Here is a 115,343-nt window from a genome sequence, read left to right as displayed (position 1 = left end):
TCTGCGGTATCCCATGCGAATTTAGTTACTGCATCAGGAATAGCTCCTCTGGAATTTGCAATGGAGGTACTGAAAAAAATAGATGTGTTTACACCAGATGCATTACATTCATGGTATAACCTGAATAAGACTCATAAACCCGAATACTTCTTTCAATTAATGAATTCAATAAATACATGAAGGTACTGAAAAGCTCAATTTCTCTATTTAGATTTGTAGAGAGATTCATTGCCCATCCATGAGGGGCACTATCCTAACATAACAGTTCCAAAGCCTTTCATCCGCTTTTCTGAGCCGATGAAAGGCATTTTTGCGTGATTCGAACAGTAGTATTCATGATCTCCTTAGCTTCTACCTTCACTTATACTAGCTCAAGTGCGGAATGGTCCAAGCTGTTCTTTTTAATGGAGACGAGCATAGATATGAAAGTGAGAGGTGTTAAGGATGCATGAGATGTCGCTTATGTCTGAGATTATTAAAATAGTTTCTGAAGATGCCAACGTAAATGGGATCCGGAAAGTGTCCAAAATAAATGTGATTGTTGGTGATTTATCCAATGTACTGCCTGATGCACTGGAGTTGGCGTTTTTCCATTTTCAGAAACAGGGTTTGGGCATTCTTGATGAAACGACGACATTAGAAATGATACGTGAAGTGGCAAAAGCAAGATGCCAAACGTGTTTGCTGGAGTTTACACCTGATTATAGAGTGGCGCTCTGTCAAAAGTGCGGGCTGCCTGATTGTTTACTTGTTTCAGGTGAAACTTTCCGGGTTGAATCATATGAAGGAAGTGATGAATGGTGAAAATCGAGCTACAGGAAGATGTATTGAAAGATCAAAACGTGGCTGCTGCATTTAATAGAGAACTATTCAAAAAAAACCATACGCTTGTCATTAACGTAATGAGCTCTCCAGGAGCGGGTAAAACGACTTTACTGGAAGAAACGATCAAGGCCTTAAGGAATGAGTTCCGTATGGCTGTGGTCGAAGGTGATCTTGCAACGGAAATGGATGCGGAAAGAATACGTTCACTGGGAGTCAAAACGGTTCAGATCAATACGGTGGGAGGATGTCACCTTGATGCCAGGATGATTGCTAAAACGCTTCCGGATTTCGACCTGGATTCGATCGACATTCTCTTTATTGAAAACATCGGGAATTTGGTTTGCCCCTCTGGATATGATTTGGGACAAGATTATAAAGTGGTGGTTTTAAGTGTCCCTGAAGGAAACGATAAAATACCCAAATATCCAGTCATGTTTAGACGTACCGATTTAACGATCGTGAATAAAATCGACATCCTGCCGTATGTATCTTTCAATATAGAAGAAGCCATTAGGAATTTAAAAGAAATAAACCCTCAAGCCCAGTTAAAAGCATTATCCGCTAAAACGGGTGAAGGGATGGAAGAATGGATCAATTGGTTAAAGGATGCGTATCGTCAATGTACCAAGCCATAAAAGTAGTCGTGAAAGGAAAGGTGCAGGGAGTCGGTTTTCGCCCCTTCATCTATCAGCTTTCAAAAAAATATCATCTCAATGGAACGGTCCAAAATAACCTGAATGGGGTCATCATCCTGGCTGAAGGAGAGGAAGGACAATTAGGGGATATGGTGGACGAAATCAAAAATCATCCGCCGAAATTGGCGAAAATCAGTGAGATAAACATTCATCCCATTCCCCTTGCCCATTATAAAGAATTTACGATTATTCCCAGCCGGGAAAATGGGAGGGCTATTCCGTGGATCCCTGCGGATGCGGGGATTTGCGAGCAATGTTTTGAGGAAATGATGGACCCCAGTAATCGGCGTTATCACTATCCATTTATTAATTGCACTCAGTGCGGTCCACGCTATACAATTATCAATCGTCTTCCATATGATCGCCCGCATACGACTATGAAGGACTTCCCTATGTGTCATGACTGCCTAGTGGAGTATGAAGATCCACTGAATCGGCGGCACCATGCCCAGCCTATTTGTTGTCCGGACTGTGGACCAACCGTAACACTTCATGCCCAAAGTGGGGAAGCTTTGGCTGAAAATCAATCAGCCATCACCCAGACGATCGATTTGATCAAACAAGGAAATATTGTGGCCATTAAAGGAATCGGCGGCTTCCATCTGGCTTGTGATGCGTATCAAGAAAGGGCTGTTGACCGGTTAAGACTGCAAAAAAAACGGCCGCAGAAACCTTTGGCGGTCATGGTCAAGTCGTTAGAGGCGGCAAGGGATCTTTGTCATATCTCCAGGAGCGAAGAAGATTTCCTGATGAGCCCTGAAATGCCCATTGTTATTTTGAAAAGTAAAAGAGGGGACGGCTTACCACCCAATATTTCCCCAGGTTTGTCGACGCTCGGGGTGATGCTGCCCTATACTCCTTTGCATCATCTTCTGTTTGAAGATCATAGGTTGGATTGTATCGTGATGACGAGTGCCAATCCATCCGGCCATCCCATTTTATATAAAGATGCCGATTTAAAACATGTGCGAAACATATGTGATTATACCTTAACTCATAATCGTAAGATAGATTTTCCCATTGATGATTCGGTTGTTCAGTGTGACGGAGAACATCCAATGTTTGTACGGCGTGCAAGAGGATTCGTTCCTGAGCCGCTTAAGACAAAATCGGATGTGGATCGTATGATTGCGTTAGGGGGAAATCAAAAGAATACATTCTCCGTCGGGAGCGGGGATACCATTGTCATGAGTCCTCATGTGGGTGATTTAGAAAATGAAGAAATGATCGCCTCATTTGAAAAACAGCTTCATCATTATAAAGAATTTCTAGGGGTTAAAGAAGTGAAGGTGGCTGTCGACAAGCACCCGCAATACGCATCCACTTCCATTGCAAAAAAACTCAAGGGTAAAACCATATCCGTTCAACACCACCATGCACATCATGTATCTTGCATGGAGGATAACGGTCTGAACGAACCATGTATGGGAATCATCTTAGATGGTACCGGATACGGGGAAGACGGGAATATCTGGGGATTTGAATTCTTATATGGAGACGCACAATCATATGAACGACTGGCTCACTTGAAATACACTCCTCTTCCAGGCGGGGGAAAATCCGTCAAAGAACCGTGGAGGAATGCAGTGGGAATGCTGCTTTATTACTGGCCGGAAAATGGAAAAGAAGTATGTATGAAACTTTTTCCCGAGAGAGAAAAGGAAATAAACATTATGGAACAAATGATTGTTCATCAGATCAATACGCCGATGGCTGGAACCTGTGGCCGCTTATTTGATGCCGTTAGTGCCATTCTCGGTATATGTCCGATTTCCACGTATGAAGGGGAGGCGGCGATCAAATTATCTGATTATATGAATGGAAGCAAACTTGGATGCACATGGGAAACGTATCCCTTCAACATAATTAGAAACAGCTCAAATCAGTTGCAACTTGACTTATCCCCTATGATCTATGAAATTATCCAAAACAAATTCCAGCAACCCATTACAGCCATCGCTCATAAATTCCATGCCACTTTGGTGTCTTGCTGTATACAGATGGTGTTAGAACTATTCAAGGATAGACCGGAATTAAATAGAACGGTCGTACTGTCGGGAGGATCGTTCCAAAATGTTTTTCTGGCAAGGGAGATCCGGGAAGGCCTCCAAAAAGAGGGATTTGACGTCTACACCCATAGAAGCGTCCCTTGTCACGATGGGGGCTTATCATTAGGTCAGATCATCATTGCTGCTCATACGCTTGCAGGAAGATAAAAGAAAATGAAGGTGGCGAATGGATTTGTGCTTGGGAGTACCGGCTAAAGTCATTGAAATGGAAGGGCAGGAAGCCCTGGTGGATGTAATGGGTTCGAGGATGTTTGTAGGGACTTTTTTTGTTCCGGACGTGAGGGTCGGTGATTATGTATTACTTCATGCAGGGCAGGCCCTTACCGTAGTGGATGAGAAATATGCCGAAGAAAGTATAGAAGAATGGAGGAATGTGTTAGATGGGAAGCATGGACCTTTTTTCGGATCCGGTCTTGACTCGTAATTCAGTTGGAGCCGTCATTGATTTAGCAAAGAAATTTAAAGAAGAAAAAGGCCGGATTCCAGTATTCATGGAGGTATGCGGTTCGCATACGATGGCACTTGCCAAAACAGGAATAAAAGCGAGATTGAAAGATTATGTACAGCTGATTGCCGGGCCGGGATGTCCCGTATGTGTCACAGATCAAAAGTCGATCGATGCCATGATTCAATTATCAGAAGAACGGGGCACCATTCTTTGTACATTCGGCGACATGATGCGTGTACCAGGCTCTACGTCTACCTTAATGAAAGCAAAAACGGCCGGAAAGGATATCCGAGTTGTATACTCTCCATTGGACAGCGTGAAAATAGCAGAGGAAAATCCCGACAAGGAAGTCATTTTCTTAGGAATTGGATTTGAAACGACCATTCCCATTCTCGTTCTTGCCGTTCGCGAAGCAGCAAGAAAGGATGTAAATAATTTTTCGATCTGGATGACGACCAAATTGGTGGAGCCTGTTTTAAGAGCACTTCTTCATTCGGGCGAAGTGAAGCTTGACGGATTTCTCTTGCCTGGTCATGTCTCCGTTGTGATTGGAGAGCACAGCTACCGTTATTTAGCGGAAGAATTTTCTGTTTCGGGTGTCATTACCGGCTTTGAACCCGTTCAATTGCTCAGCGGGATTTATAAACTGCTGCAGTACCAGTTGGAAAAAAAGGTTAAAATCATCAATGATTATACATATGTTGTAAGAGATAAAGGAAATGTCGTTGCCCAAAGTTTACTGGAAGAATATTTAGAACCTCATGACGAGGCATGGAGAGGGATTGGTACAATTCCCAAAAGCGGATTGGTTCTTAAAGAGAAATATGCGCAATACGATGCCAAAAAGAAGTTTAAGATTTCGGTAGGGGAGCCGAGAGTAACCAAATGCCGATGTGGTGAAATCGTCCGCGGATTAATCACCCCTGAAGAGTGTGTGCTGTTCAACAAAGGGTGCACTCCCACTCATCCTATCGGTCCTTGTATGGTTTCAACAGAAGGAACCTGTGCAGCGCATTATCAATTCATGAGGGAGGTGTAGCTTCCATGCAGCGAATCAGTCTGGCTCACGGAGAAGGCGGCGAATTAACACATAGACTGATACAGGATGTCTTTATCCGATCATTTGGACACTCAGAGCAAACCCGGTTTGATTCTGCGATTCTTGACATCCCTGCACATACCATCGCTGTCACAACGGATAGCTATGTAGTCAAACCCCTGATTTTTCCAGGTGGGAATATCGGGAAACTGGCTATAACAGGAACAGTGAACGATCTGGCTGTTAGCGGGGCTGTTCCTCATGTGATAACTGCGGGTTTTATTCTTGAAGAAGGGTTCCCGATAAAAAGTCTAAAAGAAATCGTCAACACGATGGCGGGGGAAGCAGAGAGAGCCGGAGTGAACATTATTGCGGGTGATACAAAAGTAGTCGAAAAGGGTAGTGTGGATGGCCTGTTCATTAACACGACGGGGATCGGTGTGATGCAAGCACAGCATCCCTTGAAACCTGAAATGGTTCAAAATGGGGATTCCGTCATTATCAGCGGTACCATAGGGGATCATGGGGTTGCAATCCTGAGTGCACGTCAGGAGCTTGGGCTACTCACCGATGTCAGGAGCGATTGTGCCTCATTGAACCACCTGATCCATGAACTCCTGGGAGAAGTCAAAGGCATTCGGATCATGCGGGATCCGACAAGAGGGGGATTGGCCACAACACTCGTAGAGCTATGTGAAGATTTTCATTTCACCATTGAAATGGATGAAGCTTCTATTCCGGTACGCGCTGATGTTCAAGGTGCATGTGATATTTTAGGCTATGATCCCCTTTATCTCGCAAATGAAGGGAAAGTAGTGATCATCGTGGATTCAAAGGATGAACAAAAGGCCATTGATATTTTGAAGTGTCATGAAACAGGAAGGGATGCAAGGGTGATCGGCCACATTACATCCTGTCCTGTCCAAACCGGGAAACTGCTTTTACGAACGGCTGTAGGCACGACAAGAAGGCTCAATCGCCTGTCAGGTCAGCTTTTGCCCAGAATTTGTTAATCATTTGGATAGGGGAAATGGTCCAAGGGGGAGAACATCATGGAAAGCATCGAAATGATTAGAATGCAGGTAAATCATCTTGTGACCCAGTCCCGGCAGGATCTCTATACGTTATCAACATTGAGTGATCCTTCCCGGAAAGCGCAAATCCTACAGCGGTTATGGGATGCACTCTCTACGATTCATTTTTTAAGTGAATGGCTGGCGAATCAAGCGAAAAACAGCCATCATACAGTACCTTCACAACCATCTGGTCCAGTACCTTCAGGAAATGTAAATCAGTCACAAAATCCTTCCGTTCCTTCTTTACCCACTCAGTCCAATCAACGAACCTTTACAATGGAAGAATTATCCACATTCACCGGAAAAAATGGGAGCCCGGCTTATGTTGCGGTCAATGGCATTGTGTATGATATGACAACTAATCGGGCTTGGGCTGCTGCTTCCCACTTTGGCTTGACGGCAGGCAAAGAGTATACGCAGGAATTTGCTTCCTGCCATGCCGGGCAACAATCGATCTTAGCTACATTACCCATTGCAGGGAGGCTGGTTTAATGGAAGAACAAATATTGCCGCCGGAGTCTTTAACAAATGAAGCCATTGCAGAAAGGTTAACAAGTACGGCACTGAAGAGCCTCGAAAGAAAGATGATCAAGAAAAAAAACCTCATTTACTTAGAGTTAAATGGTTGTTCAGGTAATATCATTTCCTTATTGAACGGTCAGAATCCGGACTTTGAGTACACGCTGAATTCAATGGTTGATCTTCGTTATTGCAATAGTTTAATGGCCTCAGAAGGAGAGCAGGCAATTAAAAAACTAATGGAGGCGATGGATGAAGAGTATATTTTAGCGGTTGAAGGAGCTGTGGCGTTAAAAAACAATGGATTATACAATATCATCGGCAGCTGGCAAGGAAAGCCTCTTACAGGTCTTCAAGCAGCTAAGATGCTCGGGGAAAAGGCATCCTATATTTTAGCAGTGGGGGCTTGTGCCACACATGGCGGGGTGTCAGCAGCAAAGCCGAATCCATCCGAATCTGTAGGGCTACAGAAGGTCCTGCCTGACAAAACCATGATTAAACTTCCAGGATGCCCTGTCCATCCAGATTGGTTCCTGGGGACATTGGCACATCTTTTACTATATGGAGTGCCGGAAACAGACAGTTTAGACCGGCCTTTAATGTTTTATAGCACGCTCATCCATGACCGCTGTCCCAGAAGGCCGTTTTTTGACCGGGGGATATTCGCCGAAAAATTAGGGGATAAAACATGTTTATTTAAGCTTGGATGCCGGGGCCCCGTGACGAGAGTGGATTGTCCGACAAGGCAATGGAACGGTCATGTGAATTGGCCGATAGGAGATAACACGCCATGCATCGGCTGTGCCCAGTTTGGTTTTCCGGATGCCATGGCTCCGTTCATTAGCTATGACACGACAAGGGTGGTAAAGGATGAAGAAAAGGATCGTAATTAATCCGTTGACACGAATTAGCGGCTTTATGGAAATTGATGTAGTGGTCGACCAGAATCAAGTCGTCGATGTCAAAACAAAAGGAAATTTATTCAGGGGTTTTGAGCAAATGTTAGTAGGAAGAAGTCCGTTTGATGCGGTTTATTTTACTCAGCGAATATGCGGCATTTGTTCTGCAGCCCACTCAATGGCTTCATCCCTAGCTTTAGAAGATGCTTTGAACATTGAACCAATGGAACAAGGGAGATATTTACGGGATATCATTCATTGCTGTGAGTTTTTACAAAATCATATCCGCCATTTCTATCAATATACCGTTCCTGACTATGTAAAGATTGAACAAAACTCTCTTTTTCAGGCGGACCATGACGATTTTCGATTACCCAAGAACATCAATGACCGTATCTCGCAGCATTACTTTGATTCTCTTACGTTCAGTCGTCTGGCTCACGAAATGTTGGCCGTACTGGGCGGAAAAGCCCCCCATAATCACGGTGTATTTATTGGAGGGATCACGACACAGGCAACAGCCGAGAAGGTTGCTCACATTGATTCTATTTTGGAGAAGATCATCCGTTTCATTGATGAGAAGATGATCCCGGATGTCTATGATATTGCCCACTTTTATCCAGACTATTATCGATTGGGTGGAGGGTATGGCAATCTATTAACCTACGGAGCTTTTAACGATTATAAAGATCTAGGGACATTATATGTGGACCCGCTTGTATCTACCATGGAAACGGTTGAGCCATTTGATGAAAATAAAATTAAAGAAAAAATAGATTATTCCTATTATCAATCAACTAATAACAGCACTCAGCCAGCTGAAGCATTGACCGAGCCGGATATGGACAAAGAAAAAGCTTATTCCTGGGTAAAGGCAGCAAGATATGCCGGTCTCCCCTTTGAGGTCGGACCGTTGGCAAGATTAATCCTGAGTGGAGCTTATACCAACGGGATCTCGGCAATGGATCGGACGATTGCCAGAGCATTGGAGGCAAAGAAGATCACGGAAATCATGAAAACATTACTTCAGCAACTCATTCCAGGAGTAGATGTGCAGAAAAAATATGAACTTCCGGAGTCGGCATCCGGGAGAGGACTGGTGGATACGACAAGAGGGGCCCTGGGCCATTGGTTAAAGATCCAGGATAAGAAACTCTCTTTCTATCAAATCATCACTCCTTCCACATGGGATTTCTCGACCAAGGATGATAATGGCTTTAGAGGTACCGCTGAAGAAGCCTTAGTCGGTACACCGATTCAGGATGTGGATAACCCTGCAGAGATCGGCAGAATTCTTCGTTCCTTTGATCCGTGTATGTCCTGCGCCACTCATGTCTATAGACCAGGAAAACAAGTGAAAACGATAAAGGTGTTTTAATGGAAAAAATAATTGTTTTAGGTATTGGCAATCAATTAATGATGGATGATGGAATCGGCATTTATCTGGTTGAGGAGCTATCCAAACTGAATCATGCACCTCATATATCTTTTTTGATTGGAGAATCAGATATTGATTACTGCATGGATCAAATAAAGAAAGCCACCTTTGTCATCATTGTGGATGCGGTACTTTCAGGGAACAAACCCGGGGAGCTTACCGTTTATCCACTTGACAATTTGCATGAATATCAAACGTTAGACATATCGGCGCATAACTTTCACTTGTTTCAATCATTGTATCAACAGAGGGAATCAATCAAGGGGTATCTTATAGGAGTGGAGCCTTACGAGATCAGATTTCATATTGGATTAAGCAACTCGTTAAAAGAAAGATGGAAAACGATTTTAGAAGAAGCATCAGCCACCATTGACAGGCTGATTACCAAGAATGAAGTATGACTATACGTTAATATGATTAGAAGAACATTCCCAGAGTGCAGGCATATCATGGTTTTGTATATAGGTGAAGGGAATGAAAAAAATGTACAATGTTTCCGGTATGTACCCATATCAAAATCAATATCAATATCATAATGATATCAATCCAGCCATGCATAACTATGTAAGTCAGCCTGCTCACAGGGGATATACTCCTCCCAACCATCCATTTGGTGCTAGGTCAGGTGCAACTTTGGAAGAAACAAATATGTTCAGACCCCCTGCCCCTCAGTCAAACACTTTCAAAACAAGCTATTCTAAAGAGGAAGCAGCAGCCATAGCATTACTTTTAGGTATTGATTTTACCAAGAGTAAATTTAATTTAACTGAGTTTTGGATGGGAGTAAATACTGAACTGGAACACGGGAGAAAATACAACCTAACAAATGTTACAGGGGATGACCCAATCACTACTGGAAAAATTGCGATGGCTCATTTAAACGAATTTCCTGATTATTATAGAAGGTTGAAAGTGCTTGAAGATGAGGCAAAAGCATATTGGGAAAAATAAAATTCCAAGTAGGTGGGGACGTTCCCCACGCTACTTGGAATTTTGTGTTGAAGAGCATGGAACGTGAATGATGGCTTAAGTTCATCTTTCAGCCTAATGGGGTCAGATCCTCGCACGGTGAAACTTCTATACTAAAAAGGTTGCAAGCGGTTACAAACATGTGTTATTTTATGTGTAACCGGTTACACAATAACCAACCAAACGAACAGGAAGTGACGGACGTGGCAACAATCAAGGATGTGGCGAGTGAAGCGGGGGTGTCGGTGGCGACGGTCTCCCGGGTGCTCAATGATAACGGCTATGTAGGAGCCGAGACGAGGAAAAAAGTGATGAAGGCGATCGAGAAGCTGAATTACAGTCCGAACGAGGTAGCCCGCTCCCTATTCAAGCGGGAATCGAGGTTGATCGGCCTGCTGCTTCCGGATATCACGAACCCGTACTTCCCGCAGCTGGCGAGAGGGGTCGAGGATGAAGTGAGCGAGGCAGGTTTCAGGCTTCTCCTTGGAAACAGCGATGAGAACATCCAGAAGGAGCTGGATTATATCCAGACCTTCGTTCAGAACAATGTTGTCGGCATGATTTCTGCGACCAATCATGTGGAGCATGATCAGCTGTATAGTGAATTGAATCTCCCACTCGTCCTCCTTGACCGGACCACGGACAACTATCCGGCTGTCTATGCCGACGGCCGCAAAGGGGGACGCCTGGCGGCAAAGACCTTAGTTGAAAAAGGGGCGAAGCGGATAACCGTCATGAAGGGGCCGGCCCACGTCAAGCCGGCACAGGACCGATTCCGGGGAGCCGTCGAGTACTTAAGCGGGACAGACGTCGATTTCACGGTAATGTCCACGACCTCGTTCTCCTTTGAAGACGCAAAAGGCTGGGCAGAGGAACTGTTCGCTACCTATCCTGATACGGACGGGGTCATCGCAAGCAATGATATCGTCGGGATCGCGATTCTCCATGAGGCTTTAAGGCTCGGGAAGAAGATACCTGAAGACTTGCAGATCATCGGCTACGATGACATCCCCCAGAGCAGCCTTTCCTATCCGGCGCTCTCCACGATCCGGCAGCCTGCTTACGAAATGGGCAGGCAGGCCGCGGTACTCCTGATTAAACTGATAAAAAAAGAAAAAGGCATCGATACAACGGTTCAGCTTCCCGTTGAACTCATACAACGAAACACAACACGAAAGGGATGAAGGAAGATGAAAAAAGCGAAAATTGCCGTGATTGGCAGTTCATCCATGGATCTGGTGGTGACATCAGCGAAACGCCCCGGTGCAGGGGAAACGGTACTCGGCGACAGCTTTGACACCGTACCCGGCGGGAAAGGAGCCAACCAGGCCGTTGCAGCAGCACGGCTTGGGGCTGACGTTTACATGATTGGATGCGTAGGGGATGATCCTTACGGCCAAGACATTTTAGAAAACTTTAAGCGTAACGGTGTTCATACCGACTATGTGGAACCGGTTACAGATGCGAAATCCGGAACCGCCCATATCATCCTCGCTGAAGGAGACAATAGCATTGTCGTCGTAAAAGGGGCAAATGACCATGTGACACCAGAGTACGTCGAGAAAACAGCCGATTTCCTCAAAACATGCGATCTCATCATGATCCAGCAGGAAATCCCGGAGGAAACGGTTGAGTATGTGGCAGACCTGTGTAAAAAGATTGAAGTACCTCTGCTACTAAACCCGGCTCCGGCACGGAAGATCTCACAGAAAGTCATTGATGGGGCCAGCTACCTGACACCGAATGAACATGAAGCAGATGTACTCTTTAACGGAATGAAGCCGTCAGAAGCACTGAAACAATATCCTGACAAAGTCATCATCACGGAAGGAGAAGCCGGAGTTCGCTACCATAATGGAACAGAGGAAATCCTGGTTCCTTCCTTCAAAGTAGAAGTCGTCGATACGACAGGTGCCGGTGATACCTTTAATGCCGCATTCGGGACCGCCATTGCAGAAGGACAATCGATGGAAGAAAGCCTCCGATTCGCGAACCGGGCAGCATCCCTTTCTGTGACCGGATTCGGGGCACAGGGCGGAATGCCGACAAGAGACGAAGTGGAAAGGAAGCTTTCAGAATGAAACGACATGGCATCTTGAACAGTCACATTGCGAAAATATTAGCCGATCTCGGCCACACGGATACGATTGTCGTGGCCGATGCCGGTCTCCCGATTCCGTCGGACGTCGTAAAAATTGACCTGGCATTGAAACCGGGAGAGCCATCCTTCCTTGACGTGGTCGAACTGTTAAAGGAAGAGATGGTCGTCGAAACCGTCACGCTTGCAGAAGAAGTAGAAACCAACGCAGGGGTTCATGAACAGATGACCTCATGGTTTGAAGGGATCCAGTATGTATCCCATGAAGATTTCAAAAAAGAAACCCATAAGGCGAAGGCCATCATACGCACGGGTGAAGTCACACCGTACGCGAATTGTATCCTTCACGCGGGAGTCATTTTTTAAAACAAAGGGGTGAGTAGCATGCAGATCAGCATGAAGAATATCCATAAAGCATTTGGAACGAATCAGGTTCTAGAAGGCGTGGACATCGAGATCGGGGAGGGTGAGATCCATGCCCTGATGGGTGAAAACGGTGCAGGAAAGTCGACCTTGATGAACATCCTGACGGGCCTTCACAAGAAGGATCAGGGGACGATCACCATCGACGGGAAGGACATGACGTTCGATAATCCGAAGCAGGCCGAAGAATTCGGCGTTGCCTTCATCCATCAGGAGCTGAACGTCTGGCCGGAGATGACCGTCCTTGAGAATCTTTTCATCAATAAGGAACCGGTTACACAATTCGGTCTTATCAATACGAGAAAAATGAAAGCGGTTGCGAATGAGCAGTTTAAAAAGCTGAACATTGCCATCCCCCTCACAAAAGAAGCGGGGCAGTGCTCAGTCGGGCAGCAGCAGATGATTGAAATCGCCAAAGCCCTTATGACGGATGCAAAAGTCATCATCATGGACGAGCCGACGGCGGCCTTGACGGACCGGGAAATCGAGACACTCTTCACCGTCATCCTCTCATTAAAAAAAGCCGGCGTTTCGATTGTGTACATCTCCCACCGGATGGAAGAGATCTTCACGATTTGTGACACCATCACGGTCATGCGGGACGGACGCACAGTGGATACGACACCGATCCCAGAGACAAATTTCGATGAGGTCGTGAAGAAAATGGTCGGACGGGAATTGACGGACCGCTTCCCGGCACGGGATCCAAAGCCAGGCGAAACGATGCTTGAAGTACGGAACTTGACGAAGAAGGGACTCTTTGAAAAAGTAAGCTTCGAAGTGCGTTCAGGAGAGATTGTCGGCGTGTCCGGATTGATGGGGGCCGGCCGGACGGAAATCATGCGCACCATCTTCGGACTCGACGGACGCTATGAAGGCGAAATCCTCGTGAACGGGAAACCGGTCACCATTAAAACACCCGATCAGGCAGCGAAACTCGGTCTTGGATTCATCACCGAGGACCGGAAGGATGAAGGACTCGTCCTTGACTTTTCCCTGAAGGATAATATCGCCCTTCCAAGCCTCTACAGCTTCAGGAAGAAAGGCTTGATTAATGATAAAAGCGAACAGGACTTTGTGGAAATGCTTATCAAACGGCTGACGATCAAAACTGAATCAGCCCGGACTCACGCAAAGAACCTGTCCGGCGGGAACCAGCAGAAAGTGGTCATCGCCAAATGGATCGGTATCGGTCCGAAAGTGCTGATCTTGGATGAACCGACGAGAGGAGTCGATATCGGAGCGAAACGGGAAATCTATCAACTGATGAACGAGCTCACCGACCGGGGCGTCGCAATTGTGATGGTATCATCCGAGCTTCCAGAAGTACTCGGGATGAGCGACCGCATCCTCGTCGTCCATGAAGGGACCATCGCAGGAGAGATTTCAAAGGAAGAAGCTACACAGGAAAAAATCATGACATTGGCGACAGGAGGTCACGCACATGAATAACGCACTTAAAACGAATCACGTCGGAAATCTGATGCAAAAGCTCGGTCCACTTCTCGGACTGTTTGTGCTGATTGCGACCGTATCCATCATCAACCCTAGTTTTCTAGAACCCTTGAACTTATTGAATCTATTACGACAGGTCGCGATCAACGCCCTGATTGCCTACGGGATGACCTTCGTCATTTTAACCGGAGGAATCGATTTATCCGTCGGCTCCATCCTCGCCTTATCCAGTGCCCTCATGGCAGGGATGATGGTATCGGGAATCGACCCGATCCTTGCGATCCTGATCGGATGCCTACTTGGAGCGTTAATGGGAATGGTCAACGGACTACTCATCACAAAAGGAAAAATGGCGCCGTTCATCGCGACACTCGCAACGATGACCATGTTCCGCGGGTTGACGCTAGTGTACACAGACGGAAACCCGATCACGGGACTCGGCGACAGCTATGCATTCCAACTGTTTGGAAGAGGATACTTCCTAGGAATCCCGGTACCGGCCGTCACAATGATCCTGACGTTCGCCATCCTTTGGGTGATCCTGCATAAAACCCCGTTTGGCCGAAAAACGTATGCCATCGGTGGGAATGAAAAAGCAGCCCTCATCTCAGGGATCAAAGTACCACGCATCAAAGTGATGATCTACTCCCTGGCAGGCCTACTGGCAGCACTTGCAGGAGCGATCCTGACGTCACGCCTGAATTCAGCCCAGCCGACAGCGGGTACATCCTATGAACTCGATGCTATCGCCGCCGTCGTCCTAGGCGGGACAAGCCTGTCAGGCGGACGCGGACTGATCGTCGGAACACTGATCGGTGCACTCATCATCGGAACGTTAAACAACGGTCTGAACCTGCTCGGCGTTTCATCCTTCTTCCAAATGGTCGTAAAGGGTGTCGTCATCATCATTGCGGTTCTCATCGACCGAAAGAAAGCAGCGTAGGAGGGATACTATGAAAAAAGCATTGTTACTACTAATCAGTCTATCACTCCTATTCCTGGGCGCCTGCTCCCTGCAGCCGCCGGAATGGGCAAAGCCAAATAAAAGCTCGAACCCTGAAGACATCAAAATCGGACTATCCGTTTCAACCCTGAATAACCCATTCTTCGTCTCCATGAAAAACGGCGTAGAAGACGAAGCGAAGAAACAAGGCATGGAAGTCGTCGTCGTCGATGCCCAGAACGACGCCGCCAAGCAGATCAATGACGTAGAAGACCTCATCCAGCAGGGCGTCAACGTCTTACTCATCAACCCGACGGACTCAGCGGCCATCTCAACAGCCGTCCAATCCGCCAATAGCCTGGGCATTCCCGTCGTCACCCTTGACCGTTCAGCGGAAAAAGGAGACGTCGCAACACTCGTAAGCTCGGATAACGAAAAGGGCGGCGAAATGGCCGGAGAATACCTCGTCAAACAGCTGGGTGAAGGAGCAAAAGTAGCTGAACTTGAAGGTGTCCCAGGAGCATCCGCCACTCGTGAGCGGGGAGCCGGGTTCCACAACATCGCTGATGAAAAGCTTGATGTCGTGGCCAAGCAGACTGCAAACTTTGACCGTACCGAAGGATTGAATACCATGGAAAACCTGATTCAGGGGAATCCAGATATCAAAGCGGTGTTCGCTCATAACGATGAAATGGCATTGGGAGCACTGCAAGCGATCCAGAGCTCGGGCCGTGATGTATTAGTCGTTGGATTTGATGGAAATGAAGATGCGATGACTAGCATTCAAAATGGTAATCTTTCTGCGACTGTTGCTCAGCAGCCTGAGAAAATTGGTCAGCTGGCCGTTCAGGCTGGGGCAGATGTGTTGCAGGGTAAGAAAGTGAAGAAGAAAATTCCGGTGCCTTTGAAGTTGGTGACGGAGGAGAATATAGAAGACTCTTCAGAATAAATCATGGTGGTAAACCTCATTCGTGCAATTGTACGAATGAGGTTTTATCGTTTGGTGATAAAAGTAGTGGAGAAAAGAATATAGCTTTTCTTGCTTGCGTTTGCTCCAAATGAGTTGGGGGTCGTCCTGTTTTCAGATAACTATTGGATGGAGAATGTAAAAAAGGGATTTGATAATTCTGGGATTGACCGGCTTAATGATAAAAAAATCGGGGTTGTACCAACCATCAAGATTTAAACAAAACTTCATTTTACCTCGCAATAAAATAGGTTGTCAACATCGAATTTGTATTTTTCTTGAAAAAATGCTATAATTATCATCTGTTGATTTTTTTTATTGAACGTTTAGTTAAATATCTTATTTATTCCGAAGGGAAATTCAAACAGTTTTGTGAGCTTTTCAGGCAATAGTACCCGAGTTATTATACAAGGAGGACTAATATATTGAATTTAATCAATAAGAAAGTTACACATGAGCGGTTTGGTATGGGAAGTATCGTTAATCATAATGATACGGTAGTTGAAATACATTTCGCCTCGGAAAATAAAAAATTTGTTTACCCGGATGTATTTGGACAGCACTTGAAACTACATGATAAAAGTGCTGCCAATTCACTTGAAAAAATTTTACACGAGCAGGAAATGGAACTCAAAGAGGAAGAAATGCAGAAGCAAGAGGAAAAGGAACGGCAAAGAAAATACCAGGAGCTTCGAGTGGGTCATGAAAAACTTATGAAAAATCATAAACTTCATCCCGAATCGCAGATGGTTTACCGGTGCGATACAGAAGAACAGAGTTGCTCCTTTTCAGATTGGACGGTTTCCTCTGGTGAAATAAAAAGTGGTACTAATAAGGGTAAGCCAAACAAACCCAGTCGCTTACACCAAAACAGTGCGGTCCTGCTGACAGCGGTCGATCCCGGTATGCCTGAAAAAGACAGACGGATATTAGGAGTCTATATGGTGAAGGATAATTTCATCGGTAAACTTTGTGAAGATGGGAATATTCCTGCCCATTCCCATTACAGGCTCAAACTTACAGACGAGGAATCGGAGCAGATGCCTTTTTGGAAGTACTATGTTAATGAAAAATCCCCTCAAAAAACGACATGGAATACAGGTAAGTACCGTTATTTTGATAATTCGTGGATGGCTCAGATTTTGCGCGACATCGTTTCATTGAAAAGTGACACGGAGGAACAAGAGCTGGCACAACAATTTCTGGACCACTTCTCTAAGGTGAATCAAATAGTAGAGCAGGAGTTAAAAGAGCCAAATGGAGCATTATTGCGTGCTTAGATAAGAATAGCGGTGGAACTGGCAAATATAAGGTGAGAGAGAGTGTTAGGTTCACTGCGAATAGTGTTAAAAAGGGACAAGGCGGCCGCCTTGTCCCTTTTAGTGGTTTTTGGACACCTTACTTGTTCCTTTGTCTCCCTTTTTACCTCAGCCCTCATTTTATGTGGGGTGAGTTTGAAACGACTATCCTAGTTTTAATGGTGAAATGTTACTTATACTCGATTGTTTAAGGTCGCTTAGACTTTTGTTACAAGACACGGTGAAACCGTATTGAATACCCAAAGGAAGTTACAGGGATGGAAAGACTTTGATTTAACTGAGAACGGAATGATCTTGGGGTCAGACCCTTGGAACGGTGAAGCATTAATGAGCTGGGGGACTGACCCATTCTTTCACAAGACCTTCATCCAGTAGAAAGGGCTGTAATACTGAATACCATCTTCATAGGTATCAATTCGTTTATAGACGCCAATTGACGAAGATCCAGCCTCTTACTAAGCTTAAACTAATGAAAGCAGGCTACCCGCTCATCATCTTTAAAATACAGAACCTTAATTGAATATATTTGGGTTAATTGTATCTTTATGTAATATATTGTAATATTTATATATATATTAAAAGATGGAGGAAGTGGCTTTGGTTAATTTAGAACAAACAATAAACGAATTACAAGACATAAATGCCAATAGAGATGCATTTAGTTCCATTAGTGGCTACTTTTTTCAATTCGAATTAACTTTGTTACATATTTTATATGATGGAAGTGAAAATGATCCTTTTGGTGACAATGAATGTGCAGCAACATTCAAAGTCGAAACCATAGAGGATTATGTAAAGTACTATAAAAAAGATGATAAAGGACATATAAGACTGGCTCAAATGAAACATCATGTTTCTATGACCTCAAATTCGAAATATTATAGTGCTGTTCTTAGTTTGTATTATACTTATTTGAAATTTATAGAAAAAAATGTAACAAATATAGAACTTAAGGCAACAATTTTCCTGTACGACATGTCTCCTGTAAAAGATATATATACTGTATTGAATAGTGCTATTAAGTCTCAAGATCAAGGGTTACAATCTATTATTTCGAAGATATTGGATACGGGGATAGATAATGAAGAGAATAGATTGAGGTTTTCACAAATAACCAGATTTGAAAAAACAGAAAGTCATGCATCCATTTCACAGTTACTTAAACAAGAATTATCAAATAGATATCAAAGCCTTCACCCCAGCCATACTCCAGAACGTCTTTATGCTTCAGCTGTGAGTAAGCTTATTCAGGATAGCGGTAATGGCTTAGAGCTCTCAATTGAATCCCTGAATAGTCTCTTCTTAAATGAAGTAGAAGTTATGAAAGACTTTTATCAGCTTAAAATTATTGATTTTGTAAAGGGTATCATTGATAGCTGTATAAATGAAGTTGAGGTTAATTTTAGATACGCAGATGATATAAAAACGACTTATTCAAGAATATATGGTGACACCATTGCTCCATTTATTGAGAGGAAATTTAATCAACCGGAATTTAGAATTTCTTTTTTGCAAACAGTTACTCCAAAGGATCTTAGTCAAGTAATTGAATTAAATTCTTTATCTGAATATGAAACTTTCTTAAAAGCAAGCGATGCTATAAAACAGACTCTATCAAATTTAGCAAAAATAATATTTAACCACCTCAGTGATGGTGAAGAAAGTTGTTTAGAAGAATGGTTTGAAATAACCGAAAAAGGTTGGTTATTTAATTATCCTTCTGAAGAACGGGGAAAGGGTGTATTAATAGGGAATTTTTATGGAGATATATTTTCTTCTATGTACTATATGTTACCTAGATTAAGAGATAGAGATCTTAGACCAGATGTTTGGTATGTAAAACACGATGATGAAGAAATTAACGCTTCAGATCTACTAAATTATGAATTAGATATTACCGCTCCTTCTGAAGAGCTGCACAGGCATATCTTTGCACAACCTTTTGAAGACCATTACCACATTCAATGTTTAGGTTGTTTGACATTATCCAATTTATCCAATTGTAATAAGGTAAATAACATCTTCTTAGATCAATGCCGAGTTAAAGGAGTAAATGAATAATGAAAATAAATATAGTTAAAGACTATTTACTTACTAACGGATTTTTAGAGAAACATTTTATGAGGAAGAGTGCAATTATTAACAGTGAAGGAAAAAAGGAAAACAGAGTAATAAATATATTGCCTTTTAATCATATATTTATTAGTCAAAGCGAAAAAGAGGTCTATATATTAGAAGAAAATGAATCTCTATTTACTTCTAAAGAGCTAATGAAAATGGACAACTTGATTCTCACTTTTATTCAATTTTTATCAAATAAAGATTCTATTAAATATAATATAAATTTAATTCTTATTTGCCCATTTAATAAAAAAAAGGACAAGAAAGAACTGCAAAAAATGTTAGGTTTTGAGAGAAATAAATATACATGCAGAAAAATATTTTTAGATACTTCTAGTAAGGATTTTAGTGAAGAGATGGCAATATTACCCTCTTTTCCTTTGGATGTCCAACTAGTATTAAAGAGTTCTCAAATTGATAGTCTAACCAATAATATAAAGGAAATCATGGATGAGAATTTATTCAGAGTTTTGTTAAAGGATTCTGAAGAAATTTCCCTTGATCAGGTACTTTTTTCATTAAGCAGCAAGGGGGGAACACATAATGAGTAATGGATTATTAATTAAAAATATTTATATTAAGAATTTTAGAGGATATTCTGAAAAATCGTTCTCCTTTTTTGAAGGGAAAAAAGAAAGCCAAGGCTTAATTTTATTAAGTGGTTCAAATGGATATGGTAAAACCTCTTTACTTGATTCAATTGAATGGTGTTTTACAGGTACTATTCATAGGTTAAAAGAAGATTTTTATGCCAGAAAAGACAAAAAAAGTGCAAAACTGAAAAAATGTCTCATCCGACATAATGGGCAGCGTGAAGATGTTGTTGTGGAAATGCATGTTATGTATCGAGGAGAAGAATTAAGTATAAAAAGGATATTTAAGAAAGAAGATGAAAGCCTTGCTTTTGAGCCTGATAATAGCGATTTCTTAGTTAATGGAATTAATTTACCTGAACAAAAAACCATTGATATTGTATTAGACGAACCAATCGCAAAAGACTTTTATGAACGTTATACCTGTTCCTATGAAAAGAATTTAAGGGTGTATGAAAAAAGCAGGGAAAATATTTATGAGATGTTTTCTTCATTTTTTGGTGGAACTAAAGATATCGAAATCATTATAAATAACTTGGCTGGGGATAAAAAAAATAAAAATACAAAGGGCATTATTGATCAATTGGATTTTAAAATAAAAACAGAGAACTTACCAGATTCCCAAAAGAAAAAAGAAAAGTATGAGGAAGCTGTCGAAGAACTTAATAAATTACTAGAGTCAAAGCAAAGCAGTGAAAAGGGCCCATCTGACAGTTTAAAATATCCAAATCATTTTTATTATAAGGCAGAAACGGTTCCTGATACGATTTTAGCATCTGAATCTAATTTAGATGAAAAAGTTAAAGATTTAAAAAAACAAAGAGTCTATTTACAGAATATAAAAATAATAAAAGATATATCTAGTGTGATTGACTTAACTAATCAATTTAATGAAAATCTAAAAAATCAAAAGAAATACGAGGATTTCATTTCAAAAATTTATCGTCCATTCCAAGAGCTAAAACATGAAATATTAAGTATCCAAGGTAAAACCCCTGATGTGATTACAGAAGAAAAGAAAGAATGCCGTTCTTATGAAAGAGATCTTTTAAAAGCATCTAAATCATCCTTAGAAGGAATTAACGTACTAAAAGCCCTTACTACTAAAATAAAGGGAATAGATGATCACCGGATCCGTGAATTTAATTCTATTGATTCTTTACTAGAGAAATGCCATTCCTTTGAAGATCAGATAAAAGGTTTTATTACAGCAGATGATGAATTAGATGCTTTAAGAGCCATTGTTGATCATAAATCAGGTCTTGAAGTCCATAGAAATAACGGATTTAAAGAATGCCCTTTATGTGGTAGTGAGGAAAATTTCGCTAATGAAAATGTTATGCTTGCAAAAATTGCTAAAGATATCCTTGGCGAAGTAGACACCAAAAGAAATGAACTCCAGTTAAAAATAAATGAGTGTCAAAAAGAGGTGAAAAGCATATTTCAAACTTTTTATAGTTACCTTAGCGAAGCACTCACGAAAAGATTAAACGAATTAGAAAATTTATCAAGATATTTTGAGTTGACAAATGAATTTGTCAAGAACTGCAATCTTTATCAATTTGATTTTCACTCTGTTGATGAAGAAAGGTTACTTCAAAAGAAAAGTGACTTGGAAAATAGTCTGCAGAAAACAGGTGAGTTTATAGCACTAGAAGGAAAAATAATGAAAGTAATAGCAGATGAAAATGAAGAACTTTTTGGAATAGTGGGCAAGCATGGTAGGAATTTAAAAATAGAAGAATTTAGATTATTAGATACAAATGGGAAGATTTATGGAGTTCAACTGTTTTTAAAGGAATATCTAAAATTAAAAGAGACTTTCCCTGTTATAATTAACTTGGAAGAAATAACTCAAATGGATATTGAAACTAAAATTTCAATTCTTAATAAATGGATTTTACATATAGAAACTGATGAAGCCTTAAAATCAAAACGGAAACAAGTACTTTCTTTAGAAAAGAGTCATAAAGAAAGCGAGGAAATTTGTCTTCAAAAAGAAAAGGAATTAGAAAAGCTAAAAGGAGTTCTCAAAGAATTAAAGCATTTAAGAAATCATTGGGATAAAAAAATGGTAGAGAGTATAAAAGTCCCCCTTCAAAAAATATATAGGAGAATAAACCGACATACGAATATCCAAGATATAAATTTGTTAATTGAAGGTAAAACAACCCCAATGGCTAGTCTAAATGCAAATGTAAATGATGAGCAAGTTCCTGCTACAAATATATTAAGTGCTGGGCAACTATCTGTCATGGCACTAGCGATTTTTCTTACCATTTCAATGGGACAAAAGGATAATGAGTTTAAATGTTTCTTTTTAGACGATCCAATACAGACAATGGATGATTTAAACATACTATCATTTATTGATTTACTTCGTACAGAACTGGCTGAAACAAACAAAGATAATAAATTTATTGACCAACTATTTTTTACAACTTGTGATGAAAATTTGGAAAGGCTCATTACACATAAAATGAATAGTTTTGGTGTTAATTACACCCATATCCACTTTAGTGGTTATGGTGAGTACGATGTAGTGGTGTGAAAAACGTGTCTTGTTGACACGTTTTTTTTATAATGGTTTAACTTTTGTACCTTTAAGATGGATAGATATTAGACATATTAATTCTGGTAATGAGTCGCTGGTCAAATTCAACATCAATGACTTTGGACCGTCCCTGATTACAGTACATTCAAAAGAATTATTTCCCATAATAATATGAGCTTGTCTTTTTTTACCCATTATACGCTTAAAGAGATCTAGGGCATCTTCTAAGTTGGTACTATATCTCCAGTGACCAAATGTGTACTGTTCATTGTACCATTCAGTTCCTCCATCTTTACGGAAACAACTGAATGCCAGAACTTCTCTTGCAATAAATAAATCCTTTTCATAGGTAGTCAACGATTCCCATTTCTTCTCCATTTTATCCTCTCCATTTTAAATTTTTATTTGTATTTATTAGCCCCAGCTATTCACATAATTAATGTTTCTTATTCCTACATATATGCAAAAAAAGTAAGTAAAAGGCCAGAAAATTAGTGAAATAGTAATGAAAATTTTGATTTTTGGTGAATAACCAACTTACAACAATCTAGGATTATGTAAAGAAGGAGAAATGGTTCTATTGTCGTATAAATATAGATAAAGGAGAGAGTTAACATGATGAATTTTGAGACGAAATATTTGATTAGGTGGGGTATTCCTGGGTGGGTGTTTATTGTTTTTAGCTATGTGTGCTACCTTTCATACGGTAAAAACTTGTTTTTAGGAAACGAATTTACTGTTACACAGTTACTTGGAATAATGATTTCTCTAGGGTTTGTTGGAATTGTATTAGGCTACTTAATGCATCAGATGTACTTTTCAGTTAATTGGATATTCAGCAAACAATCTTCAAAAATAATGGAAAAATTGTTCGATATCATTGAACATCCAGCAGGAATTAAGGGCATTGAGAGATATAGGTTTGATCACCATAAGGCATACTTTATGTTTGAGTTCCATTGGCAAAAACAATTAATATTAAGCGATAGAGAGCATCGAGAATATGTTTCTGAGCGATATAGATATATGTTATCAACCATCCATGGTTTGGGAGCACTTTTGGTTTCGATTGTAATATCAATAATAACGGTATGCATACTTATATATGTATATGGTCCTAATTTATTTACGGTATTAATCATTCTGTTACTTTTATATTTAGGGTATTCGGTTTGGAAAGGATTTGGATATTATTCAGAGAATCTAATTTACTTTCAAGCCAACTTTGTTAACGCTTTTCATAATAATGAACTTCAGAAACCAAATAAAGAAAGAATAGAAATAAAATAGCATCCTATAAGTGGTGTTTTTAAGATTGAAGAAGAGCCGCTCAGAAGGTAAGAGTGTACCTACCAATTACAGGTTCACTCTTTTTCCTTAACCAAGTTTCTGAATAGGCTTATGTTCTTCCACCCTACTTCTTTTTTTACTAAACACATAGATAATAGAGGTCATGATAAAACAACTAAACCCCGGCGAAAACGAATCAGGAATCCCTAAATAAACCACCATCCCAATCACTAAAACAACCAACGCCTCCCGATTAAAATTCGACTCCCCACTCGCAAGCCTCACCAGCGCACTCTCCGAAATCCTTCCTTTCCTAATAACCAAATAATCAGCCACCACAATCGCCGATATCGGAATGATCAGGATCCCCAAATACGAAATATACTCCTGCGCATTATAAACCAACTGCGGAAAAGAACTTAAAATAATCCCGGCAATACTAAACAACAATGCACTTTGAATCCGCGAAAGGGAAGGCAGTGCGTTAAGTAAACTGTATCCCCCTGTATACGCATTACTAAGATTAATCGAAATCATCGATACCATCGCACAAGCCGTGATCACCAATAGAAGCAGACTCGAGTCGGTCAGTTGCCCCGCTGCCACGAATGGATTCAGATCTTTGAACAAGCTGGCACTCAATCCTCCAAGGAGTGCGGTCATCATGAATCCGACGACGTTTCCACTATATAGGCCCCAGAATCCGTGGCGGTCGCTTTTGCTGTAGCGGGTGATGTCGGAGGATGCGCTGACGCCTGAGATGTATTGGACGAAGACGAGGCTTGAGTAGAATAGGAACGTTCCGATGGAGAATGGTTCCTGGCCTTGGCTTAGTGTTGGGAGGGAATCGGCTCCTTTCGTTAGGAAGAGGTACAGTATGATTCCCTGACCAATCACGAGTATCGGAATGAATAGTTTAGTAGCTTTCTTGACTGCTTCAAAGCCGATGAGGGCTAGAAGGGTCATGATGATGGCGAGTCCGATGGCTACGGGTATGAATGGTATGGTGTACGGTGTTACTTTTTCCGCCATGGAAATGATAACGAAGGTTCCTCCGATGGTTTGGACGCTGAACCAGTAGAGGGACGTCAGGGACCGGATGGGGGATGCGATGAGCATCGACAGCCGGGTACCGATGATGGATCTTAGGACGTATTGAGCGGGCAGGCCGTAGCGGGAGCCCGGTAGAGACAAAAATGATACGAATAGGAAGGCGACGCTTGCTCCGAGTACGGTGGCAAGGAACGCTGCCTGAAAGGATAGTCCGCCTTCAAGGACGGCCAGTGCAGGGATGAGGAAGTTTCCTGCGTTCACGGAGAAGGCGAGCTGTATGATGAAGTATTCGATCCAGGTGGTTGTTTTTAATTGTGGTGGGACCTTTTCAAGTCCGAGTCGTTCAATCATGGGTTGTTTCATGGAATAATCTCCTTTGGGTATACTAAGATGCATCGTTTCTATTTTAAAGAATTTTTGGAAAAAAGCGAAGAAATAATCATTAAATTTTTTAAAGAAAAATAGAGATATTTCCTTATTTATTTGTTAGAATGTAAGTGCTTACAGGGTGAGTAATTGCCCTTCGCTATTATATATGAATAGTGTTATATTTAGGAAGTAAATGCTCCAAGGAGCAATAGTGCATTTAGGAGGTTGGCTTAGTATGCGTATTGGTGTACCAACGGAAATTAAAAATAATGAAAATCGGGTGGCTATGACTCCCGCAGGTGTTGTGAATCTGGTTCTTTTTGGACATGAGGTTTACATCGAATCAGGAGCTGGATTGGGCTCAGGATTTACAGACGAAGATTACGTAGCAGCAGGTGGACACATCGTTGATTCTGCAGCGGAAGCATGGTCCATGGACATGGTCATGAAAGTTAAAGAGCCACTTCCAAGTGAGTACTCTTATTTCCGTGAGGGACTTATCTTATTTACATATTTACATCTTGCTCCAGAACCTGAATTAACGAAAGCGTTAATCGATAATAAAGTGATCGGAATCGCGTACGAAACGGTTGAACTGAATCGTGCCCTTCCATTATTGACTCCGATGAGTGAAGTGGCTGGACGTATGGCTACTCAAATCGGTGCACAGTTCCTAGAGAAGATCCACGGTGGTAAAGGTGTATTACTTTCAGGAGTCCCTGGGGTTCGCCGCAGTAAAGTAACGATCATCGGTGGAGGAGTAGCTGGTACGAACGCAGCGAAAATGGCTGTCGGACTTGGTGCCAACGTAACAATCCTTGACCTTAACCCGGATCGCCTTCGTCAGCTTGATGATATCTTCGGAAGTGACGTAACGACGCTTATGTCCAACCCACTGAATATCGAACAAGCTGTTAGAGAAGCAGACCTTGTCATCGGGGCTGTTCTGATTCCAGGAGCGAAAGCACCTAAATTGGTAACAGAAGACATGATCAAAGCGATGACACCTGGTTCTGTTGTCGTCGATATCGCCATCGACCAAGGTGGAATCTTCGAAACAACGGACCGCATCACGACTCATGACGATCCAACTTACGTGAAGCATGGCGTTGTACATTATGCCGTTGCCAACATGCCTGGTGCCGTACCACGTACGTCTACTATCGCACTTACAAACGTAACTGTACCTTATGCGGTTCAAATCGCAAACAAAGGCTACAAAAAAGCGTGCCTGGACAACGAAGCGTTATTAAAAGGTATTAACACATTGAATGGGTATGTTACTTACCAGGCTGTTGCCGAAGCGCACACTGTAGACTACTCAGATACAAGAACTCAATTAGAGCAACAATAACACCACGAAGCCGACTGCATGAGAATGTTCAGTCGGCTTTTTTTGTATATTTTCATGTCAATATAGTAGAGATTTTGAAGTGCGGGCGTTTTCTACATAAGTTGATTGGAGCGGAAGGTACTCGACTCCGACGGGAATAGCGGGAAAGTTGAGACCCCACGGGGCTTTAGCCCGAGGAGGCTCAACTCACGCCCCGCGGAAAGCGAGCACCTGCAGCGGAAATCAACCAGCACTCGCTTATTTTTATGAAATTCGGGTATAACATAAAAGTAGGATAATAGAGTAAAAAATATAATTAGATAAGTTTATATGGAGGAGATACAAAATGAAGATTTCATATCATGGACACTCAGTAGTGAAAATCGAAACAAACGGAAAAACGATTCTAATCGATCCATTCATCAACGGAAACGAACTGACAGATCTAAGAGTGGATGACGAGAAACCCGATGTGATCATCCTTACACACGGTCACAACGATCACGTAGGTGACACCGTCGAACTTGCAAAAAAGAATGATTCATTGGTGATCGCCAACCATGAACTGGCAACATACTTAAGCTGGCAATTAGTGAAGACCCATCCGATGCATATCGGCGGTGCCTATGAATTTGACTTCGGAAAAGTGAAATTCACACAGGCGTTCCACGGGTCCGGCCTGATTACGGACGGAAATGAAATCATTTACATGGGAATGCCTGCAGGAATCCTCTTGATGATCGAAGGAAAAACGATTTTCCATGCAGGTGATACAGGCTTATTCTCGGATATGAAACTGATCGGGGAGAGACATCCGATTGATCTTGCATTCCTTCCGATCGGGGATAATTTCACGATGGGACCAGAGGATGCGGCTACGGCTGCAAGCTTCTTAAAAGCGAAGAAAGTCGTGCCGATTCACTATGATACGTTCCCGCCAATCAAACAGGATCCGCATAAATTCATCGATATGCTCGAGGATTCTGAAGGACAAGTCATGAAGGCTGGAGAGGTAATCGAATATTAAATCAGTAAGGGTGGTGCATTTGCATCACCCTTTTTCTCATGTTTACACAATATCCTCCATTCTCTCGCATATACATGATACAAGCCTAGAGAGGAGGAAAAACGTGTGAAACAACGATATATCCTATGTTTACTGTTCACAGGAGCACTCATCTATTATGGAGCTCCCCGCATGTCCATTTTTGCAGAAGGTCTGGAAGGGATCTTCGCCATCGGCTGGCTCGTCCTCGCCACCTTTGTAGTAGCAGGGAATCTCGCAGCCCTTCTATACACACCTAAAGGAACAAGTAAGGGCAAGAAGTTGAAATCGAAACCGGTGCGGAAAGTGAGATCAAGGTCGTTTGGATAAGCTTTTTAAGAAAGTGGTGTTTGTTTAAGGTGAACCTCTCAAGTTGATTGAAGCGAGCACCTGGAGCGGAAATCAACCTGCACTCTCTCTGTAAAAAAGCAACAAAGTTCTCCCAATCAATGGGGCTTACACCAAAGTAAGTCCCGATTAAATTGAAACACCACGCTTTTCACATTATAATAAACATATGAAGCAGGACGTTATAAAGAAGGGTGAAGAGCTTGGCTACTAAACACGAACAAATATTAGACTACATAGATACCTTGCCAGTCGGTGAAAAAATCTCCGTCCGCCAAATTGCAAAAGCATTGACCGTAAGCGAAGGAACGGCATACCGGGCGATCAAGGATGCCGAAACAAAAGGATACGTCAGCACCATCGAGCGCGTCGGGACGATACGGATCGAACAAAAGAAGAAAGATAACATCGAAAAGCTCACCTATGCAGAAGTGGTCAATATCATTGATGGACAAGTATTGGGTGGAAGAACGGGATTACATAAAATGCTCAATAAGTTCGTCATTGGAGCCATGAAGCTTGAGGCTATGATGAGATACACGGAAGCGGGGAACCTATTGATTGTCGGGAACCGGACCCAGGCCCATGAGCACGCACTGAGAGCAGGGGCTGCCGTACTGATCACAGGTGGCTTCGATACAGAAGATCATGTCAAGAAGCTTGCAGACGAACTGGAGCTCCCGATCATTTCTACTTCCTACGACACTTTTACAGTGGCCACCATGATCAACCGGGCCATCTATGATCAGCTCATCAAAAAGGAAATCGTATTAGTAGAAGATATTTTAACAAAAGCAGACGATACAGCGTACTTGCATTTAGATGATACGTTGGAGGAATGGTACGAAAAGAATCAGTATACGTTCCACAGCCGGTTCCCAGTAGTGGATAACAACCTGAAAGTACACGGGATGGTAACCGCTAAAGACGTCATGGGGCAGGAGAAGTATACGGGGATCGATAAGATCATGACCAAACAACCGATCACCGTCAGCCCGAATACCAGTGTCGCTTCCGCCGCCCATATCATGATTTGGGAAGGAATCGAATTACTCCCGGTCGTGAATGAACAAAACAAGCTGCAAGGGATCATCAGCCGTCAGGACGTATTGAAAGCACTGCAAATGATCCAAAGGCAGCCACAGGTCGGGGAAACGATTGATGATCTGATCAGTAACGCAGTAGAAGCAGCGGGTGAAAAGAAGGGCGATAAAGAAGTCTACCATTTCGCAGTCACTCCACAAATGACTACGGGAATTGGTACGATTTCGTATGGAGTATTCACTACATTAATGACAGAAGCGGCCAATCGTTCATTGAAGCCCTACAAAAAAGGTGATATTGTCATCGAAAACATGACTATCTATTTCATCAAGCCGGTCCAAATGGAGAGCATGCTCGAAATTCACCCGAAAGTGCTAGACGTCGGAAGGAAATTTGGTAAAGTGGATGTAGAAGTATATTGTGAAGGTGTAATGGTAGGGAAATCATTGATGATTTGTCAGTTGATTGATCGTCATTAAGGTTGTTTTTGGATGGATAAACAAAGGCTACGGAATCAAAAAAAAAGACCGGATAAGCATCCAGTCTATTGTCGCATTTATTGGTTATCCAGTTCTTTCGCTTCTCTTTGAGCATAAGGAAGCACGTGCTTATACAGCTTATACCCTGCCCAGCAGCTTCCAAGCCCGATAAGGATAAAAAGACCGCCGATAAAATAGGTCAGCGTTCCTGGAAATAAAAGGAGCTGGTTTATACCAAATAAGGCAACAAATAACCCAAGGGCAATGCTTGCCTTTGCCGATAACCATTTCTTTTCCATTGGTCGATTCGTTCGAACCTGTCTGATTTTATAAAAGACATAAAACGTGAATGTTACGACAATCAGTAGTGCGAGAAAATACATAGTTTTGTCCTCCATCGTTGACTTCTCTCGCTACTATTTTACAGATATCAGGACAGAATGCCAAATGAAAAATTCCACTACAAAGGAGATTCCCATGAAAGAACAAATACTGGACCTCATCAAACAATATGAAACGATCATCGTACATAGACATGTTCGCCCGGATCCTGACGCCTACGGTTCCCAGGGTGGCCTGGTGGAAATGCTGAAAACGTCCTTCCCGGATAAAAAGATTTATGCCGTCGGAAAAGAAGAGGAAAGCCTTCATTATTTAAAACGCTTGGATGTCATTGAAGACCACGTGTTCGAAGGAGCTTTAATTATCGTTTGCGATACGGCGAATGAAGAACGGATCTGTGACCGTCGTTATAAGTTAGGGGATAAGCTCGTGAAAATCGATCATCACCCCAATGAAGATGCATACGGGGATTACTTATGGATCGATACATCCGCAAGCTCAGTAAGCGAAATGATCTATGAATTCTACTTGTTCGGTAAGGATAAGGGACTCACGCTATCCGATGAGGGAGCAAGACTTTTATTTGCCGGGATTGTGGGAGACACGGGAAGATTCCTTTACCCGAGTACAACCCAGAATACGTTTGATATTGCAGGCGAATTGATTCGCTTTGATTTTGACCGTAATGAACTATTTAATAAAATGTACGAGATCGATGCCAATGTCATCAAGCTGCACGGATATGTCCTTCAAAACTTTGAAATGGATGGGGATGGCTGTGCAAGCATGATCATGACGAAAGAAATTCTGGAAGAGCATCAGGTCATTCCTTCAGAAGCTTCTTTACTGGTCAGTACATTGGGTAACGTAAAAGGCATCAAAGCCTGGGTATTCTTCATTGAAGAAAGTGATCAAATCAGGGTCCGTCTGCGTTCAAAAGGACCAGTCATCAACACCATCGCCAAAAAATACAACGGCGGCGGACATCCATTGGCTGCAGGGGCTTCGATTTATTCATGGGAAGAAAAAGAAGAAGTGATGAAAGATTTAAGAGAAGTGTGCAGGAATCATCAATAAGTCTTAAGAGGAGCCGGCAGATGCCGGCTCCTCTATTTGATGTTCTAAAAATCCCCAGCTTCAAATTTAATAGGGATGTGAGTGGTTCGTACAGTATAAACCTGTTCAAGCTCCGGTCCATTAACTGGAGTGTTTTTTTGTTCTTCCCCTGTAAAATAGGCTTTTGTATCAGTCACAATACCCAGCAAGATGACATAAATTGTTTGGGAGTGTTCACATTTTAGTGAATGTACCTAAATGACAGAAATTTTTTTTAGAAAGCTCAATGGTTTTTGTTGCTTAATTGTTAGAGACATTGGGTAATTTTTTTGGGGAGGTAATGAAATTGATGAATCATTTTCACAATGAACTTCAAAATCTTAATGTAGGTGATTTCCAGGCAACACAGCCAGTTTCATGGGATCAAAACATGTATGATCCTAATGACGAACGACTTTTCCTTGGATTTGGCGGCTGTTTCGGCTTTGGCTTCTCATGCTTCTTTAGCTGTTTTGGTTGTGGTGGCTGTGGTGGATGCTTCCGTTGCGGCGGCTGCGGAAGATGCGGCGGAGGTGGCCGGTGTGGCGGGGGCGGCAGATGTGGACGCTGCGGCCGTTAATCAGCTTTTAGAATTTCGTTTTCAACATGATCCCTGTACGAGTCAGTGCAGGGGTCTTTTTTTTATACATAAGGGACAAAGTGAGACTCATACGATGATAATGATAGTCACATTAGCGGGTGTAAGGAGGAGCGCTATGGAAAAATTGGACCCTTCTATGCGTTTAAAAGTAATGAGGGATACGTTTTACCTCCCCGAACCAAACAGCGGTGTTTTCTTTAGGAATAACCAATGCTCTTTCCGCATGGAGGGAAGTGGAATTGATCAATGGGTTGAGAAACTGCTTCCGATGTTCAATGGGGAGTACTCCCTTGAGTATTTGACGAACGGACTGCCTGTACCATATAAAAACAGGGTCATGGAAATAGCAGAGGTTTTGCATAAAAATGGATTTGTTCGGGACGTGAGCAGGGATCTGCCACACCAGCTGCCCCAACATGCAGTGAAAAAATTTGCATCACAGATCGAATTTGTCGACAGTTTGGCAGGTTCGGGAGCTTCAAGGTTTGAAACCTACCGCGGGGCCAATGTCCTGGCAGTGGGGTCTGGTCCTTTTCTGACTTCACTGGTTTCATCGTTGATTGAATCGGGATTGGCTAAGCTGCAGGTGCTCTTGACAGATGAGGTACCGACGAATAGAGGCCGGCTGCAGGAACTCGTGGAACATGCGCGTAAAACAGATCCGGAGGTAGAGCTCCAGGAAGTCGGATTCAGTGAAGACGGATGGCGGGAGACCCTGAAGCCCTTCGATTCCATTTTATATGGTAGTCAGAACGAAAACCTTGAGGAATTGGAGCTCCTCCAAGCTATTTGCCGGACCGATAAGAAGTTGTTAATTCCGGCGATTTGCAACAGGCAGACAGGGATCACAGGACCCATCATCCACCCTGATTCCGAGGCTGGATGGGAATCTGCGTGGAGGCGCATCCACACTACTGCCTTACGAAAAGAAAAACAGGTTTCGACCGAATCGGCGATCCCTGGAGCGATGCTTGCGAACATGATCGTCTTTGAACTATTCAAAGAAATTACGGGAGTGTCAACTTCCAATCAGAGAAATCGAATCTTTCTGCTGGATACAGAAACCCTTGAAGGTAGCTGGCATTCCTTTCTACCTCATCCCCTGGAGATTGGATATTCAGGAGCTGGAGGTGTTCAGAATGTGGAAACACGGATAGAACAGGTTTTAGAAAGATCTGACCCTGAAAAAGTGCTGTATCTCTTTACTCTGCTGACGTCTAAAGAGACGGGGATTTTTCATATGTGGGAAGAAGGAGATACGAAGCAGCTGCCATTGGCTCAATGCCGTGTCCAGCCGGTCGATATCCTGTCCGAGGGCCCTGCAGAACTGTTGGATGAGGTAATCTGCAGTGGCTTGACCCATGAGGAAGCACGCCGGGAAGCCGGGTTAAGAGGGATAGAGAGATACGCTTCAAGATTGGCCAGTTTGATTGTTCCTCGAGAGACGGGTGAATATATGGCCACCTGCGCAGGAGCGACTTTTGCAGAGTGTCTTGGCCGTGGTCTTCGTGAGTGTTTGACTTATGGGCTGAGGAAAAGAGAATCGCTTCAAAGCATCACGATTTCCCGACTTGAATTGGATAGGGTTGAGGATGAAACATGCCGTTATTATTTACAGGCACTGACCACCATGCAAGGAACGCCGGAAATCGGATTAGGGGAGAATTTGGCTGGATTTCCTGTCGTCTATGTTCGTGGAAGGAATGGCTGGTATGGGAATACCGATTTCACGATCACCATGGCACTGAGGCACTCTCTTCAGCATGCACTCTTTCAAGCCCAGAACGATAAGGATGCTTTCGACGCAAAACCGGTTGTTGTTGCGTTAGAGCAAGGAAAGCCAGAGAGGGTCTTCATTCCAGCCAGTGAAGACAGCACCCAGTCTCTGAAAGAAGCGATGCAAACCTTGAAAAGAAATCAGAAGCAGGTAGTGGTATATGAACTGAATATTGAGCCCGTTTTTAAACAGGAGCTCGAAGGTGTGTTTGGTGTGCTGCTGCGAGAGGAGGAAACCTGATGAATTCTTTCGTGGTGATTGTGGGGGATGGGCTGCTTGCGGACCTTGTATGTGCACAAATTTCAGCGCGGTATCCCGTTTTTCGGCAAGAAAACGTTAAAAAAAAGTTCCCGGCACATACAGATTTGGTGCTGACACTTGATGATACATGGAATCCGGCTGTGCATCAAATGGCTGAAGAAGTGATGAGGCAGTCGTCTATCCCATGGCTGAGAGGCTTCGTTTCGTTTGGGGAGGGAATCATCGGCCCGCTGGTTCATCCGAACACACCAGGATGCTCACAATGTGCAGATTTAAGACGGCTCCTTGGAGGAAAGGAACGGAATGAGATGCGGGAGGTACAGGAAAAACTCGCTGAAGAGGGTGGAATCACGAAAGACCCATGGGCATCGAATACCGGTTTAATGCATATGACTCACATCATCGCAGCAGAAGTTGACCGGGTCCTTGAAGGTGCAAAACCACACTCCCAAGGACAGGTATGTTTAACCGACTTGAAAACATTGAACAGTTCCTGGCACTCCTTCGTTCCCGATTCATTATGCCATAATTGCAGCCCGATACCGGACGATTCGCCGGAGTTAGCACGTATTTCCCTCAAGCCCAGTCCGAAGATCCATGCCGGCAGTTTCCGCTGTACTCCCCTGGATGAACTGAAAAATGTTCTGATAAAAGACTATCTGGATAATCGGACCGGACTTTTCAACAGCAAGATGTATGACCTGGTAACGCCATTTGCAGATGCGAGTGTCAATATGCCGATGTTCTCCGGAGATGAAGGGACGGCCGGACGGACACAAGTCTACTCAGATAGCGAGCTGACAGCCATTCTTGAAGGATTGGAGCGTCACTGCGGCCTGCAGCCCCGGGGCAAACGGACAGTCGTCCATGAGAGCTACCGACAGTTGGAGGAGCATGCACTGAATCCGCTGAAGGTCGGCGTCCACACCGATGAACAGTACGCCATGCCAGGTTTTCCATTTGAAAAGTTTGATCCTGACAGGGCCATTGACTGGGTGTGGGGTTATTCCCTCATCGAAGAACGTCCGATTCTCGTCCCTGAACTCCTTGCCTATTACAGTCTGGGCTGCAGCTCATCCGGTTTTGTTTATGAAACGTCCAATGGCTGTGCACTTGGAGGAAGCAGGGAGGAAGCGATTTTCTACGGCATCATGGAGGTGGTCGAACGGGACTCCTTCCTTTTGACCTGGTATGCAGAACTCAACCTGCCGCGTCTTGATCCTCTTACATCAGGGGACGAGGAGCTACAGTTAATGATTGAACGGATGCGGGCGGTCGCAGGGTATGATCTCTATTTATATAACTCTACCATGGAGCACGGAATTCCAAGCGTCTTTGCGATGGCCAAGAACAGGAAGGATAAAGGATTGAATCTGATCCTCGCGGCAGGTGCCCATCTGGATCCAGTGAGAGCGGCAAAAAGCGCGATTCAGGAGCTCGCCGGGATGATGCTGAATCTGGATGAAAAATTGGAGAAGAACAAGGCGAATTATGAAAAAATGCTGGTCGATGATTCCCTCGTAAGGCAGATGGATGATCACGGCATGCTGTATGGACTGCCCCAGGCTGAGGAACGTTTCACGTTTTTACAAGATGACAGCCGGCATGTGCGAAGTTTCCAGGAGGAATTCAACTGGAGGTCCGATCACAGTGATCTTACGGATGACCTGAAAGATATTCTTGAAAGATTCCGAAACCGGAACCTTGATGTCATTGTCGTTGACCAAACCGCACCAGAACTTGAAAAGAACGGACTATACTGTGTAAAAGTCTTGATTCCCGGCATGCTTCCCATGACATTCGGGCATCATCTCACCCGTCTGACGGGATTGGAAAGAGTCCTTAACGTCCCGGCGGAACTGGGATATGCCGCTCGGCCATTGACCTATGAGCAGCTTAACCAAAAACCGCATCCGTTTCCTTAAGGTACTAGGAGGTAAGGAGGATGAGTCTGGAAGAATTTTTACAAGACCTGCAATGTAATATCAATCGGGCCAATCAGCCAAACTGGGAAGTGGACTGGGAGGATGCCCCCCTTCCTTACAAGCTTTACCAGGGGCTGCGGGTTGTGCCATTGTCTCTGGAAGTACCGGTGTCACTCACCGAGAGCCTGTCGCCATCAGAACCCGATTTAGAAATAATCGGGCATTTTCTCTGGTATGTTTATGGCATCACCGGGGTAAGCCAGTCGGTGAATCCCGATGACTCCGAGCATCAGGAATCTTACCCCATCCACTCCTATCGGCGGTTTGCTCCATCAGGAGGAGCGCTGTATCCGAATGAACTATATATCTATTTAAAGTTGGATGATTTGCCCGATGGAATCTACCATTATGATGTCGCCCACCATCGCCTCGTCCTGCTCCGGGAAGGGAATGTCGATTCGTACTTAGAACGGGCACTCGGCAATCGCTGCGATATATCAACTTGTTTTGGCGCAGCCTTTGTTTCCACAAGATTTTGGAAAAACTTTTTTAAATACAATAACTTTTCCTATCGGCTGCAGGGATTGGATGCCGGCGTTCTGATGGGGCAGCTGTTGGAAACGGCCAAACGGTTTGGATTCGAGTCAGGGGTATATGTTCAATTTCTGGACTCAGCGATCAACCGTTTACTTGGACTGACCGAGGAAGAGGAAAGCGTCTATACCGTCATCCCCCTTTCGGTTGCTGCAACGAATTGGGCTGGAAACGGGAAAGGAGTGGTACGGCCATTCACTGCTGAAGAAGTATGCCGGGAGCTGCCCGCTATTTCTGCAGAACTCTACGAAAAATCTGAAAGAATTAGAGAGTTTCCTATGTTACTGGCAGCGAATGAAGCTTCTAAAATCGATTCAACAGGCGATTTTCAGAAACTTGGAAAACAACCGACTTTTAGAAACGGAGAAAAAGAAATCCTTCTGCCGGAGATCGAGCCATTCTCCTATGATTTTGTTGAGATATGCAAAAACCGTTATTCCCCCGAAATGGATTTTGTCATGGGGAAGATCAGTCAGCAGGGGCTTTCGACTATATTGAAAAAAGCCACTCAGTCCTACTCTTTTCGAAGTGACATCGACGAAGTTCCATACGGAGATGAATCCCGTGTTTCGATCTTTGGCTGCTTCTATAATGTGGAAGGCGTACCGAATGGCGCATACGCATATGACAGTGGCCGCCATTCATTACGGGAAATCAGTACAGGAGATTATCGTCTTCAGCTTCAATCGGGTCTGTCCCTTGATAACGTCAATTTGCTTCAAGTGCCGTTGTGCCTTCATATCATTGGAAACAAAGATTACTATCAAGCCCTGGGAAACAGAGGCTACAGGATCATGCAAATGGAAGCCGGAATGCTTGTACAGCGGCTGCTTTTAGCCTCGTCTGCGGTCGGGTTAGGCGGACACCCGCTTCTTGGGTTTGAAACAACATTGACCGATGACATTTACAAACTGGATTCAGAGAATCTAACCACCTTGATCCAGATCCCGGTCGGACCATTTCGGGAAAAGGCCTGGATGAGGGGGAGTTTGATGAGTTGAAGAGGAGTGAGTTGCGGGGACTGGTCCATTGGCTCTTTGAATTGGAGTCGCGGATGCCTGTCCCCGTGGCTTTTTCTTATGACTTAACAGAGCTGACAGATACACGGAAAAATTCCGCTTATTTCGTCTTTGATAGTAGAAAAGGATTGAAATAGAAGGAGAAATTCCGTCTATTGAATCAAAAAATACAATTACGGATGATTTTTCTGTGCATAAGCGGAAAACCTCCGCTTAACTAACCCAAATACTTCTTTGATACTGAATGTAAGCGGAAAATATCCGCTTGTTTTACTTTTGCGCCACGGCTTGTGCCTGTCGCCGTGGTGCTTTTCTTCCGCATGAATAATGAAAATTCGACACCCCGGCATGAATTTCGAGTTTCTCGCATGATTTCTATTAAACTCGCACGATTATGACGATAGCCGCATGATTAATCGAAATCCCGCACGATTATTTCAAATCTCGCATGACTCTGCTTGATGCACTTTATCTAGGGAGTGAGTTTAGAGGGGGATATGGAGGAAAAGAGTATATCTATAGAAGAAACATTGAAAAAAACGTCCCTTGGCAAATCAAGGGGACGTTTTTTTTAATAAAAATTTGGATAGTTGATGTTAGTTTTATTTAATCACTAGCACGTTCTATATCTGCCTTCAATTCCTTAAACCATTTTAAGTTCACTAAATGGTGAGAACGAGAATTTTCGTTCATGCGACCAAAATAATCAATCTTACCAGGTGATTCTTCAAGGGTAGCTAAGTATTCATCGAGAAGAGCAATTCTGGCTTCAGTTTGATCAATTTGGGATTGGATTAAGTCTAATAATTTTTGTTTATCGTAGACATCTGCAAAGAGTAATGCCCCATAGACTGGTAAGTTGACATACTCGGATTTGGTTCCATATTTGGCCATTAATTTATCAAATTCCTCTATTCCTAAAGACGTTACTTTAAAGGTGTGAATGTCACGACCGTTGTTGGGACCTTGATGTGTTTCTTCAATCAACCCTTTTTCTTGGAGTTGTTGCAAATTGTAATAAAATGATCCTTTCGTAAAGTTAACGATATATTGATAATGTCGTTTTTCCATTAAGCTTAATAGTTCGTATCCATGAGCGCCAGGGTTTTGGATAAGTAAGCCAAGGATGAGTAAGGGAATCAAGGGTGCATCACCTTCGCCGTCTCTGCTTCGAATTCAGCGTATGTGATTTTGCCCAGAGCCAAATTCATACTGTGAATATACATTTGTTCACTTTTCGAATAGGTATGGTTGATCTTTAGTGATTGATTTTCATCCGAAAGAGGCCCTGTGATATGACTCTTTTTCGAAAATGCCTCGAAGAAGCGAAACCCGAATTTTCGTTGGGAAACGGCGTTCAAATGAATACCATCCTGATTGGAAGTTAGACCTTCTGCCGATACAAAATAACAATTTGGCTGCTCATGAGCAAATCGACGTAATTCAGCGTTGATTTCTTGAAACTCTGATGAGTACTTTCCGAAACCTTCTTTCCCTAAGAAATGACCAAGCTCACCAATGATTAATGGGACATCTTGAAGGTTTAATTCGTTACGTAACGTTTCAATGATAAGAGATAACTTTTCGTAATAGGTCTCATGGAGAGAATGATGGCTGTCACTTTCACCCTGATGCCAAATGATGCCACAAATTTCACTCGTTTCAAGAGCAAATCGGGCTTCTGACATAGCGTGTTGAAAAAGAGTGCCTTGCGGGTGCCAATCGTTCAAGGAACTGCCACCTTCCGCACAAGGAATCAAACCAATTTCATCATCCGGGTTGGCTTTCGAACACAGGTCTGCAAAAGAGGCTGCTAGACTTACACCAGCAACAGGGCGGTCATAATTAATTGGCTCTGTCATCATTTGCCACTGTCCGTTGCGAAGCATTTTTATTTTTTCATTATAGATAGGTTCTACCTCATGCAAGAATCCACGACCTGCCATATTCGATTGACCTAACATTAAAAAAGATTTGATCATTCATTTTCATTCCTTTACACAATAGTCTAATTAGACTAAGCTAGTATAAAGTCTAATTAGACTATTGTCAATAAAATATGAGAGGACTGATGATGTTGAAAAGTGTCAGAATGTTAAAAATCTGGATGAGTGTTGGACTGTTAAGTTTAAGTCTTATCGGTTTAAGCCTCTTTGGAAACGGATTAAAGCAGACCGAGGCGAAAGAGAAAGCAACAATTCATGGGACTGGCGATAAGTTCATACAGCTCGAGAAAAAGTTTGATGCCCGGCTCGGCGTCTATGCGATTGACACCGGTACAAATCGCACGGTGGTCTATCGACCTGATGAACGGTTCGCCTACACATCCACCTATAAGGCTTTGGCTGCAGGTGCAGTGCTACAGCAAAGCTCGATTGACAAACTTGACGAGGTCATCACCTACACCAAAGATGACCTCGTCACGTATTCGCCCATTACAGAGCAACATGTGGATACCGGGATGACCCTTAGGGAAATTTGCGATGCGGCTATCCGGTACAGCGATAATACCGCAGGGAACCTTTTATTGCAGGAACTCGGAGGACCTGACGGCTTTGAAAATGCCCTGAGACAAATCGGAGATCATGTCACCGAGGCTGATCGCTTTGAGACTGATTTGAACAGTGCTATCCCAGGAGACATCCGTGATACCAGCACAGCAAGAGCACTTGCTACCAACCTCAAGGCTTTCACGGTCGACGACGTGCTCCCGGAGGATAAACGTACACTCCTAACCGATTGGATGCGGGGGAATACTACGGGAGACGAACTGATCCGTGCCGCTGTACCTAAAGATTGGGAGGTAGGCGATAAAACCGGAGCAGGAGACTACGGAACGCGAAACGATATCGCTATCGTTTGGCCGCCGAATAGAGATCCCATCATCATCGCGATTCTATCCAGCCGTGATACTGAGGATGCTGCCTATGATAATGAACTTATAGCAAAGGCAGCTAAGGTCGCACTGAAAGAATTCAAGTGATTTTCCGAAACGACCCTTACTATTTCCCTTTGTAGATCCTTTTTCAAGACAACTCAATAGTCTTTAGCACATTGACGCGATCCACATGGGATTGCGTCTTTATGTTTACAGCATTTAAGAATTAATTAAGAACTACATAAGAAATCATTTAGAATTGCTCCTTACAATGAGTACATGTCAGCCGTTGAGGTGACAAAAACGAATTTGAGAAGGAGTTTTTATATGTTCAAGAAAGTAGGTTATTACTCCGTTTTGTCCCATCTTTGGATCCAGTGGATCATATTGGGGGCATCTTGCTTAATACATTTATGGTCTATCCGAATATTTTTCACAACGTACCGGAGACGTTGGAATCATCCATGGACTGGATGCAAGTCGCAAGTCCACACACCTACTTTCCGCCATTGGGGTTTGTCAGTATCCTGACGGGTGTCCTGGCGGGAATCTTTGTTTGGAAAGTGAAACCGGCAAGAAAATGGGTACTCTTCAGCCTGATGGCCATCATATTAGAAGGGGCAGCTTCCATTCTTTTTGAATGGCCGAGGAATGAAATCATGTTCATGGAAGGTGCTGACGTCCATTCTGTTGAATTTCTAAAACAAACGGTGAAGGAATTCAAAATCGTCCAGTGGTTCAGGTTGATGTGTAATGTCTTTGGTTCATTGTTCATTTTTAAGGGATTTATAAAGTTTGATCGTTTTATGACCGCGGAAAATCAGAGAGAGAATCGTAAATAATATAAACACGTGCCGGACAGTCCGTTTTAAGAAACGTCCGGCTTGTTCGATCATTGTAAGTCAAAAGAGGAGGTGACAGTGCGATGTCCATAAAGATACCAAAAATCTATTGAATAAATCTCTTCACTTTGTGTGATATGAGATTAAGCGTATTTCTTGATCCATATAAGGAGGCGTTGATCTAAGAAGGATTAACGCTAAGACAGGTAGTTTTATATAATACTTGTTCATATAAAGGGAAGCACTCCTGTATATAGACCGAGGACAGTTTCCTCTCTATCCGAAAACTATAATGGAACTGCCCCCGGTCAGCTATTTTAGTTGACCGAATCATGCAGATAGGAAACGGCAATCTGAAATGCCTTTATCCTTCTCTCGATGTAGGTACACTGCCCACTTCCGGGCTTCAGCTTCTCAAGAAAAGAAGGAAGCGTCAACAGCAAGCCCTCCAGAACCTCTTTTGCCTCTTTCAAATCTTCTTTGCTGACATCTAAATCTTTGCCTTCCCAACGTGCATGCAGCACATCTGCGCCAATCCTTGCTGCTTTCAATCGCTTCTCAAGCAACTTTGTCTGAGGAGCACCAGGTTTCATATGAGCAAGGGCATTTTCGGATTTACGAATGATCGATAGAAACGCTTCAATCGATTGCTGTTTTTCTTCAGCTGTCATATTTTCCATGAACCTATTACCTCGTTTCTCCAAGTATGGACTATATGTAGTGTAACAAAAATACAAAGCAGACACTTCGTCTTCGGTTCAACTCTGTCCCTTGGGCGTTTTTTGTGTACTTTTAATAAGATAGGAAAAGTTAAGGTTGCTTTAAGCTTCTTGTATATTTTCACCACTATAATATATAAAGAAGAATTCTTCATTAAAATATGAATCGATCGATTTATAGCTGCAGATTCAACATGATTTATCTCGTCAATAGTGGGTTGACCAAGTGAAAGATTACGTTAAACAAATTGATGTAAACGGCATAAAAGGCGTTAGAAAAATAAAGTTTCTATAGGGAAAGAGGTATATAAATGGAAAGAGTACAAAAGGCAGACGACATTTCCCGGTTAAAGGAAGCCTTCCAGAGAGTATGTAAGAAATCGGGTCCATTTGGCAATCCATTTCAAGAAACCCTTAACGAAAAGGTGCTGATCTTCCCGACCAACGGATATTATCTTCAGGAAAATCAGTTCCATGCTCTGATGAAAGCCATTGGACAGGTTGGACAGGGGACCTTTTTCGTGTCGGAGTCGGAAGGTGATTCTTTTAATCTTTCACAGGACTTTCACTCGGAATTGGCACCACAGCATTGGGTAGTCGAGAGTACCATTGCCTACGAAGACTATCAATCCATGCCTCTAGTGGTCGAGAATTCCCTCTATTCACCACAAGGAGAGTGGGGCTTGCAAATATCTCATGAAGACCACGCAGTCCTTGCAGGGAATTCATTATTCATTGACACATTTAAAGAAGCGTATCCCGAATGGAAAGAGGATAATGAAAAATTTCTTCAATATTGGGTTAGTGCAAATAAGGAGTTTTCTACGGATATTACATGGATTCACGACTTCTTAAAACAATTTTAAGTAAAAGGTCTACAAGACCGATTTCCACATTCATCATAAAAACCGGCCACGTTTGTACTGGCCGGTTATTGTGGTTTTTTGGTGTCTGACCCACAGCACGTTTACTTTTTATTGTAGGGATGGTCAGACCCCACTTTTAAAGGATGTCTCCATGAGTAGGATAAATTGATTTAACCTCATGACAAAAAAGAAGCATAAGAACGAGTCTAAGTACGCCGAGAAGAAATAGAATTAGCACAGGAAATCGAGCATGAAAATCTTTGTGATTTCATGCTCGGTTTTTTTGGTTTAATTACAATAATTTCATGACGTTATATAGGAATTGATCTTGATCCTGTTCTTTGCTTTGCCTTGATATAAAGTTAATAAAATCTGAAGAAAGTTCATCAAATTTTTATACTTATGTAACGTTCTATTATTAATTTCCCGCTAGTATGGTGTTGCAACAAAAAATGTTTGGAGGTTTTAAGACATGTACCGTTCATTAATGAAAACGGCTATTGTATCTGCGTTATCACTTTCTACTGTTCTTTCAATTGGAGTGCAGGATCATGATGCCAAAGCTGCAAATCCTCAAGAGAATCTTTCAATCGGGAAGAACAATTTACCTGAATCACGAATCACAAAACAATTAGCCAGGGGAGTCACATACACAGACATTACAAGAGGTTATTATTCAGATAAAGCCTATTATACGGTGGATGTAGCTTTTTTTGATACAAAGGAAAAAGCCGATACCCTTATTCAAAAACTGAAAGAAAAGGGATACCAAGCAAAGCTTCATAAAGTAGAGAATAAACATTCGTCATTCACAGATGTAAAAGAGAAAAAAATTGGATATGTAGTTCGTACAGGGGATTTCAAAGAAGAGAAATCAGCAAATGAATTAGCAGATCAACTGAATGCTCAAGGATTTGAGAAAGCAAGAGCCACTTTCTCGGAATATGATGGAACAACGAAATCAACGGGTCCATGGCAAATTGATGTTCTTGAGATTAATCCTGAAGAATTTCAGGGTGAACTGACGAATTCACTGGCAAAGAATAAAGTCACAGGCCGCGAAACCGTATCTTCTATGGTGAATCGGACTCAAGCATTAGCTGGAATAAATGGAGGCTACTTTGTCGTAGGTTCAGCTGACGGAATTCCTGGCGATCCGGCGGGGGTCTCAGTAGTAAATGGACAATTGGTAAGCGAAGCGATTGGAGATCGTACAAGCCTCCTTCTTTCCGGTAACAACGCAGAGATAACAAATACCTCAACTTCATTACACGTCGAGACTGAAAGTGGCGAAAGCTCGGTCATTGATGGTATCAACCGGAAACCTGGATTGATCCGTAGCTGCGGTGGGGTCGCGGACAAGGAAACCAATGAACCCAAGCATGATGTGACATGTACTGATGAAGAAGAAATCATCGAATATAACTCCTATTTCGGTGATGTTACTCCTAAAGGAGACGGCTTCGAAGTCGTACTGGATGAAAATGGGGAAATTGTTGACGCATACTCCGAACGAGGGCACAGTATTCCTGCGAACGGCAGTGTGCTTTCAGCCACAGGAGAACAGGCAGACTGGCTAGAAAATAATGTCTCAGCAGGAGAGAAGTTGTCGATCACAAGAACAGTAACAGCTGATGGAAAGCAGATAAAAACTCAATCTAGTTTAGATATCATCAACGGAGCACCTCAACTACTTGACGATGGAAAGATAGAAATTCAGGCAAAAGAAGAGGGATTTGCATGGAGCAATGACTTCTATTATCATTTTGCACAATATCGTCATCCAAGATCCTTTGCGGGCATTAAAGAAAACGGAAATATTTTATTCATCACTGTAGAGGGACGTAACCCGGAACAGAGTATTGGTGTCAGCTTCTATGAAAGTGCTTGCATCCTTCAATCTCTTGGGGCGGTTAAAGGAATGAACCTTGATGGTGGAGGCTCATCAGCGATGATCGTTAATGACCAACTTGTAAACGAACCGTCAGACGACACTGGTGAGCGCCCCGTGTCCGATGGTATTCTCATTTTGAAGTAATTTATAGGAGTGAATAAAGACCAACCGAAAAGCCAATTTACTGCGTTTATCAGTAAATTGGCTTTTTATGTAGCTCTTTTCTACTTTTTTATTGTGTGGTTGTTAGAATAGTGACCAAGTTATTGAAATAGATAAGGATTTCGGTGTCTAACCCTCAGGATGTTAACGTTTTATTGTAATGAGGGGGTATCTAGTAGTGGATACCTCTCTTTTGTAAAAAATCTTCTTGAGTAAAATACTGGGTTTTGAAATAATTGGTATTAAGTGAAATAGTAGTTTAATTGATGATCCCCTATAAATGGAAGAAGGATAAGGTTGAAGAAGATTAATTTAATATTGTAAGAGCGGCAGTTTACTTTAAATAGTGACTTTGAGAACAAAAAAATTAAAACAGCAAACATCAGGAGGAAAGTATATTGGAAATACATATTAGAGAAGCCACAAAGAGTGATTACGATGTGGTTCATGGAATCCAAAGACAAGTGCACGAAATTCATACAAAGGAAAGACCGGATCATTATAAGATGGCTGATACTACGTTAGACAAAGAGTATTTTAACAACTTGATAGAGGGAGATAATACAAAGGTATTCTTATTAGAAGAAGACCAGCCAATCGCTTATACAATCCTTACGATCAAACATTCAGAGGAAAGACCCATTCTCATTCCAAGGAAAGTGGTCTATATGGACGATTTTGGGGTCGATAATATGTATAGAGGAAAAGGAGTGGGGAAAATATTCTTTGAGAAAATATTGGAGTTCGCAAAGGATATAGAAGCAGACTCATTAGAATTAGGCGTGTGGGAGTTTAACGAAAATGCCATAAAATTTTATGAATCAATGAATTTAAAGACAAAAATAAGGCGGATGGAAATAGAGTTATAAAGCTCTCCTTGTTCCATAGCGTCCATTTGGTTCTCTACGAAAGGGTTTGCTAGGAAGAATCGCATCCTCATGATTTGATATAATGATTACCACGCTATAGATAGGAGAGTGAAAGGTGGAAAATAACGTTTTTGAAGAGATGGCGAAAAGATACGATACAGAAGATCGAATAGAATTAGCTAAAGTAATTGTTAAGGAAGTAAAACAAGAACTGCAAAATAGTAAATCAAAATCTCTAATCGACTACGGGAGTGGTACCGGTCTGATTAGTCTGGAATTAACGGATTTAGTGGAATCCATTTTGTTGGTGGATTCATCAGAACAAATGGTAGAGGTTGCGAATGCAAAGATCTCTCAAAAAGGTATCACCAACTCGGAAGCACTTTATTCAGATTTTACCCAGGGAACTTCTGATCTTAAGGCTGACATCGTGTTAATGTCACTCGTCCTTCTTCATATTCCCGATACTAAAAAGATTCTAAATGAGTTGTTCAACATTCTGAATGATGGTGGCAAGCTCATAATTGTTGATTTTGACAAAAACGATCACATCAGCCACCCGAAGGTTCATAACGGTTTTGTTCATGAAGAGCTGAAAGAAAGGCTATCAGCAGCGGGATTTAAGTCAACGGAAATCAAGACATTCCATCATGGAGAACGTATTTTCATGAATCAGGATGCCTCCATGTTTATATCCAGTAGTATAAAGTGATTTGGGGAAAATAATGATTCACCAGAGGGAATTCTGTCCCTGCCCCTACTTTTTAGCATCTAATTAATGTTATATATCAAGGATATGAAAGAGGGAATGAAATGAGTAATTCTACTAGAGACATTTATAATAAGTTAGCCAATACATATCAAAACGATGTTGATGAAAAAAGTCCTTATAACGCTCATTATGAACGCCCAGCTATGATGACGGCTATGCCCTCCCAATTAAAAGGGAAAAAGGTGCTTGATGCCGGTTGTGCTGCTGGATGGTATTCTTCTCAGTTATTGTTTCAAGGGGCGGAAGTTACTGGTATAGATATCAGTTCCGAAATGGTGAAAGCAGCGAAGCACCGTTTAGGGGAAGAAGCGACATTCCTTTGTCATGATCTTCAAGAAACCCTACCGTTTAAGGATGATTCCTTTGATGTGATTGTCAGCTCACTTACTCTTCATTATCTTAAGGATTGGACTCATACATTTCAAGAATTCAATCGCATTTTAAAAGCAGGTGGAACCTTTTTATTTTCGGTTCATCACCCATTCATGGACTATACAAGACACAGTTGCGAAGATTATTTTAAGACCCAATTATTAACAGAAACCTGGAACAAACCTACTATTACTATCGACGTAAGCTTTTACAGAAGACCCATGCAAAGGATCATTAATGAAACCACTCAATTTTTCAATCTCGATAAGCTGATTGAACCCCAACCTCATGAAAAGATGAAAGAAGTGAAAGTAAAGTCTTATCACTATCTTATGACCAGCCCTCACTTCCTTATAGTAAAAGCTACGTCAAAAAAGGTTCAGGATAATGAGTGATTGGATTGAGCTTCATTTCTTCCGGTATCTGGCGCATTCTGAAACAAGGAAAGCGCCTTTTTTTTATAAAATCTTGACACTTCACGCTACTTAGCAATACAATATACTAGTAATAAGTAATACTAAGTACAAAACTAAAATACCTGAGAGACAGAGCACTGGAAGTATAACGAAATACAATGGGGGTGAACATTTGGAGAATTTTACAGAAATGCTGAAAGGGGTGCTTGAGGGTTGTGTGCTTGAAATCATCAGCCGCGGTGAAACGTATGGCTATGAAATCACGCAACAGCTGAGAGAACTTGGCTTCACGGATGTGGTCGAAGGCACAGTTTATACGATTACCATGCGCCTTGAGAAAAACAATCTGGTGGACATTGAAAAAAAGCGCTCTACTGTAGGGCCACCGAGAAAATTTTACACACTCAACGCAGCAGGTCATGAGAAGCTCGAAATTTTTTGGGGAAAATGGGATTTCATCTCAAGCAAAATGAACGAACTCAAAACGAAAGAAATCAAAAGGAGAGGGTAAGATGAAGTTTATAGAAAAAATTATCGGAAGTATGGCTGACAAGCGGGAATGGAGGGAGATGGAGGCGCGTGCGAAGACACTCCCAAGTGAGTACCTCAACGCATACAAAGCAATCCAAAAATATATGTGGACCGCTGGTGGTCTCACCGATTGGAAGGATACCAGCCGTATCTTTAATGGCATTCTCGACCTTTTCGAGGAAGGTGCAGCGGAAGGCAAGAAAGTCACTGACCTCACGGGTGAGGATGTAGCTGCTTTCTGCGACGAACTGGTGAAGGACTCGGAGACCTGGAATGACAAGCATCGCGCTAAGTTGAACGATACGATTGGCCGTGGGAAAAAGTGAATGCAAAAGAGAATACCGACTGAATAGCTGGTTGAATGTAGTAGTACCTTCATTATTCAGTTATTTTTTTAACCTGGTAGTAAGTAATACAGAATATCAGTGTGACTCAGTACTGTTGGTAACGATATCTGTATCTCTCTTTCCTGGTGCGTCGGTATCATGGTCATCGTTTACTTCTTCGCTGGTAAAGTATTAATCGCCAGTTAGGTTGAGTGCAACAATATGTTCATTACCGGTGCTGTGAATGTATTTGAAACCTCTAGATGAATTATAGGAAATCATCAACTATTTGTACTGATTTTGTAAAGGAATGTATTTAAAGTTGAGGGGCGTTGATCAAAGAAGGATTAGCGCTTTTTTTGTTGGGGTTATTGGATTGATGGGCTAGTTAATTGAACAAGGTCTTGTGAAAATTATAGTTATTTGAAATAATTGGTAATGAGAGAGGATGGACCAATGAGGTGAATTGCTGTGTATGAATGGATTAAAGAAGTAGAAGAGCCGATCTATCCTTATAAGGAAGAATCCGGAGAGTTACGAATACAAAGTTTTCAATCGAATACGTCTTTAGATAAAATGAGCCCGGTATTTCAACTATTTGCTTCAGTAAACGTTATTTTCAATCAAGATTTCTTATCATCATTTCCTGCTCCAACTAATCATGCTTTAAACATAATACATAATGAGATAGTGCCACATTACTCAGAAGTTAAGCAGATCTTCATTGATGAAAAATTGATTGAAATAAATGTGAGGTTTTTGAAAGAAGAATCTCGTAATATGTTAACCAACTAGCTTTCATCTGATATTAACCCCATTGTGCCCGATTTATATAGAAATATGGAATATAATATTTCACCATACCCTAGAAAGTTACAGTATTACCTAGTGAATAAAGAAAAGATTAATCAAAAGGCACTTGAAGGGACGGATGAAATTAGTGAATTCCTTAGGTCTTCATTCTTTGAAAGTAATGGATTACTATCACTGATGCCTTCAGGCTGGTTCCTAAATGATTCCTTGAGAGAGTCAGTGACTTTACAATCGCTTAGTACTTTTGCAAATCAAATAATTCTTATGGTAAATGAAAATGATAATCGAGTTATTGCCATTGAGGCTTATGGATAACTGATTGTTATTCCGTTTGGGCAGGTTAGGTTGAATAAACTAAGGTCGTAATGTAAGCAAACAGAAAGGTTGAATACTAGAGATGGCAAATGAAGCACAAAATGAAAACTACAATAACCTTCTCAATGAAATGGATATGACAATAGAAGAATACTACAAAGAATATGCTTTTGAATCTAAGAAGGGAAAGTTATTGGAAAACAAACTGTATGACGATATATGGAGGAATAGTTATGTGGGTAATATTAGGGGTTATTGCAATAGTAGCAACTTTTATAAATCTTTATATGTATAAAGCAGGAAAGGATTATAAGCTTGCTATGGCGATAGGACTATCATTTACAGCATTAACACTTTGTGCAGAATACAGTCTTGTATCGGTGTGGGTAGAAGTGGAAGATTGGGCAGCTTTAATGGATGTAGTACCTGGTATGGAAAGGGCATTATGGTTTTTGACAATTGCTTCTATCTTACTAAATATAGCACCTATACTTTTAGAAATAAAAGGTAAGAAATGATTTCTTATTGTCACATCATTTATATAATATGCAATTTATGTGTAAGTCTTTATATAAATATCAGGTGCGTTTCTTTAAAAAGGAATGCTCTTTTCGTATCCAATTAAAAGGAAGTAAATGTTAATATTATATTAAAGATGGTTGCTCTTCTATTATAGGTGGGGAAAGCAAGGACATATTATGAAACAGTGCTTTAAAAAAGGAGTTTTATAAAATGGATGAAAAAAAGATACAGAAATAAAACGCTCTTCAAAAGCAGAAAACATTCTACCTCAGATCACTAGTAAAACTAAGCTAGGCGACTTACGAAAAATCGCGAAGGACATTAAAAAAGATCACGAACTAGCTATGGAACTTTGGTCAACCGGAGAGTTTTTGCCAAGACTATTGGCAATCTTAATTATGGACAAAAAACTTCTTTCACAAGATGTACTAAATAAGCTTGATCAGGATATGCAGACTCACACATATGATGAGCGAAATAACTTAATGGATTGGTTAATGGCTAATCAGCTCACCAAAGACAAGAAGAACATTGCATTGATGGAGTCATGGGAAAATAGTCCTTCTGCTCTTCAAAGGCGAGCTTTCTGGTATTTTCAAGGGCGATTGAGATGGACTGGACAAACACCGCCTGATAACACCGCAGACTTACTATCTGCAATTGAAGCTACTATTACGCAGGAAGAACCGGAAGTTCAATGGGCTATGAATTTCACCGCAGGCTGGATAGGCGTTTATGATGAAAAGTATCGAGCACGCTGTATTAAACTTGGTGAGAAAACGGGTCTTTACAAAGATGAAATGGTATCAAAAGGATGTACTCCCAATTATTTGCCGGAGTTCATTACGATTGAAGTTAACAAAAGAATTAATAAATAGTTACCACTGAAAAATTCATAAGGGTTTGATGTGAAAATAAAGGAATTCAAAGCCTCAATATGGAAAGGATCTGAAAGTAAGCTTCCAGATCTTTTTTTGCTTTGAGGGAAATTTTGAAATTCGCTACCTTTAAATGCGTTACGGTGAACTGTATTATACTCTAATTATGGAGAATGAAATTAACATTGGAGAGTGTATTTATGACACCAATAAAAAAAGCTTATGGATACGTCACAAGAGTAATAGATGAAAAGACACATGTACTGGTATTTCGGCACAAGGATATCCCTGAGGCAGGAATCCAAATACCTAAAGGTACAGTACAAGAGGAAGAAGACACATATAACGCAGTAATGAGGGAAATTAAAGAAGAAACTGGAATTCAAAGTTTTGAAGTGAATCATTTGATAACAGAAGACTATTGGGAAAATGATGATGGCTCTATACATAATAGGTATTTTTATAAGATAAACTGTAATGAAATTGCTGATGAATGGGAGCACAATCCTACAGGTGGAGGAGAAGAAAAAGGACTTACTTTTCAATTCTTTTGGGTATCAACTGACGAAGAAATTGAACTAATAAGAGGTCACGCAGATTATTTAAAGCTAATTTTCAATAAATGAAATTTTGTAACTCTTATTCCATATATGGGGGCGTTTGCTGATTAAGCAGCCGCCCTTTGTTAAATTAAAGGGCAGTTTACTTGAAGAAGGAATCCAAATAATCGGTATCGAATTATATTATAAATTTCATAAGGAGATAACAAACGATGAAGTTCAATACCGTTCACTTTGATAGATTATTTATATTATGTACGAAAGGCTGGAATAAATCATGGCAAAAAAAGAAGCACCGAAAATTCAAACAGAACGATTGATTTTACGTCCGAGAGCGGAAAAAGACATTCCCAATATGATTAAAATGTTTAACAATGATGAAGTAAGAGAATTTCTTGGAATTAATCCCCCTCGTGATGAACAATCAATGTTAGAAATGGTTAGGAATCGTACTGAAACAAAATGGACTGTCGCATTAAAAGATACTGATGAATTCATCGGTGATGTAATGATTCCAGAAATAGCAGAAGGTTATCTTGGCGAAATTGGTTATCGCTTCATGAGGGAGCATTGGGGATGCGGTTTTGCGTATGAAGCGGTTTCCGCGGTCATTGAGCATAGTAAAAGCACATTAAACCTTAAACGCCTATGGGCTACTATAGATCATAAAAATAAGAACTCAAAAAAGTTAATTGAAAAACTCGGATTTACTTTGGTAGCGGTGCTGCCTGAATCGCATTTACACGGCAGAGTTGCCGATGTAGCATACTATTCTCGTATCATATAAGCATCCTTACGCTCTCCTGAGAAAAATGAACAAACAGGTGAGTGTTTAAATGGGGGGGGTTGGTCAAGCGATATGATTTTAGTGAAGAGGATTAGGCGGGAAGATATTGAAAGAGTGATTAAACAACTAATAATAGATGGTGAATTTGAAAGAGTAATTAGTCGTTGTGAATAATAGGCTTATTTCCACTAACGGGGGCAATAACTGAAGATCAGCTAATGATCCGGCTATTTTCCTTCTTTAATTATTATAAAAATGTAAGAACTCGCACCAAAGGATCCAAGAGCTATCTAATTGAACAAGTTCTCATAATGAATCTGAACACTGGCTTTCATTGACTATGTTAGATCATTTTTGTTCATTATTTTCATTATACATAATCAAAACAGCTAATCCGTTCGCACTATTACTAAATTTTATATCAACTAATTCAATATCACTATCTAAAAATTCATTAACTTTTTCATCAAGTTTTTTGCTACTAGTCATAACTGTAAAGGTTTTAATTTTCATAATTTACACCTACTTTTTCTTTTATTGTATCAAAAATCAGCTCCGTTCTGTATAAGATGAAGAACAACCATGTCGTAATACGATCATATTGTACTTGTTCAACTAACGGGGGCGTTGATCTAAGAAGGATTGACGCTTTTTTTGTTGAAGTTGTTGGATTAATGGGCAGGTTAACGAAATAAGCGCACAAAATTGTATAAAGGTGTTAATTCTCAATAAGAGAGCTATTAATCGAATAAGTAAGGGGAACCTTTTGAGTCAAAGGTTCCCCCTTTTTTAAATCCGCAAACAAATTACAATAAAATTGTTATAATAATTAATAAAAATTTATTGTAAATCGATAAATTTTGTATTAAAATCAAAATCAGAATAAATAAATGAGGTGCTTTTATGAAAAATATTCCAACGTTGTTTTTAAAAATAGCTGTTATTTTTTTAGGAGTCCCAGTTCTTGCTCTGTGCATCTTTTTGGTGCCTGAGATGGCGGACCTTTCAGCAACATTACTTCCAGAGTTTGCGGTTATAAAATATTTTGTTTTCATCGTTTTTGATGCATCAGCAATACCTTTTTATTTTGCTTTGTATCAGGCTTTTGAACTCCTGCGCTACATTGACAAAAATAAAGCCTTCTCTGATCTATCTGTAAAAGCTTTAAGGAATATCAAATATTGTGCAATCACAATCAGTATTCTGCATGTACTAGTTTTGCCTCTTTTCTATATCTTTGCAGAAGTAGACGACGCCACAGGAGTTATCTTTGTCGGATTGGTTGTTCCTTTTGCTTCGATGGTGATCTCAGTGTTTGCGGCAGTTCTCCAGAAACTATTAAAAGAAGCAATTGATATAAAATCAGAAAATGATTTAACGGTCTGAGGTGAATAACAATGGCAATTATAATCAATATTGATGTGATGTTAGCAAAAAGGAAAATGAGCGTAACAGAGCTTTCGGGGAGGGTTGGGATAACGATGGCTAACCTTTCTATCTTGAAAAATGGAAAGGCGAAAGCGATTCGAGTAACCACCCTAGAGGCAATTTGTAAGGCTTTAGAGTGTCAGCCTGGGGATATTTTAGAATACAAAAGTGATGAAGACAGTTAATCATTGTGGAGGAAATTATAATTATTAGGGGAGGTAAAACGATGGAATTTAACAATGTGATTATTGAAAACATAGCTAACCCTCATGAACTGGAGAGAATATATAGAAAAGACCCAAAAGCTTTTAAAAATTCATTCTTACAGGCATGGGAACAAAATCCTGATTCTCAGGTCCTCGGCGTTTGGTATGAAAGATTGCATTTCAAGGAGGTAGCAAATACAGAAAAATCTTCCTTGCTACAAAGAGATTTTATATTCATGGGCATTTTAGCCATTATGGCAGGGATATTTACCAGGATCATTTTCCATTTTGTCGAACAGGAAGTGATTGCTCCAATTAACCTGGCCTTTGGTATTGTTCCTTTTATTGCTACCTATTTTGTTTACAAAAATACTCCGAAAAAAAGTGTTATTTATTCCCTTGTAGGGTTGTTCCTAATTTCTGGGGTTTATCTTAATATGCTGCCTTTAAATGATAAAGACAGTATTATCCTTACTTATTTACACATTCCCATATTCTTATGGATCGTGTTAGGGCTTGCATTTACAGGAAATGAGTATTCAAATGGTAGTACTAGATTAGCCTATATCAAATTTAATTTGGAATATAGTATTCTTTACGCCAGCATGGCTGTTAGTGGAATGATACTGGCAGCATTAACCATGCAGTTATTCAGCTTTATCGGCTTGGATATAGAGGAATTTTATTTTAGTAATGTCGTTTTATTTGGTGCTTCCGCTCTAGCTATTGTGGCTGCATACCTGGTATCAATGAATCTGAAACTTGCTAAGAATATTACACCCTATATAGCTAAAATTTTTAGCCCTCTTGTCCTGGTCACATTGTTGGTCTATCTTATTGCTGTTATATGGCTCGGAAAAAATCCATTCTTGGACCGTAATTTCCTGATAGCCTTCAACGGAATACTCCTTGGTGTATTGGGCGTTACCATATTTTCCATTACCGAAAACGACTCAGACGAGAAAAAAACCATTTCAGACTATATAAATTTTGCCCTGATTGTTCTTGCCCTTATCATTGACAGTGTGGCATTGTCAGCCATAGTGTTCAGACTTTCTTCTTATGGGATTACTCCAAACAGACTTGCTGTTTTAGGTGTAAACATACTTATCTGGGCTAATCTAATCTGGATTATGTTCTCCTATATGCGTTTTCTACAAAACAAATCCGGACCTTCAACTATCCAAGATTCCGTTACTAAGTATTTACCGGTCTACGGACTTTGGGCAGCTTTCGTAATATTTACTTTTCCTTTACTTTTTAATTAGAATGGCTCTGATAATGTAAAGATAAGCAAATCTTCTACATGTTTAATAAAAGAGGATATTCATGTATTAAAGTAAATGCATTTTTTCTGAAAATTCACATCTCTAATTGCTAAAAAAATCCAGTTTGTTATAATTAAATATGTTAGGTAATTGATATTGAAGGAGGTTGTAAATCGTGCGTTCAATGAAACTTCATACCAGAACAATTAAATGTACGATGTCCAAACCTTCTGATCGAATATAGTAAAGGATAATATTTCTTAATCTTATTATTAAGTGGGGACTATCGTTTATTGATAGTCTCTTTTTTTATACGGAAAGAGAGCAATGGTTTGAGGAGGGAAAAGTAGATGGTGGATTTTCAATCAAATGAGTTGGTAATGGAAGAACATGAACTGAAAAAATACCTACAAGAATATAAGAGTGGACAAAAATCATGGGACGGAAAGAATCATGTTGGTCTTGTCAAATCGATGATTCATTTTATCGGTACTACGGATAGTGAGCTTAGGGACAAACTGATATACAGCACCTTTTTTCACTTAACTATAGACAACCAGTTGGAGCATGAATTATTGAGTGATCTATTGGATTACTGTTTAAGTGATGACATGTTAATCAAAGGGATAGGTGAAAATGGCACGGATACCGTGTTTACAAGGGCGTTTACCTCCATTGTCATCGCCGTTATCTTATACAAGGATAATGAGGATGATTTTCTCCCCCGAGACGCTGTCTATAAAACAAAAGATCACTTAATCAATTACATCAACTTGGAAAGAGACCTGAGGGGCTTTGTCCCCGTGAAAGGCTGGGCACATAGTATAGCCCATGTGGCAGACGCGTTTGACGAATTAATACTCAATAACAAAATCGAACAGAAAGATCTTATAGACATGTTACCTCCAATTTGGGAGAAGATACTTGTTTCTGACAGTGTCTATGTTCATGGTGAAGACGAGAGAATGATAACACCGATACTCGCGATGTTAGAAAAGGGATTGGACGTAGTGGAAATAGAACACTTACTAAAAGGAATACCAGCCGAACTGAAACGTAGGAAAGAACAAGTAAACGAAGAGAATTATTGGTTTTTAGAAGCGAACTGTAAGACCTTTTTAAAAAGCTTTTACGTAAAGATAAGTTCACGTGAAGATTTGATTTCTCTTCGTCAGAATATTGAGTTGTGCTTATCTGAAATGTAGAGGAGGTAGTGGATGAAAAAGAATAAAATGGTCAGAGAATTCGATGATTCCGAATTCAAAGTAGAAACGGGATATGAAGATATTTTAGAATTATCCCGTGCTTGTAAGTATTCGAACTGCACTCATATAACCGAGGAAGACTGTGCGGTTCAAAGAGCCATCGATGAAGGCACTCTTTCAGAAGAAAGATTTAACGCCTTTTATAAAGATAAAAACGAGGCAGAATATGTTTCTAAACAAAAGAATAAAACCAAGGCCATCGAGTATATGAAGAAAAGGGATCTATTTAAAAGGTCTTAGATAAAACTATTACGCAATATGGTTGTTTAGTTAAAACAATGGGGTGAAAAATATGAAAGAGAAAATTCAATCTTTAAATAAACCTATCGAGATAGAAGGCGGATTGAGGTTGGTTTATCAAGAACCCAAAGAATACACTCGCTATTATTCCGTTTATCATGGACAAAAATATGCAGATTCCTATTTTAGAAGGTCCCCGGAGACGTTGGTGGAAGTGGCATCCATTTTTGACTGCGGGTATTTCATCATGGAAGGCGAAACGACTATTGGCGGGGTATTTCTAAAACCTAATTTCATGTCTGATTTATTTGTTGTGCCACCTTATAAGGATTATGAAGGGTTGGTCCACAAGCTATTAAACTATGTCAAAAAGATATCTGCGACTGAAGATAAAATCATTGTAAGAGAAGTGGTAGAAGAACATGTGGCAGCGTATAAACAACTAGGATGCAAGATTCAAGAAGTGAATGTATGGATGATTCGTCCGACGGAACCAATGAAGGCCATTCTCCCTGAAGGGTATAGTTCAAGGGCTGTTTCAAGTGAAGATGACAATGATATTGCATGTTTACTCATGAAAGCCTATAAAGCCAATCCAGCTTATAAACAAGTTGGAACGAAAGAGGATTATCTTCTCCATGTAAACGAATTTCTCGATCAACATAAACATAATAAGATCATGGATAAGTATTCAAGAGTTGTGATCGATAATCGCACGAACAACATTGTTGGCGTCTGTCTGCACATGGAGTTTGAGGACTATCCACTTATCATGAGTTTAGTCGTAGACCCTGATCATCAACAGAGGGGGCTTGGACGATACTTGTTAACCCATTCAATCCATTCTTCGAGTGCATGGTACCCGGCTACACGCTTATCTGTCATTAAGGATAATTCAGCGATTAAGCTTTATGAAGATCTTGGATTTCTTAGAAGTAAAACGATCATTGATATGTATTTCGCATGCAAAAGGGAGTAGAAGCTATGTTGAGGAAACCAGAAACAAACGAATATCCCCCGTATTATAAGGAATATGTAAACAATGTCCCAGATGGAGAACTGCTCCAGATTCTTGAAGATCAACAAAAGGAAACGATGAAACTGTTAAACGCCTTAAGTGAGGAAACGGCAGAATATAAGTATGCTCCAGGAAAATGGACAATCAAGGAAGTCATCGGCCACATAACCGACACGGAGCGCATTATGTGCTACCGCCTTCTCAGTATTGCTAGGGGAGAACAGGAAATGCTGCCTGGCTATAATGATGATGAGTATGTGAGAAGAGGGCAGTTCAATCGCTTTTCATTATCGGACCTGTTACATCATCAATCTCTTGTCCGCCAACACACCATTATTCTTCTAAGCAGCATGGATGAAGAAGCGTTGTGCCTGCGTGGAAACGCAAATGGCTCTGAAGTGACGGCCCGTGCGATTGCATACATTATAGCTGGGCATGAAATTCACCATCGAAAGTTGATTAAGGATCGGTATTTGAGTTCTGTTCAATAACAAGAGTTCAATCGAGTGACTCTTTCCAGATAATTGTATAGAAGTTTTAGTCATGAGAAAGGATGAAAACGCATGATTTCAGAGCTTGATCCGACTGAATTTTATAAATGCAAACCATTATTAGTTCAGAGGGGGCTCTTGGAATCCAAAGCCGCCATTGAAGGTATGCATTCCGACCGCATATTTGTCGATGATCTTTTGTCTCCTGCCTCTGGATTTATATGGCTGGGAAGTAATAATGGTTTTATCTTTATTGGAAACGAAGAAAACACAGGCTTTAATAGTCAGCTGAGCCATCATTTCAATACAGTCATCAAACCAGACGCCAAAAGAATGGGTTTAACAGGTTTTGAAGCAATAGGTGACCATCCAAAGTGGAATAAGATGATAAAAAACGTATTTGGTGAGAATTTGAAAGTTTACAATCAAAAGGTGTACGAATTACAGAAGCAACATTATATCCAGAAACATGAACCTTTTTTAGAAAAAGGATATGAAACTGTTAAAATCACAAAAAGTATTCTGGAAAACAACGATTGCGAAACATATCAAAACATTGAATTTTTACAATCGAAAGTATTACAGTTTTGGCCATCGTTTGATAAGTTCTTACATCATGGTCTCGGGTATATGGTGGTTTATAAAAATGAAATTGTAAGCGTTTGTTTCTCAGGAGTTGTAGCTGGAAATGTGCACGGCATTGACATTGAGACGTTACCCCATCATCAAGGGAAAAAGCTTGCACAGAAGGGAGCTCATGCCTTTGTTCAAGATTGTTTAGAGAATGAGATTATTCCGTATTGGGATTGTATGGAGATCAATCAACCTTCTGTTGCAGTAGCAGAAAATATAGGGTTTCGGAATAAGCTTAATTATATGTGGTATAGTGTTCCGTTTGAATGATCTTCTTCATGAACTGAAAGAGGTATATACATGAAACAATATTTACTTGGTAAACGTCAATATTTTGAAATGTTCATACGAAGGGGGAGGTTTCAATGTGGTGGGAGTACTATGGGGATGCAGTGATTGCAGTATCAGTGTTGACAGCAATTTTGATTTTGAATTCTATTCATTTCTTCAGGGCGAAAAGTAAAAGAGGGTTCATTCTTCCGTTATCCATATCCATTATAGGTTACATATCCTTTGTAATAGGTATCGTTTTTATCAGAGGATTTGGTGGATTGGGATTTATGGTCTATGGTGTGATCATAATAGGGATTGGTCTCCTATATTATCTGGGAGTCGGAGTTTATAGAAAGATTAGATACGAATAAGGAAGAATGCAGAAGGTGAATATATGAGTCTATTAAAAGGAAAAAAGATTCTGATAACAAGCGGAGGTACCCTGGAAAAGTGGGATGCAGTTAGGGGACATACTAATTTAGCAAAAGGGACAATGGGGTGTTATTTAGCGGAAGAAGCGTTGAACCATGAAGCAGAGGTCATTTACTTACACGGCTATTTTGCAAAGGTTCCTGAAAACCATCGAGACATGCGCTTGATACAATTTGAGGGTATAGATGATTTAGGTGGGAAAATCAAAAAGCTTGTACAATCTGAACACATTGATGTTGTGATCATGGCAGCTGCCGGATCTGATTGGGTTGTTGATAAAGTATTAGACCAACGAGGAAATCCAATTTTGGAGACAGGAAAAATGACTAGTGATGAACCCCCGATCATTCATTTTAAAAAAGCCCCAAAAGTATTATCAGAAATAAAGAAATGGAATCCAAACGTCTTACTCGTCGGTTTTAAGTTAGAACATACAGTTGATCATGAGTACTTATTCGAAAGGGCAAAGCTTAGAATGGAGACTGCCAAAGCGGAATTCATGGTTGCTAATAAAACAGGTTCACTCTATGGTGAAGAATCAGAACATTTTATTGTTTCTACATTTCAATTACCAATAAAGTATAGTAGTAAAAAAGAAACAGCTGAGGGATTACTACATTTACTTGCAGATCATATAAACTAAATAATTGCTTTCTCATTGAACGGATAGGCAGTATTAGTATTTTACACGGAAGGGGTTTATGAATGGATAGGAATGAAAAAACATATCTAAGTATAGAAGAGCTTCTTTCAATACCAACAATATCAGACTTAAACATAAGTGAGGATGGCATTAACGTAGCATTTGTCAAAAACACAGCTGACTGGGAAGACAATACATATAGGAATCACATATGGATATATGAAAAAAATAAGGAGAAATGCTACGCATTAACAACCTACGATATAGAGGGAACATCCCCAGTATGGTCTCCGGATTCCAGACATATTGCCTATCTTCGCAGTGTAGGTGACGGGGATAAGAAGAATCAGATCTTTGTGGAGCCGATCGATGGTGATGGCAGGGTTCAAATGACGAATGAGAAAGAAGGAGTAAGTCAATTCAAATGGGACCCTATTGGCAAGGGCTTTTATTATGTTACACAGTCACGGGAACCTGAGGAAATCAAGAAACGCAGTGAGACATATGGAGATTTCCACCATGTAGGCAGAGAATACCAGAATTATTGTTTATGGTATGTGGAATTAAAAGATTCTACTAGTCTTGATGAAAATGTTCCGTATCAACTAACGGACAGCAGGGATTTTCACATCCATGAATTTAATGTTTCACACAATGGAGAAAAGGTGGTGCTCATGGCTTCGCCAAGTCCCGATGGAGAAGATGGTCAGAATGGAGAGCTTTACATACTCGATCGTCAATCAGGAGAGTTACAGAAGCTGAGTGGAGATAAGCTATTGGAAGGGGACGTTTGCTTTTCTCCTCATGGTACCAAAATATGTTATTCAGCAAGCATACGAGAGAAAGAGTACTATAAGACACATATCATGGACAGTACACTCGAAATCTATAATCTTACGAGCGGTGAGCGGATTCAACCATTGATAGATTTTGACCGGACGGTTATTCCAATACGTTGGACAGCTAAAGGGATTCTACTGATGTGGCAGGATCAAACAAATTATCTTATCGGCTTACTAACTGAAGATGGAAAGCTGAACATGTTAAGCGAAACAACAGAGTGCTGTATCATGGAGGCTTCTATAACAGGGGATGGAAATCATCTAGCTTATCGTAAGGCTGGACCAAATGAAACCTTCGAAGTCTATGTAGATGATGAAAAAATAACAAATGGGAATGGTTTGTTTGAGGGGAAACTCAAAAGTAACAGGGAGATCATCTCATGGATCAGCAGTGATAATCTTGAAATAGAAGGGGTATTAACAACCCCAATAGACGTTGATTGGAATAAAAAATATCCCTTATTGGTCTTCATCCATGGCGGTCCAGCTTGGGCTTCCTTCCCCATCCATTCAAGCTGCTTCAATGAAAAATATCCTGTTGAGTCGTTTATTGAAAAGGGCTTTATCGTTTTAGAACCAAATTACAGAGGAAGTTCAGGATATGGGAATGACTTCTTAAAAGCAAACTATAGAAACCTGGGAATCGGTGACTACCAGGATGTGATATCCGGGGTGGATGCACTCGTGGAGCGGGGGATTGCAGATAAGAATCGAGTAGGGGTGATGGGATGGAGCCAAGGTGGATTTATTTCAGCATTCTGCTCTACCTATAGTAATCGATTTAAGGCGATCTCAGTTGGAGGGGGAATTAGTAATTGGATCACCAATTACGTGAATACAGATTTACCTTCATTTATCAGGATGCATGTAGGAGATACACCATGGAATGACCCAGAGGTCTATGCTAAAGCCTCACCCATGACCTATATTCAATCAGCCTGTACGCCAACCTTGATCCAACATGGAGAAAAGGATGCAAGAGTCCCACTGGCCAATGCTTATGAGCTCTATAAAGGACTACGGGATATGGGAGTGGACACAGAATTAGTTACATTTAAAGGAATGGGATACAGCTCTGAGAAACCTGGGATACACCGGGCTATTATGCAGCAGAATCTGGTGTGGTTTTCACACTATGTTCTTGGGGGAAGCATGGATGGTTTTAGGGGTTTGTGATAACCATTAAAAGTCAAACCTATTGTCTCTAACCCAAACTGATAATTCTTAATTGGGGGTTGTGTAGTAACGGGAGCAAATTCTCGTTACTATACCTAGATTTCACAACAAAAAAATACTGTCCAGTTATTGTGAAATAAGTACTTTCGTATTTGAAAGTATGTGGTTAACACTACATGAAATTACTCCAGTCGATAGAGGTGAGTGTAATTGAAAAGAAAGATCCAGCCAACATCTGAAACTATGAAAGAGTGGATAAAGACTTATATACCAGATAAAGACTTGTATTTTCTTCCTGAGAATAAACTTGCTCCTTTTAAAGATTATTTAAGCAGTGTTTTGGTCATTCCTCACGAAGAGTTCATGAATCATTCATCTTATAAACAGGTACAACTTGCGAATAGTTATGAGTATTGGAATCTATCAAAAGAAGTTAAGTATGTTCTTGTGACACCTCCAGGCTGGGTTAATCATCTTCCTGCCGAAAAGAAAATCGACCTTTTCCACATTCAAATGGAAGTGGGCAGGGGACTGGTTCACCCAATCTCTGACTTCTCTGTAGACACATCATTCCTCAGTCAAAATATGATAGAGGTCAAGGGAGAGGAGCATGTAGTCCTTCATAAAGCGATGTGGGAAGAACTCTCTTATACTAGTAAGGAAGAACTCATGACAGATATTGCCCAACAATGGGAGGATTGGACTTGCTATGATTATCCGATCCAAACCCCTTCACACTTGATAAAATATGCAAACACCTTTCCATCCACAGCAGGTAGTAATTGTTTATCGGCCACACTGTTTGCCATCTCCCAACAAGAATGGATGATACATGAATGGGTACATCCTAAAACGTTTCTTCAAAGTTTAGAAAATGAATATTATTACGAAATCACCTCTCAGGATATAAAAGCAGGCGATGTGGTTACTTGGGAAAATTCAGACGGAATCATTCAACACGCATCTTACTGCATAGAAGATCATTTCTTCTTTAACAAACGTGGACAAACCTTTTTTAATGCTTGGAGTATTGTGCATCTTGCTGATCTGAAAGAAGAGTGGGGATGCTATAGTATGAAGATCTTTCGTAAGGCGGTTTAGAGTGATACATATGTGAGGCAGATGTTCTCCAGTTTTCATTTTTCCTTAACACTTAAAATTACACAATTAAGTCGATTTCCACTCATAAAGGAATTCGGCTTTTTTAGAATGAATTTTCAAAATACTATTGACTATTCAGTTGAACTGTAATAAATTGTTATTAAGCTGAACTATATAGTTGAACTGAATAAAGGGTGAGAACATGAAACATAAATTATTGCCGTTGTCTGAAACCATGCATTACATTTTACTAGCTCTGCGTGAGCCACTCCACGGCTATGCCGCTATGCAGAAGATAGAAGAAATAAGTAATGGGAACGTTATTTTAGCGGCTGGTACATTATACGGTGCGATTGAAAACTTGAATAAGCATGGCTGGATTGAACCTGTTGGACATTCAGGCAGGAGAAAAATTTACAGAATAACTTCAGAAGGAAGCAGTATTTTGAAAATGGAGCAAGAAAGGCTCATGCATATTTTATCCTTGTATGAAGGAAGTGAATTAAATGAAGAAGTTTAAAGTTTTCATTAATATTGAAAAAGAAGAGCATTGGCTGAACGAGCAATTACAAAAAGGCTATCGCTGCACAAACATTAGTGGGCTGGGAATCTATACTTTCGAAAAAACGGATAAGAGATATGTTATGCGACTTGATTATCAGGATTATTTATCTAAGAAAAAGTTCGAGGAATATAAAGCAATCTATGAGGATTTTGGTTGGGATTATATAAAGGGTTACTGGCTAAGTGGAATAAGATATTGGCAAAAGGAAAATGATGATCAAAATGAAATCTTCTCTGATCGCCAATCAAAAGGTAACTATTATAAAAGAATAATGGGCTATTCCTTTTGGTTGGGAATGATGTTTTTGGCATATTCTTTTATGTACTACAGGGATTCGACATTATATCATGAAGGTCTCTGGAGTATGGAGAATGCATTATTTTGGAAAGCGTTTATATTTGAAACGCCATTTGTTCTTTTGAAATTGTTTCCCGTATTTATGGTTGTGTTATTGGCTGGAAGTTATTATAAGGCTTATCGGAAGTACTCAATATTGAAAGAAGAGTAGTGAGAAGAGTATTGAATCTTTTAGAGAAGTGCAACTACCACAATTAGAAAGTTTATAGTAAACGGGGCTTATTCAAACAGGATGAGCTTCTTTTTTATGTGAAGTTTCTCTTGAGTAAACGGCATGTATTTGAAATAATTGGTATTAAGTTACAGTACTTCGGAATTCAAGAGGACGGAATACTTTAGTTACCTTTTGTTTGTCACTAATTGTACCTTGTCTGCAGTTCTTAATGGGAGGTAATTAGATGGAAATAATGAATAGAATACATGAACTATTAACGAGTGGCCTTGCTTTTGTTGTTTATATTGCCTTACCAGCGTTTATTTTCATAAAAGCTATTAGAAAAAAGAAGCTCCCTAATAATACTTACACTCCTCTAGACGATATTCTTGATGGTAAAGTTGAAGATCTTGAAGATGATGACTGTAAAGGTTAGCAATTGGAATGGTAGAATGGTTCGCTTTTATAAAAAGCGTTTATGTACCGAACTAAAGTGATTGGGAGGACGATTATATGATTTTGAATACTGAAGTATATGGAGAAGGAGAACCGATAGTTTTTCTCCATACTGGGTTACAAACTGGAAATACTGATTTTGTGAAACAAAGAGAGGTACTTCAGAAAAACAGAAAAGTTATAGTGCCGGATTTAAGAGGACATGGCAAGTCAGTAAGTGATGATTTTAGCAACTATTTTGAAGATGCTGCAGAGGATTTGAGAGAAACATTGAATCATTTACAAATTGATCAACTGCATTTAGTGGGGTGCTCACTTGGAGGATTAGTAGGCTTACGATTTGCAAAGAAATACCCTGGCAGATTACGTAGCTTAACTTTGTCTGGAATCACTGCTGATAAGCCGAGCAATTGGAAGGAAATGCATTCTCAAGATGTTCAATTTCAAAAAGAATTATTGGAAAATAGCGAATTCACCAATCAATTGGATTTGCAGCACGAATCTGACTGGAAACAGTTTATATATATGGCTAGAGATGAAGACTGGTATCCTTTTGAATATACGTCTGACTTAGATAACATAACTGCTCCGATCCTCTTTATGGTGGGCGAAGGGAATAAAGCAGAAGTCACAACTGCCGCCAAATATCAGAGCATACATAGTCATATACATGTGTGCGTCATTCCATTTGCGTCACATTTAGTACATGTGCAAAAACCAGATATCTATACTGAGGTACTATTAGAATTTCTAAGTGAAGTACAAATTAAAAACTAGTTGAATTTCCGTTATAGGGAGCGAACAGAAGAGCAGCTTATTTCTTATGAAGATCTTAAAATATTGGCAGATTCATTAAACACAGTAATATAAACTTGTTCCTTTAAGGAGGGCTGGAACACAAGCGGGAGGTGTTTACAATTTGAGTTTGAAAATCAAAATACTCTTTTTATATCTCTTATCATTTATTGGATTCTACTTAGGTTTTATTCTGTTAAGTTCCCTTGCCGAAACGTACAACATCTCCTACTTGTATGTTGTAAATGTAAAAGAGGGTGGGAGAGACATTTTTCCAACGATAAATCCTTTCTTAATCATGTTTTTATATGTATTGGGTTCTCATAAGTTGAATTCTAGAATGAAAGAGAAGGTTGCGTGATATCAACTAACGATTAAGTTGATCGTTGACGGAAGGGAATAAAAACTATGAATTCCGATAAACAGGACAAAAATCAACGACTGCGAATGGCACAGAGCTTATACAGAAAGAAGAAACGTAAAAATATAAAAAGAGATAAAGATAGCGAGATATGGACAGTGTTTATTTGGATGTCTATCTTGTTTGCATTTCTCATTCTTATTACAATTGAGGTGTTCTACCTTGATCGTGGTGTACCAATACCTGAATTTCTTTCGAAGCTAGCCGCAACGTTTAACCTCATTTTTTTCTGTAGATATTTTGAAACTTCAAAGCCAGGTCACCTCGTCCTTATAGGGGAGATAGTCATTACATTAAAGGGTGCAATAGCTGAAGATCACCAAAATGATCTCCAGTTATTGCACTCTGTTTATTTTTCAATGAAATGAAAAAAATCGAAACTTTCAAACTTTGGAGATCGTCTAATAGATAGTAAGTACTAGTTCTATTAGGAAGAATCATATTGAAGGAGTGTTCGATAAGCTATCACATCCTACCACCTTCTTCCTTTGGAGAAAAATCAATTTAGATAAATAACAGTCAAAATAATAGCTCCTCTCCTGCTTTTCTTGTATTCAGGAAACAGGCCGTGAAGAGTGAATGGGGGATAAATCATGTGGGAACAAAAGCTGATTAAAACAGAACGAGGGGATTTTGAGGTATTTGAAGCGGGGAATGGTGAACCATTATGTGTGACTGATCTATATAGCGAGTTTAACGAGCGTGGCTATCATTTTGCAGACCGGTTTGTGGAAGATTTTAAAGTATACCTTGTCAACTTGAAAGAAACGGGGAATTCCACTGAGATTCAAGATGAAGATGAGTTAAGTATGAGTGAAACCAGCAAGGATTTAGAAGCGGTCCGTTCAGCTCTAGGGTATGATAGCTGGAACTTTGCAGGACATTCCACAGGTGGGATGTTGGGATTAGTTTATGCTGCAGATCATCCAGATTCTTTAAACCGATTAATTGTAGGTGGGGCCTCAGCAACGAATGAGTATGTGAACGATCAGGAAAGTATTTATTGTGATGAAAATCCGTATAACGACCGATTGAAAGAGGTATTTTCCATCCTTCAATCCGATGATGCAACAAAAGAAGAACGGGTACAAGCAGGCAGGGAATGGACGAAAATGTCATTGAATGACCCAAGCAGATATAATGAATACTTCTCTAAGCCAAGCAGTGGAAAAGTGGTTCCAAAACGGCTAGAGTATTATGCTTATAACGAACTGCCAACGTATGATATCAGAGAGGACATTTCGAACATAAAAACCCCGACAATCGTATTTTGCGGAAAACACGACTCTCAATGCCCGTTTGTGTATTCAGAGGAAATTTTCAATCTTGTTCCCAATTCAACATTATATATCTTTGAAAATAGTAACCATTCACCTCATTTAGAAGAACAAGAAAAATTCAGCGGGATGGTGAAAGACTCTTTTCATTTGGTCTGAACTGATCTTCAGCTATAGCTGTCTTAAATCGAATCGAAAAAGGAACTTCTGAAAATGGAAGTTCCTTTATTTTTTATCATGATTCCTGACATTATGGGTGAAGCACAAACTTCCAATAAGCGAAACAGATAAACGTACAAATCCACGAAACAAACCCAAAGACCGTGACAATGGTCGTTTCGGACCACCCATATTTTAAGCCAAAGTGATAATGAATCGGGGTCATTCTGAAGATTCGTTTGCCTGTAGATTTGAATGAAGCAACCTGTAATATGACCGAAAGTTGTTCAGCAAAATAGATAAAGAATAATACAGGAATGAGAATCTCAACTTTTTCAATTACCGCTAAAAACGACAGGGATCCCCCTATCGCCAATGAACCTGTATCCCCCATAAAAGCTTTGGCAGGAAAAATATTATAAATAAGAAATCCGAGTAAGCACCCGATCATGATTAAGCAAAAAAGTTGCACTTCTGATTGGTCTGAAATCATAAAAAAGAAAAAATAGGTGGGAATGGCCACCACTCCTAAAAGACCGTCCAAGCCATCTGTAAAATTAATGGCATTTGCAGAACCGACAACAAATAAGGTGATTACAATGAAATATACGACCGTTGGAAGATCAAAAGAAATAGTTTGATATACATCAATCGTAGCATCTATTCCCATTACGTTCATCACGTAGAAGAGCAGGGCTCCTGTAAAAAGAAATTGGAAAATAAGCTTAGTTCTACTCGATACGCCTCCAGGATCTTGGCGTGACGCTTTCCAAAAATCATCCAAGAAACCAATAAAGCTGAATAGAATATACGTAATCGCCAGGAAGTACATCAGTGGCGTTGGTGAAAAAAATAACGATACAATAATTCCGATGAAAAGAATGATTCCAAACATCAACGGCGTCCCTTTCTTGATTTGATGATTGGAAGGAAGTTCTTTTCTTATCGGTTGCAGGAGCTTTAATTTCCGTAAGAGTGCAATGAATAACGGGGATAAAATGGAAACTAATATAAAAGCAATAATAGCCGGAATTAGTTGATCGATCACTTCTTATCTTCCCCTTTTCTATTTACTATCTATAAATAAGTTCTAGTAAGACTGGAGATATCCTCTAATCTACTTTCAAAACTTTTCCTAAATCTATATTGCTGAAAAAAAGAAGTATAGAAGAAGCTGGTGAAGTTGAACTGAAATTCTTTGGGATGCATTCAAAAAAAATGGTGTCTATAAGTGATCCTTAAATAAACCTTAAAATCTACTAATATATAAAATATTTGTAAAGTATTATGTTAAAATACTTTTTGTTCCATTTATTATAAAAATTGAAAGGGAGACCTAAAAATGAACAAAAGATTTAAAGGGGTTTTAATTTTCGCTGTTATCTTAAGTCTTTTAACGGCTAGTTTTTCTAGTGCAGTTAGTGCAAAAGAAATTTCAAAAAGCGAGGAAGGACAAATACGAGAACTTGCTAATGATTTAGAAGAAATATTAGCAGACAATGGGTATGAAAGTTTTGACGATATTCCGAAAGAATTATTAGAACCGGGTTACTATGCTGAAGATGAAATCATTTATATGCCTGAAGAATATTTCGATCCATATCATGAAGATACTCTTTACACGACTTACAATCCTTATGATTTAGATTCTGAAGGAAAAGGCTTTCAAGCTGCTGCTATAGCTGCTGCAGCCGGAGTGTATTTTATCCCTGGTATAGGACAAATTGCAATTACTGCTACAGGTGTATTGATCATAGGTGGTGCTACAATTGCTGCAGGATCATGGTTATACAATCAGGTGAGCGGTTACTTTAGTAAAAAGGCTGCAGAAAAAGCTGCTGATAGTGTTCCAAACAGTTTAAAAAAATCAAGAATGAAAGTTGATTTATCAAAATTCAAAGATAAAAATGGTAATACTCCTGCTGATAAAACAAGCGGCACATTTTCCAATGGAAAGTGGACTATTACAAAAGATAACAGTGGCCACTTAGGTTATAATGGTAATAAAAAAGCTTGGAAAATCGGGAACCCTACTCGTAAGGCATCCCTCGATAGATATGGAAATGTTATAAGTAAATAAAAATTATTGTGGAGGAAAGAAATGAAAAAGATATCTTTTTTTAATTGGGAAATAGAAATAGATGAAAGCTTGTTTACTATTGTTGATAAGGATGAAAGAAAAATGGCTATTATGGAAAACTCATTTGAATTAAATGCCGTAATTTGGATGAATTCAAATGACGAAATACAGGTAAAACCAACTTGGGATTGTGTTTTTTCAGTGAATGAAAAGAAAAGAATCATTTCAATAAGACACGCTGATTATTTGAGAGAAAATTAATAGGCTAGACCAAAAGCGTACAGTATTTTAATGTACGCTTTTAATTTTCACGGATTTGAAGTCTGGAAAGGCGGGTCTTTGTAAGGAAAGGAGTACAAATGAATAATAAGTGTAGGAAAGGCATTGTCAAGCGATGATCTCCGGATATTTCCTTCTTCAACTATCGGATGATTGAAGAAGGAAATTGTTTTTATATCTTGAAATTCTAATACAGTGGAGAAATTAAAGAAATTAGAGAAAGGAGCGGGTTTATCATGATGATAAAAGGTTTTGGAGGAATATTTTGGAAAACTAAAAACCTGGATGCTTTAAAGAAATGGTATAGTGAAGTGTTGAAGATTGAAATGGAAGATTGGAATGGGACTATTATAAAACCCCAATCAGGAAATGAAACCATTTTTTCTTTCTTTACTGAAGAGGACCCTTACTTCCCGACAGAACAGCAAGTGATGTTGAATTTCCAAGTTTATAATATAAACGAGACGATTGAGCATCTGGAACAAGTCGGTGTACCTCTTGTAAAGGAAAAAGAGGTTAGTGAATTTGGTGCGTTTATTTGGATTAAAGATCCTGAAGGTAGACTGATTGAGCTGTGGGAGAAATAAGTAAGTATACGGTATAAAGAAATGCTGCAGAATCAAGTCAACAGAGCAGGAGGTGTCAATGTGGGTCCAACAGGAACCGTACATATATTAAATGGAACAGAAATGTATAAGCATTTCAAAGAGACACAGTTTCTTGAACCTGAACAGATGATTCCCTTTAACGAGGCAATGTGTTATGGGGACACGTGCGATGACATATTTTCCGATGAATTTACCGAAATACGTGCGAAGGTTCATCATGTAACGCCAGCGCAATATGCTGAAATCACCTTAAAACCATTGCAGCCTCTCTTTTGTGAGGATTTTGATCATATAGCACTATGGTTTGATGAGGATATGTTTTGTCAAATGAATCTTCTAACCATACTCGCTTGGTTAGACCAAACAGATTATAAAGGTTCAATAGAACTCCATCTTGTCGGTGATGATTTTCAACCAGTAAGTTGTTTCAACCTAGAGGCAAAAGGATATGATCTACTCTACAAACAAGTAATGATTCATAAAACTATGCCTATGGAAGTTCATCCAAACCCTTTACACAAGGGGATTGACCTTTACTTGAATTATCTTAAGAAAGATAGTGATCTGATGTTGTATATTCAAAAGCACCAGGACGTCCCGATAAAAGAACTTGTGTCTCTTCTAATCGAAAATTTCAAAGACTATGGTTTAGGAGATACACAATACTTCGAAATGATAAAATCGTATCGTCAAAATTTATGACATCCTATAGGGGTGTCGACTAAATTGTGCACAGATTGTCGGATGGATTAACGCATTCTTTACTAATATTGTTGGTGAAAGGAGGTTATTTGATGGATTCTTTAAGAAGGATGAATGATGCATTGGCTTACATTGAAGAGCACCTGACGGAGGACATTGAATATAGCGAAATATCAAAAAGGGCTTTCTGTTCAGAGTATCATTTTAAACGGATGTTTTCTTTTTTATCAGGCATAAGTTTATCAGAATATATTCGAAGAAGAAGACTGACTCTGGCTGCCCTTGATTTGAAAGATAGCGATTTGAGAATCATTGATATTGCTGTCAAATACGGATATAGTTCAGCTGATTCATTCACCCGTGCTTTTCATTCTATGCATGGCTTTCTACCTTCTGAAGCAAGAAGGGAGAATACGCCATTAAAAGCCTATCCTAAAATGACCTTTCAACTAACCATTCAAGGAGGATGCGAAATGAATTATCGTATTGTTGAAAAAGCACCATTTAAGATAGTGGGCTTTAAGAAGAGGGTTCCTATCATCTTTGATGGAGTAAATCCTGAGATTGCAAAAATGTATGAGCGATTAACACCTGAGGTTATTAAACAATTAAAAGCACTTTCAAACGTAGAACCAACAGGTATTATTAGTGCTTCAACTAATTTTTCTGAAAGAAGAATGGAAGAAAAGGGAGAGTTGGATCATTACATCGGGGTGGCAACTTCAAGTGATGAAACAGGAGAATTTGATGCATTAAAAATAAAAGCTAGTACCTGGGCCGTATTCGAATCGATTGGACCATTCCCGGAAACACTTCAAAATGTGTGGGGCAGGATATACTCAGAGTGGTTTCCAGCTTCAGGCTATGAAGCAGTTGAAGGTCCTGAAATGGTATGGAATGAGAGTGAAGACACAGGGGATCCGAAGTATAGAAGCGAGATATGGATTCAAGTAAAGAAAAAGAACGTTGGATAAATCTATCTTGATATTTAAGGGCACTCCATTGCGAGTGTCTTTTTACACTTCTAAATTAGCATTAAAGTATAGTTGTTTGCGCAATGTTATCTAAGCTTCTCAACGCAAATTTAACATTGCCGATTACCATTACATTTAATGTTTATACCGTTATTTATATGGTATATTACTTCTTAACTGTAACATCTTACTAAAATACCATTAATCAAACTAAATCAACATGTGATGATGGATTAGAGTGGTCTGATGGAAAGTTAAATCAGCTATTTTGACAGGGATGGGAAATGAATGAAAAAAGGCTTTAAAGTAACGATACTAGTATGCCTCGCATTAACGATTTTTGTTTATCTAAATAATAGTTCTATGTTTACAGAGGAAAGAAAAGGAGAGCCGATGCTTTTGGCTCATCGGGGCTTAGCACAAACTTTTCCTATGGAAGGTATAACTGGCGAAACGTGTACAGCAGAAGTCATTCATGAACCTGAACACCCTTACTTGGAAAACACCATTCCTTCAATGGAAGCTGCTTTCGAAGCAGGAGCGGATATTGTGGAGATTGATATCCAACCTACGAGAGACGGGGAATTTGCCATTTTCCACGATTGGACCCTTGATTGTAGGACAGATGGTACTGGAAAGACAAGAGACCATACGATGGAAGAACTGAGAAAGTTAGATATAGGATATGGTTATACAGCTGACAATGGAAAGACCTATCCTTTTCGAGGAAAAGGGATAGGGCAGATCCCTACATTAAATGAAGTATTAACGCACTTTCCCAATAAGGAATTTTTAATTCACATTAAGAGTAATGATCCAACTGAAGGTAAACAATTAGCTGAGTACCTCTCTAAGTACCCCGAGGAAAGGATGGACAATCTATCCGTATATGGCGGGGATGAACCTATTGAAAAGGTAAAGGGGGATTTGCCCGATTTGCGTGTCATGTCAAAAGCGACTCTGAAAAGCTGTCTACTTTCTTATGAAGCATTAAGTTGGACGGGTTATATACCCGATTCTTGTAAAAATACGCAAATTCATATACCCGAAAAATATGCTTCTTACCTTTGGGGATTTCCCAACAAGTTCATAAATAGAATGGAAGATGTCAATACAAGGGTCATTCTTGTTGCCGGTGACGGTGATTGGTCAGAAGGATTTGATGAAAGGGCAGACCTTGAGCGTGTTCCAGAGAGTTATAAAGGTGGGATTTGGACAAATAGAATAGACCGGATAGCTCCTATTATAAACGAATGATTCCTGGGGGGGATGTCCTAAAAAGGACAGTACATATCATGAAAATCAGAGAGAAGATTGAGCAGGTATATAAACGAAATAACCCAGAAATACATGAAAGTGAGTGGAAGATGTATGAATAATCTCTCTCAAATGAGAATTCAAAAGCCGGCACATGAAATTTTCGAGGCATTTGTTGATCCTGATAAAATAGGTAACTTTTGGTTCTCTTCAAGTTCTGAAAGGTGGGAGGAAGGGAAGACTGTTACTTTAAGATACGAAGAATATGATGCACAAGGTGATATAGACATAAAAGAAATTCAAGAGCATAAGAAGATTGTCTTCGAGTGGGCAGGAAACCATAAAGTAACCATAACATTTGTGCAAGAAGAAAAAGGCAGCACAATTGTAGTAGTCAAAGAAGAAGGATTCGATGAGACCAACGAAAACCTTATCAGCCAATTACTAGACAATAAAGAGGGCTGGGTATACATGCTGACATGCTTGAAGGGATACATGGAGTATGATGTCACTCTTAGAGCGGCGCTGGTTAAGTGAGAATTAGAGTAAGTGAAAAATAATATCATATTTTGGTAAGACATTAATCTGAGGGACGGACCTTCAGTTTTGAGATAAGCATAGGTCCGTCCCTCTTGTCTACAAAGGCGGCAAGATCTCTATTTCAAGTTTGTCCAACCAGCTTTGGACCAAGGTGTTAAATACATCGACTTGTTCGATCTGGACATTATGGCCAGCCATATCAAGCACAGCAAACGTTGCCCTTGGGTAAAACTCTATTAGATGCCAGGCATCCTGATAGCCTACTACATGGTCTTGCCGACCAGTTATTATTAACGTGGGATAGTCAAGTTTCTGTGAGAGCTCGAAGGTGAAGCCATACCCATTTTCACGAATCCTGTTTACGAATTCATCATTCGTTTGGCTCGAAGGAATCAGTATATCATCCCGGAACCTTTCCCATTCAGCCTTACCTAGAACGACCCCCATGGAGGCAAATGCATCCGCTTCTTCTGAAGAGAGTCCTGATAGCAAATTGTGGTCTCTTTTGAAAACGGTCTTCTGAGGAAGTACTCTTTTGTCAGTTTCATCTATGACCATGGGTGCCAGAAGCATTAAGCCATGAACTCTGTCATGTCGGACCTGAACGATCCCCCTAGCCAGATATCCCCCATATGAATATCCGCACACGACGAATGGTTGATCAGGAATCAGCTCGTCCAATAGCTCAACCACGGCTTCTAACATATCGTCGGAGTTCTTAATGGACGATTGGGGTTCGGAAAGCCCCATTCCCGGCAGATCTATGTATATCCTTTTCCAACCGCTTCTGTTCTCGAAATTCGGTTCCATTGCATGCATCATCGCCTGATGGTCAAGCGTCCACCCATGCACCATTACAACGGGAAAGCCTTCTCCTATTACTTTATGGTGAATAGCCAAGTATCTTCTCCTCCTGTCTCAAAAACTTCCAATCTATTAAAAGTATATGTTATTTTCTGGATTAATCAAAGGATACATATATATGTGTGTTGAATGCTGTTAATTTAGTTTTTTAAATAAAATGAAACCAAACCCTGATTGATTCGTCTTAGCATTAAAGGGGAATGAGGTGAGGGACGTTTGAGAAAAGTTAAGGATGAAGAGAATTTTGAAGATCGGGATGCCTGGCTTGAAACGATAATGGATGAGTACGGAGAACGGCTCACCAAGTTAGCCTATAACTATGTGAAAGATTGGAAACAGGCCGAAGACATTGTTCAAGATGCATTTATCACATGCTTCAAGCATTATGAAAAAATAGATGAGATTAAATTTTTCAAATCGTGGATTTATCGACTGGTCATTAATCAATCGAAGGATGTCCTGAAGAGTTCAGCGTTTAAGAGAGTGATGATGAATTCAAGTCTTTTTTCTCTTTTTACATCAAAGGACCCGTTGCCAGAAATGAGTTTACTGAAGCGAAGTGAGGAAGAGTTTCTTTCCAGGTGTGTATTGTCGTTGCCTGTAAAGTATCGGGAAGTGATCACGCTTTATTATTATGAGGAATGCTCGATTGAAGATATTAAAGGGATGTTAGGACTGAACCGGAATACGATCAAAACAAGGTTGAACAGAGGCAGGGCTAAGCTGAAAAATATGATGGAAAGGTGGGGGTATGATGGAGAGCAAGCTTAATGAGTTAAAGAAAGCGATGGATTCGACGACTCACAATGGCCGGCACTTTACGGAATTTCAAAAACATAAAATTCGAAATGCAGTTCATGCAAATAGTACGTTCAAGACAAAAAGTCCTAATAAATTCGTTATTTTCATCATGACCACTTTTGCCATTTGTTTATTAGGCTTCTTCGTTTCAACTGAGTTGTTGATCAAGGAAAATAATGATGCGATCAATGGCAGCCCAAACACTCATAATATGTGGAAAATACAGCACGATTATAAGGAGAATCAGAAAGTCGTATTCAGCATCTTACCTGATCCCGAGCTGCATGCGGGTAAGCCATATGGTTATATTTTTAATTTCAAAGAACATTTTGACATATTTAAAGGGAAAGAACTCTCCATTTCGGCGATTCACAAGGAAACGGGTCAGCGTATGGAAGTGCTATCTCCTCAAAAAATAACGGAACCATCACCAGGATACTCCAGTTTACAGCGCTTCGCCACGAGTTTTCAAGTTCCGTACAGCGGATTATGGAGGTATGAAGTCTACCTTGACGGTAAGTCTTACGGTGAGGTTGTCGTGAGTGTGGCTGAAAAGGAAGAAGCAAACTCTGTCATTTTACCCGAAGATCTCCCTGACTTCGTTCAGGAAAGTGATTTTGACAAAATTAATTGGAATCGAAAAGCAACCACATTTGGACGGAATATAATCGGAAATGAACATCAATCAGGCATCATTGGTGCTGATATGCCAAGCCTGACAGCACAAAAATGGATGTGGCATTTGTGGAATACCCAAGCTACAGAACTAACAGTGGTTGGTTATCACCGGGAGACGAGAACCGTCCACCCTGTATTGAATAATGGTGAAGGCTGGACCATTCCTCTAGGTGGAGAGAACAATGGTGCTGATGTTCATGCTCCATCGGCTGTTACCATTCCCGAACGTGGCGAGTGGGCGTTCGTGCTTTATGCGGATGGGGAGTTGTTTGATGTGGTTGTGTTAGAGATTGAAAAGTGAATTGTTATTAGTGGAGGTCAGTTTTCTTTGGAATGTATTAATTCTTAAGCCGGGGTTATGCCCGGCTTTACTTTTTATAAAATACTATATCCTCAATATTCCGCAACCATTGCTTAGCATCAGTACCATCCTTGTTCCCTATCCACAGATCCCTTTTCGTATCTGTTATAGATGTCCCTCTTAACCAAACAAGTTTTGAAATGGACGCGATATACTGTGGGGCATAGTCTCCATATCCTTTAGGAGGACTCGTGATTTTCATTTGGTGATTCGAATCAATATTCAGAGTATAAAGGGCAGGCAGCGGGTGCTTGTTGAAGTCATTGGTCCACTCCTGTTCCTTGATTCTTGAAACGACCAGTGATTTGTCAGTCATCCAGTCAAAATCCAGGTCAGCGAATTGGGCAGGGGTGTAAGTTCCTGAAACAGGCATTTCTTTTACTTTTAGATCTTTATTTTTGAAGCCGAATACGATTCTCCCTCCGCCTGCGATATAGGCTAGCGTATCTGTTGACGGTGACCATTTGGGCTGACCTACATCCAAAATCATCTCGTCCAGTACTTCGAAATTTTTTCCTTCCTTATCGATGACACACACCATATTGCTATCCATGGACCAGGAAGCGGTTGGAGACACCACAAATGAAATCCACTTGCCGCTCGGTGAGTAGGTCAGCTGCTCGGCATAGACCGCAATCAGTTTGTTTTGATCACTTGTCCCAATTTCCCTTGGGAGGGTGAAGAATGGCTCAACGCCTCCAAAAAGAACAATGTCTTCATAGTTATCGCCGACTTTTTTTATGAACAAAGAGGCGCTTGACCATCCATCCGGATTGAGCGTTCCTGATGAAGAAAGAAGGAATCCACTTCCATCCGGAAGCCACGTGAAGTCACTGACCCCGGTTGCAATGTTGTAGAAATGCTTGAGGTCTGAGATATCTAAAATTCCTCTATTATTATAAGCAACATGGTTTTTATGGGGAGCCCATTCTGGAGAATGACCGTTATAAGAAATCCTCTTTTTTTCCCCGGTTTTAAGATTATAAGTCCATAGCTCTGACTGCGTTTCCCCTTTATCAAATTCAGAAGTGGTCTCTACTTGATAGACAAGCCAGGTGCCATCGGTTGACCATTTGGGTTGAGAGTGGACGTTTCCGGAATTCGTTATTTGTGTTTCTTGGTTATTTATCAATGTCCACAAATTCCCCTCCCTTATAAAAGCAGCTTTAACTTGATTGTTTATGGATGCGGAGGGTGTTGATGGAAAAATAAGAGCAAGGATGATGGTAAAGAGGATAGCTTTTTTCATTGTGAATTCTCCTTTTCGCATATGCTCTTACTATTTTCCAGGACGGCTTACATTATGTGAAATAGAGTGTGTGAATGAAAGTAGAGGTCTGGGCGGATTTTTGTACCGACCCTTTTAAAGAAGGAGTTTTCTACTTTATGCTGAAGTACTATCAATATGAAACTTCAATTCCAAGGAGGAAAATACTCATGAAACGAACTGACTTGCTCTTAAGAATGCTCGATACTACATACGACCAGGAAAGTTGGTATGCTCCATTCAAACCTGCAATAGAAGGACTCACAGCAGAACAGGCTAGTTGGAGACCGGATGGAGAGGCGACCAAAACCATATGGGAGAATGTAAATCATCTTACTTATTATAAAGAAAGACTAACCGCACAATTAGAAGGCCGTGAATGGAATCAAACTCTCGATGGAAATGAAACCTTCTATCTTACGGAACAACTAAATGATGACATGGCCTGGAGTGCAGTCGTTGAACGTGTTGAGTCCGCTCACCGCCTTTTAAGAGAAGCACTTGGTAGAACTACGACTGAAGAACTTGAACAGAATGCTCTGGAAGAAAAGCTCTTAGACATCATGCTTCATGAGGCATACCATACGGGTCAAATTATTCAAGTGAGGAAAATGCAGGGTTCTTGGCCGTCACATCGTTGATTGGAGGAACAGCTGGAGGTCACTAGAATGATCTTCAGCTATTTTTGACATCTTCAATAAAGACTGTAGCTAATCATAAGCTCTATCATGACAGTCACAAAAATAATTCATCTCTTCTAAATAAAACACCAAGTCATTCAACCTCCCAACGACTTCAACTCCTTAATCATTTGTTCCCTCATATCACTGATTCGGCTTTGAAGGACAGGAAGGGTTTCATTACTGGGTCTGGATGATAAGTGTTGTTAGAATTTAGAAATTAATGGATAATATTTTGTGTAAGCTTGATGGTGGGAGTGATCCCCAATGCAAGGAGTGGATCGAAATAATCATTAATCCAATTGAATTTCATATTCGTAATCTAACCTATATCATAAGGTCAGCAAGGGAAGATGATGCAAAAAGTCTCTCAGAAGTGCGATTGCAGGCAGACGGAGAGACAGAAAACATGGATAGGGAAAAGGGTGAAGCGTACATAGATGTGGCGGGCTTTAAACACCTCATTCAAGAAGATACGGAGAGTGACCAGAATCTCTTTTTGGTGTGTGAAGTGAACGACAGGATTGCAGGTTTCTCAAGGTGTGAGGGGAAACCATTAAAGCGAATCGCTCATAAAGTGGAGTTTGGTGTATGTGTATTGCAAGAATTCTGGGGATACGGCATTGGGAAAAATCTATTAAAAGAGTCCATCCGTTGGGCAGATGCCAACGAGATTAAAAAAATCACCTTGAATGTTCTTGAAACCAATGAAAAAGCCATTATCCTCTATAAAAACAACGGTTTTGAAGTAGAAGGAGTATTGAAGAAAGATAAATTATTATCGGATGGGCGTTACTACGATACCGTGGTGATGGGACGGTTTCATCGATAATATCGAAAAAGGGGTGGTTTATATGAATCTGGCATTAAAGGAGATCAATGCTGACAATTGGGAGGAATGTGTAACCTTATCTGTCTCGGAGCTTCAAAAGGAGTTTGTAGCAGATAACGCTTATTCATTGCTGCAATCAAAATTTATGGAAGATCAATATCCATTGGCCATTTATCATCAACATAGCATGGTTGGGTTCATCATGTATGGGATTGACCCTGAAACAAACCGTATGGAGATGAGCCGGTTAATGGTCGATCAGAAATATCAAGGGAGAGGCTATGGGAAAACGGCAACGCAGCTACTTTTAGAAAAACTGACACATACATATGGAAATATAGAATTATTCACAAGTGCGGAACCGGAGAATGTGAGTGCTATAAGGTTATACGAAAGTCTGGGGTTTGAGAAGACGGGTGAAATCATGTGGGGGGAAGTTATGCTGAAGAGACAACTTTAGTATACATGTGATTTCGTACTTTATAAAAAACTATTAAAAGGGTTGATACGTCATTGAAAAAGTATAGCCTTCTTTTATTTGACTTGGATGACACGCTACTTGAAAATTCGTCTTGGTATGATGATGGACTGGTTCAGTCTCTTACAGAACATCCACTGACAAAGGAGATGGATAAACAACTATTTCTGAAGAAAATAAAACAACCTCCAAAATCTTTAATAGAGAAACTTGTAAGTGGGGAAATAAATACATTTGAATTTAAGAGAGAAAGATGGAAGAGCGCTTTTGATTACTTTGACGTGAAGGTGAACATTGAAGCAATTGAACAGCTCGAAGCTCTTTTTACTAACACAAGTATGAAATTCATTACTGTTAACGAATATGTATTAAATTTAATGAATGAACTGAATAAGCATTATGAGATAGGGCTTGTAACAAACGGACTTTATGACCCTCAACAGAAGATAATCAACATGGGCCTGGGAGATATATTCAGCCACAATAAAATCTTTCATGCTGAACAATTAGGTTTTAGAAAGCCTGATAGCAGAATCTATAATATTGCTCTAAAAACTTTTAGTAAGAAACCTGAAGAGACGATATTCATAGGTGATTCGTGGACTCATGATGTAATCGGGCCCATTGAAGCTGGAATGGAAGCTATATGGGTCAATTTTAGAGGGATAGAAAAACCAACCAATCATACTCCCTACGCAATTGTGTCATCTGTTGGGGAAATTAGAGATATATTGCTAGGTAGCGGCAGTAATAAATAGTTAAGTCATTAATGCGTGTAGAGGCCATACATAGACCAATTAAGTTATTAATCTACTTATCAACGAATCCAATTTAGAAGGTAGGAGCTCAAATGTTAGCTTCAGAAAGCATTTTAAAGACATGGGGAAAATTCAAGGATTTTCCCATGGAGACGTTAACGAAAGTTTGGTTTTATAACCAGGGAACTATTAAGAAACAGCGGGATGTCTCTCTTATGCGTGAACATCGGGAACAATTTGGCATGTCCGGGAATTGTTTTGATCTTGCACTATGGTTACTGGATGAGTTTAAAAGGGATGGGGTCGAGGCGTATCCCATCGGTCATAACCTGAACTCGGAAGATGCTCATGGGGCCGTTATCGCATTGAATGAAAAAGGGGAACGATTTCTTTGTGATTTGGGTGACCAATGGTTGAATCCGATTTTAATCGATACGGACAGCATAGATTACACCAGCGAAAAGGTAAGTGGTTTCTTCCCCGCAGCAAAGGTTCAGGTTCAAAATCATCCAACAGGAACAGAAATTCTTTATCATCGACCGAACGGAAAAGTATCGAGGCAAGTTTTTCAGACGGAGCCAGTCGAGATGGCTACTTTTTTAATGGCTGCTGAGCATTCTCAACATCTTATAAAGAACCATCCTTTATTGGAATGTAGAATCCCTTACAAATCTGAAATCGCTCATTGGGAGTTTTATAACTGGGAGAGCTTTCTAAGTACGACAGAAGGGCTGATGCAGGATCCAAAGCTGGAAACGGTGGAAGAATGGGCTGAAAGAATTCATGGGAAAACGAAATACAACAAAGCGGTTCTAATCGAAATATTAAAGCATTACAAAAGCACTCAACTATGAAAAGGAGAACTACCATGAAACCGACTGAATGGCCAAACGTAACCTTAAGAGAATTGACGTTGGATGATGCAGAAGACCGATACCAGTGGTGTCTGGATAGAGAAGTAACGAAGCACTTGAACATGCCGGAGAAATATCCTCCATTCAGCCAGGAAGAAACCCTTGCCTGGATTGACATGTGCATCAAGAGGACGAATGGATATGAACAAAAGGCGATTATGACGAAAGAAGGCAAACACATCGGCTGGATCGATTTGAAAAACATCGATCGTTTAAACAAACATGCAGAACTGGGAGTGGCGATCGGAGATAAAACCTATTGGGGAAGAGGATTTGGATTAGCTGCTATGCGAGAGATGCTTCTATGGGGATTTAAGGAACTCGGGCTGAACAAGATTTGGCTAAGAGTCGAGGTTGATAATGAAAAAGCAATCAAGTCTTATAGAAGAATGGGTTATGTGGATGAAGGTCTATTAAGGCAGGACCGGTTGAGAAACGGGGAATTCGTGGACAGGTTGCGGATGAGTATTCTCAGGGAGGAGTTTTTCAGTGGTGAAGACGTATCATCAAAAGTTTAATGAGTTTATTGAAGTTGCCAGGAAGCTAAATGGTATGGGAATCACTCCATTGCTGATGGGCTCTGTGGGATTGGAAGTGGTCACAGAAAAGAGCTGGGACGCACAGGATCTGGACATACATGTGCCTGGTGATAAGAGAGGATGGGAAGTACCTCCTGAGACATCCATACATAACTGGAATGATATTGTGAAGGTAATGAATTCAAAGGGTTATACCCTGATTGATTTGCATGAACATGAGTTCTCGAAAGATGGATTATCCGTTGAGTTTGGAATAATCGACACGTTGCCGGACTTCGCGGGGGTACGAATGGAAGATCTGGAAATGCATCAAAAGGGAGAAGTGAAATATTATATGCTGAGTCCCGAGCAATATTTACGTGTTTACGAGGCTTCATCCAAGGACAGCTATCGGGCAGATAAGAATAATCATAAGGATATGGGGAAGATAGAGTATTTGAAGAATCTAATAAAGAATTGATGTGCATGTATCAGGGGGTAGACTCCACCTGCGGCAAATCATAATAAGGAAAGTGAGCTGTCTGCCTTGAGAATAATAACGGTTTCCTTCCTACTTATACTATTAATGAACGTTGGTGTAGCCAGAGTGATGGCTATTTAATGGTTTTTCTTAAAGAGGGTAAAGTTGTTCAGTATGCTGAACTAAATCGTCAAAGAACTTCTTTTTCAATTGGAGAAAAAGACTATCTTTCTCCTTCTGAGGATGTATTGAAGATTGAAAGATAGTAAATGAACCTTTATTAATTTTGTTTTCCAACTGAAAGGGGAAAATTTAGTGTGTGGAGGGATTAAAGCTTGAATTCATTAGAAGAACAATATCGTAATCCAGCGAAATTAAATACCCGGATAAACATTCATGAGAAATATAGTGATAATAAAAAGGATTGGCATCTATGGCTTTTTGAACAGATGGACATCTCTCCTAATAGTAGGATTCTTGAAATTGGATGCGGGGACGGTACTTTTTGGTTGAAAAATAGAGAACGGATTGATAGTAGCTGGAACTTGATTCTTTCTGATTATTCCGAGGGTATGGTTGAGTCAGCTAAAAAGAATTTAATGGAGATACCAAATTTCCATTACCGTCAATTTAATATTGAGGATATTCCCTTTGAAGATAATCGTTTTGATATTATCATTGCCAGCCATATGTTGTATCATGTCCCGAATAGAAAAAAAGCTTTAAAAGAGGTAAGGCGAGTGTTAAAACCGGATGGTACATTTTACTGTTCAACTATCGGGCAGAATCATATGAAAGAATTTGGTGAGTTGTTAAGGCGTTTTGATCCAAATTTAGACTTTCCATCGGCTAGAGAACATGCCTTGAACTTTGGAGTGGAAAATGGGGCTGAGCAACTTCAGGGCTATTTCAGTGAAATTGTTTATAAAGGTTTTCCAGGCGGGTTGAGCATTACAGACGAAAAAGCAATAGTCGATTATCTGCTTTCCTCTAATACAGACCTGAATAAGACCTTGGTAAATGATACGTTATTAGAGTTTCTTCGTTTCCTCGCATCTGAAAAAGAAGCTCACAATGGAGTGATTCATATAACAAAGTCAACTGGATTGTTTGAGTCTAAATAATTCTAGAGCTATGGCCAAGCTTTTTTACGGTTAACTTGTGGATCTATTCCTATTATAAGAAAGCGAGGTAAAACCCATGACAAACATCATAATCCTAAATGGCGGATCAAGCTCCGGTAAAACGACGCTGTCGAAATGTCTGCAGAATTCATTCACAGAGTCATGGCTGAGATTCAGCATTGATGACCTAATCGAGTCTATGCCTGATGCCATGCTAAAGAAAGACAGCGGAATTAAGCTCTGTGAAGACGGATCGGTCAGTCCAGGTACAGAGTTTCGAAAATTGGAATCGCATGGATGCACGGTATTGGAGAGATGGCACGGAAAGGAGCCGGGATCATCATCGACGATGTTTTCCTTAGTGGAGTGAAAGCTCGTAAACGATGGGAAACTACTTTGGAAGGATTGCAGGTACTTTGGATTGGCGTCTTATGTGACCAGATCGTAGCTGCTGCTCGTGAGAAATCGCGAGGAGACCGGATTGAAGGGATGGCTGAATCACAGGCCACTGTTGTGCACGAAGGAATGATTTATGATGTGACAGTTGATACGACTACAACACCTCCGGAGGAATGCGCACGACTGATTGAACAGAAAATGTAAGCTCTGATCTTCCTGATGGAAGAATGACGGATATAATTTACATGCGAAAAAAATAGCTTACCAGTGTCACTGGTAAGCTGCTACAAATAAGGAATTTTTCGATTTACAATAAGGGGTCCTGCTTTAAACCACTATCTTCAAGATGAAGAATATGTTTAGTATACTATTGATTTCAGGTTAGTAAAGGTGATATGCCTAGATGAATATTTTTTCTCTTAATGTGTGATCAGAATAAGTTATGCTTAGATTGAAAATTTTAACGAAAACCGTTTTGATTAAGTCATTCAGTGGAGGCAGGAAATGATCATCAGAAAACGAAAGAAAGATGAAGAACTTCCAATGGAATTGCTGCTCTTGGCAGATCCATCCGAAGAGATTGTAAAAGAATACATATATAGGGGAGAATGCTTTGTAGCGGAGCTCGAAAAGAAAATCGTAGGCGTATACGTGTTACTTCCCACAAGACCCGAAACCGTCGAGCTAGTGAATGTGGCGGTTGAAGAAGAGATGCATGGGAGAGGGATAGGTAAACAGCTTGTGATGGATGCCGTAAAGGTGGCTAGGGAGAAAGGTTACAAGACCATTGAAGTGGGGACCGGGAATTCAGGTATTGGCCAATTGGCTCTTTATCAAAAGTGTGGATTCAGGATCGTTGGTGTGGACTTGGACTTCTTCGTCAGACACTACCCGGAAGAGATTTTTGAAAATGGGATCCAATGCAGGGATATGATTCGGTTGTCACAGGATTTATAGAAGAGACCCTTTCCAGTTTGGGAGAGGGTCCTTTGCTTTTGTTTATGGAATCAATAAAATTTTCCCTGTACTTTTTCTGCTTTCCAAATATTCATGTGCTTTTGCGCCTTCGCTTAAAGGGAAGATTGTTGGTTCAGAGATCTTTAACTTCCCTTCCTGGATCCATCCGAACAACTCGTGTGAGCGGGTCACTCGTTCTTCGTGAGAAGTCAATACATTCCATAGGTCTCCGCCAGTCAGGGTTTTCGAGGTGTCCATCAGCATGCGGGGATCAACAGAAACAGGATCGCCTCCCGCCATACCGAAGAATACGACCGTCCCTCCGATGCGAGTTGCTTCAAAACTTTCTGTTAATGTAGAACCTACTGATTCATACACAACGTCTGCACCTTTACCCCCAGTCACATCTTGCACCAGCTGGCTCCAGTCTTCACTATATAAAAACATGTGATCAGCACCTATGGACAACGCCGCCTGTCTCTTTTCTTCCGAAGAGGTTAAGCCGATAACGTTGCCACCCAAGATCTTGATGATTTGCACAAGAAGCTGTCCGACTCCTCCTGCAGCCGCATGGACTAAAACGGTATCCCCGCTCTTGATGCTATAGCTGTCTTTCGTTAAGTAATGAGCCGTAAGGCCTTGTAACAAGAGGGATGCAGCCGTTTCATACGATATATCATCCGGCAGTGGGATGGCTTTTTCCTTTGGCACTGCCACAAGTTCAGCATTCGCATAAGGTACATCGGCAAAAGCGATGCGGTCCCCAACGTCAATTCCACTCACGTTAGCTCCTACATTTTTGACGACACCTGCTCCTTCATACCCACAGATGTACGGTGGATCTCCTGCTAAGTGATAATTTCCTTTTCTTCTATAAACATCCGCGAAATTTAGCCCGATTGCCTTCATTTCCAATAAAACTTCATCCGGTCCCATTTGCGGAGAATCAATCTCCTGATAATGGAGGACATCCGGTCCACCGAACTTTTCAAATATGAGTGCTTTCATTATGTACTCTCCTCTATAACTTCATTCCCCTTTAGTGTAACCAGTTCTTTTCCTTTTGACTAGGGAAGAGCTTATATCTTCCATGATCATAGGTACTTCCAGGTGCCTATGCCACTTCAAAGTGCGCTCTTCTCAAAAGTGTCCTTCTCCTTCATAATTCAGTTTAGCTTTTCAAACAGTACCTGCTGAATTTTACAGAAGAGGTTTGAAAGGCATATAGGAACTTTACAGGTCCTAGGTTACAAAAAAGTACCTATGACTTTAAAGTGGGTACTTCCATTCATTATTTGTACCCATTATCATGTGTGTACAGAGAAACGAAAGGCGCCTTCGATTCTCATTTCAATAAACGAATTATCCATTTTAAGGAGGAATAAACGTTATGAGTTCAACCTCAGCTACAATAGATCAGTCAAAAAGGAAAGGTGGCACACCGGCGTTACTTGCCCTTGCCATCAGTGCCTTTGGAATAGGGACGACAGAATTTGTACCCGTTGGATTATTATCATCGATTGCCGATGATTTATCGATATCGATTACACTTGCAGGACTATTGATTTCTGGCTATGCCTTCGGAGTGGCCATTGGGGCTCCTGTCCTGACAGCATTGACCAGTAAGATGAACAGGAAATCCCTTCTTATGTCGTTGATGCTTATATTCATCGTTGGGAACTCGGTTGCAGCACTTTCCACAAGCTTCGGGTTATTGCTCGTTGCCCGATTCATCACGGCATTCTCCCACGGGATCTTCTTCTCGATCGGGTCGACTATTGCCGCCGATTTAGTGCCTGCCCATAAGCGGGCCAGTGCGATTGCCTTTATGTTCACAGGATTGACGGTCGCTACGGTTACAGGAGTACCACTTGGGACATTCATCGGACAGGCATTCGGCTGGAGAGCCACATTCTGGGGAGTCGCCCTTCTCGGTGTCGTTGGCATCATCGCAAGCTCCATCCTTGTACCGAAGAACTTAAAAGAAGCACCACCAGCTAAGTTCAGCGAACAATTGAAGATCCTAACGAATGGGCGATTACTATTAGCCTTTGCCATCACAGCACTTGGGTATGGCGGGACGTTCGTCGCCTTCACTTATTTAACACCTTTATTGCAAGACGTGACGGGATTTAGCGCGAAATGGGTGAGTATCATCCTTCTTGTATACGGAATTGCCGTTGCCATCGGAAATGTCGTCGGAGGGAAAGCATCCGACAAGAGCCCTTTGAAATCGTTATTCTGGATGTTTGTTATGCAAGCCATCATTCTATTAGCTCTTACTTTCGCAGCACCATTCAAAGTGGCAGGTCTGATCGCGATCTTCCTAATGGGATTATTCGCTTTCATGAACGTGCCCGGATTACAGATCCTTGTTGTCAACCTGGCTGAAAAGTATGTACCTTCAGCAGTCAATGTAGCGTCAGCCTTGAATATCGCGGCATTTAACGTCGGGATCGCGATCGGTTCCTTTGTCGGTGGGATGATCGTGGATGGAATCGGCTTGATCCATACACCGTGGATCGGTGCCATCATGGTGGCAGGAGCTGTGGTATTAACAGCATGGCTACGCGGCATTGAACGAAAGTCAGCCTGAGGGGGAGACGATAGAATGGTTCAAGTATGGAAAGAGCGAGCAGATCAACAGAAGAAACCTTGTTTCAACGAAAAGGGTTCTTTGCACTCTTTGACAGTGAGAGACCGGTTGATGAAGTTATTCAGGAGCTGGGGGAGGATGTGGTACCTTATTTTCCGGGGATAGAGCTGTAAGAGGTTCCTAGTTCGGTTTTTCTGTATAAGATGAAGAAAAAGGCGAGTTCCTTAAAGGAATCCGCTTTTTTTATTGGAAAAATCAGAAAAAAGTATTGATTGTTCTTAATAATTGGAATATACTGGCGTAATATTTACTTTTTGGAGGTGGGGAAAATGAAACAAAATAATGCGGTTAAAATGATTTCAGATAGCCTGATGAAGAACGATAAAGTTCAGGCGATATTCCTGAAGGGTTCGATGGGGAGAGGCGAGTACGATGAATTTTCAGATGTGGATTTATATTGTTTGGTAAATCCGGAAGATTTGGAGTCGTTTTTACCTCAAAGGATGCAGCATTTAGAGGCATATAGGAAAGTATTGTATTATGATGATATTTTTATCATCGCTCCACAGATTATTGCCGTTTTTGATAATCTGCTTCACGTGGATTTGTTTACAGTGACAGAAAAAAGTTTTAAAGAGAAAGATTACTTTCACGTTTTGTACGATCCGTCAGGTAAATTATCACAATTCCAACCCTCCCAGAATCTTCTTTTATCCCAAGAGGAGTTCAGTGGGCACGCATTTGATGTGGCTTGGTATTTATTTCAATATCATAAGGCCAATCAAAGGGGGAACGACCTTTGGGCTGTTGAAATGCTGCAGCATGTAATGGTCAATTTATCTAAAGTATTGTTGCACAGGTATAAACCCGAAAGAGCGCAGTTAGGATTAAAAGCGTTAAGTGAGTTACTACCAGGTACTCAATTAACTAAAGTAAGAGAAATCTTCACTTACATAGCTCCATCTACACATGAAAAAACAATCTATTTCTTAATTCAGTTGTTAAGAGAAGAAATAGATTGGATTGAATCTAATTTAGAGGAGGGTTCACAAGCGCCTGCCTTTATTAGAAAGATGATCTCGTTACTAGCTGAGAAATCAGATGATAAATTAAAAATGAAAGAGTAAAGGGGAAAGTATCATGATTTACTATCCGGAACCATTAAAGCAAGGTGATAAAATAGGGATTGTCGCACCTTCTTCTGGTGTAACAGGAATTTTTGAGGAAAAATTGAATAGAGCAATCCAGAATATTGAAAAATTAGGGTACTCATGTATTGAAAGTCCATCGCTTAGACAAAACGAACATTTAGCTAGTGCCTCTGCTACAATTAGAGCCAAAGAGTTTGAAGACCTATATAATAAAGATGAGATTAAAGCGATCATCCCACCTTGGGGAGGACAGTTTTTAATTGACATTCTGCCTCATTTGCAATTTCACAACTTAAAGACACCCAAATGGATACTAGGATTCTCAGATATTAGTACATTACTCTTTTCTGTAACTTTGTCAAAACATTTCGCCACTGCGCATGGCCCCAATCTATTAGATTTTGGAAATCACATGATCGATCATTCCGTTTTGAATTCCCTCAAGATTCTTTCTACAAATATAGGGGAGTCTTTTACCCAATCTGAATTAGACTTTTATCAGACCGAATGGTTGGACATGAAAGAAGATTATTTTCCTCCTTATAATTTGACTGAAAAAGTCGAGTGGAAATCTATAATTGGGGACGATAATGAATTCAAGGGAAGGCTGATAGGTGGTTGTCTTGATACAATCGGTAAGCTAATAGGGACTCCGTATGCTCCGGTCAAAGAATACATCGAAAAATTCCAGAAGGACGGATTTGTTTGGTACTTTGAAAGTTGTGAAATGAATTCATCGGATATTTATCGAACACTTTTTCAGATGAGACTTGCCGGGTGGTTTAATCATTGTAAAGGGTTGCTTTACGGAAGGCCGGATGGATATCAAGACGTTGGAGGTTTCACGTTAGAAGACGCTTTAAAGAAATTTAATGAAGGTCTGGATATTCCGATTTTATATAATGTTGATTTAGGTCATATCCCACCTCAATTAACCTATGTAAATGGATCATTGGCCGAGGTATCTTTTTTAAATGGGAAAGGACAAATAAGACAGACCTTAACATGATAGTAATTGATTTATACAGTAAATAGAGTACAGGAGAGGCCAGGGAACTATATTTTGAAAAGTTTGCTGAGGTGCAATAGATGAACATTGAACAATCACTATTCGAAGAAGCGGTAGCCTTAATCGAAAAAAGATACTCGACAGGCTGGGGAGGTGCTGCTGCCATGTATACAAAAAGCGGAGAAATCCTCACTAGTGTTTCCCCGGAAATCATCAATGCTTCAACAGAGCTCTGTATCGAAACGGGAGCCATATTGGAGGCACACAAACTTGCTACTGAAGTGACTCATTCCATTTGTGTCGTGCGTGATGATGAAAACTCCCAGTACAAAGTTCTAACGCCTTGTGGTATATGTCAGGAGAGGCTTTTCTATTGGGGAGCTAGCGTAAAGGTGGGCGTTTGTCATCCAGAAGGTGATCTTCTATTTAAGACTTTAAAAGAAGTTCAACCTTTTCATTGGTATGAGGTGTATAGAAAATAAAGGAGAGCTGAATTCAAGGAACATTTCAAAAATACGGAATGTTCCTTTTTTTAATGCTATAATATGTTTTGGATAAAAAAGGGAGCTGTCGTCGTGGAGTTTGTTTCTTTACCAGTTATATCGATTGCACTATTTATTCTGATTATACATAGCATTGAAACCCTTGCTTATGCTGTCCGGTTATCCGGGGCAAGGGTGAAGCTAATCGCTTCGGGTCTATCTTTGTTTAATATGATGGTCATTGTTTCTAGGATGTCCAATATGATGCAGCAGCCTTTTACAGGCGGTCTCATCGATGCTGCACCTGAGGGCAGAGAATTAGAAGTGATAGAAGGGCAATTCAGGGTGTTGATTGGTGCCTCGACTTTAGGGACAATCTTAGGAATTGTATTATTGCCTACATTCGTTGCTTTGTTCTCCAGGGGAATTATCCATCTTTCACAGCAGGGAGGTTCTGTTCCCCGATTGATCAAGCTTGGGTTTAAAAATGACCTTTATAAAAGAGGGATCAATCATATCGCCAAACCGGGTAGAAGATATTTGACGGGAATCAATTTCAGGGCAATTCCCAAGAGGTTGTTTTTCATCAATATGATGATTACAGCGGTTTACACGATTGGTGTTCTATCTGCGCTATATGCTGCTATCATCGTACCTGATAGAGGACACAGTGCGACCATGGCTTCGGGATTGATCAATGGTATCGCAACCATTTTACTTACCCTGTTCATTGATCCAAAGATTTCCGTGTTGGCTGATGATGTGGCAAATGGGAAGGGGAATTATACAGAATTAAAAGGTCTTTCCATCATGATGATCATTTCAAGATTGTTCGGGACAGTGATCGCACAACTGATCTTTATCCCGGGCTCATACTATATTGCCTGGATGTCTCAGTTTTTTGTTAGTTAAGGAAAAGAGGAGGGATCCTATGTCTGGAAGTACATATTTTTACGCATCGGCAGTGCTTGTCCTCCTTTTTTTGATTCCATATTTAATCATAAGGGACATTAAGAAAGGGAGAAAACTCTCTGCCGTTTTCACATCCAATGTCATGCTGTTGATTTTGCTTTTTGTTGCACTGGGTGAAGTGTTGAAAGTTTTTCTGAAGGAATCATCCATGATGTATTACAATCAGGTTTTCTTTCTTGGGATTATCGTACTTATTGTTTTACCGCTGATCCTCCTTTTCTTTTACACTTTGAAAAAAGATATTCAGAAGTGGAAGGATCCTAATGAATATAAACACCAGTGGTTATTCAAATTCAGGTACCTATTGATGGCTGCTGTAGGTGCTGTATTTATAGGAGCGCTGTTTCGATTTTATCAAATTTTTATTGTTTTGTTTTCGTGATTGAGAGGTAAATAATTGTGAATTTTGGAGGTTCCTTGTATGTCAATGAACAATGACCAATGGAAAAAAGATCGGATCGGGTCTGCTCATGCTGGCCGGAATCCTATGGTACTGGCCAAGATGAAAAGTGGTTTTTCCGTAATGGGGGATACACAATTTTTACCAGGGTATTGTGTTTTGCTACCGTACGTTGAAGTGAATTCGTTGAACGACCTGGATACGAAACAGAGAGGTGAGTATTTACTCGATATGAGCATAATTGGAGATGTCATAACGGAAGTGTGTAAACCGAAACGAATCAATTATTCGATTTACGGAAACACAGATGCCTTCTTACACGCCCACATTTTCCCCAGGTACGAATGGGAAAGGGAAGAGTATGTGACAAAACCAGTGTGGAATTATTCTCCAAAACATTGGATAGATAGTACTTACTTGTATTCAGAAGAAAAGCATTTGGTTTTAAAAGAAAAACTAATGGAGCGTTTTCATCAAAAAGGATACACGATGTAGGTGAAACAATGGATAATATTAAGCTATTACACAATGAATATATACTAAAATATCATTCAGAAGAAATTCATTTTTTGAGGAAGGAATTTCAGTTATTTGAATGTTTATTTCGGAACCCGTCTCGTATTTTCACTCGGGATGAGCTGCTGGAAGCAGTTTGGACAAGGGAAGAACCAACTGACAGGACGGTCGATGATCATATCTACAGAGTCAGAAAGAAATTGAAACCCCTTTCTTCCATTATGAGTATTGAGACCATAAGGGGAGTGGGGTATAAACTGAAGATCAGGGAAACGGTCAGGGAAAATGTCCTGCTACAGGACGATGAAGTTTCTTCGAGTATGGCAATGCTTTTTCGTAAATATCACTTATATGGTCAAGGTGATGCCTTGAAGCTTCTGGAGGAAAACCAGTCAGTGTTGGGATTTGAACTGGAGATACAGAACCGTTTGTACCTTCAATTCATGAAGGGGAATTTCAAATGGATAGCTGAATCGAGTGATCTTCCATTTTGGGATCGATGTTACTACTTACTACACATATATTCCTACATAGCAGAGGACAAGAATAAGTGTCTGGAGTATTTTACAAAAGCCATGGTCAACCCGAACATTCCAGTAGATCACCGTACTGAAATGGAAATGTTAAATCGGTTACCCCTTCTTGTATTCACTGGGCAGCTGGAAGATGCGGAAATTCTTTTGGCACAATCAAAAAAAGCGGTGCATGAAAAGAAAGTGGTTGGGTTTATCCCACTCCTTTCCTTCATTGAGCTCTACATACTATTATCAAAAAAAGATGATGATCGGATAACAGGAAGACTAATGGAAATGGAGAAAGAGCTCCAACATTATCCTTTTTTAAGAGAGAGAGCAACTTTTATGATCATTAAAGGAATTGCCTCACTGTATAAAGGAGATAGAATCCGAGCGAAACACTTTTTTGATCGAGGCTTGGACCAATTTTCACAAGCAAGATATGTCCCTGGCCTATTCATCAGCCTGAATACCATTTTGTATTACTTGGCTGAATACGAGATAGACCTGGATTTATCCCAGGTATATTCCCTTCAATTGAAGAAATATGAGGAAGAGTATCAATTAATTAATCTAGAATCTATCATTCGAAACCAGCTTGAGACTTATCTCTGATATTCCTCTGACATTCATCATTTATTCTTTGATAAAGAATGAATGTGGAGGGATCAGGTATGGGGAAAAAATCCTCGATCTGGAAAGATCAAAATTTCATCAAGTTTTTTTCAGCTAATGCACTATCGAATCTTGGGAATTGGTTTGATTTTATCGCCGTTCTCATTCTATTCAGGTATACATGGAATGCCGACCCTATGTTGATTGCCATGATCCCTGTTATGTACGCCATTCCGAGTACGTTATTTGGCCAGTTGGCAGGAGTGTTTGTGGACCGTAAAGACAAGCTTAGAATCCTGATTTATTCAGACTGGATCAGGGGATGTCTAACGCTATTGCTTGTGTTTGTGTCCTCCCCTATGGTGGCTCTGTTCGTTCTTCTGTTAAGGAATACTGTTGGAGTGGTCGGCACCCCGGCTCAGCAAGGTTTAGTGAGGAACATTGTAGATGAAGAGAATTTAATGAAGGCTGTTACCATTAACGGTAGCCTGCTTCAATTGGTGAAAGTGGTGGGTCCGCTATTGGGTGGGTCTGTTTCGGGAGTCTTCAGCCCGGACATTTCGATAGGTATTAATTCGGTTGCCTTCCTCCTCTCAGGAATCATATTATCAAGGATAGCTTTACGAAATAATGAGAACAGCGAAGGAACAACCCCGGATGTTCACGCTCATTTCTTTCGCTCGTGGAAGGAAGGATGGGAAATAGTTTTTAAGAACAGGATCTTGCTGGCAAGTATGCTGTACGGGATGGTCATCACCCTAACTATTCAAATGATCGACGCTCAGCTTGTAACATTATTCAGCGAGGTGTTTCCCAACAAGACAGAGATGACTGGCTGGACTATCTCTGCTATCGGGGGCGGCTCTCTTCTGGTCATTCTTGTTCTTACTAAGCTGGATGCAATCAAGAGCTATGGATGGTTCTTCGGGACTGGCAGTCTCCTGATCGGTGTTATGACAGGGGGGTTAGGATTTCTGAATCCTCAAAGTACATTCATAGTAGCAATCTGTTTTGCCTTTATCGGCGGTATTGGCACTGGTATAACATTTACGGCAGTGAATTACATGATCCAGAAGGAACCCCCATCAGAAGCGATAGGCAGAGTGTCGGGTATAGTGGACTCGACGTTAAGTATATTGTTTATTGCCGGTCCCCTACTTGGCGGTGTACTTATCCATCATTTTGGAGTATTGCTTGTGTTCAGGGGGATTGGCGTGGTCCTGATCCTTATAGGAACCGTTGGTATTATTATGAGGAAAGTTATTTGGAAAAAGAATGTGTATACAGCCGGAGATGTTAAAGATGAAAGGCGTCTGAGAAGAGAGAGTGAATTAGGTTAAACTTAGGATTTGGTTGTTTACCGTTTATTATAGGAGGATTGTTGATGGTTACTCAAAAATGGGTTTGGATACTTGGCGCTATTCTCTTCATTCTCACAGGATGCCAGGAATCCGATCAAGCGGCACAACCTACTGATGAAGACGATTCTGAATTTAATGCGGATGTAGTGGATGTGCACGGTGGGATTACAGGGCTGGATAACATGGAGAACTATTTTCAGCAGGTAGAGAAGCAGAAAAAAGGAGATTTGAGAGTCGTATCCTACACGATTGAGGGAGATCCCATACTCACGGATTTAGCTTACGATGGGAAACAAATCAATGTGAAATATGACTATACAAGAGATCAATATGGGAGTGGAGAGGTGGATACGTTTCATTGCGAAAAACTGAAAAGGGAAGAAAACTCTACCAATCTGTCCTATTATCTGACGGATTGTGATGGGACCCATGGGGATATGCGTGATGTTCTTACGGTATCTTATAATGTCCAACGCCAGGACGTTTTTGAAGTCGAATTAACGTACGGTAAAGAAGGTGGAAAACAATCTATAGAACTGAATGATGATGATAAGCAGGAAGTATACAAGCAGCTGGTGTTAGCAAATTATTTGAATGAAAACCCTCGTGATGAGTCCTGTAGCAAAGAGGAAGAAATCATCCCTTATTCCATGCAAGTGAAAATCAATGGTGCAGATCATACGTTGAAGTGGTTATCATGCACATCTTCAGAAAAAGCAAACAAGTTTACAAATATTGCTGAGTACATCATTCATGTATCTAAAAATCCTAAGGAAAGCAGCGAAGATGTCATTTATGGTTACATCATGGCTGTTGAGGACAATCAGATACTGATTGGACAGGATTTGACTGCCACCGATTATGAATCGTTGAAAAATGTTAAAGCAGAAGGACTGGGTAATTATATTTTCACCTTTGTATACATAGAGACCGATGGTGCCCAGGACTTTTCAGAGGGGGATAAAATAGCAGTGGAAGTTGATCGGGTGTTGGATGATGGCTCTCCTGGAAGGGTGAAAGGTGGTGACATTGAAAAGATAAATTAACAAAAATATTTTGAGGAGTGGCCACGTGATAAACGCCAAATTTAAACCTGAGTTTATTCCTATTACATTCATATTCATCGTGAGTTTAGTATTACTGTTAACAATTATGAGTGGGCTGGCGGCATTAAAGGAAGCTATTACATATTTATTGATTATTATTTTACTTGCTTTTCTAACCATAGATATTAAAAGTAAAACGGCCCCAAAAAAATCATCAAACAATGCTTATAAGTATGTTGTGTTAATATTTTTATTTTTTTATTTAGGGTTATTTTAAGATACCATTCTTAAAGCTTTATCTCAGAAAGGAACGTACTTATGGGGAAATGGGAAAGAAAATTACTACATACCACACGCGGAGTATTTGAGCTATTTATCAAGGGGCAGGGAGACCCGCTTTGTGTTACCCACCATTATTCTGAATTCAACCAAACCGGTGACTATTTTGCGGAGTCATTCACAAGAACCAACCAAGTCTTCTTGATCAACTTACGGGAAGCAGGTCAATCTGAGAAAGCAAACGAACCCTATCAGCTGAGTATGTTGGAATCTATATTCGACTTGGAAGCTATTCGTGAAGCATTAGGGTTTCTTCAATGGGGTTTCGCAGGGCATTCAACTGGTGGGATGCTTGGGATACTTTACGGAATCCACTTTTCAGAAAGTCTCCGTGTGAATGTGATTGTTGGGGCAGCTGCGAGAGAATATATGACCTTCTCGAAAGATTGCATTTATAATAGTGCGCACCCGGATTTTCACAGGATGCAGGAACTGATCGAAACGTTAAAACGACCGGATTTGCCAATGGAAAAAAGAAAAGAATTATCGATGGAAAGGACGAAATTGTCTTTATATACACCTGAGAAATATAGTGAGCTTTTTTCCCTCGATATTCACAAAGGGATGTCTGCTGCGAGAATGAACTTTTTTATCCGTGAATTACAAGTTTATGATGTCAGTAGAAAACTGGAATTCATTTCAGTCCCAACGTTAGTCATGTGTGGCAGATACGATGTCCAATGTCCTTTAATGTATTCGATTGAGATGGCTGAAGGCATACCTCACTCCAGATTAGTAATCTTTGAGAAAAGTAACCATTATCCATTCCTGGAAGAGGCAGAGAGATTTGTGGATGAGTATGATTTGTTTATAAAGGATAATCATGATGTTTCTTTTGAAGGAAGACAGTGAGGAGGTTGATGTAGTCGATGCATGAAGAAAGAATAAGAGAAATCTATCCAGAGTTAGACATAGATCATAGTGAAGTGATCGATCTTGGTCAGAATAATGATGTACTAATCGTAAATGATAACCTCGTTTTCAGGTTCCCGAAGTATGTGGAAGGGATCAAAAAATTAAAAAAAGAAACCGAAGTCCTGGAGCAGATTAAGGGGAAGCTCAGTTTATCCATCCCATATCCTCAGTACAGATCGATGGAACCCAATGAAGTGGGAAAAGTATTTACTGGCTATAAACGAATTGAAGGTACTCCCTTATGGCCCTATATGATGAAGAACATTCATAACGAGGACCGCATAGCTTCCCAATTGGTTCAATTTTTGACGGAATTGCACTCTCAACCTGTCGATAGCTTCGAAATTGAGAAGAAAAGCGCAGAAGATGTACGGAATGCGATCGTAGATTTATATGGGAAATTTAAAGATAAGCTGTTCCCGTATATGAATGAAACATCCAAGTCTGAAATCGATCATAATTTTGAAAGGTTTTTATCGAATAAGGAACTTCTATCATTCAACACGGTTCTTACCCATGGAGATTTTGGAGCCTCTAATATTTTGTGGGATTCAAAACGGGAAGAGGTAACGGGAATTATAGATTTTGGAGAAACGGAAATAGGCGATCCTGCGTATGACTTTGCAGGTTTATTATCCAGTTACGGTCAGCCTTTTGTTAAAAGGAGCCTGAGTATGTATCCGGATGGGGAAAAAATCTTTGAAAGAATGACCTTTTATAAGAGCACATTTGCGTTGCAAGAAGCTCTCCACGGAGTTGAGAATAATGATCGGGAAGCATTTGAGAGTGGGATGAGGGGGTATAGATAGTATATTCATTCCTCAGCCTTCACGATTGTGTAATAATATGGGAATTGACGCAATAACTCAGAATAACGACGCAATTATTAATAAAATGACGCAATGAACATCACTTTAGACGCAATTGTGTTGGGAAACGACGCAATCATAATCGAACCGGTTGGAAAAGTGCACTCGAAATGCCTTTTAAGAAGATGTATCAAAGGTAGGAAAGAAGATCCCAACCGTTTTCAAAATAAATGAATCATTTTCAGCAGAGAAAAAGCCATTAACGAACAAAAGACGAACCTCTCATCAAAAGGCACAATCACCTCTCCGAAAGGTTCGTCCAGCATCATCACTCCTCATACTTCAACTCCAACGTAATCTGCGTAGTCGTATAAAAGTACATCTCCCGCACCTTTAAGTTGAAGGACTTATCATTTAGTTCGACTGTTTTGTTTTCAATGATTTTTTTAACAAGTTCTTTATTTCCATAGGCTGTTTCCAGGTTCATAGTAAGTAGGCTCCTCAAATCTTCGCTCAACTGGTCCTCTGTTTCGTGTATACTGAGTAATTCAACTTTTGTTTTCGTATTGTTGATGATCTTCACTTTGACTTCCTGGATGGTGAGTTCGTCTTCGTTTTCGCTGTTTAGTTGTTTGTATTCTTCCTGTAAATAAGACAGGGTATTTTTCAGTTTGCTGATGTCGTTTTTCTGCTCTTCTATTAGATGCGTTTGTTTTTCATGCATGGCGCCGAACATAAAGAGAAAAATAATCCAGCTGATGATGCCTCCCACGACCATTCCGGCGAAGAACCGCTGCCAGGAAGGAAGCCGGTAAAAGGGTGGGATTCTCATGATGAAATATGCTCCTGTGTAAGCCAATTAATGATCATCCCACCCGTGTTTGCACCGCCTAAAGCTGATAGTATTAATAAAAACTGCTTGAATAACTCCTTTGTTTCACCGTTTAAGAAACCTTTTTCAAAGCTGTATACTGTATCGAATGTACCTCCGATGGCCGCAATGATCGCCCATATCCTAAGGAAATTAGATAAACGCCACATTTCAATGAATAAAGGCTGTCCCATGGCAAAAGAAGCTAAACCGCCGAGTAGGGATCCACCTAGTAAAACACCAAAGGCTATGAAAAAACTTTTCACCAATTCCGGAAAGAAAGCTTCTGCCATTTCATCATCTCCATCTATTACGTGTCTTTACGATAACTATATGGGGTTAGTAGACAAGATATGAGGGAGAACATATTTTCTTTTTTGCGGTTTCTTTCCTATAATAAAAGTATATTGAGAAAAAGGTTGTGCATAACATGTCATTTGTTCATTTACAAATAGCGAGTGCCTATAGTCTCCTGTCTAGCACGATATCGATAAATGGACTTGTACATAAAGCGAAGAATTCAGGGTATAAAGCACTGGCTTTAACCGATAAAAATATGATGTATGCCGCCATCCCTTTTTATAAGGCGTGTTTAAAAGAAAACATAAAACCGATTATCGGGTTAACTGCAGATATTGCAACGGAAAACGAGGAAAGGTCCTATCCGCTTGTTCTGTTGGTGAAAAACCAGACGGGCTATCAAAATCTATTGAAGATCTCGAGTGCGATCGGGGCCAAGACTAAAAATGGACTTCCGTTGAAGTGGCTTCAATCTTATAGCAAGGGATTAATCGCGATCTCACCTGGAATCAAAGGTGAGATTGAGACCCTTTTATTGAATGATGAAAGTGAAAAAGCAAAGGAGTGCATCCACGCCTATCAACAGATGTTCGGCATTGACTCCTTTTATTTAAGCATTCAAAATCATGGGATTCCGTCTGAGGATACTCTTATTCCATTACTTCAACAAGTGGCTAAGGAGACAGGAACGGATATGGTGGCTACCAATGATGTTCAGTATTTAGACCAGGAAGATCATTTCGCCCATGAATGCATGGGTGCGATACGTGACGGAGTAAAGCTATCTGAAGATGACCGGGACGTATTGGGTTCACAGGAGTATTACTTCAAGTCTAAAGAGCAGATGGTGGATTTGTTTTCTGATCATGTCACAGAGCTTGAAAACACGATGAAGATTGCCGATCAGTGCCACCTGACCATCCCCTTCCATCAGCAGCTCCTCCCGAAATATCCTCTGCCTGAGGGAGTGTCTGCCCTTCAGGAATTGACCCATCTTTGTGAAAAAGGCCTGAGTGATAGGGTAGAGTCGGTTTCCGATGAGTACATAGAACGATTGGATTATGAGCTTGAAGTCATCGGCAGGATGGGATTCAGCGATTACTTCCTGATTGTCTGGGATTTTATGAAGTATGCGAAGGAAAGAAAGATCCTGACGGGACCGGGAAGGGGATCGGCAGCGGGTTCCTTGGTATCTTACGCATTGAGGATTACAGATGTGGATCCGATCGAGCATCATTTGCTGTTTGAACGATTTTTAAATCCTGAACGGGTGTCCATGCCGGATATCGATATCGATTTTCCCGATCACCGGCGGGACGAAGTGATCGAGTATGTGGAAGGGAAGTATGGGAGCCTTCACGTTGCCCAGATCATTACGTTCGGGACCTTTGCAGCGAAGGCGGCCCTGCGTGATACAGGTCGTGTGTTTGGCTTGAATATGAAGGAACAGGAGCAAGTATCCAAGCTTGTTCCGAATCAGCTGGGGATCACGCTGCAGGAAGCCTATGAAAAGTCTAAGGGATTCCGGGAATTTGTGACGAGCTCTGATCATTATAAGAAATTATTTCAGACGGCTCTTAAACTGGAAGGACTTCCAAGACATACGTCGACCCATGCGGCGGGAGTCGTGATGAGTGAAGCTCCGTTAGTGCAGTGGGTACCCATCCAGGGAAGTTCATCCGGCATCCATCTCACTCAATTCTCTATGGATATTTTGGAAGAAATCGGTTTGTTGAAAATGGATTTCCTGGGACTGCGTAATCTTAGTATATTAGAGAGAATTGTGAAGAAGGTTCAAATGGGAACCCATAAATCATTCTCCATTGAGTCGATTCCCATGAATGACCCTAAAACCTTTGAATTATTAAGCAAAGGGCTGACCAATGGGATATTCCAGCTTGAATCAGAAGGAATGCGAAATGTATTAAAAAGATTGAAGCCTAATTCTTTTGAAGATATCGTGGCCGTTAACGCGTTGTACCGTCCGGGGCCAATGGAAAACATCCCGACGTATATTAAACGGAAACACGGCGTGGAGAAGGTGGACTATCCTTTGCCTGACTTAAAGCCGATTCTTGAAATGACCTACGGCGTCATTGTATATCAGGAGCAAATCATGCAAATTGCTTCGAAAATGGCCGGTTTCTCCCTCGGGGAAGCAGATTTGCTCAGAAGAGCGGTTTCGAAGAAGAAAAAGGATGTCCTCGATCAGGAGCGGGAGCATTTTGTTTCCGGTTCAAAACGGAAAGGCTATACCGAAGAAGTCGCGCACACCATTTATGACTTGATTGTCAGATTCGCAGATTATGGATTCAACCGCTCCCATGCTGTTGCCTATAGTATGATCGCCTATCAATTGGCCTATTTAAAAGCACATTATCCTGCTTTTTTCTTATCATCCCTCCTGACATCGGTTGTGGGAAATGAGACGAAAGTGGCTCAGTACATCCGGGAAGCAAAGCTTTATGATATTGAGATCCTGCCCCCATCCATTAATACGAGTCAATTTGTCTTTACGGTGGAAGGAAAGAATAGGATCCGTTACAGCTTAGGGGCAATCAAAGGAATAGGGGCAGCTGCTCTAAAGGAAATCATCCGTGCCAGAAAAGAAAAACCTTTTCAGGACCTGTTTGATTTTTGCATGAGGGTATCTTCCAAAACGATTAACCGGAAAATTCTCGAAAATTTAGTATTGTCCGGGGCGTTCGATGAATTCGAAATGGACCGTGCCACGTTGCTTGCGAGCCTTGATGTAGCTGCCCAGCATGCGGAGCTTGTCAACCCTGAAGGTGATCACGATCTGTTTCATGAGGAAGAAGCGTTCCTATTGAAGCCTAAACACGTTGAAGTAGAGGATATGACCATCGATACGAAGCTTCAATTCGAGAAACAGGTTCTGGGTCTATACTTATCTGACCATCCCGTTTCTTCCTACCGTCACCTGTATGATGATCTTGGCTTACAGCAAATAGCCGATCTTCAAAAGGGATCGAAAATCACATTTGGCGGTTATATTACCGGAGTGAAATCCATCCGGACGAAAAAAGGGGAAGTGATGGCCTTCCTCGAAATCGGTGATGAAAGTGGAGAGATTGAAGCGGTGGTGTTTCCGAATGTCTATCGAAATCATATGACTCAGCTAAAAGAAGGGAATATCCTCCTGTTTGGTGGAAACGTGGAAGAACGTAACGATAAGCTTCAGTTCATTGTGAATCATGTGGAAGCGATGGAAGAAGTGCAGGCGAGAGTGAAAGCAGGGGACCAGAAGCTCTATTTGAAAATTGCCATGGATCAGGATGAAGAGGCTTGTACGCAGCGTATTCATCAAACGATTAACCGGTTCAAAGGGAAGAATCCTGTCATCGTTTATTATGAACGTGAAAAAAAGAGTGTCCAGCTTCCGGATCATTTACGTGTGTCCCCGTCTCAAGAGGCTCTTAGGGAAATGCATCGGATTCTTGGTGAGGCAAATGTCATATTACAATAACATACTTTACTAAAATCGATATTTATATTATTGTTTAATAGAAAAAGGTGGTCAGACCACCTCTATAACTTTATTTTTTTTCAATATAAATCATGTACATTCAGAAGATTCATGTGAATCATGAATCGACATATAGCATGTAAAGAATCAGAAGGAGTGAGTGGATTGTCATTGCGTGAAGAAGCTCTGCATATGCATCGGGTAAACAAAGGGAAATTAGAAACAACATCCAAGGTGGAGGTCCGGAATGCGGAAGACCTGAGCCTGGCTTATTCCCCAGGAGTAGCAGAACCGTGTAAAGTCATTTATGACAAGCCTGAAACGGTTTACGATTACACAATGAAAGGGAATATGGTAGCGGTAGTTTCAGATGGTACGGCGGTTTTAGGTCTTGGAAATATCGGACCGGAAGCTTCATTGCCTGTTATGGAAGGGAAAGCGGTTCTATTCAAGAGCTTTGCGGGAGTGGATGCGTTTCCGATCTGTTTGAACACAACGGATGTGGACAAGATTGTTGAAACGGTTAAACTTCTTGAGCCTACCTTTGGCGGAGTGAATTTAGAAGACATAGCAGCTCCAAATTGCTTTGAAATTGAAGAGCGCTTGAAGAAAGAGACCAACATCCCCGTGTTTCACGATGATCAACATGGTACGGCCATTGTAACCGTGGCAGGTCTGGTGAATGCCCTCAAGATCGTCGGGAAGAAGATGTCAGAAATCAAAGTAGTGGCAAATGGAGCCGGTGCTGCGGGCATGGCGATCATTAAGCTTCTTTATCGTTATGGTGTGAGAGACATCATTATGTGTGATTCCAAAGGAGCGATTTACGAAGGTCGTCCCGAAGGAATGAATGGAATCAAAGACGAAGTTGCCAAGTTTACGAATCGCGATCAGATCAAAGGTGGACTGACAGAAGTACTAAAAGACGCAGATGTATTCATCGGTGTGTCTGTTGCAGGAGCGTTAACAGAAGAAATGGTTGCCTCTATGAAACAGGACCCGATTATCTTCGCTATGGCCAATCCTGTGCCTGAAATTATGCCTCAGTTGGCAAAAGCGGCTGGAGCAAAAGTGGTTGGGACCGGTCGATCCGATTTTCCTAATCAGGTAAATAATGTCCTTGCATTCCCTGGCATTTTCCGAGGGGCCCTGGATGTTCGCGCGACTCATATCAATGAGAAGATGAAACAAGCTGCTGTTGAAGCGATTGCGGCTTTAATCGGAGAAGATGAATTGAACGAGGATTACGTCATCCCTGCACCATTTGACAAGCGTGTAGCACCTGCTGTAGCAGCTGCAGTCGCAAAGGCCGCCATGGAGACGGGAGTAGCCCGTTTGAAGGTGGATCCGGAAGACATTCGCAAAAAGACAGAAGATTTAGCGGTAATCGGGAAGAGTGAATGATGTCAGAAGTGAACTCTCTCCATTCCCACGCTAAAGTATATATTGGAATTGTTCACCAACTGCGAGAAATGATATCTAAAGACGGCCTCAAGCCAGGCGATAAAATCCCTTCTGAAAGAGAGCTGTCCGAACGATTGAACGTTGGGCGTTCTTCTGTCAGGGAGGCATTACGTGCCTTGGAATTGCTGGGTCTGATTGAAACCAAAAGAGGCGAAGGTACCTTTTTAAGGGACTTTCGCGATCATCATCTCATCGACTTGTTAGGAATGTTCATCCTCGAGGACCACAAAGCCCAGGAAGATATTCTTTATACGAAGATGATGATTGAAAAGGAAGCGCTGAAAGATCTATTTTCTGAAAAAAAGAAGATGGATGCACTATTCCACAAAGTGACAGAAGCGGAATACCTGGACGATGTGTTCAGGGACATCGTGATGATGAACGCCAATCATTTGGCTCAACGGATTTGGAATATCTTAAATGATTTTGAAACATTGATTTGTGGAGAAATCAAGATGACGAATCCTATGAGGGAAGAGATTATCCTAATGCTTCAAGGAATAGAAAAACAGGATAAAGAGACTGTGCAAGAGACGTATAAAAGGGTCAGGGAAATTGTCGATAAGGATGCGACAATTTCCAACATCTTTTTTTAAACCTTTCCATTAAACTGATAGTCAAGCAGTTATATATTGTGCATTTACTACTAGAAACGAAAGCGGAAGCTGTCCCTGGGAAATTGATTTTAAAGCTGTATCACCTTCATTTTTTTCTTCAGAAGACGTATAAGCGACTGTAATTAGTTAAGGAGGTTTCACCTTGCTTAAGGAACTTTTTAATAAATCCAAAAAGAAAAAATATGCAACCATTCCTTCTGAAGCGGCTAAACATGACGTTCCAGAAGGCATCATGACCAAATGTCCTGATTGCAAAAAGATCATGTACACGAAAGAACTTCAAAAAAACTTAAAGGTGTGCATTCATTGCGGATATCATCATGGGATGAGCTCACCGGAGAGAGTCGATAGTTTTATAGATGAAGGTTCCTTCAAGGAGCTTGATCATGACCTTACTTCCGGGAATCCTTTGAACTTTCCTGATTATGAAGGGAAAGTGGAAAAGGACCGTAAAAAGACAGGTATGAATGAAGCGGTCTTAACTGGTTCAGGTAAGGTAAACGGAATCGAAGTGGTCACGGCCATCATGGATTCACGTTTCAGAATGGGAAGCATGGGATCTGTGGTCGGTGAAAAAATCACGAGAGCCATCGAAGAAGCCGACAAACGAAAAGTCCCATTCATTATTTTCACGGCATCTGGAGGCGCGAGAATGCAGGAAGGTGTCCTTTCCTTGATGCAAATGGCCAAGACCAGTGTGGCTCTTAATCGATTGAGCGAGAATGGAGGACTTTTCATCTCGATCATGACGCACCCAACGACAGGCGGGGTATCCGCAAGTTTCGCTTCCGTAGGGGACTATAATTTTGCTGAGCCCGGAGCGCTTATCGGCTTCGCAGGCAGAAGGATCATTGAGCAGACGATCAGGGAAGACTTACCGGAAGACTTCCAAACATCCGAATTTTTATTGAAACATGGTCAACTTGACGGAGTCATCTCGAGGCTCGAGTTAAAAGAGAAAATCGGGACAGTACTTGATATACATCAGTGGGACGGTGATCTGCCATGGTAAATGAGATGGAATTTGAAAAGCCTGTATTTGAGCTCAAGAAAAAAATAGCCGAGCTGAAGGAGTTCACTCAAAATTCCGACGTCGATTTATCAAATGAAATCGAAAAACTGGAGAACAGGCTCACGAAGCTTGAAAATGATATCTATGAAAACATGAAGCCGTGGGAAAGGGTTCAGGTAGCACGACACCCGAATCGCCCGACGACGCTTGATTATATCGACTATCTGTTTACGGACTTCATCGAAATGCATGGAGACCGTCTGTATGGGGACGACGAAGCCATTGTTTCAGGCGTAGGTAAATTTCATGATGTCCCTGTGACCATCATCGGGCACCAAAGAGGGAAAGATACGAAAGAAAATATTCGCCGGAACTTTGGAATGCCTCATCCGGAAGGGTACCGAAAAGCCTTACGATTGATGAAGCAAGCGGACAAGTTCAACCGTCCGATCATCTGCTTTATTGATACAAAGGGTGCATATCCCGGTAAAGCGGCAGAGGAAAGAGGTCAAAGTGAAGCCATTGCAAGAAATCTTGTAGAAATGGCAGGCTTGACCGTTCCCGTTATCTGCATGGTCATCGGTGAAGGTGGTAGTGGAGGTGCCCTGGCACTGGGAGTCGGAAACCATATTCATATGCTGGAAAACTCCACCTACTCCGTGATATCACCTGAAGGGGCGGCGGCCATTCTGTGGAAGGATTCCACACAAGCGAAACGTGCGGCTGAATCCATGAAGATTACAGCACCGGATTTGAAGGAGCTCGGAATCATTGATGAAATCGTCACTGAAGTTAAAGGCGGTGCTCATAAAGGTGTCGAAGAGCAAGCTCAATATATCAATGATATATTAAAGGCATCCTTGAAAGAATTAATCCCAATGAAAAAAGATGAATTGATCCAGCATCGCTATGAAAAATTTAAAGCGATGGGTGAATATTCTGTTTTAAATGATTTAATTGGGGTAAAATCATAATGAACTATGGACTGACAAATAGGAAATACCTTTTGTCAGTCTTTTTCATTAATTTTCCATAAAATTAAAGATTTGTGACGGTATTTTGAAGGTTTTAACAATTAAAACGCTTCCATTTAATAGATTATTTCGTCTTTAGCATTTCCTTCGAGTAACTTGTTGAGAACCTTGAATCTTCGTGTTATTTTAGAAATAATCCATAGTCTATTGGTCCATAATAATGTAATGAATGCAACAGGATAGTTTGTTCCATTTTCCTTTTCTTAGATATATGTGAAACCATTAACAAGTTGTACCATTCATTTACATATAAAGGCATATTTCTTAATGAGGTGATCGTAGTGAGAAAGATTGGTGTATTAACAAGTGGTGGAGATTCACCAGGTATGAATGCAGCCGTTCGTGCGGTTGTACGTAAAGCCATTTTCCTTGATATTGAAGTGTACGGTATTTATCAGGGGTATAACGGACTGATCAACGGGAACATCAAGAAGCTTGAACTTGGTTCAGTTGGAGATATCATTCATCGTGGCGGAACGATGCTGTATACAGCCCGCTGTGAAGAATTCAAGACCAAAGAAGGACAGAAAAAAGGCATCGAGCAATTAGAGAAGCATGGAATTGAAGGGCTTGTTGTTATTGGTGGAGATGGTTCGTACCAAGGAGCAAAAGCTTTAACTGAATGGGGATATCCATGTGTGGGTGTACCGGGAACGATCGATAACGATATTCCGGGAACAGAATATACAATCGGTTTCGATACGGCTCTGAACACGGTCATCGACGCGATTGATAAGATTCGCGATACGGCAACCTCACATGAAAGAACATTCATCATCGAAGTAATGGGACGTAATGCAGGAGATCTTGCCCTGTGGTCCGGTCTTGCAGGCGGTGCTGAAACCATTCTGATCCCTGAGGAGAAATTCGATCTTGATGATGTCGTGACCCGTCTGAAAAAGGGTCAGGAGCGCGGGAAAAAACATAGTGTCATCATTGTGGCAGAAGGTGTCATGTCGGCAAATGAATTTGCTAATCGTTTCACTGAAGCTACGGGAATGGATACACGTGTTTCTGTCCTGGGCCATATTCAGCGCGGTGGAACACCAACCGCATCTGATCGCGTGTTAGCAAGCCGTTTAGGTGCACGTGCAGTAGAGTTATTGATGGAAGGAAAAGGCGGAAGAGCAGTAGGAATTGAGAAAAATCAACTAGTTGATTACGATATTATTGAAGCACTTGCCAAGCCACATCAAATTGACTTGGGCATGTACAGACTTTCCAAAGAGCTTTCAATCTAAATTGTTGTAAGATTTCAGGAGGTAAAGAAAATGAGAAAAACGAAAATAGTATGTACGATCGGTCCTGCAAGTGAGAGTGTAGAGAAGTTATCACAACTGATCGAAGCCGGAATGAATGTATCCCGCTTAAACTTTTCACATGGTGACCATGAAGAACATGGACAGAGAATCATCAATATCCGTGAAGCAGCCGAAAAAGCCGGTAAAACAGTCGGGATCCTTCTCGATACAAAAGGTCCGGAAATCCGTACGAATAATATGGAAGATGGTGCAATCGAATTAACGCAAGGTTCAAGCGTCATCGTTTCCATGAAAGAAGTACTCGGGACAACTGAGAAATTCTCCGTTACATACGAAGGATTAATCGATGATGTTCATGTTGGTTCTAAAATCCTTCTTGACGATGGTCTGATCGGATTGGAAGTAACGGAAATCGATAAAGCGAATGGCGAGATTCATACGTATGTTGCCAACAGCGGTGTTTTAAAGAATAAAAAAGGTGTAAACGTACCGGGAGTTTCTGTAAACCTTCCAGGAATTACGGATAAGGATGCTCAAGATATCGTATTCGGTATTGGGCAGGGTGTCGACTTTATTGCGGCATCATTCGTTCGCCGTGCATCTGATGTACTTGAAATTCGTCAATTATTGGAAGAGCATGACGCTTCCCATATTCAAATCATCCCTAAGATCGAGAATCAAGAGGGTGTAGACAATATCAATGAAATCCTTGAAGTATCAGACGGATTGATGGTGGCTCGTGGAGATCTTGGTGTTGAAATCCCGGCTGAAGAAGTACCATTGGTTCAGAAGATGTTGATCAAGAAATGTAACTCTCTAGGTAAGCCTGTCATCACGGCCACTCAAATGCTTGATTCCATGCAACGCAACCCTAGACCGACAAGAGCAGAAGCAAGTGACGTAGCCAATGCGATCTTCGATGGTACAGACGCGATCATGCTATCTGGTGAAACAGCTGCAGGTACCTATCCTGTAGAAGCGGTCCAAACGATGCATAACATTGCTTCAAGAGCGGAAACAGCCCTTAACTTCAATGATATCCTGGCAGCACGAAGCAAAGACAGTGAGCATAATATGACGGATGCCATCGGTCAATCTGTAGCGCACACGGCTCTTAACCTTGACGTTAATGCAATTGTGGCTCCAACGGAAAGCGGGCACACTGCACGCATGATTTCTAAATACCGTCCAAAAGCTCCAATCGTAGCAGTAACGGGAACAGATTCCGTATCACGCCGCTTGGCACTTGTCTGGGGCGTTTACCCTACAGTTGGACGCAAAGTGACGACTACGGACGAAATGCTTGATATGGCAGTAGAAGAAAGCGTCAATTCAGGTATGACGAAGCATGGAGATCGCATTATCATCACAGCAGGTGTTCCGATAGGTGAATCTGGAACAACCAATCTGATGAAAATTCATGTGGTAGGCGACGTCGTTGCAAAAGGTCAAGGAATTGGCCGTAGATCTGCTTATGGTAAAGCAGTCGTGGCGATGACTGCAGATGAAGCAGTGAAGAATACTACACCAGGATCAGTTCTTGTGACAATCGGGACCGATAAAGACATGATGCCTGCTCTTGAGAAATGTTCTGCCTTGATCGTTGAAGAAGGCGGTCTGACAAGTCATGCAGCAGTTGTAGGTATCAATCTAGGAATTCCTGTAGTCGTTGGTGTGGACAATGCCACTTCTCTATTCACAAATGGTCAGGAAATTACAGTAGACGCTACTCGCGGTGTCATCTATAACGGACACGCAAGCGTATTATAAGTTGAAATATGAGAAGCCAGAGTCTGTAATGGACTCTGGCTTTTTGTGGGTAACTAAGACAATCCTCACATAATACCTTAAAATTCTTAATATGTTATAATAGAGAGCAATAAGTATTAAATTTATGGAGGAATCCCTCATGAGATATATATTGTTATTGTTAATTATTGTGCCCGCATTGGAAATTGGGTTGCTGGTTCTTTCCGGACAAGCGTTTGGCTTGATCCCGACCGTTTTACTGATTATTACAACAGGAATTCTGGGAGCTTATTTGGCGAAAAAACAGGGAATGGAGACACTCAGAAAAGCGCAGCAGGATATGCAGTACGGTCAGCTGCCGGGAGATGCCATCATTGATGGATTGTGCATTCTGGTCGGAGGGGTCGTTCTGTTGACACCTGGTTTTATTACCGATGGAATCGGATTCCTGCTATTACTTCCACCTACACGTAAAATGTTCAAACCGCTCATTTACAAGCTGTTCAAACGCTGGGTCAATAATGGGAATGTAATCATATACAGATAATACAAAAAGCACTGCTCATGGGGAGCAGTGCTTTTTCCTATTTTACACCCATAATAAATTTCCACGTATCTTCAAAAACACCGGCTCTTTTGAGGGTGGATAGAATCACCAGCACAACGGGACCGACGATCAATCCAAGAAACCCGATGAGCTTAAAGCCGACAAAGAGAGCGATCAGGGTGGCGAGTGGATAGAGTCCGATGCTTGATGACAGGACTTTCGGCTCCATGATTTGACGCTGTACCACGACAACCAAATAGAGAACTGATAAACCGATACCTAATCCGACGTTCCCTGTAATAAACTCATAAATGATCCAAGGTACGAAAACCGCTCCTGTACCAAGGTACGGTAAAATATCAACGAGCCCCGTTACGAGTGCGATGGTGATGGCGTAATCCACTCTCAGTATGATCAATCCGATTAACACGATGATAGCCGTGATGGAGATGAGGGTGAATTGTGCCCTTATAAATCCGAATAGGGCCCTTTTCAAATCGATGAATACTTTTCTCCCGCTGCTCATCGCCTTTCCAGGAATGATTTTCTCTGCTTTGGCAGATAATGTATACCAGTCCTTACTGATGAAAAACGTGGCTAAAGCGGCAAAAATCAGGACGGATGCGGCGTTTGGAATCCATGAAATCAACTGTGGTAATTTGGTGAAAAAGTTTTGCAGGAAATCGCCTGCCGATGTGGCGATTTTCGTGCCAGCAGTTTGAACATTTTCTAATATGGTATCCTGTTGTCCGGCTTCAAGGTTCTTGAATAAACCTGATACCTGGTTGTACAGTGGAATCACATGCCCTACGACGAAATCTTCCGCATATTTGACCAAGGTCTGCACATGCTTAGGAAGCTCTTCAGCTAAATAATTCGCTCCGGAAACAATTTCAGCAATCAATAAGGTGATAAGCCCCGCAAAAATCGCAATAATCAATATGAGAGATAAAGCAACTGCCCAGATCCTCGGCAGCCATTTTTCAAGCCAATTCACAAGAGGATTGATGAGTAACGCGATGGCAATGGCAATGATAAACGGATAAGCAAGCTTCCATATGTAATAGAGTGAAATCAATGAGAGCATGACAATGGCTAAAACGATTATGAACCTCATCGTTCGATAAACATATTCTACATTCAAGGGCTTCCCTCCTACCCGATCTTCTACTTCTATTTTAAAGGAGACAGGAAATGAAAGGAAGTTTAATTTAACGAGGTTGCTCAAATTTACAACAAATGATAAAAGTTGATATGTCAGGATAATGATTACGAAAGGAAGAGGTTACTTATGTCACAGGCATTCATGTTTTTGCTGCTACTATTGGGAATTGGATTCGCTGCAAAAAACCAGTCCATTATTATAGCCGTAACATTTCTAATCATTCTTAAAGTAGCAGGCATCGATGAAAAAGTGTTTGCGGCCATTCAGTCCAAAGGAATTAACTGGGGTGTTACCATCATAACGATTGCTGTATTGGCACCGATCGCTACAGGTGAGATCGGATTTAAAGACCTGTATGACTCATTAAAGTCCCCTTATGCGTGGATTGCCCTCGCTTCCGGGATGGCTGTGGCGTTAATTGCGAAGAGCGGGTTAACACTGTTGGAAGAGGACCCTCATATTACGACAGCTCTTGTCCTCGGCACAGTCTTAGCTGTGGCATTCTTTAAAGCAGTAGCTGTCGGACCGCTGATTGGAGCAGGTATTGCGTACCTTGCGATGAAATTATATGAGTTGTTCTTATAGAATACCACTGGGGTTCTGCCGGTTTAACTGAGATCATTTGACTTTGATTATACATCTTCGACATATTTAGTGCTTTTACAACGGGATGAGAAACTCCTGTCACCACTCCGTTTGTGCGCCTCAATGCTATGGTTTATTTTTCTAGAAAAATAATTTTTATAGAAATTGATGCGTTTTCATTCACAAAAGTCAGATAATTGTTTATAATAGGAAATGTAAGCGCATCCCAAGCTCTCGTGATATCATAGGAAGAGCCGGGAATCATTTTTTGTATAGGAATTGAGCAATCGCTCAACCTTTATTTATGTTCTTTTTAAACAAGCCTACTGACTTATTTGATAGTCTTGTAGGGTTTTATGCTCATATGAAAATGGGTAAAGAGAAATACTTAACAAAAGGAGAGGTTATTATGACAGCAACTCGCGGGTTAGAAGGGGTTGTAGCAACAACATCATCCATTAGTTCGATCATTGATGATACTCTTACATATGTTGGCTACAACATTGATGATTTAGCAAACAATGCCAGTTTTGAAGAGGTTATCTACTTACTATGGCATCTGAAATTACCTACTTCATCAGAGCTTCAGGAATTTACAGAGCTATTAGCAGATAACGCTGAATTACCAAAAGAGGTCATCGAGCACTTCAAGATGTACAACATCAAGGAAGTTCATCCTATGGCAGCTTTACGTTCTGCCGTGTCTTTACTTGGATTATATGATGATAAAGCAGATGTAATGGACGAAAAGGAAAACTATTTGAAAGCCGTTCGACTTCAAGCGAAAATCCCTACAATCGTAACGAGCTTTTCACGAATTCGCAATGGACAAGAGCCGATTGCTCCCCGCAAAGATTTAGGCTTTGCTGCTAATTTCCTATATATGTTAACCGGGAAAGATCCTGAACCTGTTGAAATCGAGGCGTTCAATAAAGCGCTTGTTCTTCATGCGGATCACGAGTTAAACGCTTCTACATTCACTGCACGTGTATGTGTCGCTACTCTTTCTGATGTGTATTCTGGTGTCACTGCTGCGATCGGTGCTTTAAAAGGACCTCTTCACGGTGGAGCAAATGAACAGGTAATGAAGATGCTTACTGAAATCGGTTCGGTAGATAAAGCAGAATCATATATCCTGGACAAACTTGAGAAAAAAGAAAAAATCATGGGCTTCGGTCACCGTGTATACCGTCAAGGAGATCCGCGTGCCAAGCACCTTAAAGAAATGTCTAAAAAATTAACTGAATTAACTGGACAAAGTAAATACTACGAAATGTCCGTTAAGGTAGAAGATGTATTTACATCTAATAAAGGCTTACCGCCTAATGTTGATTTCTATTCAGCATCCGTTTACCATAGCTTAGGCATCGATCATGACCTATTCACTCCGATCTTCGCTGTAAGCCGTGTATCCGGTTGGTTAGCTCATATTCTTGAGCAGTATTCCAACAACCGCCTGATCCGTCCACGTGCTGATTACGTAGGGCCTGGCAAGCAGGAATATGTGCCTGTAGAACAAAGAGGTTAAACATCAATATTTACAAATGGTGAAAATATTGGTGTAATGAATATGAGAAGGGGACTGACTCTAAATGCATAAGGCAATTATGGGTCATCCCCTTTGATAATGAATAAATGGAGGTTACATAATGACACAAGGTGAAAAAATTACAAACCAGAACGGCCAACTTAATGTGCCAAACAATCCAATCGTCCCATTCATTGAAGGTGACGGAACTGGTCCAGATATTTGGGCAGCAGCTCAACGCGTCCTAGATGCTTCTGTTGAAAAAGCATACAAAGGTGAGCGCAAGATTTCATGGAAAGAAGTATATGCAGGGGAAAAGGCATTCAACAAAACGGGCGAATGGCTTCCAAATGATACACTTGAAGCAATCCGTGAATACTTCATCGCGATCAAAGGTCCACTTACAACTCCTGTCGGCGGCGGAATCCGTTCATTGAACGTTGCGCTTCGCCAGGAATTAGACCTGTTCACTTGCCTGCGTCCTGTACGCTACTTTGAAGGTGTTCCATCACCGGTTAAGCGTCCTGAAGACACTGACATGGTCATCTTCCGTGAAAACACTGAAGACATCTATGCTGGTATTGAATACGCAAAAGGTTCTGACGAAGTTAAAAAATTAATCACTTTCCTTCAAGATGAAATGGGTGCTAACAAAATCCGTTTCCCAGAAACATCCGGTATCGGGATCAAGCCTGTTTCTGAAGAGGGGACAAACCGCCTTGTTCGTGCAGCAATCAATTACGCGATCACAGAAGGCCGTAAATCAGTAACGTTGGTTCACAAAGGGAACATCATGAAGTTCACTGAAGGAGCTTTCAAAAACTGGGGTTACGAGCTTGCTGAAAAAGAATTCGGCGATAAAGTATTCACTTGGGCTCAATATGACAAGATCAAAGATGCTGACGGATTGGAAGCTGCTAACAAAGCACAATCCGAAGCTGAAGCAGCTGGTAAGATCATCGTGAAGGATTCAATCGCTGATATCTTCCTACAGCAAATCCTTACTCGTCCGGCTGAGTTTGATGTAGTGGCAACAATGAACTTAAACGGAGATTATATCTCTGATGCATTAGCCGCTCAAGTTGGTGGAATCGGTATTGCTCCTGGAGCAAACATCAACTACGAATCAGGACATGCGATCTTTGAGGCAACTCACGGAACGGCTCCTAAATATGCAGGTATGGATAAAGTGAATCCTTCATCTGTCATCCTTTCAGGAGTGCTTATGCTTGAGCACCTTGGTTGGACAGAAGCTGCTAACCTGATCACAAAATCCATGGAGAAAACAATCGCTTCTAAAGTCGTAACATATGACTTCGCCCGTCTAATGGATGGAGCAACAGAAGTGAAATGTTCTGAGTTCGGTTCTGCTTTAATCGAAAACATGGGATAATTTTAATTTGAAATAAGGATGGGGTGCTTCGAACCGGAGCACTCCTTCCTTTACATAATGACACGAATAGGAGGAATTATGATGGCTATTAAACGTAGAAAAGTATCTGTTATCGGTGGAGGATTTACAGGGGCGACTACAGCACTGATGCTTGCTCAGAAAGAGCTTGGAGATGTTGTACTGGTTGATATTCCTCAAAATGAAGACCCAACGAAAGGGAAAGCGCTGGATATGCTTGAAGCGAGCCCTGTACAAGGATTTGATTCAAACATCATCGGTACTTCCAATTACGAGGATACAAAGGATTCGGATATCGTTGTCATCACTGCAGGGATTGCCCGTAAACCAGGAATGAGCCGTGATGATCTGGTTCAAACGAATCAAAAGGTCATGAAATCGGTCACTCAGCAAATCGTTAAGTATTCGCCGGATTGCTACATCATCGTTCTGACAAACCCAGTGGATGCTATGACATATACAGTATTCAAAGAATCAGGGTTCCCTAAAGAGCGCGTAATCGGACAATCCGGCGTTCTGGATACAGCCCGTTTCCGCACATTTGTCGCTCAAGAATTAAACCTCTCTGTGAAAGATATTACAGGATTCGTTCTTGGCGGCCATGGGGATGACATGGTTCCTCTTATTCGTTACTCGTACGCTGGAGGCATCCCTCTGGAAACATTAATCCCTAAAGACCGTTTAGACGCGATCGTCGAACGTACCCGTAAAGGCGGAGGGGAAATTGTAGGCCTTCTGGGCAACGGAAGTGCTTATTATGCTCCTGCTGCTTCACTTGTACAAATGGTAGAAGCCATCCTTAAGGATCAACGCCGCGTCATCCCGGCCATTGCATACCTAGAAGGCGAATACGGTTTCGAAGGGATCTACCTCGGTGTTCCAACCATCCTTGGTGGAAATGGACTGGAAAAAATCATCGAACTCGAACTAACCGAAGAAGAGAAAGCTGCACTAGCTAACTCTGCAGAAGCTGTTAAAAACGTCATGTCTTCTTTGGCTTAATACACATTCAATCCAAAACTGGCTTCCATATTGGGGGTCAGTTTTTTTATGGAAGAATACTGGTGGAGATGATCGACTGTCTTTTCATAAAAGTTATTGTTTTAAAATAAGGTCTGTTTGAAATCTGTCAATCAGTGTTCTGTATTAAAAGGATTTTTTTATTTATTTCCATTTAAAGAAACATACTCAGAAAGTTGATTGGAGCGGAAGGTGCTCGACTCCTGCGGGAATAGCGGGAAAGTTGAGACCCCACAGGGCAAAGCTGAACTGCACCCCTATTGTTG

Annotated in this window: 122 protein-coding genes and 2 pseudogenes (1 of these 124 running past the window's edge); 110 read left to right on the top strand and 14 right to left on the bottom strand. The window is 40.9% G+C overall.

The window, feature by feature from the left end:
* The 24 genes and pseudogenes from ACIFOD_RS06240 to ACIFOD_RS06125 form a co-directional block, all read left to right on the top strand.
* A protein-coding gene (locus ACIFOD_RS06240) for a type 1 glutamine amidotransferase family protein (protein ID WP_430313940.1) crosses the window boundary here: on the top strand, positions 1 to 180 show its 3' portion. 453 nt of this gene lie to the left of the window's left edge; 180 of the gene's 633 nt are visible here — the last part of the coding sequence; its start codon lies beyond the left edge, outside the window; its stop codon occupies positions 178 to 180.
* A 264-nt stretch (positions 181 to 444) separates the two neighbouring features.
* Positions 445 to 804, top strand: coding sequence for a hydrogenase maturation nickel metallochaperone HypA (locus ACIFOD_RS06235; protein WP_430313939.1), 360 nt, complete (start codon positions 445 to 447; stop codon positions 802 to 804).
* The gene (hypB, locus tag ACIFOD_RS06230) at positions 801 to 1,460 is read left to right on the top strand and encodes a hydrogenase nickel incorporation protein HypB (protein ID WP_430313938.1); all 660 of its coding nucleotides are present in this window, start codon (positions 801 to 803) and stop codon (positions 1,458 to 1,460) included. Before ACIFOD_RS06235 ends, hypB begins: the two co-directional genes overlap by 4 nt.
* On the top strand, positions 1,445 to 3,736 hold the full coding sequence (gene hypF / locus ACIFOD_RS06225) for a carbamoyltransferase HypF (RefSeq protein WP_430313937.1): 2,292 nt from the start codon (positions 1,445 to 1,447) through the stop codon (positions 3,734 to 3,736). The genes hypB and hypF overlap by 16 nt, the downstream gene beginning before the upstream one ends.
* A 25-nt stretch (positions 3,737 to 3,761) precedes the next feature.
* Positions 3,762 to 4,013, top strand: a complete 252-nt coding sequence (locus ACIFOD_RS06220; RefSeq protein WP_430314036.1) for a HypC/HybG/HupF family hydrogenase formation chaperone — start codon at positions 3,762 to 3,764, stop codon at positions 4,011 to 4,013.
* A complete protein-coding gene (gene hypD, locus ACIFOD_RS06215; protein WP_430313936.1) occupies positions 3,970 to 5,076 on the top strand; it encodes a hydrogenase formation protein HypD in 1,107 nt (368 codons plus the stop codon). The genes ACIFOD_RS06220 and hypD overlap by 44 nt, the downstream gene beginning before the upstream one ends.
* Before the next feature lie 5 nt (positions 5,077 to 5,081).
* Positions 5,082 to 6,089 carry a hydrogenase expression/formation protein HypE gene (gene hypE, locus ACIFOD_RS06210; protein ID WP_430313935.1) on the top strand — a complete coding sequence of 336 codons (1,008 nt, stop codon included), beginning with the start codon at positions 5,082 to 5,084 and terminating at the stop codon, positions 6,087 to 6,089.
* Between the two features lie 39 nt (positions 6,090 to 6,128).
* Entirely contained in the window at positions 6,129 to 6,644 is a 516-nt protein-coding gene (locus ACIFOD_RS06205; RefSeq protein ID WP_430313934.1) for a cytochrome b5 domain-containing protein, read from the top strand.
* Positions 6,644 to 7,564 (top strand): hydrogenase small subunit, encoded by a 921-nt coding sequence (locus ACIFOD_RS06200; RefSeq protein WP_430313933.1) that lies wholly within the window; start codon positions 6,644 to 6,646, stop codon positions 7,562 to 7,564. The genes ACIFOD_RS06205 and ACIFOD_RS06200 overlap by 1 nt, the downstream gene beginning before the upstream one ends.
* Entirely contained in the window at positions 7,542 to 8,948 is a 1,407-nt protein-coding gene (locus ACIFOD_RS06195) for a nickel-dependent hydrogenase large subunit (protein ID WP_430313932.1), read from the top strand. Before ACIFOD_RS06200 ends, ACIFOD_RS06195 begins: the two co-directional genes overlap by 23 nt.
* The gene (locus ACIFOD_RS06190; RefSeq protein ID WP_430313931.1) at positions 8,948 to 9,409 is read left to right on the top strand and encodes a hydrogenase maturation protease; all 462 of its coding nucleotides are present in this window, start codon (positions 8,948 to 8,950) and stop codon (positions 9,407 to 9,409) included. Before ACIFOD_RS06195 ends, ACIFOD_RS06190 begins: the two co-directional genes overlap by 1 nt.
* Positions 9,410 to 9,482: 73 nt before the next feature.
* On the top strand, positions 9,483 to 9,959 hold the full coding sequence (locus ACIFOD_RS06185) for a DUF5661 family protein (protein WP_430313930.1): 477 nt from the start codon (positions 9,483 to 9,485) through the stop codon (positions 9,957 to 9,959).
* Positions 9,960 to 10,180: 221 nt separating this feature from the next.
* Positions 10,181 to 11,161: a LacI family DNA-binding transcriptional regulator gene (locus ACIFOD_RS06180; RefSeq protein WP_430314035.1), complete on the top strand. Its 981-nt coding sequence runs from the start codon at positions 10,181 to 10,183 to the stop codon at positions 11,159 to 11,161.
* A 6-nt stretch (positions 11,162 to 11,167) separates the two neighbouring features.
* The gene (rbsK, locus tag ACIFOD_RS06175) at positions 11,168 to 12,058 is read left to right on the top strand and encodes a ribokinase (protein WP_430313929.1); all 891 of its coding nucleotides are present in this window, start codon (positions 11,168 to 11,170) and stop codon (positions 12,056 to 12,058) included.
* On the top strand, positions 12,055 to 12,441 hold the full coding sequence (gene rbsD, locus ACIFOD_RS06170; RefSeq protein ID WP_430313928.1) for a D-ribose pyranase: 387 nt from the start codon (positions 12,055 to 12,057) through the stop codon (positions 12,439 to 12,441). Before rbsK ends, rbsD begins: the two co-directional genes overlap by 4 nt.
* An 18-nt stretch (positions 12,442 to 12,459) precedes the next feature.
* A complete protein-coding gene (locus tag ACIFOD_RS06165) occupies positions 12,460 to 13,950 on the top strand; it encodes a sugar ABC transporter ATP-binding protein (protein ID WP_430313927.1) in 1,491 nt (496 codons plus the stop codon).
* Positions 13,943 to 14,896, top strand: coding sequence for a ribose ABC transporter permease RbsC (gene rbsC, locus ACIFOD_RS06160; protein ID WP_430313926.1), 954 nt, complete (start codon positions 13,943 to 13,945; stop codon positions 14,894 to 14,896). Before ACIFOD_RS06165 ends, rbsC begins: the two co-directional genes overlap by 8 nt.
* A 10-nt stretch (positions 14,897 to 14,906) precedes the next feature.
* Positions 14,907 to 15,845 (top strand): ribose ABC transporter substrate-binding protein RbsB, encoded by a 939-nt coding sequence (gene rbsB / locus ACIFOD_RS06155; RefSeq protein ID WP_430313925.1) that lies wholly within the window; start codon positions 14,907 to 14,909, stop codon positions 15,843 to 15,845.
* A 90-nt stretch (positions 15,846 to 15,935) separates the two neighbouring features.
* Complete coding sequence (locus tag ACIFOD_RS06150; protein ID WP_430313924.1) at positions 15,936 to 16,082, top strand: hypothetical protein; 147 nt, start codon at positions 15,936 to 15,938, stop codon at positions 16,080 to 16,082.
* A gap of 206 nt (positions 16,083 to 16,288) precedes the next feature.
* Positions 16,289 to 17,143: a malate synthase gene (locus tag ACIFOD_RS06145; RefSeq protein WP_430313923.1), complete on the top strand. Its 855-nt coding sequence runs from the start codon at positions 16,289 to 16,291 to the stop codon at positions 17,141 to 17,143.
* 255 nt (positions 17,144 to 17,398) lie between these two features.
* Positions 17,399 to 17,557: pseudogene (locus ACIFOD_RS06140) on the top strand (histidine phosphatase family protein); the annotation flags it as partial.
* 222 nt (positions 17,558 to 17,779) lie between these two features.
* Positions 17,780 to 19,243, top strand: a complete 1,464-nt coding sequence (locus ACIFOD_RS06135) for a hypothetical protein (RefSeq protein WP_430313922.1) — start codon at positions 17,780 to 17,782, stop codon at positions 19,241 to 19,243.
* A complete protein-coding gene (locus ACIFOD_RS06130; protein ID WP_430313921.1) occupies positions 19,243 to 19,854 on the top strand; it encodes a hypothetical protein in 612 nt (203 codons plus the stop codon). Before ACIFOD_RS06135 ends, ACIFOD_RS06130 begins: the two co-directional genes overlap by 1 nt.
* Positions 19,847 to 22,447: an AAA family ATPase gene (locus tag ACIFOD_RS06125; RefSeq protein WP_430313920.1), complete on the top strand. Its 2,601-nt coding sequence runs from the start codon at positions 19,847 to 19,849 to the stop codon at positions 22,445 to 22,447. Before ACIFOD_RS06130 ends, ACIFOD_RS06125 begins: the two co-directional genes overlap by 8 nt.
* Before the next feature lie 27 nt (positions 22,448 to 22,474).
* On the opposite strand, the gene ACIFOD_RS06120 is transcribed toward ACIFOD_RS06125, so the two are convergent.
* Positions 22,475 to 22,828, bottom strand: coding sequence for a hypothetical protein (locus tag ACIFOD_RS06120; RefSeq protein WP_430313919.1), 354 nt, complete (start codon positions 22,826 to 22,828; stop codon positions 22,475 to 22,477).
* Between the two features lie 237 nt (positions 22,829 to 23,065).
* Between ACIFOD_RS06120 and ACIFOD_RS06115 the strand changes: the two genes are divergently transcribed.
* Entirely contained in the window at positions 23,066 to 23,740 is a 675-nt protein-coding gene (locus ACIFOD_RS06115) for a hypothetical protein (protein WP_430313918.1), read from the top strand.
* Between the two features lie 87 nt (positions 23,741 to 23,827).
* On the opposite strand, the gene ACIFOD_RS06110 is transcribed toward ACIFOD_RS06115, so the two are convergent.
* Positions 23,828 to 25,156 carry a purine-cytosine permease family protein gene (locus ACIFOD_RS06110; protein WP_430313917.1) on the bottom strand — a complete coding sequence of 443 codons (1,329 nt, stop codon included), beginning with the start codon at positions 25,154 to 25,156 and terminating at the stop codon, positions 23,828 to 23,830.
* A 241-nt stretch (positions 25,157 to 25,397) separates the two neighbouring features.
* Here ACIFOD_RS06110 and ald point away from each other — a divergent pair, with 241 nt between their 5' ends.
* The 4 genes from ald to ACIFOD_RS06090 all read left to right on the top strand — a co-directional run bounded on the left by ald (position 25,398) and on the right by ACIFOD_RS06090 (position 29,411).
* Positions 25,398 to 26,516, top strand: coding sequence for an alanine dehydrogenase (gene ald, locus ACIFOD_RS06105; protein ID WP_430313916.1), 1,119 nt, complete (start codon positions 25,398 to 25,400; stop codon positions 26,514 to 26,516).
* A gap of 325 nt (positions 26,517 to 26,841) precedes the next feature.
* Positions 26,842 to 27,522 carry a metal-dependent hydrolase gene (locus ACIFOD_RS06100; RefSeq protein WP_430313915.1) on the top strand — a complete coding sequence of 227 codons (681 nt, stop codon included), beginning with the start codon at positions 26,842 to 26,844 and terminating at the stop codon, positions 27,520 to 27,522.
* Positions 27,523 to 27,627: 105 nt separating this feature from the next.
* The gene (locus tag ACIFOD_RS06095; protein ID WP_430313914.1) at positions 27,628 to 27,870 is read left to right on the top strand and encodes a hypothetical protein; all 243 of its coding nucleotides are present in this window, start codon (positions 27,628 to 27,630) and stop codon (positions 27,868 to 27,870) included.
* A gap of 221 nt (positions 27,871 to 28,091) precedes the next feature.
* The gene (locus ACIFOD_RS06090) at positions 28,092 to 29,411 is read left to right on the top strand and encodes a DRTGG domain-containing protein (RefSeq protein ID WP_430313913.1); all 1,320 of its coding nucleotides are present in this window, start codon (positions 28,092 to 28,094) and stop codon (positions 29,409 to 29,411) included.
* Positions 29,412 to 29,488: 77 nt separating this feature from the next.
* On the opposite strand, the gene ACIFOD_RS06085 is transcribed toward ACIFOD_RS06090, so the two are convergent.
* On the bottom strand, positions 29,489 to 29,794 hold the full coding sequence (locus ACIFOD_RS06085) for a YtpI family protein (protein ID WP_113969673.1): 306 nt from the start codon (positions 29,792 to 29,794) through the stop codon (positions 29,489 to 29,491).
* 94 nt (positions 29,795 to 29,888) lie between these two features.
* Between ACIFOD_RS06085 and ACIFOD_RS06080 the strand changes: the two genes are divergently transcribed.
* The 5 genes from ACIFOD_RS06080 (at position 29,889) to ACIFOD_RS06060 (ending at position 37,007) form a co-directional block, all read left to right on the top strand.
* A complete protein-coding gene (locus ACIFOD_RS06080) occupies positions 29,889 to 30,830 on the top strand; it encodes a DHH family phosphoesterase (protein ID WP_430313912.1) in 942 nt (313 codons plus the stop codon).
* 319 nt (positions 30,831 to 31,149) lie between these two features.
* Positions 31,150 to 31,428, top strand: coding sequence for a heterocycloanthracin/sonorensin family bacteriocin (locus ACIFOD_RS06075; protein ID WP_430313911.1), 279 nt, complete (start codon positions 31,150 to 31,152; stop codon positions 31,426 to 31,428).
* 136 nt (positions 31,429 to 31,564) lie between these two features.
* Positions 31,565 to 33,466: a putative thiazole-containing bacteriocin maturation protein gene (locus tag ACIFOD_RS06070; RefSeq protein WP_430313910.1), complete on the top strand. Its 1,902-nt coding sequence runs from the start codon at positions 31,565 to 31,567 to the stop codon at positions 33,464 to 33,466.
* Positions 33,466 to 35,412: a TOMM precursor leader peptide-binding protein gene (locus ACIFOD_RS06065; RefSeq protein ID WP_430313909.1), complete on the top strand. Its 1,947-nt coding sequence runs from the start codon at positions 33,466 to 33,468 to the stop codon at positions 35,410 to 35,412. Before ACIFOD_RS06070 ends, ACIFOD_RS06065 begins: the two co-directional genes overlap by 1 nt.
* 20 nt (positions 35,413 to 35,432) lie before the next feature.
* Positions 35,433 to 37,007 (top strand): SagB family peptide dehydrogenase, encoded by a 1,575-nt coding sequence (locus ACIFOD_RS06060; protein WP_430313908.1) that lies wholly within the window; start codon positions 35,433 to 35,435, stop codon positions 37,005 to 37,007.
* Positions 37,008 to 37,631: 624 nt separating this feature from the next.
* On the opposite strand, the gene ACIFOD_RS06055 is transcribed toward ACIFOD_RS06060, so the two are convergent.
* A complete protein-coding gene (locus tag ACIFOD_RS06055; protein WP_430313907.1) occupies positions 37,632 to 38,168 on the bottom strand; it encodes a PadR family transcriptional regulator in 537 nt (178 codons plus the stop codon).
* Positions 38,165 to 39,007, bottom strand: coding sequence for a sialate O-acetylesterase (locus ACIFOD_RS06050; protein ID WP_430313906.1), 843 nt, complete (start codon positions 39,005 to 39,007; stop codon positions 38,165 to 38,167). Before ACIFOD_RS06050 ends, ACIFOD_RS06055 begins: the two co-directional genes overlap by 4 nt.
* Before the next feature lie 77 nt (positions 39,008 to 39,084).
* Here ACIFOD_RS06050 and bla point away from each other — a divergent pair, with 77 nt between their 5' ends.
* A complete protein-coding gene (gene bla / locus ACIFOD_RS06045) occupies positions 39,085 to 40,008 on the top strand; it encodes a class A beta-lactamase (RefSeq protein WP_430313905.1) in 924 nt (307 codons plus the stop codon).
* A 293-nt stretch (positions 40,009 to 40,301) separates the two neighbouring features.
* The gene (locus ACIFOD_RS06040; RefSeq protein WP_430313904.1) at positions 40,302 to 40,745 is read left to right on the top strand and encodes a hypothetical protein; all 444 of its coding nucleotides are present in this window, start codon (positions 40,302 to 40,304) and stop codon (positions 40,743 to 40,745) included.
* A gap of 317 nt (positions 40,746 to 41,062) precedes the next feature.
* Here the strand turns inward: ACIFOD_RS06040 and ACIFOD_RS06035 are convergent, their stop codons facing one another.
* Positions 41,063 to 41,425, bottom strand: coding sequence for a hypothetical protein (locus ACIFOD_RS06035; RefSeq protein WP_430313903.1), 363 nt, complete (start codon positions 41,423 to 41,425; stop codon positions 41,063 to 41,065).
* A gap of 350 nt (positions 41,426 to 41,775) precedes the next feature.
* Between ACIFOD_RS06035 and ACIFOD_RS06030 the strand changes: the two genes are divergently transcribed.
* From ACIFOD_RS06030 to ACIFOD_RS05975, 12 genes are all read left to right on the top strand, one after another.
* Positions 41,776 to 42,330 carry a hypothetical protein gene (locus ACIFOD_RS06030; protein WP_430313902.1) on the top strand — a complete coding sequence of 185 codons (555 nt, stop codon included), beginning with the start codon at positions 41,776 to 41,778 and terminating at the stop codon, positions 42,328 to 42,330.
* Positions 42,331 to 42,802: 472 nt separating this feature from the next.
* Positions 42,803 to 44,368 (top strand): phosphodiester glycosidase family protein, encoded by a 1,566-nt coding sequence (locus ACIFOD_RS06025; RefSeq protein WP_430313901.1) that lies wholly within the window; start codon positions 42,803 to 42,805, stop codon positions 44,366 to 44,368.
* A 416-nt stretch (positions 44,369 to 44,784) separates the two neighbouring features.
* Positions 44,785 to 45,255 carry an N-acetyltransferase family protein gene (locus ACIFOD_RS06020; RefSeq protein ID WP_430313900.1) on the top strand — a complete coding sequence of 157 codons (471 nt, stop codon included), beginning with the start codon at positions 44,785 to 44,787 and terminating at the stop codon, positions 45,253 to 45,255.
* Positions 45,256 to 45,370: 115 nt separating this feature from the next.
* Positions 45,371 to 45,967 carry a class I SAM-dependent methyltransferase gene (locus ACIFOD_RS06015; protein ID WP_430313899.1) on the top strand — a complete coding sequence of 199 codons (597 nt, stop codon included), beginning with the start codon at positions 45,371 to 45,373 and terminating at the stop codon, positions 45,965 to 45,967.
* Positions 45,968 to 46,068: 101 nt separating this feature from the next.
* Entirely contained in the window at positions 46,069 to 46,794 is a 726-nt protein-coding gene (locus ACIFOD_RS06010; RefSeq protein WP_430313898.1) for a class I SAM-dependent methyltransferase, read from the top strand.
* A 193-nt stretch (positions 46,795 to 46,987) separates the two neighbouring features.
* A complete protein-coding gene (locus tag ACIFOD_RS06005; RefSeq protein ID WP_430313897.1) occupies positions 46,988 to 47,326 on the top strand; it encodes a PadR family transcriptional regulator in 339 nt (112 codons plus the stop codon).
* A gap of 1 nt (position 47,327) precedes the next feature.
* Positions 47,328 to 47,672 (top strand): DUF1048 domain-containing protein, encoded by a 345-nt coding sequence (locus ACIFOD_RS06000; protein ID WP_430313896.1) that lies wholly within the window; start codon positions 47,328 to 47,330, stop codon positions 47,670 to 47,672.
* Positions 47,673 to 48,143: 471 nt separating this feature from the next.
* Positions 48,144 to 48,467 (top strand): hypothetical protein, encoded by a 324-nt coding sequence (locus tag ACIFOD_RS05995; protein ID WP_430313895.1) that lies wholly within the window; start codon positions 48,144 to 48,146, stop codon positions 48,465 to 48,467.
* A gap of 566 nt (positions 48,468 to 49,033) precedes the next feature.
* The gene (locus ACIFOD_RS05990; protein WP_430314034.1) at positions 49,034 to 49,318 is read left to right on the top strand and encodes a hypothetical protein; all 285 of its coding nucleotides are present in this window, start codon (positions 49,034 to 49,036) and stop codon (positions 49,316 to 49,318) included.
* A 348-nt stretch (positions 49,319 to 49,666) separates the two neighbouring features.
* Positions 49,667 to 50,200, top strand: coding sequence for a DNA alkylation repair protein (locus ACIFOD_RS05985; RefSeq protein WP_430313894.1), 534 nt, complete (start codon positions 49,667 to 49,669; stop codon positions 50,198 to 50,200).
* Positions 50,201 to 50,400: 200 nt separating this feature from the next.
* Positions 50,401 to 50,826, top strand: a complete 426-nt coding sequence (locus tag ACIFOD_RS05980; RefSeq protein WP_430313893.1) for an NUDIX hydrolase — start codon at positions 50,401 to 50,403, stop codon at positions 50,824 to 50,826.
* Positions 50,827 to 51,037: 211 nt separating this feature from the next.
* Positions 51,038 to 51,547 (top strand): GNAT family N-acetyltransferase, encoded by a 510-nt coding sequence (locus ACIFOD_RS05975; RefSeq protein WP_430313892.1) that lies wholly within the window; start codon positions 51,038 to 51,040, stop codon positions 51,545 to 51,547.
* 348 nt (positions 51,548 to 51,895) lie between these two features.
* Here ACIFOD_RS05975 and ACIFOD_RS05970 read toward each other — a convergent pair whose 3' ends face one another.
* Positions 51,896 to 52,060 (bottom strand): hypothetical protein, encoded by a 165-nt coding sequence (locus tag ACIFOD_RS05970; protein WP_430313891.1) that lies wholly within the window; start codon positions 52,058 to 52,060, stop codon positions 51,896 to 51,898.
* A gap of 390 nt (positions 52,061 to 52,450) precedes the next feature.
* On the opposite strand from ACIFOD_RS05970, the gene ACIFOD_RS05965 reads away from it, so the two are divergent.
* The 17 genes from ACIFOD_RS05965 to ACIFOD_RS05885 all read left to right on the top strand — a co-directional run bounded on the left by ACIFOD_RS05965 (position 52,451) and on the right by ACIFOD_RS05885 (position 66,747).
* Positions 52,451 to 52,933 (top strand): DUF2975 domain-containing protein, encoded by a 483-nt coding sequence (locus ACIFOD_RS05965; protein WP_430313890.1) that lies wholly within the window; start codon positions 52,451 to 52,453, stop codon positions 52,931 to 52,933.
* An 11-nt stretch (positions 52,934 to 52,944) separates the two neighbouring features.
* Positions 52,945 to 53,160 carry a helix-turn-helix domain-containing protein gene (locus tag ACIFOD_RS05960; protein ID WP_430313889.1) on the top strand — a complete coding sequence of 72 codons (216 nt, stop codon included), beginning with the start codon at positions 52,945 to 52,947 and terminating at the stop codon, positions 53,158 to 53,160.
* 41 nt (positions 53,161 to 53,201) lie between these two features.
* Positions 53,202 to 54,449 carry a DUF4153 domain-containing protein gene (locus ACIFOD_RS05955; RefSeq protein ID WP_430313888.1) on the top strand — a complete coding sequence of 416 codons (1,248 nt, stop codon included), beginning with the start codon at positions 53,202 to 53,204 and terminating at the stop codon, positions 54,447 to 54,449.
* A gap of 350 nt (positions 54,450 to 54,799) precedes the next feature.
* The gene (locus tag ACIFOD_RS05950) at positions 54,800 to 55,654 is read left to right on the top strand and encodes a DUF2785 domain-containing protein (RefSeq protein WP_430313887.1); all 855 of its coding nucleotides are present in this window, start codon (positions 54,800 to 54,802) and stop codon (positions 55,652 to 55,654) included.
* A gap of 12 nt (positions 55,655 to 55,666) precedes the next feature.
* Positions 55,667 to 55,954, top strand: coding sequence for a hypothetical protein (locus tag ACIFOD_RS05945; protein WP_430313886.1), 288 nt, complete (start codon positions 55,667 to 55,669; stop codon positions 55,952 to 55,954).
* A gap of 52 nt (positions 55,955 to 56,006) precedes the next feature.
* A complete protein-coding gene (locus ACIFOD_RS05940; protein ID WP_430313885.1) occupies positions 56,007 to 56,933 on the top strand; it encodes a GNAT family N-acetyltransferase in 927 nt (308 codons plus the stop codon).
* A 5-nt stretch (positions 56,934 to 56,938) separates the two neighbouring features.
* Positions 56,939 to 57,463 (top strand): DinB family protein, encoded by a 525-nt coding sequence (locus tag ACIFOD_RS05935; RefSeq protein ID WP_430313884.1) that lies wholly within the window; start codon positions 56,939 to 56,941, stop codon positions 57,461 to 57,463.
* Positions 57,464 to 57,535: 72 nt separating this feature from the next.
* Entirely contained in the window at positions 57,536 to 58,366 is an 831-nt protein-coding gene (locus ACIFOD_RS05930; protein ID WP_430313883.1) for a GNAT family N-acetyltransferase, read from the top strand.
* A gap of 95 nt (positions 58,367 to 58,461) precedes the next feature.
* Positions 58,462 to 58,740 (top strand): hypothetical protein, encoded by a 279-nt coding sequence (locus tag ACIFOD_RS05925; RefSeq protein WP_430313882.1) that lies wholly within the window; start codon positions 58,462 to 58,464, stop codon positions 58,738 to 58,740.
* 23 nt (positions 58,741 to 58,763) lie between these two features.
* Positions 58,764 to 59,444 carry a phosphopantothenoylcysteine decarboxylase gene (locus ACIFOD_RS05920; RefSeq protein ID WP_430313881.1) on the top strand — a complete coding sequence of 227 codons (681 nt, stop codon included), beginning with the start codon at positions 58,764 to 58,766 and terminating at the stop codon, positions 59,442 to 59,444.
* Between the two features lie 62 nt (positions 59,445 to 59,506).
* Positions 59,507 to 61,462, top strand: a complete 1,956-nt coding sequence (locus tag ACIFOD_RS05915; RefSeq protein ID WP_430313880.1) for a S9 family peptidase — start codon at positions 59,507 to 59,509, stop codon at positions 61,460 to 61,462.
* Between the two features lie 243 nt (positions 61,463 to 61,705).
* On the top strand, positions 61,706 to 62,563 hold the full coding sequence (locus ACIFOD_RS05910) for a hypothetical protein (protein WP_430313879.1): 858 nt from the start codon (positions 61,706 to 61,708) through the stop codon (positions 62,561 to 62,563).
* Between the two features lie 202 nt (positions 62,564 to 62,765).
* Positions 62,766 to 63,083: a PadR family transcriptional regulator gene (locus ACIFOD_RS05905; protein ID WP_430313878.1), complete on the top strand. Its 318-nt coding sequence runs from the start codon at positions 62,766 to 62,768 to the stop codon at positions 63,081 to 63,083.
* On the top strand, positions 63,070 to 63,636 hold the full coding sequence (locus ACIFOD_RS05900) for a DUF2812 domain-containing protein (protein WP_430313877.1): 567 nt from the start codon (positions 63,070 to 63,072) through the stop codon (positions 63,634 to 63,636). The genes ACIFOD_RS05905 and ACIFOD_RS05900 overlap by 14 nt, the downstream gene beginning before the upstream one ends.
* 247 nt (positions 63,637 to 63,883) lie before the next feature.
* The gene (locus ACIFOD_RS05895; protein ID WP_430313876.1) at positions 63,884 to 64,075 is read left to right on the top strand and encodes a hypothetical protein; all 192 of its coding nucleotides are present in this window, start codon (positions 63,884 to 63,886) and stop codon (positions 64,073 to 64,075) included.
* A 77-nt stretch (positions 64,076 to 64,152) separates the two neighbouring features.
* Positions 64,153 to 64,872 (top strand): alpha/beta fold hydrolase, encoded by a 720-nt coding sequence (locus tag ACIFOD_RS05890; RefSeq protein WP_430313875.1) that lies wholly within the window; start codon positions 64,153 to 64,155, stop codon positions 64,870 to 64,872.
* A 1,032-nt stretch (positions 64,873 to 65,904) separates the two neighbouring features.
* Positions 65,905 to 66,747, top strand: coding sequence for an alpha/beta fold hydrolase (locus tag ACIFOD_RS05885; protein WP_430313874.1), 843 nt, complete (start codon positions 65,905 to 65,907; stop codon positions 66,745 to 66,747).
* Positions 66,748 to 66,838: 91 nt separating this feature from the next.
* Here ACIFOD_RS05885 and mraY read toward each other — a convergent pair whose 3' ends face one another.
* Positions 66,839 to 67,795, bottom strand: a complete 957-nt coding sequence (gene mraY / locus ACIFOD_RS05880; protein WP_430313873.1) for a phospho-N-acetylmuramoyl-pentapeptide-transferase — start codon at positions 67,793 to 67,795, stop codon at positions 66,839 to 66,841.
* A gap of 294 nt (positions 67,796 to 68,089) precedes the next feature.
* On the opposite strand from mraY, the gene ACIFOD_RS05875 reads away from it, so the two are divergent.
* The 7 genes from ACIFOD_RS05875 (at position 68,090) to ACIFOD_RS05845 (ending at position 73,184) form a co-directional block, all read left to right on the top strand.
* The gene (locus ACIFOD_RS05875) at positions 68,090 to 68,827 is read left to right on the top strand and encodes a hypothetical protein (RefSeq protein WP_430313872.1); all 738 of its coding nucleotides are present in this window, start codon (positions 68,090 to 68,092) and stop codon (positions 68,825 to 68,827) included.
* Between the two features lie 21 nt (positions 68,828 to 68,848).
* On the top strand, positions 68,849 to 69,088 hold the full coding sequence (locus ACIFOD_RS05870) for a hypothetical protein (RefSeq protein ID WP_430313871.1): 240 nt from the start codon (positions 68,849 to 68,851) through the stop codon (positions 69,086 to 69,088).
* Between the two features lie 257 nt (positions 69,089 to 69,345).
* A complete protein-coding gene (locus ACIFOD_RS05865; RefSeq protein ID WP_430314033.1) occupies positions 69,346 to 69,693 on the top strand; it encodes a VOC family protein in 348 nt (115 codons plus the stop codon).
* A gap of 21 nt (positions 69,694 to 69,714) precedes the next feature.
* Positions 69,715 to 70,416 (top strand): AraC family transcriptional regulator, encoded by a 702-nt coding sequence (locus tag ACIFOD_RS05860; protein ID WP_430313870.1) that lies wholly within the window; start codon positions 69,715 to 69,717, stop codon positions 70,414 to 70,416.
* Positions 70,417 to 70,508: 92 nt separating this feature from the next.
* A complete protein-coding gene (locus ACIFOD_RS05855; protein ID WP_430313869.1) occupies positions 70,509 to 71,390 on the top strand; it encodes an AraC family transcriptional regulator in 882 nt (293 codons plus the stop codon).
* A 288-nt stretch (positions 71,391 to 71,678) separates the two neighbouring features.
* Complete coding sequence (locus tag ACIFOD_RS05850; protein WP_430313868.1) at positions 71,679 to 72,647, top strand: glycerophosphodiester phosphodiesterase family protein; 969 nt, start codon at positions 71,679 to 71,681, stop codon at positions 72,645 to 72,647.
* 114 nt (positions 72,648 to 72,761) lie between these two features.
* Complete coding sequence (locus tag ACIFOD_RS05845) at positions 72,762 to 73,184, top strand: SRPBCC family protein (RefSeq protein ID WP_397551964.1); 423 nt, start codon at positions 72,762 to 72,764, stop codon at positions 73,182 to 73,184.
* Between the two features lie 99 nt (positions 73,185 to 73,283).
* Here ACIFOD_RS05845 and ACIFOD_RS05840 read toward each other — a convergent pair whose 3' ends face one another.
* Positions 73,284 to 74,087 carry an alpha/beta fold hydrolase gene (locus tag ACIFOD_RS05840; protein ID WP_430313867.1) on the bottom strand — a complete coding sequence of 268 codons (804 nt, stop codon included), beginning with the start codon at positions 74,085 to 74,087 and terminating at the stop codon, positions 73,284 to 73,286.
* Between the two features lie 180 nt (positions 74,088 to 74,267).
* Here ACIFOD_RS05840 and ACIFOD_RS05835 point away from each other — a divergent pair, with 180 nt between their 5' ends.
* Positions 74,268 to 74,822, top strand: a complete 555-nt coding sequence (locus tag ACIFOD_RS05835; protein WP_430313866.1) for a sigma-70 family RNA polymerase sigma factor — start codon at positions 74,268 to 74,270, stop codon at positions 74,820 to 74,822.
* Positions 74,806 to 75,831, top strand: coding sequence for a hypothetical protein (locus ACIFOD_RS05830; protein WP_430313865.1), 1,026 nt, complete (start codon positions 74,806 to 74,808; stop codon positions 75,829 to 75,831). Before ACIFOD_RS05835 ends, ACIFOD_RS05830 begins: the two co-directional genes overlap by 17 nt.
* Positions 75,832 to 75,898: 67 nt before the next feature.
* On the opposite strand, the gene ACIFOD_RS05825 is transcribed toward ACIFOD_RS05830, so the two are convergent.
* Positions 75,899 to 77,140 (bottom strand): TolB family protein, encoded by a 1,242-nt coding sequence (locus tag ACIFOD_RS05825; protein ID WP_430313864.1) that lies wholly within the window; start codon positions 77,138 to 77,140, stop codon positions 75,899 to 75,901.
* Between the two features lie 188 nt (positions 77,141 to 77,328).
* Between ACIFOD_RS05825 and ACIFOD_RS05820 the strand changes: the two genes are divergently transcribed.
* The 10 genes and pseudogenes from ACIFOD_RS05820 (at position 77,329) to ACIFOD_RS05775 (ending at position 84,299) form a co-directional block, all read left to right on the top strand.
* Positions 77,329 to 77,799, top strand: a complete 471-nt coding sequence (locus tag ACIFOD_RS05820) for a DinB family protein (RefSeq protein WP_430313863.1) — start codon at positions 77,329 to 77,331, stop codon at positions 77,797 to 77,799.
* 325 nt (positions 77,800 to 78,124) lie between these two features.
* Positions 78,125 to 78,670, top strand: coding sequence for an N-acetyltransferase family protein (locus tag ACIFOD_RS05815; protein ID WP_430314032.1), 546 nt, complete (start codon positions 78,125 to 78,127; stop codon positions 78,668 to 78,670).
* A gap of 22 nt (positions 78,671 to 78,692) precedes the next feature.
* Positions 78,693 to 79,130, top strand: coding sequence for a GNAT family N-acetyltransferase (locus tag ACIFOD_RS05810; protein ID WP_430313862.1), 438 nt, complete (start codon positions 78,693 to 78,695; stop codon positions 79,128 to 79,130).
* 53 nt (positions 79,131 to 79,183) lie between these two features.
* Positions 79,184 to 79,906: an HAD family hydrolase gene (locus tag ACIFOD_RS05805; RefSeq protein ID WP_430313861.1), complete on the top strand. Its 723-nt coding sequence runs from the start codon at positions 79,184 to 79,186 to the stop codon at positions 79,904 to 79,906.
* A gap of 92 nt (positions 79,907 to 79,998) precedes the next feature.
* Positions 79,999 to 80,760 (top strand): hypothetical protein, encoded by a 762-nt coding sequence (locus ACIFOD_RS05800; RefSeq protein ID WP_430313860.1) that lies wholly within the window; start codon positions 79,999 to 80,001, stop codon positions 80,758 to 80,760.
* A gap of 14 nt (positions 80,761 to 80,774) precedes the next feature.
* Complete coding sequence (locus ACIFOD_RS05795; protein ID WP_430313859.1) at positions 80,775 to 81,338, top strand: GNAT family N-acetyltransferase; 564 nt, start codon at positions 80,775 to 80,777, stop codon at positions 81,336 to 81,338.
* Positions 81,339 to 81,372: 34 nt separating this feature from the next.
* Entirely contained in the window at positions 81,373 to 81,819 is a 447-nt protein-coding gene (locus ACIFOD_RS05790; RefSeq protein WP_430314031.1) for a phosphoribosylanthranilate isomerase, read from the top strand.
* A 335-nt stretch (positions 81,820 to 82,154) separates the two neighbouring features.
* The gene (locus ACIFOD_RS05785) at positions 82,155 to 82,943 is read left to right on the top strand and encodes a class I SAM-dependent methyltransferase (RefSeq protein ID WP_430313858.1); all 789 of its coding nucleotides are present in this window, start codon (positions 82,155 to 82,157) and stop codon (positions 82,941 to 82,943) included.
* Between the two features lie 76 nt (positions 82,944 to 83,019).
* A pseudogene (locus tag ACIFOD_RS05780) lies at positions 83,020 to 83,546 on the top strand (chloramphenicol phosphotransferase CPT family protein).
* Between the two features lie 300 nt (positions 83,547 to 83,846).
* Complete coding sequence (locus ACIFOD_RS05775; protein ID WP_430313857.1) at positions 83,847 to 84,299, top strand: GNAT family N-acetyltransferase; 453 nt, start codon at positions 83,847 to 83,849, stop codon at positions 84,297 to 84,299.
* Positions 84,300 to 84,341: 42 nt separating this feature from the next.
* Here the strand turns inward: ACIFOD_RS05775 and ACIFOD_RS05770 are convergent, their stop codons facing one another.
* Positions 84,342 to 85,307, bottom strand: a complete 966-nt coding sequence (locus tag ACIFOD_RS05770) for a quinone oxidoreductase family protein (RefSeq protein ID WP_430313856.1) — start codon at positions 85,305 to 85,307, stop codon at positions 84,342 to 84,344.
* A gap of 382 nt (positions 85,308 to 85,689) precedes the next feature.
* Here ACIFOD_RS05770 and ACIFOD_RS05765 point away from each other — a divergent pair, with 382 nt between their 5' ends.
* The 14 genes from ACIFOD_RS05765 to ACIFOD_RS05700 all read left to right on the top strand — a co-directional run bounded on the left by ACIFOD_RS05765 (position 85,690) and on the right by ACIFOD_RS05700 (position 97,025).
* The gene (locus ACIFOD_RS05765) at positions 85,690 to 86,895 is read left to right on the top strand and encodes an MFS transporter (protein WP_430313855.1); all 1,206 of its coding nucleotides are present in this window, start codon (positions 85,690 to 85,692) and stop codon (positions 86,893 to 86,895) included.
* Positions 86,896 to 86,921: 26 nt separating this feature from the next.
* Positions 86,922 to 87,068: a hypothetical protein gene (locus ACIFOD_RS05760; protein WP_430313854.1), complete on the top strand. Its 147-nt coding sequence runs from the start codon at positions 86,922 to 86,924 to the stop codon at positions 87,066 to 87,068.
* Positions 87,069 to 87,224: 156 nt separating this feature from the next.
* Complete coding sequence (locus tag ACIFOD_RS05755) at positions 87,225 to 88,022, top strand: nucleotidyltransferase domain-containing protein (protein WP_430313853.1); 798 nt, start codon at positions 87,225 to 87,227, stop codon at positions 88,020 to 88,022.
* A gap of 13 nt (positions 88,023 to 88,035) precedes the next feature.
* The gene (locus ACIFOD_RS05750; protein ID WP_430313852.1) at positions 88,036 to 89,055 is read left to right on the top strand and encodes a S66 family peptidase; all 1,020 of its coding nucleotides are present in this window, start codon (positions 88,036 to 88,038) and stop codon (positions 89,053 to 89,055) included.
* Positions 89,056 to 89,135: 80 nt separating this feature from the next.
* Positions 89,136 to 89,537: a cytidine deaminase gene (locus ACIFOD_RS05745; RefSeq protein WP_430313851.1), complete on the top strand. Its 402-nt coding sequence runs from the start codon at positions 89,136 to 89,138 to the stop codon at positions 89,535 to 89,537.
* Positions 89,538 to 89,630: 93 nt separating this feature from the next.
* Positions 89,631 to 90,449 (top strand): lipid II flippase Amj family protein, encoded by an 819-nt coding sequence (locus tag ACIFOD_RS05740; protein WP_262372483.1) that lies wholly within the window; start codon positions 89,631 to 89,633, stop codon positions 90,447 to 90,449.
* Between the two features lie 19 nt (positions 90,450 to 90,468).
* The gene (locus ACIFOD_RS05735; RefSeq protein ID WP_430313850.1) at positions 90,469 to 90,891 is read left to right on the top strand and encodes a hypothetical protein; all 423 of its coding nucleotides are present in this window, start codon (positions 90,469 to 90,471) and stop codon (positions 90,889 to 90,891) included.
* A gap of 39 nt (positions 90,892 to 90,930) precedes the next feature.
* Positions 90,931 to 91,404 (top strand): HIT family protein, encoded by a 474-nt coding sequence (locus ACIFOD_RS05730; RefSeq protein WP_430313849.1) that lies wholly within the window; start codon positions 90,931 to 90,933, stop codon positions 91,402 to 91,404.
* An 8-nt stretch (positions 91,405 to 91,412) separates the two neighbouring features.
* Positions 91,413 to 92,555 (top strand): winged helix-turn-helix domain-containing protein, encoded by a 1,143-nt coding sequence (locus tag ACIFOD_RS05725; protein WP_430313848.1) that lies wholly within the window; start codon positions 91,413 to 91,415, stop codon positions 92,553 to 92,555.
* A 59-nt stretch (positions 92,556 to 92,614) separates the two neighbouring features.
* The gene (locus ACIFOD_RS05720; RefSeq protein WP_430313847.1) at positions 92,615 to 93,895 is read left to right on the top strand and encodes an MFS transporter; all 1,281 of its coding nucleotides are present in this window, start codon (positions 92,615 to 92,617) and stop codon (positions 93,893 to 93,895) included.
* A gap of 44 nt (positions 93,896 to 93,939) precedes the next feature.
* On the top strand, positions 93,940 to 94,962 hold the full coding sequence (locus ACIFOD_RS05715; RefSeq protein ID WP_430313846.1) for a DUF4362 domain-containing protein: 1,023 nt from the start codon (positions 93,940 to 93,942) through the stop codon (positions 94,960 to 94,962).
* A gap of 25 nt (positions 94,963 to 94,987) precedes the next feature.
* Positions 94,988 to 95,239 (top strand): hypothetical protein, encoded by a 252-nt coding sequence (locus ACIFOD_RS05710; protein ID WP_430313845.1) that lies wholly within the window; start codon positions 94,988 to 94,990, stop codon positions 95,237 to 95,239.
* Positions 95,240 to 95,280: 41 nt separating this feature from the next.
* Positions 95,281 to 96,153, top strand: a complete 873-nt coding sequence (locus ACIFOD_RS05705) for an alpha/beta fold hydrolase (protein ID WP_430313844.1) — start codon at positions 95,281 to 95,283, stop codon at positions 96,151 to 96,153.
* Positions 96,154 to 96,170: 17 nt separating this feature from the next.
* The gene (locus ACIFOD_RS05700; protein ID WP_430313842.1) at positions 96,171 to 97,025 is read left to right on the top strand and encodes a phosphotransferase family protein; all 855 of its coding nucleotides are present in this window, start codon (positions 96,171 to 96,173) and stop codon (positions 97,023 to 97,025) included.
* Positions 97,026 to 97,353: 328 nt separating this feature from the next.
* Here ACIFOD_RS05700 and ytrI read toward each other — a convergent pair whose 3' ends face one another.
* Together ytrI and ACIFOD_RS05690 are read right to left on the bottom strand one after the other, a co-directional pair.
* Positions 97,354 to 97,857 carry a sporulation membrane protein YtrI gene (gene ytrI, locus ACIFOD_RS05695; RefSeq protein ID WP_430313841.1) on the bottom strand — a complete coding sequence of 168 codons (504 nt, stop codon included), beginning with the start codon at positions 97,855 to 97,857 and terminating at the stop codon, positions 97,354 to 97,356.
* Entirely contained in the window at positions 97,854 to 98,189 is a 336-nt protein-coding gene (locus tag ACIFOD_RS05690) for a YtrH family sporulation protein (RefSeq protein WP_113969604.1), read from the bottom strand. Before ACIFOD_RS05690 ends, ytrI begins: the two co-directional genes overlap by 4 nt.
* Before the next feature lie 137 nt (positions 98,190 to 98,326).
* Between ACIFOD_RS05690 and dnaE the strand changes: the two genes are divergently transcribed.
* The 8 genes from dnaE to ACIFOD_RS05650 all read left to right on the top strand — a co-directional run bounded on the left by dnaE (position 98,327) and on the right by ACIFOD_RS05650 (position 109,368).
* The gene (gene dnaE / locus ACIFOD_RS05685) at positions 98,327 to 101,683 is read left to right on the top strand and encodes a DNA polymerase III subunit alpha (protein ID WP_430313839.1); all 3,357 of its coding nucleotides are present in this window, start codon (positions 98,327 to 98,329) and stop codon (positions 101,681 to 101,683) included.
* Positions 101,684 to 101,848: 165 nt separating this feature from the next.
* Positions 101,849 to 103,087: an NAD(P)-dependent malic enzyme gene (locus ACIFOD_RS05680; protein WP_148969914.1), complete on the top strand. Its 1,239-nt coding sequence runs from the start codon at positions 101,849 to 101,851 to the stop codon at positions 103,085 to 103,087.
* Positions 103,087 to 103,743, top strand: coding sequence for a FadR/GntR family transcriptional regulator (locus tag ACIFOD_RS05675; protein ID WP_430313837.1), 657 nt, complete (start codon positions 103,087 to 103,089; stop codon positions 103,741 to 103,743). Before ACIFOD_RS05680 ends, ACIFOD_RS05675 begins: the two co-directional genes overlap by 1 nt.
* Before the next feature lie 163 nt (positions 103,744 to 103,906).
* Positions 103,907 to 104,776: an acetyl-CoA carboxylase, carboxyltransferase subunit beta gene (accD, locus tag ACIFOD_RS05670; RefSeq protein ID WP_430313835.1), complete on the top strand. Its 870-nt coding sequence runs from the start codon at positions 103,907 to 103,909 to the stop codon at positions 104,774 to 104,776.
* On the top strand, positions 104,770 to 105,750 hold the full coding sequence (accA, locus tag ACIFOD_RS05665) for an acetyl-CoA carboxylase carboxyl transferase subunit alpha (protein WP_430313833.1): 981 nt from the start codon (positions 104,770 to 104,772) through the stop codon (positions 105,748 to 105,750). The genes accD and accA overlap by 7 nt, the downstream gene beginning before the upstream one ends.
* 341 nt (positions 105,751 to 106,091) lie before the next feature.
* On the top strand, positions 106,092 to 107,051 hold the full coding sequence (gene pfkA / locus ACIFOD_RS05660; protein ID WP_397551988.1) for a 6-phosphofructokinase: 960 nt from the start codon (positions 106,092 to 106,094) through the stop codon (positions 107,049 to 107,051).
* 30 nt (positions 107,052 to 107,081) lie between these two features.
* Positions 107,082 to 108,842: a pyruvate kinase gene (gene pyk, locus ACIFOD_RS05655; protein WP_430313832.1), complete on the top strand. Its 1,761-nt coding sequence runs from the start codon at positions 107,082 to 107,084 to the stop codon at positions 108,840 to 108,842.
* A gap of 139 nt (positions 108,843 to 108,981) precedes the next feature.
* A complete protein-coding gene (locus ACIFOD_RS05650; RefSeq protein WP_430313830.1) occupies positions 108,982 to 109,368 on the top strand; it encodes an FxsA family protein in 387 nt (128 codons plus the stop codon).
* A 37-nt stretch (positions 109,369 to 109,405) separates the two neighbouring features.
* Here ACIFOD_RS05650 and ytvI read toward each other — a convergent pair whose 3' ends face one another.
* Positions 109,406 to 110,512: a sporulation integral membrane protein YtvI gene (ytvI, locus tag ACIFOD_RS05645; RefSeq protein WP_430313828.1), complete on the bottom strand. Its 1,107-nt coding sequence runs from the start codon at positions 110,510 to 110,512 to the stop codon at positions 109,406 to 109,408.
* Positions 110,513 to 110,659: 147 nt separating this feature from the next.
* Between ytvI and ACIFOD_RS05640 the strand changes: the two genes are divergently transcribed.
* From ACIFOD_RS05640 to mdh, 4 genes are all read left to right on the top strand, one after another.
* On the top strand, positions 110,660 to 111,118 hold the full coding sequence (locus ACIFOD_RS05640) for a DUF441 domain-containing protein (protein ID WP_430313826.1): 459 nt from the start codon (positions 110,660 to 110,662) through the stop codon (positions 111,116 to 111,118).
* 409 nt (positions 111,119 to 111,527) lie between these two features.
* A complete protein-coding gene (gene citZ / locus ACIFOD_RS05635) occupies positions 111,528 to 112,646 on the top strand; it encodes a citrate synthase (RefSeq protein WP_324744798.1) in 1,119 nt (372 codons plus the stop codon).
* 121 nt (positions 112,647 to 112,767) lie between these two features.
* A complete protein-coding gene (icd, locus tag ACIFOD_RS05630) occupies positions 112,768 to 114,039 on the top strand; it encodes an NADP-dependent isocitrate dehydrogenase (protein ID WP_397551994.1) in 1,272 nt (423 codons plus the stop codon).
* An 81-nt stretch (positions 114,040 to 114,120) separates the two neighbouring features.
* Positions 114,121 to 115,059: a malate dehydrogenase gene (gene mdh / locus ACIFOD_RS05625; RefSeq protein ID WP_324744796.1), complete on the top strand. Its 939-nt coding sequence runs from the start codon at positions 114,121 to 114,123 to the stop codon at positions 115,057 to 115,059.
* Positions 115,060 to 115,343: the final 284 nt, after the last annotated feature.

It is taken from the genome of Rossellomorea sp. NRS-1567 (assembly GCF_050467885.1).
Classification (GTDB): domain Bacteria; phylum Bacillota; class Bacilli; order Bacillales; family Bacillaceae_B; genus Rossellomorea; species Rossellomorea aquimaris_C.
This window is presented reverse-complemented; position numbering and strand designations above follow the sequence as displayed.

Excerpts from the sequence above, each read along its gene's own strand:
- ACIFOD_RS06035 (WP_430313903.1), bottom strand. The coding sequence starts at position 41,425 with ATGGAAAATATGACAGCTGAAGAAAAACAGCAATCGATTGAAGCGTTT.
- ACIFOD_RS05925 (WP_430313882.1), top strand. The coding sequence starts at position 58,462 with ATGTGGTGGGAGTACTATGGGGATGCAGTGATTGCAGTATCAGTGTTG.
- ACIFOD_RS05810 (WP_430313862.1), top strand. The coding sequence starts at position 78,693 with ATGAATCTGGCATTAAAGGAGATCAATGCTGACAATTGGGAGGAATGT.
- ACIFOD_RS05965 (WP_430313890.1), top strand. The coding sequence starts at position 52,451 with ATGAAAAATATTCCAACGTTGTTTTTAAAAATAGCTGTTATTTTTTTA.
- ACIFOD_RS05905 (WP_430313878.1), top strand. The coding sequence starts at position 62,766 with ATGAAACATAAATTATTGCCGTTGTCTGAAACCATGCATTACATTTTA.
- ACIFOD_RS06025 (WP_430313901.1), top strand. The coding sequence starts at position 42,803 with ATGTACCGTTCATTAATGAAAACGGCTATTGTATCTGCGTTATCACTT.
- ACIFOD_RS05940 (WP_430313885.1), top strand. The coding sequence starts at position 56,007 with ATGAAAGAGAAAATTCAATCTTTAAATAAACCTATCGAGATAGAAGGC.
- ACIFOD_RS05950 (WP_430313887.1), top strand. The coding sequence starts at position 54,800 with ATGGTGGATTTTCAATCAAATGAGTTGGTAATGGAAGAACATGAACTG.
- ACIFOD_RS05900 (WP_430313877.1), top strand. The coding sequence starts at position 63,070 with ATGAAGAAGTTTAAAGTTTTCATTAATATTGAAAAAGAAGAGCATTGG.
- ACIFOD_RS06070 (WP_430313910.1), top strand. The coding sequence starts at position 31,565 with ATGGAAAAATTGGACCCTTCTATGCGTTTAAAAGTAATGAGGGATACG.
- ACIFOD_RS06185 (WP_430313930.1), top strand. The coding sequence starts at position 9,483 with ATGAAAAAAATGTACAATGTTTCCGGTATGTACCCATATCAAAATCAA.
- ACIFOD_RS05650 (WP_430313830.1), top strand. The coding sequence starts at position 108,982 with ATGAGATATATATTGTTATTGTTAATTATTGTGCCCGCATTGGAAATT.
- ACIFOD_RS06235 (WP_430313939.1), top strand. The coding sequence starts at position 445 with ATGCATGAGATGTCGCTTATGTCTGAGATTATTAAAATAGTTTCTGAA.
- ACIFOD_RS06205 (WP_430313934.1), top strand. The coding sequence starts at position 6,129 with ATGGAAAGCATCGAAATGATTAGAATGCAGGTAAATCATCTTGTGACC.
- ACIFOD_RS06065 (WP_430313909.1), top strand. The coding sequence starts at position 33,466 with ATGAATTCTTTCGTGGTGATTGTGGGGGATGGGCTGCTTGCGGACCTT.
- ACIFOD_RS05945 (WP_430313886.1), top strand. The coding sequence starts at position 55,667 with ATGAAAAAGAATAAAATGGTCAGAGAATTCGATGATTCCGAATTCAAA.
- ald (WP_430313916.1), top strand. The coding sequence starts at position 25,398 with ATGCGTATTGGTGTACCAACGGAAATTAAAAATAATGAAAATCGGGTG.
- ACIFOD_RS05845 (WP_397551964.1), top strand. The coding sequence starts at position 72,762 with ATGAATAATCTCTCTCAAATGAGAATTCAAAAGCCGGCACATGAAATT.
- ACIFOD_RS06120 (WP_430313919.1), bottom strand. The coding sequence starts at position 22,828 with ATGGAGAAGAAATGGGAATCGTTGACTACCTATGAAAAGGATTTATTT.
- rbsD (WP_430313928.1), top strand. The coding sequence starts at position 12,055 with ATGAAACGACATGGCATCTTGAACAGTCACATTGCGAAAATATTAGCC.
- ACIFOD_RS05980 (WP_430313893.1), top strand. The coding sequence starts at position 50,401 with ATGACACCAATAAAAAAAGCTTATGGATACGTCACAAGAGTAATAGAT.
- ACIFOD_RS05910 (WP_430313879.1), top strand. The coding sequence starts at position 61,706 with ATGAAAGAGTGGATAAAGACTTATATACCAGATAAAGACTTGTATTTT.
- ACIFOD_RS05915 (WP_430313880.1), top strand. The coding sequence starts at position 59,507 with ATGGATAGGAATGAAAAAACATATCTAAGTATAGAAGAGCTTCTTTCA.
- ACIFOD_RS06115 (WP_430313918.1), top strand. The coding sequence starts at position 23,066 with ATGATGAATTTTGAGACGAAATATTTGATTAGGTGGGGTATTCCTGGG.
- ACIFOD_RS05875 (WP_430313872.1), top strand. The coding sequence starts at position 68,090 with ATGAACAAAAGATTTAAAGGGGTTTTAATTTTCGCTGTTATCTTAAGT.
- ACIFOD_RS05765 (WP_430313855.1), top strand. The coding sequence starts at position 85,690 with ATGAGTTCAACCTCAGCTACAATAGATCAGTCAAAAAGGAAAGGTGGC.
- ACIFOD_RS06200 (WP_430313933.1), top strand. The coding sequence starts at position 6,644 with ATGGAAGAACAAATATTGCCGCCGGAGTCTTTAACAAATGAAGCCATT.
- ACIFOD_RS06080 (WP_430313912.1), top strand. The coding sequence starts at position 29,889 with ATGAAAGAACAAATACTGGACCTCATCAAACAATATGAAACGATCATC.
- pyk (WP_430313832.1), top strand. The coding sequence starts at position 107,082 with ATGAGAAAAACGAAAATAGTATGTACGATCGGTCCTGCAAGTGAGAGT.
- ACIFOD_RS05865 (WP_430314033.1), top strand. The coding sequence starts at position 69,346 with ATGATAAAAGGTTTTGGAGGAATATTTTGGAAAACTAAAAACCTGGAT.
- ACIFOD_RS05935 (WP_430313884.1), top strand. The coding sequence starts at position 56,939 with ATGTTGAGGAAACCAGAAACAAACGAATATCCCCCGTATTATAAGGAA.
- ACIFOD_RS06100 (WP_430313915.1), top strand. The coding sequence starts at position 26,842 with ATGAAGATTTCATATCATGGACACTCAGTAGTGAAAATCGAAACAAAC.
- dnaE (WP_430313839.1), top strand. The coding sequence starts at position 98,327 with ATGTCATTTGTTCATTTACAAATAGCGAGTGCCTATAGTCTCCTGTCT.
- bla (WP_430313905.1), top strand. The coding sequence starts at position 39,085 with ATGAGAGGACTGATGATGTTGAAAAGTGTCAGAATGTTAAAAATCTGG.
- ACIFOD_RS05855 (WP_430313869.1), top strand. The coding sequence starts at position 70,509 with ATGGATTCTTTAAGAAGGATGAATGATGCATTGGCTTACATTGAAGAG.
- accA (WP_430313833.1), top strand. The coding sequence starts at position 104,770 with ATGGTAAATGAGATGGAATTTGAAAAGCCTGTATTTGAGCTCAAGAAA.
- ACIFOD_RS06110 (WP_430313917.1), bottom strand. The coding sequence starts at position 25,156 with ATGAAACAACCCATGATTGAACGACTCGGACTTGAAAAGGTCCCACCA.
- rbsB (WP_430313925.1), top strand. The coding sequence starts at position 14,907 with ATGAAAAAAGCATTGTTACTACTAATCAGTCTATCACTCCTATTCCTG.
- ACIFOD_RS05890 (WP_430313875.1), top strand. The coding sequence starts at position 64,153 with ATGATTTTGAATACTGAAGTATATGGAGAAGGAGAACCGATAGTTTTT.
- ACIFOD_RS05975 (WP_430313892.1), top strand. The coding sequence starts at position 51,038 with ATGGCAAAAAAAGAAGCACCGAAAATTCAAACAGAACGATTGATTTTA.
- citZ (WP_324744798.1), top strand. The coding sequence starts at position 111,528 with ATGACAGCAACTCGCGGGTTAGAAGGGGTTGTAGCAACAACATCATCC.
- ACIFOD_RS05920 (WP_430313881.1), top strand. The coding sequence starts at position 58,764 with ATGAGTCTATTAAAAGGAAAAAAGATTCTGATAACAAGCGGAGGTACC.
- ACIFOD_RS06085 (WP_113969673.1), bottom strand. The coding sequence starts at position 29,794 with ATGTATTTTCTCGCACTACTGATTGTCGTAACATTCACGTTTTATGTC.
- ACIFOD_RS06050 (WP_430313906.1), bottom strand. The coding sequence starts at position 39,007 with ATGATCAAATCTTTTTTAATGTTAGGTCAATCGAATATGGCAGGTCGT.
- ACIFOD_RS05790 (WP_430314031.1), top strand. The coding sequence starts at position 81,373 with ATGGGAATCACTCCATTGCTGATGGGCTCTGTGGGATTGGAAGTGGTC.
- ACIFOD_RS05690 (WP_113969604.1), bottom strand. The coding sequence starts at position 98,189 with ATGGCAGAAGCTTTCTTTCCGGAATTGGTGAAAAGTTTTTTCATAGCC.
- hypF (WP_430313937.1), top strand. The coding sequence starts at position 1,445 with ATGTACCAAGCCATAAAAGTAGTCGTGAAAGGAAAGGTGCAGGGAGTC.
- ACIFOD_RS05720 (WP_430313847.1), top strand. The coding sequence starts at position 92,615 with ATGGGGAAAAAATCCTCGATCTGGAAAGATCAAAATTTCATCAAGTTT.
- ACIFOD_RS05770 (WP_430313856.1), bottom strand. The coding sequence starts at position 85,307 with ATGAAAGCACTCATATTTGAAAAGTTCGGTGGACCGGATGTCCTCCAT.
- ACIFOD_RS05735 (WP_430313850.1), top strand. The coding sequence starts at position 90,469 with ATGTCTGGAAGTACATATTTTTACGCATCGGCAGTGCTTGTCCTCCTT.
- ACIFOD_RS05930 (WP_430313883.1), top strand. The coding sequence starts at position 57,536 with ATGATTTCAGAGCTTGATCCGACTGAATTTTATAAATGCAAACCATTA.
- ACIFOD_RS05715 (WP_430313846.1), top strand. The coding sequence starts at position 93,940 with ATGGTTACTCAAAAATGGGTTTGGATACTTGGCGCTATTCTCTTCATT.
- hypD (WP_430313936.1), top strand. The coding sequence starts at position 3,970 with ATGGGAAGCATGGACCTTTTTTCGGATCCGGTCTTGACTCGTAATTCA.
- ACIFOD_RS05960 (WP_430313889.1), top strand. The coding sequence starts at position 52,945 with ATGGCAATTATAATCAATATTGATGTGATGTTAGCAAAAAGGAAAATG.
- ACIFOD_RS05760 (WP_430313854.1), top strand. The coding sequence starts at position 86,922 with ATGGAAAGAGCGAGCAGATCAACAGAAGAAACCTTGTTTCAACGAAAA.
- ACIFOD_RS06075 (WP_430313911.1), top strand. The coding sequence starts at position 31,150 with ATGAAATTGATGAATCATTTTCACAATGAACTTCAAAATCTTAATGTA.
- rbsC (WP_430313926.1), top strand. The coding sequence starts at position 13,943 with ATGAATAACGCACTTAAAACGAATCACGTCGGAAATCTGATGCAAAAG.
- ACIFOD_RS05850 (WP_430313868.1), top strand. The coding sequence starts at position 71,679 with ATGAAAAAAGGCTTTAAAGTAACGATACTAGTATGCCTCGCATTAACG.
- hypE (WP_430313935.1), top strand. The coding sequence starts at position 5,082 with ATGCAGCGAATCAGTCTGGCTCACGGAGAAGGCGGCGAATTAACACAT.
- ACIFOD_RS05675 (WP_430313837.1), top strand. The coding sequence starts at position 103,087 with ATGTCAGAAGTGAACTCTCTCCATTCCCACGCTAAAGTATATATTGGA.
- ACIFOD_RS05745 (WP_430313851.1), top strand. The coding sequence starts at position 89,136 with ATGAACATTGAACAATCACTATTCGAAGAAGCGGTAGCCTTAATCGAA.
- ACIFOD_RS05860 (WP_430313870.1), top strand. The coding sequence starts at position 69,715 with ATGCTGCAGAATCAAGTCAACAGAGCAGGAGGTGTCAATGTGGGTCCA.
- ACIFOD_RS05700 (WP_430313842.1), top strand. The coding sequence starts at position 96,171 with ATGCATGAAGAAAGAATAAGAGAAATCTATCCAGAGTTAGACATAGAT.
- ACIFOD_RS05990 (WP_430314034.1), top strand. The coding sequence starts at position 49,034 with ATGTGGGTAATATTAGGGGTTATTGCAATAGTAGCAACTTTTATAAAT.
- ACIFOD_RS05705 (WP_430313844.1), top strand. The coding sequence starts at position 95,281 with ATGGGGAAATGGGAAAGAAAATTACTACATACCACACGCGGAGTATTT.
- ACIFOD_RS06030 (WP_430313902.1), top strand. The coding sequence starts at position 41,776 with ATGGAAAGAGTACAAAAGGCAGACGACATTTCCCGGTTAAAGGAAGCC.
- ACIFOD_RS06190 (WP_430313931.1), top strand. The coding sequence starts at position 8,948 with ATGGAAAAAATAATTGTTTTAGGTATTGGCAATCAATTAATGATGGAT.
- ACIFOD_RS06010 (WP_430313898.1), top strand. The coding sequence starts at position 46,069 with ATGAGTAATTCTACTAGAGACATTTATAATAAGTTAGCCAATACATAT.
- ACIFOD_RS06000 (WP_430313896.1), top strand. The coding sequence starts at position 47,328 with ATGAAGTTTATAGAAAAAATTATCGGAAGTATGGCTGACAAGCGGGAA.
- ACIFOD_RS06130 (WP_430313921.1), top strand. The coding sequence starts at position 19,243 with ATGAAAATAAATATAGTTAAAGACTATTTACTTACTAACGGATTTTTA.
- ACIFOD_RS06195 (WP_430313932.1), top strand. The coding sequence starts at position 7,542 with ATGAAGAAAAGGATCGTAATTAATCCGTTGACACGAATTAGCGGCTTT.
- ACIFOD_RS05985 (WP_430313894.1), top strand. The coding sequence starts at position 49,667 with ATGGAACTTTGGTCAACCGGAGAGTTTTTGCCAAGACTATTGGCAATC.
- ytrI (WP_430313841.1), bottom strand. The coding sequence starts at position 97,857 with ATGAGAATCCCACCCTTTTACCGGCTTCCTTCCTGGCAGCGGTTCTTC.
- ACIFOD_RS05795 (WP_430313859.1), top strand. The coding sequence starts at position 80,775 with ATGAAACCGACTGAATGGCCAAACGTAACCTTAAGAGAATTGACGTTG.
- ACIFOD_RS05775 (WP_430313857.1), top strand. The coding sequence starts at position 83,847 with ATGATCATCAGAAAACGAAAGAAAGATGAAGAACTTCCAATGGAATTG.
- ACIFOD_RS05800 (WP_430313860.1), top strand. The coding sequence starts at position 79,999 with ATGTTAGCTTCAGAAAGCATTTTAAAGACATGGGGAAAATTCAAGGAT.
- ACIFOD_RS05825 (WP_430313864.1), bottom strand. The coding sequence starts at position 77,140 with ATGAAAAAAGCTATCCTCTTTACCATCATCCTTGCTCTTATTTTTCCA.
- ACIFOD_RS05725 (WP_430313848.1), top strand. The coding sequence starts at position 91,413 with ATGGATAATATTAAGCTATTACACAATGAATATATACTAAAATATCAT.
- mdh (WP_324744796.1), top strand. The coding sequence starts at position 114,121 with ATGGCTATTAAACGTAGAAAAGTATCTGTTATCGGTGGAGGATTTACA.
- ACIFOD_RS05750 (WP_430313852.1), top strand. The coding sequence starts at position 88,036 with ATGATTTACTATCCGGAACCATTAAAGCAAGGTGATAAAATAGGGATT.
- ACIFOD_RS05955 (WP_430313888.1), top strand. The coding sequence starts at position 53,202 with ATGGAATTTAACAATGTGATTATTGAAAACATAGCTAACCCTCATGAA.
- ACIFOD_RS05895 (WP_430313876.1), top strand. The coding sequence starts at position 63,884 with ATGGAAATAATGAATAGAATACATGAACTATTAACGAGTGGCCTTGCT.
- ACIFOD_RS05755 (WP_430313853.1), top strand. The coding sequence starts at position 87,225 with ATGAAACAAAATAATGCGGTTAAAATGATTTCAGATAGCCTGATGAAG.
- ACIFOD_RS05970 (WP_430313891.1), bottom strand. The coding sequence starts at position 52,060 with ATGAAAATTAAAACCTTTACAGTTATGACTAGTAGCAAAAAACTTGAT.
- ACIFOD_RS05830 (WP_430313865.1), top strand. The coding sequence starts at position 74,806 with ATGGAGAGCAAGCTTAATGAGTTAAAGAAAGCGATGGATTCGACGACT.
- ACIFOD_RS05820 (WP_430313863.1), top strand. The coding sequence starts at position 77,329 with ATGAAACGAACTGACTTGCTCTTAAGAATGCTCGATACTACATACGAC.
- icd (WP_397551994.1), top strand. The coding sequence starts at position 112,768 with ATGACACAAGGTGAAAAAATTACAAACCAGAACGGCCAACTTAATGTG.
- ACIFOD_RS06165 (WP_430313927.1), top strand. The coding sequence starts at position 12,460 with ATGCAGATCAGCATGAAGAATATCCATAAAGCATTTGGAACGAATCAG.
- ACIFOD_RS05870 (WP_430313871.1), top strand. The coding sequence starts at position 68,849 with ATGAAAAAGATATCTTTTTTTAATTGGGAAATAGAAATAGATGAAAGC.
- ACIFOD_RS06060 (WP_430313908.1), top strand. The coding sequence starts at position 35,433 with ATGAGTCTGGAAGAATTTTTACAAGACCTGCAATGTAATATCAATCGG.
- rbsK (WP_430313929.1), top strand. The coding sequence starts at position 11,168 with ATGAAAAAAGCGAAAATTGCCGTGATTGGCAGTTCATCCATGGATCTG.
- ACIFOD_RS05730 (WP_430313849.1), top strand. The coding sequence starts at position 90,931 with ATGTCAATGAACAATGACCAATGGAAAAAAGATCGGATCGGGTCTGCT.
- ACIFOD_RS06125 (WP_430313920.1), top strand. The coding sequence starts at position 19,847 with ATGAGTAATGGATTATTAATTAAAAATATTTATATTAAGAATTTTAGA.
- ACIFOD_RS05885 (WP_430313874.1), top strand. The coding sequence starts at position 65,905 with ATGTGGGAACAAAAGCTGATTAAAACAGAACGAGGGGATTTTGAGGTA.
- ACIFOD_RS05640 (WP_430313826.1), top strand. The coding sequence starts at position 110,660 with ATGTCACAGGCATTCATGTTTTTGCTGCTACTATTGGGAATTGGATTC.